The following is a 114,538-nucleotide window of genomic DNA, read 5'->3' as shown; positions in this document are numbered from 1 at the left end:
GTGAAATTAATCCCCTATTAAGCTCAATGGCATTGGATAGGCGAGCGGTACAGGCAGACATGCCGATGACCGCTGACGGTGAAAGCCGCCATTCCAGGGTGCGCACCAAGTGACAAAGTCTGGAATGGCGCACCCACTTAGGTTTTCACCCGAACAAAAATATGTCCGCCGGAGGCTTCTTCCGTTCGATTTCTGATCGACATCTGCAGCGGCACCGCTACCTCCTGTCATGCACAAATCAGGACGGTTGGGACATGGCTGCAGTACTTATTCTGGGTTCAGGCCCATCCGTCATGGATTGCGAGCATTGGGAAAGAGGGCCATTCGACCGCATTGTCGCGATCAACAATGCTTGGCGTGTGCGGCCTGATTGGGATGATCTTATCCATCCAAGCGATTTTCCGGTGGAGCGCAGACCTTCGTCCTTATCGGCATCCCAACACATCGTTACTGCAAACGCATATGTCCCAGCCCAAAACGACTTTGGCGGGTTTGTCTATGCAGGGGGGACGATGGCATTCACAGCGGGGTACTGGGCGCTGTCCGCGTTAAAGCCATCGGTGATGGCCTTCTTGGGTTGCGATATGGTTTACCCTGCTACTGGCCCTACTCATTTTTATGGCACCGGCGCGCCCGACCCCTTGCGACAGGACGTCACCCTGCGATCGCTTCCGGCAAAGTCGGCGAGGCTTCAGATCATGGCGGCGCGAGCGGGATGTGCGTGTATTAATTTATCGACGGCGGACAGCCAATTGGTGTTCCCCCGCGGGAATCCGAGTGGCCTTCCTGCCGCAGCGCTTCCCTATGACCAAGCAATCGCCGCACGTGCGGATGCGGAGGAAGCGCGGCTGAACTATTACGTCCCCAGCGGCAAATACTGGAAAGAAGAAGATCGCTTTGATCCGGCCGCGATTGATGCGCTGGATGCAATGTGGCTTTCAGCCGTTCAGAACTCTTTGGCATCGTAGGCGCAAAGATCGCGGATCAGGCAGGCCCCGCATTTTGGCTTGCGCGCGACGCAAGTGTAGCGTCCGTGTAGGATCAACCAGTGATGCGCATGGCGCTGAAAATCTGCGGGAACGTGGTCCTCGATCTTGCGCTCAACAGCGTCGACATCTTTGCCCGGCGCGATGCCGGTGCGGTTACCGACACGAAAGATATGGGTGTCCACAGCCTGCGCCGGGTGGCCCCACCACATATTCAGCACCACATTAGCCGTTTTGCGACCAACACCTGGCAAAGACACCAAGGCCGCGCGGGAATTGGGGACCTCTCCACCATAGTCGTCGACGAGGATCTGGCTTAGCTTGATGACGTTCTTCGCCTTCTGCCGGAACAGGCCGATGGTCTTGATATGCTCTGTCACGCCGTCAATCCCCAACGCCAGCATCTTCTGCGGCGTATCGGCGATAGCGAACAGATCGCGCGTCGCTTTGTTGACGCCCTTGTCAGTGGCCTGCGCCGACAGAGCCACAGCGACAACAAGGGTATAGGCGTTTACATGATCAAGCTCGCCTTTCGGCTCGGCCTCGGCCGCTTCAAACCGGGTAAAGATTTCGCGGATCGTCTGATAGTCGAGTTGTTGTGTCATACGCGCTTTGTGCCCTGCCCCGGCACCTAAGCGCAAGTTCCGGGTCGCCTGCTGCAGCGGTAATCCTTAAGGTTAAGATCATGGAACTTGCACCTTATCATTACGATGTCATGGCGCGGGCGATCGCACTGATTGATGACCGCGCGGGCACGCCACTGTCCCTGACAGAACTTGCCGAGTCCCTTGGCATGAGCACCAGCCACGTGCAGCGCGTATTCACCACTTGGGTTGGGGTATCGCCCAAAAGGTATCAGCAGTTCCTAGCTTTGGATCACGCAAGAGAGTTGCTGCGCAATAATTTCACTACATTAGACGCCGCAGCAGAGGTCGGCTTGTCCGGCAGCAGTCGCCTGCATGACCTGTTCATCCGGTGGGAGGCAATGACACCCGGGGAATTTGCCCGCAAAGGTGACGGGCTGACGGTGTTCTGGGGATGGTTCGACAGCCCCTTTGGCCCGGTCCTGTCGATGGCGACAGACAAGGGGCTTTGCGGTTTGGCTTTTGCGGCAGAGTCGGGTCCACAGGCAGCGATGGCTGACCTTACCGCGCGGTGGCCCGCCGCGACTTATATCGAGGCACCGGACAGTATTGTGGAATGGACGCAGGCCGCATTGACCGGTGTGGGCGAAGCGCGGCTTTTGATGATCGGCACTCCGCTTCAAATCCAAGTCTGGGAAGCGCTTCTGCGCATTCCGTCCGGGCATGTGACGACCTATAGCGAGATCGCGAAATGCATCGGCCGGGACAAGGCCGTGCGCGCCGTCGGCACGGCTGTCGGGCGTAACCCTGTCAGCTTGCTGATTCCTTGCCACCGCGCCCTACGCAAATCGGGGGCGCTGGGTGGGTATCATTGGGGTCTGCCAGTGAAACGAACCCTTCTGGCGTGGGAGTCGGCACGTGAAACACAATCGTTAGATCAGCGGAACCTTGCCTGATAGTTGCGCGTTATTGGATAGCGTGGATGATTGCGGCATATAAGCCCAATCACCATACCCGGAAGACCGGGGCATTAATGAAAGAGATTCGCATGATCACCATGACCCGTTTGAACCTGACACTCGCAACCGCCGCACTGGCCCTGACGACAGCCTGCGCTGGCACCGGCGGCCCAAATGACAACGTTATGACCGGCCAAGGTGCTGCCATTGGCGCGGGCCTGGGTGCCTTGGTTGGCGCTGCTACTGGCGACGACAAGAGTGAGCGTATCCGCAACGGCCTGATCGGTGCATCCTTAGGTGCCGCTGCTGGCGCAACTGTCGGCAACCAAATGGACAAGCAAGAGCAGGAACTGCGCAACCAGTTGGGCGGCAACGTCGGCATCGTGAACAACGGCCAGAACCTGACCGTGACCCTGCCACAGGATATCCTGTTCGCCACGAACTCCACCTCTGTTTCCGGTGCGGCGCAAGGCAACTTGGCGACACTGGCCAATTCGCTGCGGCAGTACCCGAACTCCACCGTCAACGTGATTGGTCACACCGACGATGTGGGCGATGCAGCGTTCAACTTTGATCTGTCCCAGCGCCGCGCGCAGGCCGTGTCCGCTGTTCTGGCCAACTACGGTGTGTCCAACGCACGTATCCGGTCCATCGGCCGCGGTGAAGACCAGCCCGTCGCAACGAACCTGACCGCCGAAGGCCGCGCGCAGAACCGCCGCGTCGATATCGTCATCACGCCGAACTAAACCACGCTTTTGCCGTGACGACACATCGGGCTGCCCTTCGGGGTGGCCCTTTTTGTATGTGACATCGCGAAATTGGTTATATATCCTGACCACCTTAGGTCAGGGAATGTTATGCCGTTCGAGCGTGTTACTCAGGAGAAGCTATCTATCGGCATCGCCCGCCAGATCGAGGATCTGATCCTGCGCGGCATACTGCGCCCCGGTCAGCGCCTGCCGTCAGAGCGCGAGCTAAGCGAGCGGATGGAGGTGTCGCGCCCGTCCCTGCGCGAGGCGCTGGCTGACCTGCAGCATCGTGGCTTGCTTACGGCACGGGCTGGGGCGGGTGTCTACGTTGCTGACGTGCTGGGCAGCGCCTTTGCCCCGGCGCTGATTGATTTGTTCGCCGATCACCCGGTCGCCTTGTTCGACACCATCAGTTTTCGCCGCGACATGGAGGGGCTGGCCGCCGTTCGCGCCACCAAGCATGGCACCGATACGGATCTTGCCGTCATCGATACGATTTTCAAGAAAATGGAAGCGGCCCATCGCAAAGCTGACCCCACGGACGAGGCGCAGCTGGACGCCGATTTCCACCTCGCCATCATCGAGGCGAGCCACAACATCATCCTGCTGCATATGATGCGGTCGATGTATGATCTGCTGCGGCAGGGCGTGTTTTATAACCGGGCTGTTATGTTCCAGCAGCGTTTAACGCGCGGCGATCTGGTTGGGCAGCACCGTGCCATCAACGTCGCGATCCAAAACCGCGATGCGGCAGGCGCGCAGGCTGCGATCAATGCGCATTTGGACTACGTGCAGCACGCGCTAGAGGATCAGCAAACAGCGATTCAGAACGAAGGCTTCGCCCGCAAGCGTCTAGATATCGAACGCCAACGCTAGAAACGAAAAAAGCCCCGGCGCTATTTGCGGCCGGGGCTTTTTACTAAGTTGGTCAGACGCAGCTTAGTGCATCTTTGCCTTCACCGTGGCGATCGACTCGTCGATCAGCGCGTTGGCGCGGGCAGCGTCCATGTTACTGGCAATCACGTCCTTCGCGGCAGCGACAGCGACAGTCACAGCACGGTTCTGCACGTCCTTGACAGCGGCAGCGCGGGCGCTTTCCAGCTGCTCTTCAGCGCTTGCCAGACGGCGGGCGATGGATGCAGCGATGTCGTCCTTAGACTCTTGCGCAGAACGCACTGCTTCGGTGCGGGCGTTGGCGACGATGCGGTCAGCCTGCTCTTGCACTTCTTTTTGCTTACGCTCGTACGAGGCCAGCAGCGTCTGTGCTTCTTCACGCAGAGCACGGGCTTCGTCCAGGTCAGACCGAATACCATCAGCGCGCGCATCGAGCATCGCACCAATCTTCGCCGGAATTTTCATGTACATCAGGATCGCGATGAACAGGATGAACGCCAGCAAAACGATGAAGTTCGTGTTCCGCAGCGAAAAGAAGGGACCCGTCGCAGCCATGGCGGGGGACGCCAGAACCGTGAACAATGGGATCATCAGATAACGCATGGTTTACCCTTTCATCCGGTTTGCGACAGCCGCGTCGATTGCGACCTGATCGGCGTTTGTGCCCATGGCAGCGACGAGCGCTTGCGCGACGTCCTTTGCCACGATGGCGACGTTGTCAGTCGCACTGGCACGGATTTCGGCGATATTCGCCTCTGCCGCAGCGGTCTGGGTCGCAATCTTTGCATCGGCCTCGGCCAATGCTGCGTCCAGGTCAGCCTGCGCAACTGCGCGGGCTTCGTCACCGATACGGTTTGATTCTGTACGGGCGTCAGCAAGGGCCTTTTCATAGACCGCTTCAGCCTCTGTTGCGCGCAGTTTAAAGTCTTCTGCGGCAGCAAGATCATTTGAAATGGTGCCCGACCGTTCCGCCAACACACCGCTAATGCGCGGAAGGGCGATCCGGGACAGGACCAGATAGATCACGACTAGCGCGATCAGAAGCCAGAAAATCTGGTTCGGAAAAGTCGAGAAATCAAGCTGCGGCATGCCCGCTTCGACTTCTTGTGCGACGTCTGCAGTAGCCATCTGTGTCCCCGGTTACCGTTGGTTTCAACGATCCGACGCGAGGGTTGCCCCGCGCCGGAAAGTCGTAAGGATGTTGTTCAGCGTATTAGGCTGCGAACATCAGCAGCAGAGCGATGAGGAACGAGAAGATCCCCAGTGCTTCTGCGAAGGCCAGGCCGATGAACAGCGTCGCAGTTTGCGAAGCAGCGGCCGAAGGGTTGCGCAGTGCGCCAGCCAGGTAGTTGCCGGCAACGTTGCCAACACCCAGAGCGGCCAGACCAGTACCGATGCCTGCGAGGCCGGCACCGAGGAATTGACCCATGCTTGCGATATCGCCTTCCATAATCTTATCTCCTTACGATGGTGGAATTGCGTTGGTGGTTCGTAGACTTACTTGTGGTCCTTGGCTCAGTGAGCCGGGTGCAGTGCATCCTTGAGGTACACACAAGTCAGAATGGCAAAGACGTAGGCCTGAATACCGGCCACAAGGACCTCGAGGCCATAGATGGCTGTGATCGCGAGGATCGACACAGGGCTGACGATCGCGAGGCCAGCGAATGCGGCGAAAACCTTCATGACGGCGTGACCAGCGGTGATGTTACCGGCCAGACGGACAGAGTGGCTCACGGGGCGCACGAAGTAGGAAATCAGCTCGATCACGGCGATGATTGGGCGCAGGAACAGCGGTGCCTCGGACATCCAGAACAGCTTCAGGAAAGACGGGCCGTTCAGAACGAAACCCAGGATGGTCACACCGAAGAACACGCCGAAACCAAGAACCGCTGTCACAGCGATGTGGCTGGTGGTGGCAAAGGACATTGGCAGCAAGCCAAGGAAGTTGGCGAACAGGATGAAGACAAACAGTGTCATGACATAAGGGAAATACTTCAGACCCTCTTTGCCGCAGACATCTTCGACCATCTTGTGTGTGAAGCCGTAGAACAATTCGCCGACCGACTGAACGCGGCTCGGGATCGTGGCGCGGCCACGGGAACCGACAACGAACAGCAGGACAACGCAAAGGACGGCCAGCGCCAACCACAGCGTTACGTTCGTCGGGGTGTACCAATGCACAGCGCCGTCACCAAACAATGGCTTAACAATGAACTGGTCCAGCGGGTGAAACACCAGGCCGCCAGCGTCATGCGCTGCATCGGCACCCTGTGCCACTGCGTCGCCGCCGTGGGCCGCAGTCGCTTCTGCGCCGTGGGTCGCTGCTTCGGTCGTCTCGGTTGCCGTATGACTAGCCACGTGTGTCACCCTCGTTCTTGGCAGTCGGCCCCTCTTGGCCCGCCAGTTGTTTCTTCTGCACTTCGTCGGCAGACCTGATCATGGTTTTGATACCAGCGGCCAGACCCAACAAAACGAACAGCACCAGAAAAAGCGGAAGAGTTCCAAAGAACCGATCCAAACTGTATCCGATGCCAAAACCGATCCCAAGACCGGCGACAAGCTCGATCACCATCCGCCAGGCAAGCTGCCCTTGGTAGTGACCGTCGGTTTGACCATTATCCTGCGCGACTGTGCGCCGGGCCGCCAATTTCGCCTCTAACGCCTGAAGGCGAGTGGCATGGTCGGCTGGGTCCGGGCTGTCTGACACGCGGTAAATGTCCCGTAAATTACTTGGCTTCGTCTAAGCGGCGTGGGGCTGCGAGTCAAGGCAGGGGTATATTGCCCCAAACGCCTGAAAAACATGACTTATCCTGAACAGAGATTCGGCAAGTCGACCGCCAAACACCCCTATTTCCGCATATATCAAATTCAACCAATCGGTTGACGATTACCGCAACGCGCCCCTAATGGCCGCATGACACAAGATCTGGACACAACCTTTGCCGCACTGGCCGACCCAACGCGCCGCGCCATTCTGGCGATGCTGCTAGAGGACGATATGGCCGTCACCGATGTGGCAGAGCCATTCCAGATGTCGCTTGCTGCGATCTCGAAACACTTGGGGGTGCTGTCTGCTGCTGGTCTGATCTCTCAGGAAAAGCGGGGCCGGGTCAAATGGTGCAAGCTGGAACCGGACGCTCTGCGCTCTGCCGCGGTGTGGATGCAGGGGTTTGGCCAAATTGGCGGGATCGACCTTGATGCCTTCGAGGCGTTTTTGGACCAGCAACTGCAAACGGGTCCAGACGTAAAAAAGGCCGTCCGATCAGATGATCAGGACGGCCCATACTCGTAAAAGAAAACGGGTTTACCGAAGACCAAACAGGCTCAGGACGGCCAAGACGACGACGACGAGGCCAATGATGTAGATGATGCTGCGCATGGGGTGTTCCTTATATTATCTGTGAGCAAACACGCATCCGTGAGCAAAGTTCCCTACCGATCTGTATTAGTTTAATCGGTTGTTAGCTGTGTCACTGGTCGCAAGCGCAGTTGGTTGCTTGCTTAGCTGTACCGCCAGAATGCCTGCCGCGATGATGATGACACCTACGACATCAAGCGGGCCGATTTGTTCACCCAGAAACCCGGCAGCAATCACGACCCCAAGGAAGGGGTTCAAGAAGTGGAACGTACTGGCGCGCACGGCACCGATCCGGCCGACCAGCAAAAACCAAACCCATGTCGCCGCAAGCCCAGGGATCAGCGTTGTATAAAAGAACGCAGCGATCAGCGTCCAATTCCAGTCCACGACAAAGGGTTCAAAGATGACAGCGGGGATCGCGGTCAAGATGGCCCCCACCAGCAGTTGCAGCCCGACAATCGCCAGCACATTGCCGCCAGACGACGCGCCCATCACGGCCAAGGTTGCCGCGGTCAGGGAAAAGACGCCCACGATCAGCAGGATCAGCCCCAGCACATCGGTGCCCCCCGACAACCGCGCGCCCATAATCAGGACCACGCCTATAACGCCCGCAGCCAGCCCCGCGATGCCGAGTGGGCGCACGCGCGTGCCAAACAGCAACCATCCTGCGATCGCCACAAGCAGCGGCATGGTCGACGCGATGATCGCCGCCAGTGACGCCTGTACGGTCTGCATCGCGACAAAGTTCAGGCCCAGATACAGCGCATTCTGGCACAGGCCAAAGATCACGACCCCGGTCCATTGCCGCTTTGTCAGGCGAAACGACTGGCCCAGCGCCCAAGCAATCGCGCAGCCCAGCAAACCTGAAATCAGAAACCGCAGCGACAGCGCCGTCAGCGGCGGCGCGTATTGCACGATAATCCGCGCCGAGGTGAAGGCAGAGGACCACATCGCGGCAAAAGCGAAGCCCATGAAAAGAGACTTGAAATCCATATCACCTCAAACGCAAAAAGGGCCGCCCGAGGGCGACCCTTTCGTTTATTCCTGCAAGATGCAAGATCAGCCGTTCACGCTGTCCTTCAGCGCTTTGGCGATCGTCATTTTGACAACCTTGTCGGCGTCTTTCTTCATCTGCTCGCCCGTGGCGGGGTTACGAACCATCCGCTCTGGACGCTCGCGGCAATAAATTTTGCCAACGCCGGGAAGCGTAACGGCACCGCCGCCGGACACTTCTTCAGTGATGATCGCGACGACGGCGTCCAAAGCGGCACCGGCGGACTTTTTGTCCATGTCGGTCTTTTCAGCCAGCGCTGCGACAAGTGCTGCCTTGGTCATCGGTTTCGTTGCCATTGATCGTATCTCCCTTAAATGATCCCCGCCTATGGGGCCGGTTGGTCGCGTTTAAACGTTATGTTGTGGGACACCACAACGGTTTGCTGCCTCGTGCAAGCGCAAATTTACAAAAAAACGCTTATTTCGTGGGGTTCAGAGGAAAGCTGTCTCTTCAAAGCTACGCAATTTGCGACTGTGAATGCGTTCAAGTGGCATTTCGCGCAGTGTTTCCATCGCCCGGATGCCAATCATCAGGTGATTTGCGACCTGACTGCGATAGAAATCCGACGCCATGCCGGGCAGTTTCAGCTCTCCGTGCAGGGGCTTATCGCTGACGCAAAGTAATGTGCCATAGGGCACGCGGAACCGAAAGCCGTTGGCGGCGATGGTCGCGCTTTCCATATCTAGCCCCACAGCGCGGGACTGCGACAGGCGCTGCACCGGGCCGGAATGGTCGCGCAGTTCCCAGTTGCGGTTGTCGATGGTGGCAACGGTGCCGGTGCGCATGATGCGCTTTAGCTCGTAACCCTCCAGCTGGGTCACAGCCTCGACCGCGTCTTCTAGGGCGATCTGGATTTCCGCCAGCGCCGGGATCGGCACCCAGACCGGCAGGTCATCATCCAGCACGTGATCTTCGCGCAGATAGGCGTGGGCCAGCACAAAATCCCCCAGCCGCTGCGAATTGCGCAGACCCGCGCAATGCCCGACCATCAGCCAAGCGTGCGGACGCAGGACGGCGATATGGTCGGTTGCGGTTTTGGCGTTCGACGGGCCGACGCCGATGTTCACCAGCGTGATCCCTGCACCGTGCTTCCGCTTCAAATGATAGGTCGGCATCTGCGGCAGCTTTGCCGGGGTCTGCATTGGCGCATCCGCGTCCGTGATGATCTGATTGCCTGGTCCGACAAAGGCCGTATAGCCGCTGTCCGGGTCTGCCAGCATCAGACGGGCAAAGGCTTCGAACTCCTCAATATAGAACTGGTAGTTGGTAAACAGAACGTGGTTCTGAAAATGCTCGGCGTTGGTGGCGGTGTAGTGCGACAGGCGCGCCAGCGAATAATCAACGCGCTGCGCGGTAAAGGGCGCCAAAGGCGCGGCACCGTCGGGATAAAGGAACCCATTCCCATTCACGATGTCATCATGGGTCGTGGACAGGTCCGGCACGTCAAAGATGTCGCGCAGATGGAAATCTGCGGCACCCTCTTGCGGCACCGTGACGCTCGCGTCGTTCGCAACAGCAAAATGCACGGGCATTGGCGTCGTGGACACACCAATCGTCACGGGCACGCGGTGGTTCTGCATCAGCAGGCCAATCTGCTGTTCCAGATAATGCCGGAACAGATCAGGCCGCGTCACTGTCGTCGAATAAGTCCCCGGCTGCGGCACATGGCCAAAGGACAGGCGGCTGTCTGTCGGGGCAAAGCTGGTCGTGGTTAGGCGAATTTCGGGATAGTAGGCGCGATAACTGACGTCGGATTGACCGCTGCGGAGCACCTCTTGGAAATGCCGAGACAGGAAACCGGTGGCGGCCTCATAAAGCTCGCACAGGCGCACCACAGCAGCGGCGGCATCATCAAAGGTTTCGGGGGCTGCCACATCAGGGCAGCGCAAATGGCGGATTTCGGTCATGGCTGGCCCTCGAATAGCGGTGTCAGTTCAAATTTGGTCACGTCGACGAGCCCTAGATCGCTGATCCGCAATTCTGGAATCACGACCAGCGCTAGCAAGGAGTGTTGCATATAGGCGTTGTTCAGCGTGCAGCCGCAGTCGGCCATCGCGGCGACCATGGCGTCCGCCGCGGCTGCGACCATTGCCGCAGGGCGATCAGACATCAGGCCAGCGATGGGCAGTTCGACCAGCGCGATTTCGACGCCATCTTTCCACACCGTGATGCCGCCGCCCACTTCGCCAAGCCGGTTCGCAGCCTTTGCCATGCAATCCGCGTCCGTGCCGACCACAATCATGTGGTGACTGTCATGTGCCACGGTCGACGCGATGGCCATGTCCCCGGTATAGCCAAAGCCCGAGACAAAGCCGTTTGTCACGCCGCCGGTGCCCCGGTGCCGCTCAACCAGCGCGATCTGGCAGACTTCGCCTGTCGCCTGAACGCGGCCTTCGGTGACGGGGAGTTCGAATTTCAGCGACTTGGTTGGCGCCTGATTTTCCACAACGCCGATGACCTTGGCGGTGACAGCATTCGCCCCTTGGGGGGCCGGGATCGCGAAATCCGCGGCACCTAGCACCTTGCCCAGATGCACCGTCTGCCGCGCGGCCCTTGGCCAGTCATAATGCGGACAATCGACTGTAATCTTGCGATCTATGGCCACTGTCCGCCCCCGCGCGATTACATGTTCGATCGGCAGTGTGACCAAGTCGGATGTCAGGATCATGTCAGCCCGCCGCCCCGGCGCGATAGAGCCAAGCTCGCGTTCCAGCCCGAAATGCGTCGCGGTATTGATCGTTGCCATTTGCAGCGCGATGACCGGATCGCAGCCGCAGGCAATGGCGTGGCGCACAACGCGGTTCATGTGCCCGTCATTCACCAGCGTTCCCGCCATGCAATCGTCGGTGCACAGGATGAAGTTGCGCGGATCAAGGCCGCGTTCTGTCACCGCCGTGATCTGGCTTTCGACATCATACCAAGCCGACCCCAGCCGCATCATGCTGCGCATGCCTTGCCGCACGCGGGCGATGGCGTCGGATTCAGCGGTGCCTTCGTGGTCATCGGCGGCGCCGCCAGCGGCATAGGCATGGAACGGGATACCCTTGTCGGGGCTCGCGTAGTGGCCGCCGACAGTCTTGCCCGCGTTCATCGTCGCCGCCATTTCCGCCAACATTTGCGGATCGCCATTGATGACACCGGGAAAGTTCATCATTTCGCCCAAGCCAACGATACCCGGCCAAGACATCGCCTGAGCGACGTCTTCTGCCGTGATCTCATACCCTGTGGTTTCCAAGCCGGGGGCAGAGGGCGCGCAGGACGGCATCTGGGTAAAGATGTTCACGGGCTGCATCAACGCCTCGTCATGCATCATCCGCACACCGTTCAGCCCCAACACATTCGCAATCTCGTGCGGGTCGGTGAACATGGTTGTCGTGCCATGCGGGATCACAGCAGCAGCAAATTCGGCGGGCGTCAGCATGCCGCTTTCAATATGCATATGCCCGTCGCACAAACCGGGGATCAGATAACGCCCAGCGCCGTCAATCACTTCGGTCGCGCCGCCAATGCAATGGCTGGCGTCAGGACCAACATAGGCAAAGCGGCCATCAGCGACGGCAACCTGCCAACCCTCAAGAACCTCTCGGGACTGGACGTTGACCAGATGGACGTTGCGAACGACCAGATCGGCTGCGTCGCGACCCGCGGCGACGGCAACAAGGCGGGGGGCAGTTTCAGCCCAAGTGGGAATATGATGTGACATGGCGAAACGTGACACCAAAGCCCGCCCCGCTTCAACCCCGGCCTAGGGTAGTTTGTGCAATTCCAGCGGTTTCTGACCGGGATTAAGTCGCAGGATCGACAAATTCAGCGCCGTCGCGATAGTGACCCAGACCAGATAAGGCACAAAGGCAAGGCCTGCCCACAGATCAAGCTGAAAGTGCGTAATCGTCGCGCCCAAGATCGCCAGCCACAGTGCCACGATAATCACCAGAGCGCCCTTAATCCGCCGCGCACCAAAGAACACCGGCGTCCACAGCGTATTCAGGGCGATTTGCAGCGCCCAAAACGCCATGGCAAAGGTATTGCCCTCTAGCGGCGCAACGCGTGCGCCAGCAAAGGCGATCAGCAGATAAATCGTCGTCCACATCACGGGAAAGGCCCAGTTCGGTGGCGTCCAAGCTGGCTTTTGCAGGCTCTTGTACCATGCACCTGTCGGAAACAGCATCCCGGTTGCGCCAGCGGCGACCGTGGCGGCCAGAAAAATCGCGAACAAGGTGATGGACATGAAAGTGCCTTTCTTAAAGCTTCACGCATAACCTAGGGCTGATACGGGTCCGCGCCAAGCTGCACGCTAACGTAGATCATTGGGCAAAGGAAAAGGCCGCCGCAGTTTCCCGCGGCGGCCCCGTAAATCGCTAACCGACGTGCCGATTAGTTGGCAGGACCAAAGCTTGCCAGATAGGCGTAAAGGTCAGCCGCTTGGCCCGCATCACGCACCTGATAGGCCATTTTGCTGCGGGCGCGCTTGTCGTCCAGCGCCTCGCGCAGGAAAGCGGTTGGGTTCTGGACGTAGCCGACAAAGCTTTCCTCGTCCCAAGCCGTACCGATTTCACCGTAAGCAACCAGAGCGTCGCCATAGTTAAAGCCTTCGACGCTGGCCGGCATGTGGCCAGCAAGACCATACAGGTTCGGGCCAACCTTGGCGTTACGGCCAGCCAGCACTTCGCCCGACACGGGGTCTTGCACAACGTGACAAGCGACGCACTGACGGTTGAACTGCTCTTCACCGCCAGCAACGTCGCCGGTGGGGGCAGCCATGTGGCTTTCAGCAAAAGCGGGCGCGGCGAAGGTCGTCATCGCCAATGCAAGAGTTGTAAGTTTCATCGTGTTCTTCCTTCGAGGTGGAATTCAAATGTATCTGCGCAGGTCTAAGCTTGATTTAGCGTCCTGCGCCACGGCGTCCAGATCATTCGCCTGATAGGCGCGGACATCGCGCCGGGGTGCAACGGACATTGCCCTAGTATGATTGGCCGCACAACTGCGCCTTTGGTCGCGCCCATGCGACATGACGCCTTAGTGATCGGCGTGGGCGTCGTTATCAGCGGCGATATTGTCCGAATCCTCGACCTTGAAAACAACATCAAGGCGGCCGGCCTTTTCAAACACAAGCGTCGCAGGAACGCTTTCGCCGGCTTCCAATGGATCGCCATTCAGGCCCATAAACATGACATGCAGCCCGCCGGGCGCAAAGCTGACGGTGCCGCCAGCTGGGATCGTCACGCCGTCCATCTGGGTCATCGTCGCGATACCGTCGACGGTGGCACTGTCGTGCATCATCACGCGGGGGTAATCAGCCTCTATCGCGACAAGGGTGTCGTCTTCGGTGCCGGAATTCAGGATCGTCAGATAGCCAGCCCCGGTCATCGCCGTCTTTGGCGTCGCGCGGGCAAAGGGGTGTTCGACATGCAAATCGCCAACCTTATAGTCGTGGCCCATCGCAAAGCCGGGCAAAATGGCCACGGACAGCGCAATCATCAGGCGGGTCAAAGACGTCATGGTGGGATCCTTCGTATCGGTCATCGTCACTGACCTATGCAGTCTGCTGCCTGCGTGAAAGGGGCGAATGGCCGCAGTTTCGTGACCCGTGCGGAAATTTGCCGTAGGCGTATCCGTTTTGGTCTGCCATAGTTTCCCCCTAGCCCGGCATAGACCGGACGGAACAGACGAAAACCGGGAGGAATACAATGAACTACACTGGACGCACCGCGCTGGCCGCCTTGGCGCTAAGTATATCAGCAGCCGCACCGCTGCACGCCCAAGAGGCGGATTACATCCTCGCCACAGCATCCACTGGCGGCACCTATTATCCCGTCGGCGTCGCACTTTCGACACTGGTCAAGGTTAAGCTGCAACCAAGCCAAGGCATCGGCATGTCCGCCATCAGCAGCGCCGGGTCGGGTGAAAACATCCGCCTGCTGCGCGAAGGAGAGGCGCAGTTCGGCATCCTGCAAGGTCTGTACGGCTACTTCGCAGCATCCGGCACCGGCCCGCTGGCCGACGTGGGACCGCAAGACAACCTGCGCTCTGTTTCGATGCTGTGGCAGAACGTGGAACATTTCGTCGTTAGCGCTGATGCAGCAGCCACCGGCACCATGGCAGATTTCGTGGCGCTCAAGGGTGAAAGCGTCGCCCTTGGCGCGCAGAACTCCGGCACTTTGGGGTCGAACACGGCCCTTCTGGACGGGCTCGGCGTCAATGCTGAAACCGATTACACCCTTGTCTATGGCGGCTATGGTCCCGCAGCAGAGGCGTTGCAGAACGGTCAGGTCAAAGGCATCAGCACCCCCGCGGGCGTGCCCGTTGGCGCGCTAAGCCAGCTTTTCGCATCCGCCGGTGACAGCGTGCGTCTGCTGTCCTTCACCGACGAAGAGCGTGCGGCGGCTGACGCCGGACGCGAGCTTTGGACCGCCTATACCGTGCCGGCCAACACCTACTCTGGCCAGTCAGAGGACGTCACGACCGTCGCACAGCCGAACTTTTTGGCCGTGGACGCCAGCGTGTCAGAGGAAAACGTCTATCAGATCACCAAAGCGATCTATGAAAACCTGCCCTTCCTGCAGGCAATCCACCCGGCCACGCAGGCCATGAGCCTAGAGGCCGCAATTGCGGGCTTGCCCCTGCCGCTGCACCCCGGTGCGCTGCGTTATTTCCAAGAGGCCGGGGTCAACGTCCCTGACCGTCTGATCGCGAAATAGCACCAATCCCCCGGCCCTCATCCGGGCCGGGGACTCTGCGCAAAGGGGAATTTGCATGTCGGATGATACCGAAAACGCCGCACTGCGGCGCATTGATGGCGCGTGGGCGCGTGGGCTGACCGTATTCTGCGCGGCCATATCCGTGGCACACCTTTATATCGCGCTGTATCCGGTGGTGTCAGAACTGACGCGCAATGCGCTGCACTTTGCGGTCTTTGCCCTGCTGGCATGCATCTATTACCCTCTTGCGGGCACAGCGCGCGACAGCCGACTGGTGCGGATCTTTGATCTGATCCTTGGGCTTGCTGTTGCCGCCTCCGCCATCTGGCTCGCCACAGCGGAAAACGCGATTTATGACCGCGGGGTAAAGCTGTCGACGCCCGACTGGATCGCCATCGCTGTCTGCGTCGGCGGCGCGATAGAGTTGACGCGGCGGCTGACCGGCTGGATCATCCCCGTTCTGATCATCCTTGCCCTGACCTACATCGCGTGGTGGGGTCAGTTTGTCGGCGGCGTCTTCCGGTTTCCGGGGCTGAGTGTCGAGACTGTCGCCTTCCGCTCTATCTATGGCGATGACGCGATGTTCGGGTCGATTGCGCGGATTTCGTCGACCTATGTGTTTTTGTTCATCATCTTCGGTGCCTTCCTGCTGCGGTCGGGTGCGGGCGATTTCGTCATTGATTTGGCGCGCGCTGTCGCAGGCAAGATGGTCGGCGGGCCGGGTATTGTTGCTGTCATTGCCAGCGGACTGACTGGCACGATCAGCGGCTCTGCCGTTGCCAATACGGCCAGCACTGGCGTCATCACGATCCCTTTGATGAAAAAGGCAGGCTTTAGTCCCAAGTTTGCCGGCGGGGTCGAGGCCGCGGCCAGCACTGGCGGTCAGCTGATGCCGCCCATTATGGGGGCCGGTGCCTTTGTCATGGCTGCCTTCACCCAGATCCCTTACGAGCGTATCGTCGCGGCCGCTGCCCTGCCCGCCCTGCTGTACTTCTTATCCGTCGCGTTCTTTGTGCGGATCGAGGCGAAGCGTCAAAACCTGCCACCAATGGAAAACACCGGCCAAACCCTTGGTTCCGCCTTCCGCAATGGCGGGGCGAGTTTCGTGCTGCCCATCGGCCTGCTGATCGGGATGCTGGTCGCGGGCTATACGCCAACCTATGCCGCCGTTTACGGCATCGTCGCGGTCATCGCCTCCAGCTGGCTAACCCGCAATCCCATGGGCCCAAAGGCTGTGGTCGAGGCGCTGTCGATGGGCGCAAAGGGTATGATCTTGACCGCCGTGCTGCTGTGCGCTGTCGGCTTGATCGTGAACGTGATCGCGACTGCGGGGATCGGCAATACCTTTAGCTTGATGATCTCGGATTGGGCTGGCGGCAACATTCTGGTGGCCATCGTCCTGATCGCGCTGGCGTCATTAATCCTTGGCATGGGTCTGCCGGTGACGGCGGCCTATATCGTGCTGGCGACGCTGTCGGCTCCCGCATTGGCAGGTATGATCGCAGACCGCTTTGTCGTGGACGCGCTGGTCCTGGGTCAGCTGCCCGACACCGCCCGCGCCGTCCTGATGCTGGGCGCACCAGAGGCGATGCAAGCGATCATGGCCCCCATGGCGCGGCCCGAGGCTGCGGCGCTGGTCGCGTCCTTGCCGCTAGAGGTCGCAAGCCCCCTGCGCGACCTGACGGTCCCGGCAGAGGCTGCGACGCTGGCCCTACTGTCAGCGCATATGATCATCTTTTGGCTGTCCCAAGACAGTAACGTGACGCCGCCCGTTGCACTTGCGGCATTTACCGCCGCTGCGATCGCCAAGGCCCCGGCGATGGCGACAGGCTTTGCCAGTTGGAAGCTCGCCAAGGGCCTGTACATCGTGCCGGTCCTGTTCGCCTATACGCCCTTGCTGTCACGCGACTGGGGGGCGGTCGTGACCGTTTTCGGATTTGCGGTCTTTGGCATCTACGCCGTCGCGGCGGCGCTGCAGGGCTGTATGGAACGCCCCCTCGGCTGGCCGTTGCGGGTTGTGGCGTTAGCGGCGGGTATTGCCTGCCTTTGGCCGCACCATCTGTCGGTCAATCTGGTCGGTTTGGCCGTGGTCGCAGGACTGCTTGCGCTGAACATGCGCGGGGAACGCCGCGCGGTTATCGCCTAATTTTCAGGCAATCGCACAAGAATGGCCCGTGACGAAGGGCTGTTCTGTTGCCTCTGCCCGAGAAATTTGCGCAGGGTTGGGCCATGACACTTGCCGCGCCCTTGCATGATGACCCGCATCACCTGACGCCCCGCGCGCAGGGTGTGCTGCGCATTGGCGTGAAGGCAGGTAACCGGCTGGACACGCTGCGCCAATCCGGCGCGTCCAAGGCGCTGTTCCCGCGCCACGCGGGTGGCGATCTGCTGGCCGTGACGCTGAACACCGCAGGCGGCGTGACTGGAGGCGACCGCTTTTCCATTGCCGCGCAGGTCGCACAGGGTAGTCACCTGACCCTGACCACTCAAACGGCAGAGCGGATTTACAAAGCCCAGCCCGGTCAGACCGCCCGCATGACGACGGAAGCGGCCCTTGCCCCCGGCGCACGGCTGGACTGGCTGCCGCAGGAAACCATCCTGTTTGATCGCTGCCGCCTGCGGCGCAGGCTGACTGTTGATATGGCCAATGACGCTATTTTCCTAGGTGTCGAAACGCTTGTGCTTGGCCGTGCCCTGATGGGCGAGCGGATTGAAGCAGGTTTTGCAAAGGACGACGTCCGCATCACACGCGGCGGCGATTTAATCTTTGCTGATGCCATCGCGCTGGATGGCGCGATTTCTGACCAGATGGCTGCGGCTTGGTGCGGCGGCCCGGCGAATTGCCTTGCCAGCGTGACCTATGTGGCCCCCGATGCCGAGGCACGGCTGAATACCCTGCGCGCATTGATGCCCGCCAATGCTGGTGTCAGCCTGATCCGGGACGGCGTCCTATTCGCGCGCGTTCTGGCCGCAGACAGCCACGATCTACGCCGCGCGCTGATCCCCGTTTTGACCGCCTTGCGCGGCCCCCTGCCCCCGACTTGGACGCTTTGATATGCAACTGACACCCCGTGAAAAAGACAAACTGCTGATCGCTATGGCGGCCGAGGTCGCGCGCAAGCGGCTATCGCGGGGGGTAAAGCTGAATTACCCCGAAGCGATTGCGCTGATTACAGATACCGTCGTCGAAGGCGCCCGCGACGGGCGGTCCGTTGCCGATATGATGGAAGCCGGCGCGCAGGTGATTACCCGTGATCAGTGCATGGAGGGTATCGCAGAGATGCTGCCCGAGGTGCAGGTCGAGGCGACGTTTCCAGACGGCACCAAGCTGGTGACGGTTCACGAACCGATCCGTTGAATTTTGAGTATTTTTAGCAAGATGATGAGAAGAGGTATCGCAATGATCCCCGGTGAAGTGATGACGGCAGAGGGTGATATCGAGCTGAACGCGGGCTCTGAGGCGCTGACGCTGATGGTCGCCAATACGGGCGACCGGCCGGTGCAAGTTGGCAGCCACTACCATTTTGCAGAGACCAATCCGGGTTTGGATTTTGACCGGGCTGCGGCGCGCGGGATGCGGCTGGATATCCCGCCCGGCTCTGCCGTGCGGTTCGAGCCGGGTCAGCGCCGCGAAGTGAAACTGATCGCAATCGGCGGGCGGCGGCATATCTATGGGTTCAATGCAGCCGTCATGGGAGAGTTGTGACATGGCCCGGAATGCGACCCCGCTTGAATTATTTAAAACACAGATGGAGGTCGGCATGATGCTGGCCGAAGCGCAGAGCGTCATCGCCATGCGCATGATGGGCTGGGGCGGGCTGTGGTCCGTCACCTCCGATGAAAACGACCGCATGGTGTCCGAGAAGACCGAAGCGATCACCAAATCGATGCAAAGTGCCACGCTGGCGGCGATGACGGGCAAGCGCCCGGACGAGATCATGAATGCCGCCGTAAAGCCCTTGCGCCAGAAAACCCGCGCCAATGCCAAACGCCTTGGCAAGCGCGGCCCAACGTTGATGAAGTGAGCCTATGCCAGCCCTGATTTCCCGCGCGAATTATGCCGCCACCTTTGGCCCAACGACGGGCGACAAGGTGCGTCTGGCGGACACTGATTTGATCATTGAGGTCGAACGCGATCTGACCACCTACGGCGAAGAGGTGAAGTTCGGTGGCGGCAAGGTGATCCGCGACGGGATGGGGCAGTCTCAGGTCACGCGGGCGGGCGGGGCTGTGGATACGGTCATCACCAATGCGCTGATCGTTGATCATGCTGGGATCTGGAAGGCGGATGTCGCGCTGAAGGATGGCCGCATTCACAAGATCGGCAAGGCGGGCAATCCTGACACGCAAAGCGGCGTTGATATTATTATCGGACCGGGGACAGAGATTATCGCCGGCGAGGGCCGCATTTTAACCGCTGGCGGGTTTGATTCGCACATCCACTTTATCGCGCCGCAGCAGATGGAAGATTCGCTGCATTCAGGCGTCACCACCTGTTTTGGCGGCGGCACGGGGCCTGCCCATGGCACGTTGGCCACGACCTGTACGCCGGGTCCTTGGCATATCGGGCGGATGCTGCAGGCCTTTGACGGCATCCCAATGAACATCGGCCTTGCGGGCAAGGGCAACGCCAGCCAGCCGGACGCTTTGATCGAGATGGTCAAAGCTGGCGCTTGCAGTCTAAAGCTGCACGAGGATTGGGGCACCACACCTGCGGCCATCGATTGCTGCCTGTCTGTCGCAGACGACATGGACGTGCAGGTGATGATCCACACCGACACGTTGAACGAGAGCGGCTTTGTGGAGCATACCGTGAAGGCCATGAAAGGCCGCACGATCCACGCGTTCCACACTGAAGGCGCTGGCGGCGGTCATGCCCCGGATATCATCAAGATTTGCGGCGAAGAGTTTGTTCTGCCGTCGTCCACCAACCCGACGCGGCCCTTCACCGTGAACACCATCGAAGAGCACCTCGATATGCTGATGGTGTGCCACCATCTGGACAAATCGATCCCCGAAGACGTCGCCTTTGCCGAATCCCGCATCCGCCGCGAGACGATTGCCGCAGAGGATATTTTGCACGATATGGGCGCGTTTTCGATCATCGCGTCCGACAGTCAGGCGATGGGCAGGGTCGGTGAGGTGCTCATCCGCACATGGCAGACCGCGGACAAGATGAAGAAACAGCGCGGGCGCTTGGCCGAGGAAACCGGCGACAACGACAACTTTCGCGTCCGCCGCTATATTGCGAAATATACGATCAACCCGGCGATTGCCCATGGCGTCAGCCACGAGGTGGGATCCATCACAGAGGGTAAGCGCGCCGATCTGGTATTGTGGAGCCCCGCATTCTTTGGCGTGAAGCCGGAAATGGTGCTGCTGGGCGGCACGATAGTCGTGGCACAGATGGGCGATCCGAATGCCAGCATCCCAACGCCGCAGCCTGTTTATTCGCGCCCGATGTTCGGGGCGTATGGCAGCTCACTTCGGCATGGCAGCGTTAGTTTCGTCAGCGCAGCAGCACAGGATGCAGGCATCCGTGACAGCCTTGGGCTGGCAAAGCAGACTGTCGCCGTCAAGAACACCCGCAACATCGGCAAGCGCGATCTGATCTTGAATGACGCCCTGCCCCAGATCGATGTGGACCCCGAAACATACGAGGTCCGCGCCGACGGAGAGCTACTGACATGCCAACCCGCCGAGGTTCTGCCGATGGCCCAGCGATACTTTCTATTCTGATGGTGGGCATCGGGGTTGCAGAAAACGCAATTGTGCTGCGCCGCAGCATCCCTATGTTGTCTGGCAGGGGAGGAGACCTGATTCATACTTTAGCGGCGATTGCCGCAGACAAGGTTTCCAATGGCTACGCAAACACTCAGCGCACCGCGCACCGCAGCAATCCGCGAAAAAGTGGACGCTTTCTTCGCTTCGATCGGCCAGGGCATGAATGCCTATATGGAGCGCCGTTCGCGGATGGACCAGATCAACAATCTGGAAGCAAAAACAGACGAAGAGCTGTCCAAACTGGGCATCAAGCGCGACCGTATCGTGCAACACGTCTTTCGCGACCTGTTCTACGTCTGATCTTTGATCTGGCGAACGGGGGCCGCGCATGACGCAGCTGATCGTTCATAACATTGTCACTGACAATCACAGCGCGCAGGTGTTCGACACCTGCGCGCTGACCTACGATGCGAGGTTGATGCGGCGCAAAGTGCTAACCTGCGATGGTGGCACCGCGGTTCTGGTCGATTTGGAACACACAACATCCCTAAATGACGGTGATCTGCTGGCGCTGAACGACGGTCGGTTTATTCGCATCAAAGCTGCCGCAGAGCCGCTTTACCGCGTCGCTGGCGATTTGGTGCGGATGGCATGGCATATCGGCAATCGCCACATGCCCTGTCAGTTTGCAGGCGACCACCTGCTGATCCTGCGCGATCCGGTCATTGGTCACATGTTGCGCGATCATCTGGGCGCGGATGTTGCCGAAATCGACGCACCCTTCACCCCTGAAGGCGGCGCTTATGGCCACGGCCGGACGATGCCGCATGCCCACTGAGGGACTACTAACGCTGATGCAATGGCTCTCGCCCGGTTTTCCGCTGGGTACGTTTAGCTATTCGCACGGGTTGGAAATGGCAGTCGCGGATGGGCGGTTGCGCGATGCAGCGGGCCTGCAGGACTGGATTGCCACAGTGCTCACGCATGGAACAGGCCGCAACGACGCCATCCTGTTGGCAGAGGCGTATCGCAGCGACGATGCGCAACAGATTGACGCACTCGCCCGCGCGCTTGCGCCATCCCGCGAACGGCTGCTGGAAACGACAGCACAGGGCGAGGCGTTTTGCACCACGGTAAATGCCGTTTGGGGGCTGGACCTGCGGCCCATGTGCTTGCCGGTTGCCGTCGGCCGTGCGGCCCGGATGCAGGGGATCGCCCTAGATGTGACGCTTTCGGCGTACCTGCATGCGTTCACCGCCGGGCTGATTTCAGCGGCGCAGCGCTGCATGCCATTGGGGCAAACTCAGGCGCAACGGATTGTCGCGGATCAAACGCCGCTATGCCTATCGCTGGCGCAAGCGGCGCTGACGCAAAGCATTGACGATCTGGGCGGCAGCGCGTTTCTGGCGGACATCGCCGCCATGCAGCACGAGACACTTCAACCAAGGATATTCCGGTCATGACCTCTCCTCACGGGCCACTGCGCATTGGTATTGGCGGACCTGTTGGCGCGGGCAAAACAACGCTGACGGCCAAGCTGGCAGTGCGGCTGAAGGACCAACTGTCCATCGGCGTGATCACCAACGATATCTATACGCAAGAGGACGCCGAGGCGCTGATGCGGATGCAAATCCTGCCCATGGACAGGATCATCGGCGTGGAAACCGGTGGCTGCCCGCATACCGCCATCCGCGAGGATGCCAGTATCAATCTGGCCGCCGTCGCTGAAATGCGCAGCCGCCATCCCGATCTGGACGTCGTCCTGATTGAGAGCGGCGGCGACAATCTTTCCGCAACCTTTAGTCCCGAACTTGCCGACCTGACGATCTATGTCATCGACGTCGCCGCAGGAGAGGAGATTCCACGCAAAGGTGGCCCCGCCATCACCCGGTCCGATATTTTGGTGATTAACAAAACCGATCTAGCCCCGCATGTCGGCGCATCGCTTGACGTCATGGCCCGCGACGCAGCACGCATGCGCGGCGATGGCACGGTTTGCTTTGCGGCCCTGCGCCACGATCAGGGAATTGATCCCATCATCGCCCGCATTGCGGCCCTTGGCGGGTTGTCTTTGGTGTGACATAGGACGGAACTAATCTGCGTTACGGCGGGTTTTGCGACGACACCTTCAGACAGGATTATTTACTTGGACAGCCAGATCACTGTGCGCCTGAACTATGGCATCCCTCAGCCTTGCACCCTGCTGTTGCAGATCCGCGCGATGACGGATTTCAACCAGACGGTGACGTGGGAAAACACAGAAATTGCGGCCTATAAGTCCTTTCGCGACATGCCCGCCGAAGAAGGTATCGGCAATCGTATCTGGTTGGAAACCAACGGTGATCTGCTGCTGACCTATTCCGCGCAAGTGACCGTCAATCGCCCGGTTGCCCAACTGAAATCCCTGAAAGAAACGCCGCTGTATCAGCTGAACGCGCCAACGGTGAAATACCTGATGGCGTCGCGTTATTGCACGGCTGACAGCTTTGGCGCGTTCATGACGGACACGTTTGGCGACCTGCGCGGCGGGCCGCGTGTGCTGGCGATGTCGCGTTGGATCACCGATAATTTGACCTATGATGGCGAAAGCAGCGACGGCAACACCACCGCGCAGGATACATTTGACGCCCGGCGCGGCGTTTGCCGCGATTATGCCCATCTTTTAATCGCTATGTGCCGATCCAGCGCGATCCCCGCACGCATCGCCAGTGTCTATAGCCCAGATGTCACCCCGCCAGATTTTCATGCTGTAGCAGAGGTTTACCTGAACGGCGGCTGGCATTTAATCGATCCCACAGGCATGACGACGCCTGATCGCATGATCATCGCAGGCGTTGGCCGCGACGCCGCGGATGTCGCTTTTTTAACCGCTTTTGGGGCGGCAACCTTAAATGAGCAGACAGTTTCGGTGGTGACCTGTTGACCTTTCCGCGGAACCTGCCTGAATAATTTGCAGTATCCTAGGAAAGCGTTAGCTTCAGTCACATGAATACAAAGCCAGATCACTTTGACGAAATGCGGATGGGCGACGATCAGGTGCGCCCGCCTTATGCCAATTATAAATCGTGGTTCGACGGCCAAGATCCCGGCCGCCTTGCCAAGAAATCCAAAGAGGCCGAAGCCTTCTTTCGGCGTACCGGCATCACCTTTAACGTCTACGGGCAGATGGCCGCCGAAGAGCGGCTAATCCCGTTCGATCTGGTGCCGCGCATCATTTCGGGGCGCGAATGGACGAAGCTGTCACGCGGTATCGAACAGCGTGTGCGTGCCATCAACGCGTTCCTACACGACATCTACAACCGCCAAGAAATTCTGCGGGCAGGCCGCATCCCGATAGATTTGATCGCCAGAAACGAGGCGTTCCTGCCGCAAATGATGGGCTTTTCGCCCCCCGGCGGCGTTTACACGCATATCGTCGGCACCGATATTGTCCGCACCGGCGAAGACGATTTCTTTGTCCTAGAAGACAACGCACGCACGCCGTCCGGTGTCAGCTATATGCTGGAAAACCGCGAAACGATGCTGCAGATGTTCCCAGAGTTGTTCAGCCGCATCAAAGTGCGGCCCGTCAGCGATTACCCGAAGAATCTGCGCCGTTCTCTTGCGGCATCTGCGCCCAAGTCCTGCGGTGGCAAGCCGGTGATCGCTGTGCTGACGCCGGGAATTTATAACTCGGCTTATTACGAACATTCATTCCTCGCCGATCAGATGGGGGCAGAGCTGGTCGAAGGCCACGACCTGCGCGTTGTGGACGGGCACATCGCCATGCGCACGACCCGCGGCTACAAGCAAATTGACGTGCTGTATCGCCGGGTCGATGATGAATTCCTTGACCCGCTGACGTTCAATCCCAAGTCGATGCTGGGCGTGCCGGGCATTATGGACGTCTACCGCGCCGGCAATATCACCATCGCCAATGCACCGGGCACGGGGGTCGCCGACGACAAGGCGATCTATAGCTATATGCCCGATATCATTGAATTCTATACCGGTGAAAAAGCGATCCTGAAAAACGTCGAGACGTTCCGCTGCGGCGAGCAGGATAGCTTGAAATACGTGCTCGATAATCTGGCAGAGCTGGTTGTGAAAGAAGTCCACGGATCGGGCGGTTACGGCATGTTAGTCGGCCCCGCCGCCAGCAAAAAAGAGCTCGCTGATTTCGCTGACAAGCTGCGCGCCCGGCCCAGCAACTATATCGCTCAACCCACGCTGTCGCTGTCGACTGTGCCCATCATGGTGAAAAAGGGCCTTGCTCCGCGCCACGTTGACCTGCGCCCCTACGTGCTGGTGTCGCCTGATGGCGTCGACATCACGCCCGGCGGCCTGACGCGCGTTGCGCTGACCGAAGGATCGCTTGTCGTCAATTCCAGCCAAGGAGGCGGCACCAAGGATACTTGGGTGCTGGAGGACTAAACTATGCTGGGAAAAACCGCAGGCGGCCTGTTCTGGATGTTTCGCTTTCTGGAACGCGCCGAAAACACCGCACGCTTGGTCGAGGCTGGCTTTCGCATTGCATTGACCCGGTCCACTGACGCGAGCACCGAATGGGAATCCGTTGCCACCACCGCAGGCGTCGCGACCCGCTACCACGAAAAGCACGACACCTTTAACGCCACCGATGTGATCGACTATTTGCTGCGCGACAAAGACAACATGTCGTCGGTCTATTCGGTGACAAAATCGGCCCGCGACAATGCGCGGTTGGTGCGCACCGCGCTCACGTCAGAGGTCTGGACCGCCGTTAACGATAGCTGGATGACGATTCAGGATCTGCTAAAGCGCCCGGTCAAGGAAACCGAACTGCCCCGCGTTCTGGACAGTATCCGCCAGCAATCCGCCATCGTGCGCGGCGCGTTGCACGGCACGATGCTGCGCAATGATATTTACGACTTTGCCCGCATCGGCACCTTTATCGAACGCGCTGACAACACGGCGCGGATCATCGACGTAAAATATTACACCCTGCTGCCGTCCAGCAGCTTTGTCGGATCGTCCTTAGATAACGTGCAGTGGGAAACCATCCTGCGGTCCGTATCCGCACACCGGGCCTTTCGCTGGCTGGACGAGGACGAGATGACAGCCGCTGGCGTCGCGCGGTTCCTGATCCTTGATCGCCGCCTACCCCGGTCGCTGGTGTTTTCCATGGCAACAACCGTCGAAAACCTGAACTATCTGGCCGACGAATATGGCGAGCGTCACGCCTGCCATGACCATGCCGAGCTGATGCTGAAAAAGCTGAAAGAGCGGGACATCGCCTCGATCTTTGATGAGGGTTTGCATGAATTCATCACGAATTTCATTCAAGACAACTATGCCCTCGGCCAAATGATCGAGCGTGATTACAAGTTCTACGGTTAGGATACCCCTTGGACCTGCATATTTCCCACACGACCCGCTACGCCTATGACACGCCCGTCAGCTATGCGCTGCAGCGACTGCATTTGCGGCCTCAGTCGAACATCATGCAAACCGTGCTGGACTGGACAGTCACCGTCGATGGCGGCGTGATCGAACTGACCTGCGAGGACCACCACGGCAACGTCATCGATCTGGTGAACACCGACCGCGGTGCGACCGAACTGACCGTCACCGCCAGCGGAACCGTGCGCACGCATGACCGTGCAGGCGTGATGGGCAAGGTTTATGGCGCTGCACCGTTGTGGCATTTCATGCAGGACACGGCGCTGACAAAACCTAGCAAGGATATCCGTGCACTGGCCCGTCCGCTGAAATCAGCCACTGATACGCTGGGGGCTTGCCACGCACTATCAGCCCAAATTTTGGCGGCTGTGCCCTATCTGATCGGCCAGACCTATACCAACACCACCGCCGATCAGGCACTGACGGGCGGCGCGGGTGTGTGCCAAGACCATGCGCATATCATGATCGCTGTCGCACGGTACGCCGGATTTCCTGCGCGCTATGTCTCGGGCTATCTGAAACTAGACGACCGGATTGATCAAGACGCCAGCCATGCGTGGGCAGAGGTGCATCTGCCGACGCTTGGTTGGGTGGGGTTCGATGTGTCCAACGGGATCAGCCCGGATGAACGCTATGCCCGCTTGGCTATTGGGTGCGACGCAAGCGATGCGGCCCCGGTTAAGGGGATGCGCTTGGGCGACGGGGATGAATCGCTGATTGTCACGCTGCAAGTCCAGCAGTAGAAGCGACTTAACCTAAATCAGAGAATTCCCATGACCTATTGCGTTGGCCTGCGTCTAAACCGCGGCCTAGTCTTCATGTCCGACACCCGCACCAACGCTGGCGTCGACAACTTTTCCATGACCCGCAAGATGTTTACATGGGAAGCGCCGGGCGAGCGGGTCATCACGATCATGACCGCCGGCAACCTTGCGACGACGCAATCCCTGATTTCCCTGCTGGAAGAACGGTCAAAATCCGCCGCTGACCGCGACCCCAGCATCATGCGCGAACCAACAATGTTTCAGGTCGCCCGCCTGGTCGGCGCGACCTTGCAAGAGGTCATCGCCTATTCGTCCCCCACGGGCGACACATCGGGCAGCAATTTCCGCGCGACCGTCATCGTCGGCGGCCAGATCGCTGGCGGCGTGCCGACGATCTTTATGGTCTATCCCGAAGGCAACTTCGTCGAAGTGACCGAAGAGACTCCGTTCTTTCAGATTGGAGAGACGAAATACGGCAAGCCAATCCTTGTGCGCGCCTATGACCCAGAGATGACGTTCGAAGACACCGTCAAACTGCTGCTGGTGTCCTTCGATTCAACGGTCAAATCGAACCTGTCTGTCGGTCTGCCGTTTGACATCGTGCTGTACGAAAAAGACGCTTTTGAAATCCACAAACGCGCCCGCGTCGAAGCTGACGACGAGGTCTATCATCAGATTTCCAGCGGCTGGGGTGATGCGTTAAAAGAAGCTTTCGTATCTCTTCCGACGTATAAGCTTTAGCGTTCCAGCCACAGTTTAACGGACGCGGCCATTGACCGCGCCAGCGCCTGTCGCGATGTCGCGCGCAGGCGTTCGTTTAACTGCAACAGCTTGTCGATTTCACGCACGATGCCTTGCCCAGCGCTGTTCGTCTGTTCCGCCTGCATGCCGTCCTTCAGGACGAATTGCGATCCAACGACATAAAGCAGTTCCCCTTCTGCATCTGTCAGCGGCTCAATGATCACAAGGTTGTCAAACGTGCTGCCATCGGCACGTTTGTTGCGGAACACGACCTGAAATCCGGTTCTTTGCGCCAGCCCGCGGCGCATTTTTAGCCGAGCGGTGTCGTTGTCCAAATCGCCCTGCAAAAACCGGCAGTTCTTGCCGATAACCTGCTCTGAATCATAGCCTGTCGCGGTACAAAATGCGGGATTGACGTAGCAAAGCGGCATATCGGGACGTGTTGCATCGGCAATCGTCAGCGGGATGTTGGCACCATCCAGCCGCTTCGCGACTTCGGTCATATTCAGCTGCGTCATGTTGTTACTTCCAAGCCCCTAGACCGAACGCCTCTATGGTTTATGTACCCAGCTTAACGAATGCACCCGACCGGAACCAGACATGACGCGCCTGACTGACCAAACGACCACTGACCACGACGGCTTGATCATTGTCGGCATCGGTGCCTCTGCCGGGGGGCTTGAGGCGATCCAAGGTCTGCTGGAATATCTGCCCGATCAGCACAGAATGGCAATCGTCATCGTGCAGCATCTAGACCCGCATCACGACAGCCTGATGCAGGAACTGCTAAGCCGACAAACCAAGAGCCCCGTCGTGACCGCCTACGAGGGTTGCCCCGTCCACGAAGGGCACATTTATCTGATTGCGCCGGGCGATATTTTGACGATCGCGGATAGCCGCTTTCACACTGAAAAGTTTCAAGAGCCGCGCGGCGTACGACGGCCTATCGACGACTTCCTGATTTCACTCGCGCGGCATTCTGGCCTGAATGCGGTCGGAATTATCCTGTCAGGCACCGGCAGCGATAATAGCGTCGGGATCAGTGACATTAAGAATAACGGCGGCCTCGTACTGGTCCAGCGCCCCGAAGAGGCGAAGTACGATGGCATGCCGCGCAACGCGATTGCGACCGGGGCCTGCGACCTAATCCTACCCGTCGCCGAAATCGCGCCTGTCCTCGAAGACTTCTTTGCCCGCATCCAGAACTTTGCCATCGAAGAGCCATCGGATAGTGACTTTATCCAGCGCGTGATGCGTCACCTGCGCCACCGCGTCGGGCATGACTTCACCGAATACAAACCCGGCACGCTACTGCGCCGCATTGCCGTGCGCATGTCGATCCTTGGGCAGGAACGCGCGTCGGAATATCTGCGCTATCTGATCGACGATCCAAGAGAGGCTGACCTGCTGTTCGATAGCATTTTGATCAACGTCACCAGCTTCTTTCGCGACGAAGACACATTCAGAGAGTTGCGCGATGTCACCCTGCCCGATTTGATCGCGCGCGCAGGCAGCGAGGGCGATCTGCGCATCTGGGTGGCCGGCTGCGCGACCGGCGAAGAAGCCTATAGCTATGGGATCGCCCTGCTAGAGGTGATGGAACGGCTGAACGTCTGGCCGTCCCTGTCAATTTTTGGCACCGACATCGATGAAGGCGCGCTGCGCGTCGCACGTGCGGGACACTACAGCACGGAAAACGTCAGTCACATGCCAACTGACTTGGTGCAGAAATACTTCAGACCCAATGCGAATGGATATTCCGTCAACGAGCGGCTGCGCAATATCATCCGATTTTCCAACCAAAGCCTGATCAAAGATCCGCCATTTTCGCAGATCGATCTGCTGTCGTGCCGGAATGTCATGATCTATTTTCAGACGTCGTTGCAGGATTCCGTCGCGAAGGCGTTCCACTACAGCCTGCGTGAAAATGGCATTTTGGTTTTGGGAAACAGCGAAAGCATCCCCCGCGTCCATGACTTGTTCGAAGAAACATCGCGTAACCACCACATCTTTCGCCGCATGCCCGGGCCACCGTCCCGGCTGGAATTGCGCGCAGCAGATGGCATCTTTGACAAGGCAAACGATAACAATCTGTCTTCCGTGACGCAGCCTGAAACGGCCCCCGGCGCACCCGAGTTGATGCAACATTTTGCGCCGCCTTATATGGTTCTGACCATGCAGGGCGATCTGCTTTATACCTCTGAAAAAGCCAGCAAATACCTGCAAGTCGGCGCGGGACGTCCGCAACTGTCGATCCTGAAATTGATCCGACCCGAGCTGAACACCACACTTGCGCGGCTTTTACGGCTGGATCAAAAGCTTGATCAAAATCAATCCATTACCTTTAGCGGCGCGCTAGACGACAAGCCCGTGCGGCTACGCATCACCGGCCGTAAAACCGATGACCGCCAGATCCTGATCGCATTCGAGGCGCTCGCGACTGACGACGTCGACGCTGCACTCACAAGTCAGATGGTCGGACAAGACAATGAAGAATACCTGCGTCAGCTAGAGTCAGAGCTGGACGACGTGCGCGGGCAGCTAACCAGTGCGACTGAAAAGCTTGAGACCTCGAACGAAGAGCTGAAAAGCTCTAACGAGGAAATGATGTCGATGAACGAAGAGCTTCAATCCGCGAATGAAGAGCTGACGACCACCAATGACGAGTTGAACGCCAAGATTGCCGAAATTCGCGATGCTCATGCCGATATGGCAAACTTTATCGCCAGCAGCAAAATCAGCACCATCTTCCTCGACAGTAAACTGCGCCTACGTCGGTTTACGCCAGAAGCGCGCAATCAATTCCGCTTTGTGTCGGGCGACGTTGGGCGGCCCCTAGATGACATCGGGTCGGACCTTGATGTCTTTGCCATCCTTGATGATTGCCGCAAGGTGCTGGAAACGCAGACCATGATCGAAACGGATTATGACAGCCGTAACGGTCAAGCCTTTCGCGCCCGGATCGTCCCGTTTGAATCCGACCGATCGACCCAAGGCGGGATCGTGCTGTCGCTATTCGATGTCACCGAATTGCGCGTCCTTGCCCAAGAGGCAGAGCATCAGCGCGGCCTGTCGGTCCAGCGTCTGGCCGAGATTGAAGACCTGTATAATGGCAGCCCCCTCGCGATGGGCATGCTCAGCCATGATCTAGTTTATATGCGCGCCAACGAACGCCTTGCGAAAATCGCAGGGTTCGAGGTGGACGAGCTGATCGGCAAAACACTGGGTTCTATGTCACCCGCGCTGCGTGATGTGATTGAGCCGATCGCACGCGAAGTTCTGGACAACCGCACGCGCATCGAAAACAAGCAGTTGCGCGGCGGCACAGCCGACAACCCCGGACAAGAACGGGTCTGGGAAACGGATTGGTATCCGGTATTTCACGATGGGGGCCTGACAGGCGTAGGACTGAACGTTCGCGACATCACCGAACAAGTGCAGCTGCAGTTTGAACTGCGCCGTGTGATGCAGGAACTGCAGCACCGCGTGAAAAATATGCTGGCAAATGTGCTGGCGCTTGTGTCCCGTGCCAGCCGCGATGCCACGGTGGACCGCGATGTGTTTACCGCGCTCGCCCGCCGCATTCAGGCGCTCGCGCAGACGCACAAACTGCTGACCCAGTCGAACTGGGCCTCTGCGAACCTTAGCCAGATCCTTGCCCCCGAACTAACTGCGGTCTACGGCGCGGACCGCGTCGAACTGAAAGGCCCAGAGATTATCGTCAACGCTCGCGCGGCCCTATCGCTGGGCATGGCAGTGCATGAACTGGCCACGAACGCCGCAAAATATGGTGCGTTCTCAAATCCCCAGGGCAAGGTTAGACTTAATTGGCTGCGCCAAGACGATGGCGAGTCCGACACCTACATCTTTACTTGGACAGAAACGGGTGGTCCCGCCCCAACGGTCAGCGGTGACGATGGCTTTGGCACTCAACTGATCAAATCCACTATCACCGGCAGTCTAAATGGAAATGTTGAATTTCATTGGGAACCAGAAGGTTTGCGGTGCGTTCTCCAAATACCGGTAAATGCGCTAATTGAGATCCCTCATGAATCACTGTTCAACTCCCTCGAAATCTAAACTGCTATATGTCGAGGATGAGGTGATCGTCGCTCTGGATGTGTCTGACGGGCTAGAACACGAACTAGGGTTCGACGTTCATATGGCGCATAACCTGCCGGCTGCGATGGCAAAGTGCGAAACTACATCGTTTGATTTTGCGTTGCTGGACATGAACCTCGGCAACGGCGAAAACAGTCTAGCGCTGGGTCTGATGCTAGCCGAACGCGGGACGCATGTCGTCTTTGCCTCTGGCTATAACCGTCACGAGATTTCCAAGATCGACTCGTTTCAACTGATCGAAAAGCCGTTTCAGCTGTCGGATATTTCGGCCGCTTTCGCGGCCGAAAAGACGGATCACTGATCCGCGACTGATACCCAGGCAGCATCATTTGCAGATGACCTGACACAGGCATCAACAAACATGACCCCGGCCAGACCGTCACGCACAGTCGGATAAAGCGCATCACTTTTGCGCCCGGTGCGCGCTGCCTCAATTGCGTCAGCAGCCGCGACGTAGATATTCGCAAACCCTTCCAGATACCCCTCTGGATGGCCGCCCGGAATACGCACGCCGTCTTGCGCACCAGAGGCCCCGTTGCGCGTCAGGATCTGCGTTGGTTGTCCAAAGGGCGTATATTCCATCACATTAGGGTTCTCTTGCCCCCAAGACAGCCCACCCTTGTCGCCATAAATCCGCAGCGTTAGCCGGTTTTCATTGCCCGGTGCCACCTGTGAACACCACAGCATCCCCCGCGCACCGCCCTTGAAGCGCAGCAGCACATGCCCGTTGTCATCAACACGCCGCCCCAGCACAAAGCTTTGCAAATCCGCCGCCAGACTATCCAGCGTCAGCCCAGACACAAAACAGGCAAGGTTATAGGCATGCGTGCCGATATCACCGGTGGACCCGCCAGCGCCCGATCGCGCCGGATCCGTCCGCCAGCCCGCCTGCTTGTTGTCCGCGTCCGCCTCTTCGGTCAGCCAGTCCTGTGCGTATTCGACCTGCACAACGCGAATATTGCCCAGCTTGCCATCTGCCACCATTTGCCGCGCGTGGCGCATCAGGGGATAGCCGGTGTAATTATGCGTCAGCACAAACAGCGCGTCCGATGCTTCGGCCACCGCGACCAACTCCTTTGCCTCGTCCAACGTTGCCGTCAGCGGCTTGTCGCAAATCACATGGATGCCGCGCGACAGGAACGCTTTGGCGGCGGGCGCGTGCATGTGGTTCGGCGTCACAATCGCAACCGCCTCGACCCCATCATCGCGGGCCGCCTCTGCTACGGCCATCGTGTCGAAATCAGGATAAATCCGGTCCTCGGCCAATCCCAAAGCCCGCCCGGATTCCATCGACTTTTCCGGTGTCGACGACAAAGCCCCCGCCACCAAATCGAACCGATCATCCAGCCGCGCCGCATAGCGATGCACCGCCCCGATAAAGGCATCCTTGCCCCCGCCCACCATGCCAAGCCTGATCCGTGCCATCATATCTCTCCTGCGTCCGAATTCTTCTGGTCAAAAATACCTCGGGGTCGCCCTTTGGTGCGCCATTGGTTCGAGCCCAATGGGCGACGGCAGCGCCCCAGTCCGACAGTTCAAATTGTCAAAGCCCCAGCATCTTGCGGTTCATCGCATCATCCGTCCCGCCTGCTGCGAAATCGTCAAAGGCATGCGGCGTCACGCGAATGATATGATCCCGCACGAACTGCGCACCTTCCCGCGCGCCGTCCTCAGGATGTTTCAGCGCACATTCCCATTCCACAACAGCCCAACCGTCAAAGTCATTCGCCGCCATCTTGGAAAAGATAGCGCCGAAATCGACCTGACCGTCCCCAAGCGACCGGAAACGACCAGCGCGATCGACCCAAGGCTGATAGCCGCCGTAAACGCCTTGACGCCCCGTCGGATTGAACTCGGCATCCTTGACGTGGAACATGCCAATCACATCCTTATAGATGTCGATGTTGTCCAAATAATCGAGGCATTGCAGCACATAATGCGACGGATCGTACAGCATCTTGGCGCGCTTATGGTTGCCGACACGTTCCAGAAACATCTCGAACGTGACACCATCGTGCAGGTCTTCGCCGGGGTGGATTTCATAGCACAAATCAACGCCGCGATCCTCTGCGTGATCAAGAATAGGCCGCCAACGTTTCGCAAGCTCGTCAAAGGCTGCCTCGACCAAGCCAGCGGGGCGCTGCGGCCACGGATAGACGTAAGGCCATGCGAGCGCGCCGGAAAACGTCGCCTGCGCTGTCAGTCCCAGATGCGCAGAGGCATCAAGCGCCTTTTTCACCTGTTCCACCGCCCAGACCTGCCGGGCCTTCGGATCGCCGTGCACCGACGGCGCGGCAAAACCGTCAAACGCCAGATCATAGGCAGGGTGGACGGCGACCAATTGCCCCTGAAGGTGGGTCGACAGCTCTGTCACTGTGATCCCGTTGTCGGCCGCCTGCCCTTTCCATTCATCGCAATAGGTCTTGCTGGTCGCGGCCTTGTCCAGATCGAACAGACGCGCGTCCCAGCTGGGCACTTGCACACCGTCATAGACCATCTCTTTGGCCCATTTGGTAATGCCGTCCCAAGTATCAAAGGGGGCGCTGTCCCCTGCAAATTGCGCTAAAAACAGTGCCGGTCCTTTGATGGTCTTCATGGTGTCCTCCCTCAGACGTAACGATTAACGACGTTTTCCAGTATTTCTTGACGGCCCGATACGGGCTGCGGATCAAGTCCCTCGGCGCGGGCAGCGATACCATCCAGCGTCGCGCCTTCGGCCAGATAATCAACACTGTCCCATTTAGCATAACGGGCGCGGCGCGGTGCCTCGAGTGCATCATCCTCTAGCATCTTAGCCGCAGCTTTCAGGCCCCGTGCGCAAATGTCCATCCCGCCGATATGCGCGGCGATCAGGTCTTCGGCATCCAGCGACTGACGGCGGAGCTTGCTGTCAAAGTTCGTACCGCCCGTCGTGAAACCGCCCGCCTTAAGCACCTCGTAATAGGCCAGCGCGGCTTCTGGTGTGTTGTTCGGGAACTGGTCCGTGTCCCAGCCGGACTGGTAATCGTTGCGGTTCATATCGATGGACCCAAAGATGCCCAGTGTGCGCGCCATCGCCAGTTCATGCTCGAACGAATGGCCGGCTAGGATCGCGTGGCCCTGCTCGACATTGACCTGCACTTCACCTTCCAGACCGAACCGCTTGAGGAAGCCGTAAACCGTGGCGACGTCATAGTCATACTGGTGCTTGGTCGGCTCCTGCGGCTTTGGCTCGATCAGGATTGCGCCCTTATAGCCAATCTTGTGCTTATATTCGACGACCATCTGCAAAAAGCGGCCCATCTGCTGCAATTCGCGGTCCAGATCGGTGTTCAGCAGCGTCTCGTATCCTTCGCGGCCGCCCCACAGGACATAGTTCTCGCCGTTCAGGCGCTGGGTCACGTCCATGCAAGCCTTCACCGTGGCTGCGCAATAAGCAAAGATATCAGGATCGGGGTTCGTGCTTGCGCCGCTCATGTAGCGGCGGTTGCTGAACATGTTCGCGGTACCCCAAAGCAGTTTGGGGCCGCCGTCAGCCATCTTCGCCTCGAACACATCAGCGATCTGGTTCAGGCGATCCCGGCTTTCCGCCAGCGTCGCGCCCTCGGGCCGAACGTCGTGGTCGTGGAAACAAAAGTATGGCACGCCAAGGATGCGGAACATGTCGAACGCCGCATCCGCGCGCTGCTTGGCCAGGTCCATCGTGTCAGCAGGAAACCAAGGACGATCGAAGGTCTGGCCGCCAAAGGGATCGCCGCCTTCCCAGACAAAGCTGTGCCAATAGGCGACAGCAAAGCGCAGGTGGTCTTCCATCCGCTTCCCCATGACGACTTCGTCCGGGTTGTAGTGGCGAAACGCCATCGGGTTTGTGCTGCTTTCGCCCTCAAACTTGATTGGGGCGATGTTTTTGAAGAATTCAGTCATTGGACGTTCTCTTTGATAAAAATGTTAAGAGGGATATCGCCGCGCCCTGCGTCGGCAGTCGCGCCGTCCGCAAGATCACGCATGATGGACATGGCCCGCGTCACGGCGCGGGCCGGATCTTGGTCGATGACCAGATCGAATAGATCAGACCGCAGGCCTTTGCGGGCCGCATCGGTCAATTCGTGCAGGATCGTGACAGGACGAAATGCGCTATTGGTGTTTTTCATCGCACTCAGCAGACCCGCGTTACCGGCACCAATCGCATAGACGCCCATCAAAGGCGCGTCGGCCATCGCCTGCTGCGCAATGGCCGCAACGCGGCGCGCATCATCAAAGCCTTCGGTCACGGGCAAAACGTTCAGCCCGGGAAATTCGGATGCGATCACCTGCCGAAAGCCGAACAAGCGCTGCGCGTGGTCCCGCGCGGCCAGCGATCCCGCGATCACAAGCACAGAGCCAATCGGGTTGCGCATAAAGCGCCCCATAAAGCTGCCCGCCATGCGGCCAGCAACCTCATTATCAGGCCCCACATAGATATCGCGCCCCGGGGCCGCGACATCAGACACGAGCGAGAGGATGCGAACGCCTGCCCCGCGCAGCCGCGCCAATTCACTGCGCACTTCAGGCACATCCGACACCATAACAGCGGCGCAATCTGTCTGTTCGGGGTCAATACGGCGCAGCGCTGCAACTTGCGCAGCTGAATCAAATGTTTTTGAGGACCGCACATCAACATTGATACGATCTTTGCGCACGCGCTGCGCTTCATCGCCAATTGCTGCGATCAAAGACCGAACAAACGACGATTGCCCGGCGGGCAGCAAGAATACAAACCGATAACCACGACCACGCGACAGATTAGCCGCGAACTGATCCCGGACATATCCTGTTTTCTCAACAGCCCGCTGCACTTTATCGATGGATTTCGCCGCGACTCCACCACGCGCGTTCAGAACGCGATCAACCGTCGCAAGACTAACTTGTGCCTCGCGGGCGACATCATGAATCGTCGGTCTTTCCATCGCGTCCTCCTGCGACAGTTCTAACCTCCGAAAATGATGTACGTCAATCTTTTTCGGTCACGTGATGGCAACAGGTGCGTACGAAAAGGCGGAAAACCGCGCCTTTTCACCACGACCGGTGATGTCGAATGCCATCATACCGACAAAAGCCCCGGTAAAAGACGCGTGCTCTCCCTGCGCGCCCTCGTCCGAGACGTGATAGGCGTCTCGCGCCGGGCCAAGCGGATGCTCTTGCCCACCGCTCGACCAGAAAAACTGCTGTGATGCGCCGCGCACTTCGACCCGCAAGCCAATGGGGCCATCCGGGATCGGAACTGGCGCGATCGGATGATCAAGTCGACCTTCCGGCCAATCACCATTGCACGACATCAGCGTCAAACACCGCTGGCCGCCCTCAAACGTCACGAATGCACCGTGGAATTTGTGGCGGTTGTAATAGGTCATCAGCCCAGCGCCTTGCTGATAGCAATCCGGCGCAAAATCGAGCGTTGTGCTGGCGTCAAAAGCTGCATCCTCTTGCCGCCGCGCGACAAGGGATTGTTCAAACCAGCTGCCAATGCTCTCTCGCCCTGTCAGAACCAGCGCGCCGTCTTCGATGGAAAACAGTCGATCCGGATCAGGCGTGCGCAGCCACTGGAATTCCGGCGGCAAGCTGTCAAAGCGCGCATGCACGACCGGACCACGCGGCGCTGCATCCACGGGGGCATCTACCGTCTCGGGCGGCAGCAGACTGCCATCCTCTAAATAAAGCCAATCGTCCCGCCAGACGCAGCGCGCGATGCCGGTCTCTCTTCCTGTGGCGCAGAACGGTTTGCTGTCATGCATCAGTGGGCGGCCCATCAGATAGGTATGCCACGCGGTGCCGTCTGGCGCTTCGACATATTGCCCGTGACCGGTGCGCTGCACGGGATGATCCGGTGCGCCCTGCGTTGACATGACGTGCTTATCGGGGTGCGTCTCGTAGGGGCCGTCGATGTGCCGCGACCGCGCCAGCGTTACCGCGTGATCATAGCCGGTGCCGCCTTCGGCCGTTGTCAGATAGTACCAGCCGTTGCGGCGAAAGATGTGCGGTGCCTCTGTCAGACCGCGATCGGTGCCCGCGTAGATATTCTTGACCGGACCGAACAACCCGCGATCCGGCGACCATTCCTGCAAGATGATCCCGTCAAAGCGGTCATGCGCCGGGTTTACACCCGTGCCCGCTGCGCGGTGGTTCCATTGCATATTCACGAACCACTTGCGGCCGTCTTCGTCGTGGAACAGCGACGGATCAAAACCGCTGGAGTTCACGTACCACGGGTCAGTCCAGTCGCCGTCGATCGCCTCGCAGGTGGTGATGTAGTTATGGGCGTCTTTCCAGTCGCCCTCTAGCCGCTTCACGTCGGTATAAACCAACCAGAACTTGCCGTCCGCATGGGACAAACAGGGGGCCCAAACCCCGCAGCTGTCGGGGTTTCCACGCATATCTAGCAGCGCGGCCCGGTTCAGAGGCCGCGCTACCAGCGTCCAATTCACCAAGTCCGTACTGTGGTGAATCTGGACGCCGGGATACCATTCAAAGGTGGACGTCGCGATGTAGTAATCCCTGCCTACCCGGCAGATCGAAGGATCAGGATTAAAACCGGGCAGGATGGGATTACGGATCATCGGTTACTCCGGTGCGTTGTCAGACAGGCTGGATTTGGCCCACAGGTTGATCGCTTGATCGCCTGCGTGCTTGTCGATTTGGGCAAGTTCGTCAGCGGTGAACTCAAGGTTGCTGACAGCGCCCACGCAATCCACGATCTGACTGGATTTACTTGCGCCGATCAGCGCCGTGGTGATGCCGTTGTCGCGCAGCACCCAAGCGATCGCCATCTGCGCCAGCGTCTGGCCGCGCGCTTCTGCGATATCGTTCAGGGCACGGACAGAGTTCAGCGCCTCTTCAGTGATCAGGCTTTGCGCCAGCGATTTACCCTGCGCGGCGCGGCTGTCAGCAGGAATACCGCCAAGGTATTTCTTGGTCAGCATGCCCTGCGCCAGCGGCGTAAAGGCGATGGAGCCAACGCCCAAATCGGCCAGCGCGTCCTTTAGCCCGTCCGTTTCCACCCAGCGGTTAAACATGTTGTAGCTGGGCTGGTGGATCAGCATGGGCACGCCCATCTCGTCCAAGATCGCAACAGCTTCGCGGGTTTTCTCGGTGTTGTAGCTAGAGATACCGGCATAAAGCGCACGGCCCGACGACACGATATCGGCAAGCGCGCTCATCGTTTCCTCGAGCGGCGTTTCAGGGTCGAAACGGTGGGAATAAAAGATATCGACATAATCGAGGCCCATCCGCTTGAGCGACGCATCGCAGGACGCCATCAGGTACTTGCGGCTGCCAAACTCTCCATACGGGCCGGGCCACATGCGGTAGCCGGCCTTGGAACTGATAATCAGCTCGTCGCGGTAGCCGGCGAAATCGGTTTTGAGGATCTCGCCAAAGGCTTCCTCGGCGCTGCCTGCGGGCGGGCCGTAGTTGTTTGCGAGGTCAAAGTGCGTGATGCCGTGATCAAACGCCGTGCGACACATATCGCGCTTGTTTTCGTGCGGGCTATCGCCGCCGAAATTGTGCCACAGCCCCAGCGACACGGCGGGCAGCTTGACCCCCGATGCGCCGCAGCGGCGGTAGGTCATCTTTTCATAGCGGTCTTCGGCGGGTGTATAGGTCATGCATCTTCCTTTAACAGGTCACGCGCCGCATCGGGGCCAAGGGCTGCCGGGCGGTCGCAGGTGGTCGTCATATCGACAAACTGGCCCGTCTCGCCGGATTTCAAGATGCTGGTCATCACGTCAGTCACATGAACGGCCAGTTCCAAGGCGCAACGGTGCAGCCTGTTGTCGACGATACCGGCGGCCATATCGGCCAGCCCGGCGGTGCGATAATTGGCGCGCGGCGTGTCCTTGTCCAGATCCCAGTTCATTTGCCCAAACGGGTGATCCCAGACCGGAACCTGCGTAATCGTTCCTTCTACGTCGGCCTGTTCCAGCGCGCCGCCAAAGTGGTTGGGATCGGGCACAAACAAGGTACCTGTCGTGCCATATAGCTCCATGTTCGCATGGCGATGCGCTTTGACATCCCAGCTGGTAGACAGCGTGATCGTCGCGCCATTCTCGAACGCCAACAGCGCGTGGATGTTGGTGGGCGTCTGCACCGGAATCGTCTCTCCCGCGCGGGGCTCTGACGTGATGGTCCGCTGCTTTTGCGCAGAAGAGCTAAGCGCCGCGACGCGTTTGACCGGGCCGATCAGCTGCACAAGGTTCGTGATGTAATACGGCCCCATGTCTAGCACTGGGCCGCCGCCGGGCTTGAAAAAGAAATCGGGGTTCGGGTGCCACATCTCCATGCCTGGGCCCATAAAGTGGGCGGTGCCGGATGTGACTGTGCCGATACCGCCAGCGTCAATGATCTGGCGCGCCTGCTGATGGGCACCGCCAAGGAAGGTATCGGGGGCAGAGCCGATGCGCAGGCCTTTGCTTGCGGCTAGATCAGCCAGCGATTTCGCCTGCTTCAGCGTCAGCACCAGCGGCTTTTCGGTATAGGCGTGCTTACCAGATTCCAGAATGCGCCGGGTCACATCGTAATGCGCATCAGGGATCGTCAGGTTCACGACGATGTCGATATCGTCGGACGCCAGCAGGTCACTGACAGTACGTGCCTTGATGCCGAATTCCTTGCCCCGCGCCAGCGCGGCCTCTTCGTTCATGTCGGACACAGCGACAAAGCGGATATTTTTAAAGGTCGGGGCCAGCGTCAGATAAGCGGTCGAGATGTTGCCGCAGCCGATCAGGCCCACGTTCAGAATAGTCATGGATCGCAGTCCTTAAAGAGAGGTCATGTAGGCCAGCGCGCGGCTGGCAAAACGGTTGTCGTCTGCGGGCTTGTCATGTTCCATGATGAACAGATCGCAGCCAGCCGCCTTCAATGCGCTGAAATGGCCCGGCCAGTCCAGTGTGCCGTGACCTGCATCGGCCCAGCCGTCCTCATTCGCGTTCTGACCCGCTGGCGCGCGGTCCTTGACGTGGGCGGCGATAATGCGGTCCCCGTATTGAGCGATCACATCCGCAGGATCTTGGCCTGCAACGGCGGCCCATGCGACGTCGAACTCGAAACCGACGCTTTCGTTCGCAAGGATCAGGTCGATCGGCAACTCTCCGGTTGGTAGGGCGATGAATTCAAAGTCATGGTTGTGCCAGCCAAACTGAAAACCTGCATCTTGCAGCGGCTTGCCTGCTGTGGCCAGACGCTTGCCAAAAGCGGTCCAGCCTGCGGCATCCGTGGGACGGTCCGCGGGCATCAGGTAGGGCACAATGATTTTCCTAATACCCAGCGCCTTGGCGATTTCGATGACGCGATCCGGGTTGTTTTCCACCAGATCCATTGCAAAGTGGCCGGACGGCATGGTCAGGCCCGTTTCGTCCAGCGCCTTTTTGGTGGCGTCCAGATCTTCGTAAACGGGACCGTAGCCTTCGACATGCGCATAGCCCAGCGCGGCCAGCATTCCGAAGGTTTCCGGCATCGGTCCAAAGTCACGAGAGCTGTAAAGCTGATAGGAGAAATCGGTCATCAGGTGTCCTTAATCGTTATAAGTCGCGCTATGCAGGTCGCGCAGCGTAAAGGTCGGGGTGGTGCCGGGATCGGCGGGTGTGAAGGTCAGCGTCGCCGTATGCCCCGGCCCAAGGTGGACCGCGTTGCGGTCGAACCGGCCCGGCACGGATGCTTCGGCAGTGACATAGAATGCCATGGCTTGCGCGGTGATCTGCAACACGTGCGTGCCTGCTTTTGCCTCGGTATGGCAGGTCAGCTGCGGCGGCAACAGATCGTAGGTCTTATAGGGTCGCGGCGCGAAAACATCCCCGCCTTTGCTGCCATCGCTCGCCGTCCAGCCAAAACTCAGCATCTCCTGCGCGCCCAGATCGGCCAGCTTGATGCGCAGCAGTTCAACCGCATTGTCTCCGATGGTGCCTTCGCCCTGCCCCAAGACGCGGGCCGTTCCGTCCATCGCGCAGGCATAGGCGGTGACATCGATGCGGGCAGCCTCGCGCAGGTCATTGACGCCGCGCAGCACTAGATCGTCGCCATCAGGCATCACGACCACCGTCACAGGCGCATAAAAATCCTGCGCCAGATGATGCAGCACCTTCCAGCCCCCGCCATAGTCGAGAGAGGCCCAAGAACACACTGGCCAAGTGTCATTCAACTGCCAGACCAAAGTCCCCATGCAGTGCGGCTTTAGCCCGCGCCACTGCGTCACGGCCGTCTTGATCGCCAGCGCTTGCTGGACTTGGCTGACATACACGAAGTTTTCGAAATCCACGGGAAAGCGGAAGTAGCGGAACATGGTTTCGGCAATACGCGCGTTGCCGCCCTCGTTCTTTTGATGGCTCTCCATCACCGGGGCGGCGATGTTGAAATCCTTGGGGTCCGCGAACTGGCGGATGATGTCCATCGACGGATAGCTTTGAAAGCCAAACTCTGAACAAAAGCGGGGTGCGACATCGCGGTAGTGGTCGAAGTCGCGCCCTTCGTGCCAGACGGACCAAAAGTGCATGTCGCCGCTGCTATCATCATGCCACGCATCGCCAAACGATAGCGGCCCGGTCGAGGGGCTGGATGGCCACCAATTTGCGGCTGGGTCGGTCTCGCGCAGGGCATCTTCGATACAGCGGTTCAGGCGGTCGTAGTTGACCAAGTAGCGGTCGCGGTCATTGATGCTGACGTCATACCACGTCAACGCGCCGACCAGTTCATTGTCGCCGCACCACAGGGCAAGGCAGGCGTGATGATGCATGCGGGCGACGTTATCGCGCACCTCTGCCCGAACCTCGGCCAAATAGGCGGGGTCTGATGGGTAAAGGTTGCAGGCGAACATGAAGTCCTGCCAGACCAGTAGGCCAAGTTCGTCGCAGGCGTCGTAAAAGCTGTCCGGCTCGTAGCGCCCGCCGCCCCAGACGCGCACCATGTTCATGTTGGCGTCGACTGCCGATTGCAGCAGGGCACGCGTCTTTTCGTCCGTAATGCGCCCCGGCAATGCATCAGCAGGAATCCAGTTGGCCCCTTTGCAGAACACATCGTGCCCGTTGACTCTGATCTTAAAGCCAAGGCCAGCGGCGTCGGGCTCTGCCACCAGTTCCATCTGCCGCAGGCCCATGCGGCGGGTAGTGGTTGCGGTGCCAGCGGTCACCTTCAGATTGTAAAGGTATTGATCACCTAGGCCAGCGGGCCACCAAAGCTGGGGGTCCGGGACAGGAATTGTCACCTGACACATGCCGCCGGCGCTGTTGGCCGTGACCACTTGGTCACCCAGTGTCACAGTCACGGGACCATCGTGGTGGCTGGTGTGGACTGCTACCGTGACGCTGACGCCATCGCTGTGATCTTGGCTGATCGCCAGCCGGTCAATCCGCGCGGCCTTTGACGGCTCCAGATGCAGGGCACCATAGATGCCAGACGTGGCAAGCGCGATATTCCAGTCCCAGCCGAAGTCGCAGGCCGGTTTGCGCAGGAAATTTCCATAGGGGATCGGGCAGTTCTTGGACCACGGCACGTCGAAGGGGTGGGCGTCTGCAAGCGCCTTGCCAGCCACCACCGGCGAATGAAAGGTGATCGCAATGTCATTTGCACCCACCTTCGCCGCAGCGTTTAAAGGCACGCGGTAGCTGCGGAACGCGTTTGCCGCATGCAGGACCGCCGTGCCATTCACCCGTACCGTAGCCACGGTGTCGAGTTCCGAGATCACAAGATCAACATTCGGATCAGCCAGATCAAAGGTCCGCGATACGGTCCAGTCTTCCTCGCAGATCCAGCGTAGATCGTATTCGTTCTGCCCCGCATAAGGGTCGGGGATCAGCGCGGCGTCATGCAGCGTGGATACGACGTCGCCTGGAAACGTCATTGCCGCACGCATCCCGCCAGAGGCGGATTCAAGCGTCCAGCCGCCCCTTAGGTCGCAAGGTGTCACAAACGCACCTCTGTCGTTTTGTCGAACAAGGACGCCGCGGCGGGATCAATACCTATGGTCAGGCGGTCACCAACAGCGACCTGCGCTTGTCCGTCCATCCGGACCCGCATCGTCTGGCCGCCGAACTTGCAATAGACCAGCGTGTCCGAGCCCATAGGTTCGACCAGATCAATTTCGACCACCGTCGTGTAGGGCGCAGAACGTAGGTTATCGCCGGTCATCACATGTTCTGGCCGGACACCGATGATCGCCGGGGTGCCGGGGGCGGGTTGGGACGTGAATTCATAGCGGCCCAGCGGCAGATCGTGACCGGGGATGCGCATGATATTGCCGTCCACCGTGCCATCAAAAAACGTCATAGAGGGCGAACCGATGAAGTCGGCGACATACAAGTTCTGCGGCTTGCCATAAATCTCGGCTGGGGTGCCAAGTTGCATGATCTTGCCGCCCTTCATGATCGCGATCCGGTCGGCAAGGGTCATCGCCTCGACCTGATCGTGGGTCACATAAATCATCGTGTTTTTCAGGTTGTTGTGCAGGCGCTTCAGTTCCACCCGCAGATCGGCGCGCAGCTTGGCGTCTAGGTTCGACAAAGGTTCGTCGAACAAGAACACCTCTACGTCGCGCACAAGAGCGCGGCCGATGGCAACGCGCTGGCGCTGGCCGCCGGAGAGGGCACCGGGTTTGCGTTTCAGCAGCGGCTCGATCTGCAAGATTTCCGCAGCGCGGGCGACCCGTTTGGCGATTTCAGCCTTAGGCACCTTCGCGTTTTTCAAACCGAAGGTCAGGTTCCCCTCGACCGTCATCTGCGGGTAAAGCGCGTAGCTTTGGAACACCATACCGATACCCCGCTCTGACGGCTCTGCCCATGTGACGTTCTTGTCCTTGATCCAGATTTGCCCGTCCGTGGGTTCAAGCAGTCCCGCAATCACGTTGAGTAGGGTCGATTTACCGCAACCGGATGACCCCAGCAGCACAAGGAATTCACCGTCGCCGATATCAAGGTTTAGGTTTTGCAGCACCTTCACGGCACCAAACGACAGATCGAGGTTCTTGATCGAAACGGAAGCGTTTTGAATGGTCACTATCTTATCCTTTTACCGCACCAGCGGCGATCCCGCGGACGAAGAGCTTGCCCGAGGCAAAGTAAATGACGAGGGGCACGAGGCCGGTCAGAAGCGTCGCCGCCATGTTGACGTTGTACTCCTTTACCCCCTGCACAGAGTTGACGATGTTGTTCAGCTGCACCGTCATCGGGTAGCGATCAGGGGACGAAATATAGGTCACGCCGAATAGGAAGTCGTTCCAGATGCCCGTGACTTGAATGATCAGCGCCACCACGCAGATCGGTAGGGACATCGGCAAGATGATCTTGAAAAAGATCGCCCAAAAGCCTGCCCCATCGACGCGGGCGGCCTTGAACAGTTCCTCTGGAATGGACGCGAAATAGTTGCGGAACAGCAGGGTGTTGATCGGCATGCCAAAGGCGACGTGCACCAGCACCAGCCCCGTCAGCGAGCCATAAAGGCCAGCCTCGCGCAGCAAGATCACGATAGGATACAGCATCACCTGATAAGGGATGAAAGCGCCGATCATCAGGATGGTAAAGAACACCTCTGACCCTTTAAACTTCCACATCGACAGGGCGTAACCGTTCACTGACGCAATCGCGACGGACAGGATCACCGACGGGATCAGGATACGGACGGAATTCCAGAACCCGCGCGACAGGCCATCGCAGTTGATGCCAGTGCAGGCCTCTTGCCATGCCTTGACCCAAGGCTGGAACGTGACCTCTAGTGGGGGGGCAAAGATGTTGCCCATGCGGATTTCGGGCAAGCCTTTCAGCGAGGTGACGATCATCACATAAAGTGGCAGCGCGTAATACAGCGCGACGACGAACAGCGTGCCGTAGATGATGATGTTGCTACGGCTGAACTTGTTCTTTGGTTTCGGACCCCGCGGTCCGGCAGCAAGCGTGCCGCGCAAGGGCTGCGTGACGGCGGCAGCCGCGTTTAACATGCCGGTATCAGCCATGCTTCTTGCCTCCGAATTCTAGGTAAGCCCAAGGGATCAGGATAATGACGACCATCAGCAGCATCATCGACGAGGCCGCAAAACCTTGGCCAAGGTTCTGACCGCCAAACATCGCGGTCATGACGTATTTCGCTGGCACTTCAGAACTGATGCCCGGCCCGCCCGATGTCTGCGCGACCACCAGGTCATACAGCTTCACAATGCCCGCTGCGATCAACACGAGTGACGTCACAAAGACCGGGCGCATCATGGGAATAATCACGCGGATATAGGTTTTCACCGTGCCGATGCCGTCCACGCGGGCGGCTTTCCAGATATCTTCGTCAATGCCGCGCAGACCAGCCAGCATGATGCACATGATCAGCCCGGTGCCCTGCCACAGCCCTGCAATCAGCAGGCCGAACATCACGATTTCCGGGTTGTTGAGCGGGTCAAAGGTAAACGACGTCCAGCCCCATTCGCGCACAACGTTTTGCAAGCCCAATTCTGGGTTCAGGATCCACTGCCAGACAAGGCCAGTGACAATAAAGGACAGCGCAAAGGGATAAAGGAAGATCGAGCGGAACACAGCCTCGCCCCGGATTTTGCGATCCAGCAAGGCCGCGAGCGTAAAGCCGATCACAAGCGTGCCGATCAGGCTGCAGATGCCGTAAAGCGCCAGATTTTCGATCGAGACGATCCACTTTCGTGACGACCAGAGGCGTTCGTATTGATCCAGGCCCACCCACGACAATCGCGGCAAAAGGCCCGATTTCGTAAAGGAATACAGCACGGTCCATAGCGTGCCGCCAAGGAAGACCACGCAGGCCGTAAAAATGAGCGGCAACATCGCAATCTTGGGCGACAGGTTGCGCAAGAACCGCGAAGGGCGGCGCACAGTTTCGCGTGGCCCGGTGTTCGGGCCGATATCAGTGGTCGTCATGGGCTCCCCCCCGCAAAAAATGCCAGCCGCGCGGGCGTTGCGCGCAGCGGACAGAACGGGCCCCCGCGGGGGCCCATTCGTTGCCATACCGGATCGCTTAGTCAGCAGATGCGATGATATCGGCGTACTGCTGCTGCACCTCGGCGGGTGTCATTGCTGGGGTGTTCCAGAATTCCGTCAGCAGATCGTTCAACTGCGTCGTGGTATCAGGGGACAGCAAGGATGCGGCGTCTGGGATGGTCTTGCCGTCTTTCAGCAGATCCAGACCCTTTTGCGTGCATTCGTTCACCGTGGTCAGGTCAACGTCGCCCCGGATCGGCAACGATCCCTTGGCAGAGTTAAAGGACACCTGAACCTCTGGCGAAACCAGAAGGGCGGCCAGTTCTTTTTGACCGGCAGTGATGTCAGCATCGCTGTTCACCGGGAAGTAGAAGGCATCGCCCCCCGTGGACAGAACGCCCGTTTCGCCCAGACCCGGCAGACATTCGTAGTCTGTGCCAGCAACTTTGCCAGCCAGCGCAAATTCGCCCTGCGCCCAGTCGCCCATGATCTGCGCACCGGCGGTACCCTCGATCACGGCAGAGGTCGCTTGGTTCCAGTCTTGCACGTTCAGACCTTTGGCCATCTCGCGCGCCGCACCGTAAGCCTCAAAGACTTTGGTGTACTCTGGGCCCATTACGGCCTCGGCATCCTTGCCTTCGTTGACTTTGGTCCACGCGTCGACGCCGCCAAGGGCGACAGCCATCACGCCGAAAGCGCCGTTCTGTTGCCACGACTGACCACCCATCGCCAGCGGCGTGATTCCCGCCTCTTGCAGCTTGGGTGCGGTCTCCATGAACTCTGACCAGTTTGCCGGGACAGGAACGCCAGCCTTTTCGTAGGCAGCGCTCGACAACCACATCCACTGCCAAGAGTGGATGTTCACTGGCGCGCAGTAAATCTTGCCGTCGATGGTGCAAGCATCCAGCAGGCTGGGTGGATTGATGATCTCTTTCCAGTTGTTCGCCTCGGCCACTTCGGTCAGGTCAAGCAGCAGACCAGCGTCGATTAATTCTTCGGCCTGACGGCCATGGTTGAACTGGAACGCGGCGGGTGGATCACCGCCAATAATACGCGACACCATGATCGGGCGCGCGGTATCACCACCGCCTGCGATGGCCCCGTCGACCCATGTATTTCCGGTCGCATCCCAAGCCTCTGCAAGCTTTGAAACAGCGTTGGCCTCCCCCCCGGAAGTCCACCAGTGCATCACCTCTAGGTCGACAGCCCCTGCGCTTGTTGCCGCGCAGATTGCCGCCCCCGAAAGTAGTATTTTGCTTAACTTCACGATTCTAACCTCCCTGATCTAAATCGTTATAGGAAGGCTACTCTGAAGTTGTTTGCGCAAACAAGACTGTTTTTTACGCCATTTAAAAATTACAGTTTGCAGTTAGAGTCGCTGGAAAATAAGGCAGCAGAAAGTATCAATTGATACAGGATATAAAGGACGTTTCGGTTGGATAACGCAGCACGCGGCAACACACCTAAACCGACGCTGAAAACGATTGCCAAGCTGACGGGTCTGGCCGTGCCAACTGTGTCGCGCGCGCTGTCAGGCGCAGAGGATATCAACATCGACACCCGCGCCCGCGTGCGCGCCGTTGCCGACGAAATTGGCTATGTCCCCAACCGCGCCGGGGTCCGCTTGCGCACAGGGCGCACGAACGTCATTTCGCTGGTCATGTCGACGGAACATGACGTGATGAACCACACGGCAAAGTTGATTTCCTCTGTTGCCGGCGGGCTGCGCAACACCCCGTTTCACTTGAACATTACGCCCTATTTCGCGGACGAAGATCCGATGAAGCCGATCCGCTACATCGTTGAATCCGGATCTGCCGACGCGGTCATTTTCAACCAGATTAAAGGGCAAGATCCGCGCGTAAGATACCTGCTTGACCGCAAGTTTCCCTTTGCGACCCATGGGCGCAGCGACTGGTCGGATCAGCACGCTTGGTTCGACTTTGATAATGGATCATATGGCGCGCTTGGCGTGCGATCGCTTGCTGCACGCGGGCGCAAACACATCATGCTGATCGCGCCGCCAATCGACCAATCCTATGGTGCGGCCATGATCGCAGGTGCGACTGCCGCGGCCCAACATGCCGGAGTGTCATTGGCCGTCATGCCCGGCCTAAGCAGCGATTCGCCCGTCGATGCGATCGAAGCCCAACTGGCCGCAATGCTGCGCGACGGCGATAAAACTGATGGCATCATTGGCGGCTCGACCAACTCGGCATTGGCGGCGGTCGCTGGGATCGAATCTTGTGGCCGTGTGCTCGGGGACGATGCGGACGTCTTTACAAAAGAGGCGATTACATTCCTGCGCCGGGTGCGTCCGCGCATTCTGGCCATCCACGAAGACGTCGCTGCCGCTGGCGATTTCCTAGCACGCGCCGCCATGTCGCTTGTCCGCACCCCCGAAGCGCCGCCGCAACAGCATCTGGACGTCCCCCCCGATACTCCGTTGTAATCACAGCGCTGGCACATCGCGCAGGTTGCGGGCAATATCTGCGCATATCTTGGGGAGGATGCGAAAATGGCAGGCTTATGGTTTGACGAATTCACGGTGGGCATGACCTTTGACCACCCGTGGACCCGCACAATTACAGAGACGGATAACCGCTGGTTTTCGCTTTTAACGATGAACCCGCAGCCGCTGCATATTGATGCGCATGCCGCCGCGCAGACAGAATTCGGGCGGCCCATCGTGAATTCGCTGTTCACGCTTGGATGCCTTGTTGGCATGACCGTGAACGACACAACGCTGGGCACGACGGTTGCCAATCTTGGCATGACCGACGTCAATTTTCCTGCCCCCCTGTTCGAAGGTGACACGATCCATGTCACGACAGAGGTGGTCGCCCTGCGGCCCAGCGCGTCCCGGCCCGGTCAAGGCATCGTCACATTCCGCCATCGGTGTTTTAATCAGGACAACATACTTTGCGCTATTTGTGATCGCGCCGCCCTGATGAAGGGTCGGCCCGCATGATTTTTCCCCACCGATCTTATCTGTTTGTGCCCGGCGACAGTGCGCGCAAGCAGGAAAAATCCCACGGCACTGGGGCTGATGCGATTATTCTCGACCTTGAAGATTCGGTCGCTTCTGAATCAAAAGACGCAGCCCGGCAGCTTACGGCGGAGTGGCTTAAGGCCCCCGCAAAAATGGCCCGCTTCGTGCGGATCAATGCACTGTCCACCGGTCGCGCGGCCGATGATATTGCCGCCACGGCCCCCGGACAGCCTGACGGATATGTGCTGCCAAAGTGTGAAAGCCTAGCGGACATTGCCGAAACCGCAGCGTTGATCGCGCAGGCTGGATCGCAGGCGCCGATCCTGATTATCGCCACGGAAACCGTACGCGCCGTGCGTCAACTGATGCGCAGCGACTGGGCCCACCCGGCCCTTGGCGGCATGGCTTGGGGGGCCGAGGATCTGGCCGCCGATCTTGGCGCGATGTCCAACCGCTGCGATGACGGCACGTGGCGCGCGCCCTTTGCGATGGCGCGGACTTGCGCGTTTTTGGCTGCAAAGGATGCCGGAGTCGCAGCCATCGATGGCCCCTATACGGCCCTCAGCGATGCGAGCGGGCTAGAGCGCGAATCGCGTGCCGCCTTTGCCGAAGGATTCGACGGAAAGCTGGCCATCCACCCCGCGCAGGTCCCAATTATTAACGCAGCCTTTACGCCAAGCGCCGACCAGATCGATTATGCGCAGCGGGTTGTCGATGCCATGGCGCAAAGCGGTGTCGCGAGCTTGGATGGCCAGATGTTGGATCAGCCGCATTTGGTGCAGGCGCATAAGATTTTGAACCTCGGCATGCGGCGGTAGCGCTGGGTAATCCCAAGAAACGGGTCTGATCCGCCGCAGAAAAGTCGCTTCATTGCTTGATCTTTAAAACTTGCTTCATGCCTTTCCCCTAAGCCTAGAGGGGATGTTCAGTGAGAGTGTGATGCAAGTAGATCCCGATCAGAACGCGGAAATATCGGCAATGCAGCAGGTTATCGGCAGAAATATTCTGTTGCCGCTGTTCGAAAATTCCGGCCAAGCGATCATGGTATTGAACAGCGACGATTTGCATATCGTCGCAGCAAATAGACTTGCCAGAACGATTTTGAAAAACGGTATGCGTGCGTTGCAGCGCCTGACGTTGATGGATGCCGTTCCCAGCCTTCCACCCGACGACGTTGCGCGTTTTTTGCGACAGTTCATCAGGGTCAGGCGGCGCAGTGTGCGGGCACGGGTTGGTCTGAACACAGACAAAGCGACGATTTACGACGTCGATATCATCCGGATGCCCGATCAGGAAAAGTCGATTGTCATCATTGCGCAGGATGTCTCGGCGACCGTACTCGCGTTGAAAATGGCGGACGAAGCGGAAAGCAAAATGGCGACGGCCATCAACGCCCTATCCGATGGCTTTGTCCTGTATGACGCAGACGACCGCTTGGTCATCTGCAACCAGACCTACCGCACATTCTATCCCGAAAGTGCGGCTGCAATGGAACCTGGCAATACGTTTGAAACCATCCTGCGGCTTGGGTTGCAAAACGGTCAATATGCCGATGGCATTGGGCGAGAGGAAGAATGGCTCGCCACGCGGTTAAAGCAACATCGCAGCTCTCAAGGCGTTATCGAACAAAAACTGTCCAATGGTCGCTGGTTGCGAATCGTGGAACGCGCGACCGCTGATGGCGGGCGCGTTGGCCTGCGCGTCGATGTCACCCAGCTAAAGGAACAACAGCACGCGCTGCGCCGGCTTGCGATTACGGATGAACTTACCGGATTGCGAAACAGACGGAACCTGCTGGAAGATATCGCACTGATGGCGGATGGGCTTGGCCCGCACGAAACCGTCGTCGTCTATCACCTTGATCTGGATCGTTTCAAAGCGATCAATGACGTCTATGGCCACGAAGCAGGTGATCATGTCCTCAAACATTGCGCTGCGATTTTGGAAAGCGCGGTCGCGCCTGGCGAATTTGCGGCCCGTGTTGGCGGTGATGAATTCATCATCGTACGTCGTATGCCAAATGACAGGGACGCGATCACAGCCTTTGCGGATCAGATCATTGACCGCCTGCTAAAACCCTTGGGCTATGCGGGCCAGTTCATGCATATCGGCGTTTCGATCGGCATCGCCCTGCTAGAACTGAAATCGGGCATGGCGGCGCGCGGCACCGTCCTGACGGCCGCGGATCTTGCCTTATACGAAGCAAAGAAAATTGGCGGCGTCGCGTTATTTTTTGAAAATACGATGCGGGATCAGGTGCTATCGGCAAACGCCTTGGCGCGCGAATTGCAGATCGGTTTGGAACGCAACGAGTTCGAGGCATACTTTCAACCACAGGTCGACGCAGTCGCCGGCGAATGCGTCGGGTTCGAGGCGCTGTTGCGCTGGAACCATCCGCGACGCGGTGTGATGAACGCAGGTCAGTTTCTTGACGTTGCGCAGCGGGCTGGACTTACCGACGCGCTAGATACGTTGATGACGGATGCGGCGTGTCATGCCCTGCGCTGGCTGTCCGACCAGGGGATGCCGCACACAAGCATCAGCATAAATATGTCGACCGCTCAACTGTCTGACCCTCGCCTACTGTCCCGACTGGAAACCGCACTGGTAAAATTCGACGTGGCCCGGCACCTGCTTCGAATCGAACTATTGGAATCAACGCTGTTGGACGAACGAACAACCCATTTCCTCGCGAACGTTAATGCCATGGTCAGCGCGGGATTTGTGGTAGAACTTGATGATTTCGGCACAGGTCACGCTGCCATCGCCGCACTGCGAAAGTTTCACGTATCGCAGATCAAGATCGACCGCAGTTTTGTCCGTCACGTCGACACCGACGAAGATCTGCAAAAGCTGACCGCCGCGATCATCGGCTTAGCAAACAGCCTAGATATTAGTGTGCTGGCAGAAGGCGTGGAAACACACGAAGAACAGGCAAGGTTGATCGACATGGGGTGCCGATTGGCGCAGGGCTGGTTTTATAGCAAGGCCATGCCGCTGTCACACATCAAGGATTTTCTGACCCGCTACCCGGTGCCCACTCATTTTCGCACCAATGTGTCCCCAAAATCGATCCGCGGCGTCAGTTGAACAAGGCTCGGCCCCGGGTCTTCTCCGGCGACGCGTTTGGCGATGATATTTGCAGCGCATGCCCCGATTTCAAACCGGCAGGCATCCATCGTCGCCAATCGCCGCGGCAATCCGGCAAGCAGTTCTACACCGTTAAATCCGGCTAGGCCGATCTGCCCCGGCACATCAATCTTCTGGTCCAAAAGGTACATAAGCCCGCCGGCGCCAATCATGTCATTGGAGTAATACAGAAAATCAAGATCTGGATGACGCGCCAGCATAGCTTGCGTCATTTCCCGGCCCTTCGTCAAAGCAGATCCGCCAGCGTAGAATTCGTGGTCCGTAATCTCGACACCTGATTTGGCCAAAGTCCGGGTGAACCCTTCGAAACGTTTGCGCGCGCGGTGGTCCAGCGGCATTTGCGTCCCCATAAAGCCAATCTTGCGATAACCGGCCGCAAGAATCGCTTCTGCCATTTCCCGCCCCGCCCGGCGGTGCGAAATGCCGACGCATGCGTCGATGGCCTCTCCGTCTGTATCCATAATCTCGACCACGGGAATGCCAGCCTGCGCCAACATGGCGCGCGATGGGTCAGAGTGTTCCAAACCGGCGATGATGACCCCGGCTGGACGCCAAGACAGCATTTCGAACAAGACCTTCTCTTCTTTTTCGGGACGGTATTCCGTCACACCAAAGACCGGCTGCAGCGCTGTGCCATCGAGCGATTCGGAAATACCGGACAACACCTCTGGAAACACCATGTTTTTCAGCGACGGGATAATAACCGCAACCAAATTGACGTGGCTCGATGCGAGCGATCCCGCGATACGGTTCGGTACATAGCCCAAACGTTTCGCCGCCTCTTGTACTTTGACGCGGGTCGCGGCGCTGACGTCACCCTTGTTGCGCAGCACCCGGCTGACTGTCATCTCGCTGACGCCGGATGCTTCTGAAACGTCGCGGAGTGTCATCGGTCTGCGAGGAGGCTTGTTCACGGGATCATCCTGTCACTGCGTTCAAATAAGTATTATCCCGCAGTCAACGGCTTGTCCAAGCCTGCCGCCACCCACGTTGACCAATCGCCCATTTCAAGGCAATGACGTGTCGTGGTCCCGTGGCTCAATTGGATAGAGCAGCCCCCTCCTAAGGGGCAGGTTACTGGTTCGAACCCAGTCGGGATCACCACCCTCAGATCGCATCGCAAAAATGACACCAACTGGCGTCAGACCATGCGGATGACGTCCTTGTCGATTGCCAGCATATAGCCTTTGCGCGCGATGTTTTTCACGAGAAGTTCGCTGACCATTTGATTGCCCAAGGTATCGCGCAGGCGCTTAATACGCGTTGCACCGGCTGCTTCGTCGCAGTCGGACGCGTCCCGGCCAGAGATGACGCCTTCGATTTCAGCGCCAGATAACACCTCGTCGTCCATCCGCGCCTCTGCCAGCACGGACAGCGTTTCAATCGCCGCGGCGGTCAGCTTGAATTCGAAGTTGTTCAGGTAAACCGATCCCTGATCGCGGCTGATCAAAAGCGAGTTTACCTCGATCCCCTTGCGCTCAATTTGGCCCATGCGCCGCGTCAGCCCGATCAGCATGACCAGAAACGCGATCGCAGCGACCAGAAGCGCCGTCGAGAACACAAGCAGCACGAAAATCACAAAGCGATAGGATGACAACGTATCGGAAAACGCAGTGCCGGAACCTGCGAGGATTTCCAGCAGCTTAATCTCTGCCCCAGTGGTCAGGTTGTCGTTCGCGATGAACAGCTGTTCGACCCGGGCGTTGAATGCGTTAGCATCCGGCAGGTTGACGAACAAAAGCACGGCAGCAGCCGCGAGGATCAGAACGATACCGATGATCCCGCCGACGACAATACGATTGCCGATCTCGCGCGCCTCAGTAGCGGAGGAAATACTCACCAGCGGTGCCCTTTCTGCTGTCCAGACCGTTTGCATCAAACACGCCCACGATCGTCAGCAGAGCCCAGCCATCCGCCGCCAACCGCGGCGCAATGGCCGCTTGCGCGTTAGGCTTTGTGCATTCCCCAGACACCTGCGCGACGCCGTAGTGCAGGCGCAGCGGGTTATCTTGCTTTGCCTTATAATCGGCATAGCAATCGGCCTGAGCGGCAGTCGCGCCCAAAAGGCCAGCAAGGATTAGGGGAATAAGCTTTTTCATCATGGTGCGATCTGACGTGGATCCGTCGTGTTATGCAATATCGTCCGATGCTATCGTGCGCAGACCGACATTGCCAGCGGATGATATCGCCTGTCAGCGGTCAATATGACCATCCTGTTTCCATATATGGCGCGATCAGTGCCCATCGCAAAAGGGAACACGATGTTTAGGATATTGATATTGGCGCTTGCCATGGTTGCCGTCGCATTTCCAGCCACCGCGGACCAAGGCCGGAATGGCAAAAGCTGGCGCGAGCTCGTGACCGAGCAGGGCTATTTACCCGGCCACGGGCGCGGCAGAACAGGACCACCGCGGGTTGCACCGCCTGTCGTGGTCGCGCCGTCGTTCGGCAATAGCCGCACACGTCAGTCCCTGCCCGCCACATGCATTGATGATATCGAAACACGGGACGGGTGGCGGCGCATTTATGACCGCGACTGCCTTGCCGATTGGGGCACCGACACCCGCGCACTGCCGCGAATCTGCAATGTGCAACTGACGACATGGGGCGGCGTGCGCCGCGGCTATGACGCGCAATGTCTGGTTGATGCAGGCTATCGTCGCCGCTGATGTCCATTTGGCGCGGGCAGGACTTCCCCCTGCCCCGCCGCTGCGGCATCATAGGGGCATGACACGCATCCCCACAGACCTGCATTTCGAAGACACCGCCCGCGCCGCCGGATACGCCCATATTGCGGGCGTGGACGAGGTCGGGCGCGGCCCGCTAGCTGGCCCCGTCATGGCTTGCGCCGTGATTCTAGATCCCGCGCAAATTCCCCCCGGCCTTGGCGATAGCAAAGCGATCAGCGCAAAGCGGCGCGATGCCCTGTTTGACCTGATCCCAAACGTGGCAATTGTTGGGTACGGCAGCGCCTCGGTGGAAGAGATCGAGATATTGAACATCCTTGCGGCAAGCCAACTGGCCATGACCCGCGCGCTGGCGGATTTGGCGCAACCTGCGGATTTTGCACTGATAGATGGCAACCGCATGCCCCCAAACATGCCCTGCCCCGGCCAAACCATCGTAAAGGGTGATGCCAAATCTTTGTCGATCGCTGCGGCCTCAATTATGGCCAAAGTGTGGCGAGACCGTCTGATGGTGGGATTGGCGCAACAGCATCCGGGCTATGGCTGGGCACGAAACGCCGGATATCCGACCGCCGAGCACCTAGAGGGACTGAAATGTCACGGTGTCACTCTACATCATCGCCGCACATTCGGTCCGGTACACAAGATGTTGTGGCAAGATAAAATTCGCGGTGAATAAAGCAATTTATCCATTGCCTCTGAAAGCCGCAAAAGGTCATCTTAACCTCAATCAACGAGTGGAAAAATCCACCGGGATAGAGGCAGAGCATGACAATAAAAACAAAGGCCCAAAAGGGCCTAACGCTACCGCTTAACCAAATTTTGGATGGCGATTGCATCGAGCTTATGAACAGTTTGCCAGAAGAGTCAGTCGATCTGATCTTCGCAGACCCACCCTATAACCTGCAACTGCGTGGCGATCTTCATCGCCCGGACAATTCCAAAGTCGACGCCGTCGATGACCATTGGGACCAGTTCGAAAGCTTTGCTGTTTATGACAAATTCACCCGTGATTGGCTGAAGGCGGCGCGCCGCCTGCTAAAGCCGAATGGCGCGATCTGGGTCATTGGCAGCTATCACAACGTGTTCCGTATGGGCGCAGAGCTGCAGAACCAGGGCTTCTGGATCCTGAACGACGTCGTCTGGCGCAAGTCGAACCCGATGCCGAACTTCCGCGGCAAGCGGCTGACCAACGCCCACGAGACGCTGATCTGGGCCGGCAAGTCCGAGCACAGCAAATACACCTTCAACTACGAAGCGCTGAAAGCGCTGAACGAAGGCATTCAGATGCGCAGCGATTGGATGCTGCCGATCTGCACCGGCCACGAGCGGATCAAGGACGAAAACGGCGACAAGGCGCATCCGACGCAAAAGCCGGAAAGCCTGCTGCACCGCGTCCTGCTGGGCACCACGAACCCCGGCGACGTGATCCTTGACCCCTTCTTTGGCACAGGCACCACCGGTGCTGTCGCCAAGATGCTGGGCCGTGATTTCATCGGCATCGAGCGTGAAGAGGCCTACCGCAAGGTTGCGACCAAGCGCATCGCCAAGGTGCGCAAGTTCGACAACGAGGCGTTGCAGGTCAGCACCTCTAAGCGGGCAGAGCCGCGCGTCGCCTTTGGCGTGCTGGTCGAACGTGGCATGCTGCGTCCGGGCGAAGAGCTTTACTCGCTCAACGGGCGTCACACCGTGAAAGTCCGCGCTGACGGCACGCTTAGCAGCGACGACATGAAGGGATCGATCCATCAGGTCGGCGCCCATCTGGAAGGCGCACCCAGCTGCAACGGCTGGACCTATTGGCAGTTCAAGCGCGAAGGGCAACGTGTGCCTATCGATCTTCTGCGCCAGCAGGTCCGCGCCGAAATGGCAAAACACGCATAGATTTCAACAGTTACCGCCGGTGCCTTTGACGTGATAGCCCCACATGGGCTTTCACGCGGGCACTACCTTTGCCCCGTCTCTTCTTTGGAAGGACGGGGTTTTTTTTCGTTCCCGATCTGGGTTACGAGCATGATACAGATCAAAGCCCGCGCCGGATCACCCCCCTACGCTTTGCGCATTCACAACCGAATGGAGCCTGCCCATGACCGCCCCAGCGCCCCAGTCTGCCCCCATGCCGCAGGTGATGCGCCTGCATCTGACGGATTTGCGGGATTGCCTCCGTGCCGGCTGGGCCGATTACCGCGCGGCCCCGCTGTTCGGGCTTTTCTTCAGCGCAATTTACGTCGTGATCGGCAACGCCTTGTTCCAGATGGGCGCAGGGTTTTTCACATGGACGCTCATCCTGTCGCTTGGCTTTCCGCTGATCGCACCGATCCTTGCCGTTGGCCTGTATGACGTCAGCCGCCGGTTAGAGCGCGGCGAAGTGCCCCGCTTTTCGCAAGTCTTGCCGATCATCTGGCAAGAGCGTACCCGCCAAGTCCCTTGGGCAGGCGTCATCATTGTGACGTTCTTTCTGTTCTGGACGTTTCTGGCCCACATGCTGTTCGCCCTGTTCATGGGGCCATCCGTGCTGCTGGGCCCGCCAGACGATCTGCAAAGTTATCTGAATGGCACTGGCCTGACGATGATTGCAGTCGAACTGGCCGTCGGTGCGATAGCCGCCTTTTTGCTGTTCAGCCTCACCGCGATCAGCCTGCCCCTGTTGCTGGACCAAGAGCTTGATTTCGTCACCGCAATGCTGATCAGCCTCAAGGTCACCCGCGAAAATCTGTTAGTGATGTGGGTCTGGGCCACGATCATCGCGGTCCTGACACTTGCGGCGCTCATCCCATTGCTGCTTGGTCTACTTGCAGTGCTGCCTGTGCTTGGGCACGCCAGTTGGCACCTGTATCGTCGCGCCTTGTTCTGACGAAAGCCTTTCCAAGCCCGCAGCGCAGGCTACTTTATGCGTGACACAGACTAAAGGAATACCCCAATGACCACCGCCACGCAGATCGTTCTGGCCAGCCGCCCCAAAGGGTCGCCGACGCTTGAAAACTTCCGCACCGAAACTGCGACCCTACCCGCAATGAAGGACGGCGAGTTCCTTGTTCGCGTCATCTGGCTATCGCTAGACCCCTACATGCGCGGCCGGATGGACGACGCTAAATCCTATGCCAAAGCGGTCGAAATCGGCGGCGTTATGGAAGGCGGCACCGTGGCCGAGGTGATGGAAAGCAAACACGAAGGCTTTCCCGTCGGCAAGATTGTCGCCGGTGCCTTTGGTTGGACCAGCCACGCCATCAGCAACGGCGAAGGCGTGCGAATCGTTGATCCGGGCATCGCCCCGATTTCGACCGCGCAGGGCGTTCTGGGCATGCCGGGTATCACCGCTTGGGTCGGCTTGAATGACATCGGCCGCGCCAAGGACGGCGAAACCATCGTGGTGTCTGCCGCAACAGGTGCCGTGGGCGGCATGGTTGGACAGCTGGCCAAGACCAAAAACATGCGCGTCATCGGCGTCGCAGGCGGCGCGGACAAATGCGACTACGCGGTTAAGGAACTGGGCTATGACGTCTGCCTTGACCACCGTGCATTGGACGCCAAGGCGCTAACCCAAGCCATCGCAGACGCCGCGCCGAACGGCGTCGACGTCTATTTCGAAAGCGTTGGCGGCAAGACGCTAGAGGCCGTGCTGCCAAACATGAACACCTTTGGCCGCATCGCAGTCTGCGGCATGATCTCTTGGTATTCGGGCCAAGGCATTGCAGAGGCGCAGCCCCTGCCCGCCGTCTGGCGCAACATCCTGACGCGCCGCCTGCTGGTCGAAGGCTTCATCATCTTTGATCACTTCGAAAAGTTTCCGGACTTCATGGCCAAAGTCGGCCCACTGGTTGGCGACGGGCGTATCACCTTCAAAGAGGACATTGCCGAAGGTCTAGAAAACGCACCGCAAGCGTTCCTAGACATGCTGGGTGGTGGCAACTTTGGTAAACAAATGGTCCGCGTCGGCACCGATCCGGCCTAAACCCTAACGCGGCCACGGATTGGTTGCAGCCTTATAGGCGGACCAATCCGTGATATGCGGATAATACTGGCGGCGCCAGACACGGACCCTTGGGTTCATGGCGCGCCGCCACAGCGGCGGCACCATCGCAACAAACCCCATCACCGAATACCCATAGGGCAGCTGCGGCGCATCGCTGGCGTCATATGTTTGCAGCAACGGAAACCGGCGGTCGGGCTTGTAGTGGTGGTCAGAATGGCGCTGCAGATTGATCAGCAGCCAGTTCGACACCTTCTGTGCGGAATTCCACGAATGGTGCGGTTTGACGTATTCATATTTGCCGTCGCCCAGATGTTCGCGCGTCAGACCGTAGTGTTCGATGTAATTCACCAGTTCCAAATGCCATGCCGCGACAAAGGCTTGCCACAAGAACAGCGCAAGCCCTAGCCAGCCACCAATGATCAGTGAGAGCGCCAGAAACCCGGCCTGCAGCGCCCAGTAGCGCCAAAACGGATTGCTAAGATCCGTCCAAGGCAGATTCTTGCGCGCCAGCATCGCCTGTTCCGCCTTGAAGGCAGAAGCATAGCATTGCCGCAGCACGCGCGGGAAAAAGCGGTGAAACCCTTCGTTATAGCGGGCGGTCACCGGGTCGCGCGGGGTGGCGACGTAGCGGTGATGGACCAGCAAATGTTCTGACCGGAAATGCGAATACAGCGCCATCGCCAGCAGGATATCGGCCATGTTGCGCTCAATCTTGGGCTTTTGGTGCATCAGCTCGTGACTGTAGTTAATGCCAATCGTGCCCGTGATCACACCCATGCCAAAGAATAGACCGACCAGTCCCCACCCGCCCAGATGATCGGCGCGGGTCGCGTAGTACATGACACCAAACAACGTCGCTGCCTGCAGCGGGGCCCAGATGATCGTGATCAGGCGATACCACCACAGTTGATCATCGGGCGTCGACGTATCGGCGTTCGCCTCGTTCAGGCCTGCGAAAATATCAATGATGCCAAACAGATACCACGTACACAGCGGCAACAGGAAAACGGCCCAGCCACCCCAGACCGCACTGATCCACGCAATTGGGATCAGCAGCAGCGACAGCCAGAACGGCAGCGCAGCGGATAGGCGAGCGATCGGGGGCGTGGCTGCAGTTGCGGTCATGGAATCCTCTTTCACGGCCTTTTGCCCCAAAATTGTGGCGATATATCAGCCAAATGGTAAAGAATCCGCGACCAGATCAAAGACCTTTCGCATCACAGTGGGAAGTGCCGTTGGGGAAAAGTCGTTATGCGGTACAAAATGCCCTCGCGCGGGCCGTGCATTGCCCGGAACGCGCGTCCAAAGAATCGTCAACTCTAAATGAAAATGCGTAAAGGTATGCCGCGCCGTCGCATCCAGCTGCTGCCATTCCGCATCCAAAGGGGGCGCAGGTTGCGGATCATCCGACCAGTCCGATCCAGCAAAGCCAAGCATCCCGCCCAGCAACCCCTTGGGATCGCGCGTTTCCAGCAACCAAGCGCCGTCATCGCGGCGCACGACGTAAGCAATGCCGCGCCGCACGGGCACAGGCTTTTTCGGAGTCTTCTTTGGCAGCACAGGGGCCGTCCCCGCAATGCGGGCCATGCAATCATCGCGCAGCGGACAAATACCGCAAGCTGGCGATTTCGGCGTGCAGATTGTCGCCCCCAAATCCATGACCGCCTGCGCATAGTCGCCGGGACGTTCCTGCGGTGTTAGCGCCTTGGCCAACGCCATCAGCTCTGGCTTGGCAGCAGGCAGCGGCGTGTGCACGTCGTATAGCCGCGCCATGACCCGTTCGACATTGCCGTCCAGCACGGTTTCCGGCTGATCAAAGGCAATCGCAGCGACAGCGGCGGCAGTGTACGGGCCAATGCCGGGCAGGGTCAGCAGCGTGTCATGATCGGGCGGAAAGACGCCGCCATGATCGGCCACGACAGCCCGCGCGCATTTCAGCAAATTGCGGGCGCGCGCATAGTATCCAAGCCCCGCCCAAGCGGCCATCACATCCGCATCCTGCGCCGCGGCCAGATCGGCGACGGTGGGCCATAACCCCATGAACTTGCGCCAATAATCGCGCACGGCTGCGACTGTAGTTTGCTGCAGCATCACCTCTGACAACCAGATGCCATAAGGGTCTGGCAGTGCACCCGCTTTGCGGTCCGCAGGGGGCACACGCCACGGCATGGACCGGGCGTGGACGTCGTACCATTCGAGCAGTTGCAACGATCGCTCACGCATTGTTCATGCCTCCTCGCACTGACTTGGCGTGCGGGGTGACATAGACTAAACGGTGATGATGAAACAGCCTCACCGCACGTCCTCTACTCGCGGTTTTTCCCGCGCCGTCACGTTGATGCAGTCGCGCATTCGCGCGGGCAGTGAAGGGCGTGGCTTTGCGGAAACGCGGCTGCTGACCCATTGGGCCGAATTTGTGGGCGAACAGGTGGCCAGCGTGGCGACGCCTGTGAACGTCAGCTATGGCCGCGGCGCGCTGGGTGCGACCCTGACAGTACTGACGACAGGTGCCAATGCGCCCATGCTGGAAATGCAAAAGGTGCAGATCCTCGAAAAAGTGAACGCCTGCTATGGCTACCGCGCCATCGCGCGGGTGCGCATCACACAGACCGCCCCTACAGGCTTTGCCGAAGGGCGCGTGGCCTTTGCACCCGCCCCTAAAGCCCCCGCAGCACCCGACCCCGTCATGCAAGACCGCGCCCGCGCGGTTGCAAAAGGGGTCGCAAATGACGACCTAAGGACAGCACTGGAGGCATTGGCCGCCAACGTCCTGTCGAAACCGAAAAACAGAACCTGAGGTAGACCATGAAACGCAGAACCCTGTTGACCACTGGCGGCGCGGCCGTCCTTGTTGGCGGCGCTTTCGCCCTGAACCTGAACAGCCCGCAAAGCAGCCTGCTTGTTGGCATGGCCAATGCCCAAACCGAAGGCGCAACGCCTGATCCAACCGCGATCGCTGACATGATTGTCGGCTCTGCTGATGCGCCCGTGAAAATCACCGAATACGCCAGCTTTACCTGCCCGCATTGCGCTAACTTCCATGCGACGGTCTGGCCCAAGCTGAAGGCGGAATATATCGACACCGGCAAAGTGCAGTTCACCTACCGCGAAGTCTATTTTGACCGCTTCGGTCTGTGGGCATCGATGATGGCCCGCTGCGGCGGAGAGATGCGCTTTTTCGGCATCGCCGAGATGCTTTATGACAAACAGCGTGCTTGGACCGCCAGCGGTGATCCGGCAACAATTGCGCAAGACCTGCGCAACTTGGGCAAGACCGCCGGCCTGACCGACGAGATGCTGGATGCCTGCATGAACGACGCGGAAAACGCACAGAACTTGGTGGCGTGGTACGAGGCGAACGCAAAGGCCGACGACATCAGCTCTACCCCGTCGTTCATGATTGATGGTGAGAAGTATTCCAACATGTCCTTCGAAGACATGTCCAAGATCATCGACGACGCGATCGCCGGTTGATGCGCCCGCTGGACGGCCTGCGGGTCATTGAATTGGCGCGCATTCTTGCTGGCCCTTGGGCGGGTCAGACCTTGGCCGATCTAGGGGCAGACGTAATTAAGGTCGAATCCCCCGACGGCGATGATACGCGCCGTTGGGGGCCGCCTTGGGTCGATCACGGGGGCGAACGCGCCGCCGCTTATTTCCACAGCACGAACCGGGGCAAAACCTCGGTCACTGTGGATTTCCGCACGCCAGAGGGGCAGGCACACGTCAAAGCCCTGATCGCGGACGCAGATATCGTGATCGAGAATTTCAAGGTCGGCGGATTGGCGAAATACGGTCTGGATTACGCAAGCCTTGCCGCTATCAATCCACGGCTGATCTACTGTTCAATCACGGGGTTTGGCCAAACCGGCCCCTACGCCCACCGTGCAGGCTATGACTACATCATCCAAGGCATGTCCGGTCTGATGTCCGTCACCGGAGAGGCCGACGGCCAGCCGCAGCGCGCCGGCGTGGCTGTCGTCGATCTGTTTACCGGAATGTATGCAAGCACAGCCATTCTAGCGGCTGTTCACCAACGGCAGACCACAGGCGTAGGTCAGCACATTGATCTGGCGCTTTACGATGTCGCTGTTGCGGTGATGGCCAATCAGGCGATGAATTATCTGACGACCGGCACCCCCCCGGCGCGGACGGGCAACACCCATCCGAATTTGATGCCCTATCAAGTGTTCGACTGCGCGGATGGTCATATCATCATCGCAACAGGCAATGATGCGCAATATCGGCGGTTGTGCGATCTGCTGAAGATGCCAGAACTGGCGCAAGACCCGCGCTTTGCGACCAATGCAGACCGTCTGGCAAATCGCGACCAGCTTGCCACTGTCCTGAACGATGCGACCCAGCAACATGCGCGAGAGGCGCTTTTGACGATGTGCGAGGCGCAGGGCGTGCCTGCCGGGCCGATCAAGGATATGGCAGAGGTATTTGTCGACCCACAGATCGTTCACCGCGAAATGCAGGTTGATTTAGACGGCGTACCAGGGATGCGGACACCGATCCGCATGTCAGGCGGCGATACCAGTCCGCGCGGCCCAGCGCCGCGGATGCAGAACAAGGCGTCTGATTAAAGCGACGGGGTGATGGGGGCCAGCCCTCGTCCCTGCGGGATATTTGGGACGAGAAGAAGGTCAAAGGCCCAGCGCGGTGAGAGCTTTGTCAAGCGGCGCAGTGTCGTCGAACTTGAGGCGCACGGGCAGGGTCAGCACCTTGGCGCGAAAACTATCCGGCAGGCGGACAGCGTCCTTTTCAGTCGTCACCAACTGGGCGCCGCGCGTCTTTGCTTCCAGCTCTAGCCTTGTCATCAAGGCCTCTGTCAGGGGTTGGTGGTCTTCAAGCGGTTCAGCGCGGATCACATCGGCCCCCATGGCACGCAGCGTGGCAAAGAATTTCTCTGGGTGGCCGATCCCGGCAAAGGCCAACAGGCGCAGGCTTTGCCACGGCATGCCGGTGATCAGGGGGACCAGTTCACCGGTCAAATCGGGGATATGTGGGCCGGCAGCGAACCCGGCTTGGGCCGCAGGGGTGCCGATGGACAGCAGCAAATCAGCGCGGGCAAGGCCCGTGGCCACGGGTTCGCGCAAGGGACCAGCGGGCAGGACGCGGCCATTACCAAACCCGCGTTGGGCGTCGACCACGACGATCGACAGGTCTTTTTTCACTGATGGGTTTTGAAAACCATCATCCAGCAAAATAACTGTAGCGCCCGCCGCCTGAGCCGCCTGAACGCCTGCGGCGCGGTCGCGCGCGACCCAAGTTGGTGCGAAAGACGACAACAGCAACGGTTCGTCCCCGGTTTGGGCTGCAGAATGGCTGCGCTCGTCGACGCGAATGGGGCCGGTGAGTGTGCCGCCAAAGCCGCGGGTCACGATATGCGGGGTTTGCCCGCGATCCGTCAGGATTTGCGCCAGCGCCATCGCGGTGGGTGTCTTGCCCGTACCGCCGACGTTGATGTTGCCGATGCAGATCACCGGGATTGCCGCCTTGTAACCGGGTTGGCGCAGGCGCCGCGCCGTAGCAGCGCCATAGATCCAGCCCAAAGGTGCCAGAAGGCGCGCGCGCAGGTCCGGCGTATCAGGCGGCGTAAACCAGAACTTTGGTGCACCCATCTATAGACCCGCCTCGTCCAAGCGGTTGCGGATCAGCGTGACGATGCGGTCCGTCGCCTCTGCCCCGCGCGATGTCACATCCCAGCCCGCCATCGCCATCGCCGCCACGCGGTCGGCAGCTAACAGCGCCTCGACCGCGCGGCCAAGGCCGACTTGGCCATCGACTTGCAGCGTGGCTCCGGCCCGCGCAAGGCGGTCATAGCGCGCGGTGTAAGGCGCAGTGCGTGGGCCATGGATCAGGACAGAGCCAAGCGCAGCCGCTTCGAACGGGTCTTGCGCCGCGCGCTGGGTCAGGGTGCCACCCGCAAAGGTTACGGTCGCAAGGCGCATCCAAAGGCCCAGCTCTGCCGGGGTGTCGACGACATGCACCTGCATCGATTCCTCTGGCCCGCTGGTCAGGGACCGCAAACTCGCATGCAGGCCCTCCGCTTCGAATTGACTGACCAAGGCAGGGCCGTCTTCGGCGCGGGCGGCTACTGCGACCAGCAACAACCGATGCGAACGGCGCGCAGCATGGCGCTGCGCAGCGGCAAGGCCTGTGACATCGGCTGCCTCTGTTTGCGTCGCAAGCCAGACCGGACGGTTGCGCAAAGCCTCTGCCAGATCACGGCGGTCGGATTCGATAAACGGCAGCACGGCGGGCGGGTCTTCAAGCAAGCCGACCGCATAGGTTCGCTCTGCAGGCGCGCCTGCTGCAACGAACGCATCTGCGCAGGATTGATCGCGTGTATAGACAGCGTTCAGTTGCGACAGGATAGCCCGGCTGCGCGATGGGAACCAGCGGCTGACGATGCCGTCCAGCGCTGTTTCGTCCAAGTCGATCACAACGACAGGCACGTTCGCCTCTCTCGCCTCGGCCAAAGTCACGGTATCTAGCGGGCCACCGATCCATAGCAGCAGCATCGGCTCTAACTTGGTTAAATGCGCCCGAATAGCGCGGCGGCCTTCGGGGTGAACTTGCGTGGTGACGGCAAAGCCAACGTCTTCGCCCGTGGCGCGCAAGCGCGCATCAAGGGCCGCAATGACAGCGGCATCCGCAGGGGTGGCGCAACGCGCCCAGACGACGGCCTCCACCCCCGCGGCCCTGAATTACAGGCCGAGTTCTTCGGTCGGAGAGGCCGCGACCTCTTCGTCCCGCAGACGGTGAATGTGCGCGATAAAATAGCGCGTATGCGCGTCGTCGACCGTGCGCTGGGCGTTCGCCTTCCACGCGTTATAGGCGCTGGCATAATCGGGGAACATGCCGACGATGTGGATGTTTTCGACATCCTTGAACGCATTCTTGGTCGGGTCGATCAGTTCGCCGCCAAAGACAAGGTGCAGGCGCTGGGTCATGAGGGTGTCCTTTGATCAAGATGGTGTTGCCGCGCAACTTACGCAGGGCGGGTCGGTGTTACAACAGGGGGCCATGCCCGCTTATCTGTGATGATGGGTTAAATACCCGTTCAAACCAAAGCCGCGCGCAATGCACCATGAACCGCGCCTGCGGCAAGCACGCCGTCAACCTGCGGATAAGGATTGTTGAATACCAGCGGTGCACCCCACCGATCCGTCGCGGTGCCCTGCGCCTCTGACACGATCAGACTGCCGGCGGCGATGTCCCATTCCCATGATGGGCGCAGCGTTAACATGGCGTCGAACTTGCCCTGCGCAACAAGGCACAACCGGTAAGCCAAGGACGAGCGGAAGCCTTTGGAAAACGGCGGTACCGCGCCGCCCAGCCAGAAATGCGGCGCAAGGTTCGGCTTGGTCGTCAGCACGTTGGCCGCTGCAAGGTCAGTCACCTGCGTCACATGCAGCGGCTTGCCGTTCAGCGTCGCCCCGCCGCCCAGCGTCGCGGCAAAGGTCAGCCCGCGCGCCGGCAGCGTCACGACGCCAGCGGTCACGCGCCCATCCTCGACCACAGCAAGGGCATGTGCCCAGTCAAGACTATGGTTGATGAAAGCGCGCGTGCCGTCGATCGGGTCGATAACGAACTGGCGATGCGTCGTCAGGCGGGCGGTGTCATCAGGCGTTTCCTCTGACAGCCAGCCATAATCGGGCTGGGCGCTGCGCAAACGGGCGGTCAGCATGTCGTTGACCGCCAAATCAGCCTCTGTCACCGGACCCTGATCGCCGGCTTTGTCCCAGACCTGCGGGTCGGACTTGAAGTAGCGCATCGCGATGTCGCCCGCAGCAGCGGCGGCGTCTAGCAAAAGGGGTAGGTCAGTCGCCGGCAAGGGTAAGCCCCGATACAAGAAGCGATGGCACAACACGGCTAAGATGCGCGCGGGCATCATTGGCCGCGATCATCGTGCGCCACATATCGCGCAGGTTGCCTGCAATCGTGCATTCATTAACGGGATGCGTGATTTCGCCATTCTGCACCCAGAAACCTGCCGCCCCGCGGGAATAATCGCCAGTATTCGGATTGATCGTCGATCCGATCATAGAAGTGACAAGCAACCCCGTCCCCATCTGTGCAATCAGGTCGTCCCGGCTGACATCGCCCTGCGTCAGCGCAAGATTGGTCACACCCGGCGACGGCGGCGCAGATGTGCCACGGCCGGCGTTAGCAGTGGATGGCAGACCCAACTTGCGCCCAGTGGCAAGATCCAGCGTCCAGCCCGTCAGCGTGCCATTGTCAATCAACGCGCGGCGCTGCGTCGCCAAACCTTCGGCATCGAAAATCTTGGATGCAAAGGCGCGCGGGCGGTGGGGGTCTTCGATCAGGCTCATGCCTTCTGGCAGAATTTGCTCGCCCAGCGCATCGCGCAAGAACGACGCGCCGCGCGCTATGGCGCTGCCGTTGATTGCCTGCACAAGATGACCAATCAGTGACGATGCGACCCGTTCGTCGAACAGAACCGGATAGGCACCTGTCTTGGGACGGCGCGAACCTGCACGCTCTACCGCGCGGGCGGCTGCGGTGCGGCCAATATCCTCCGGCTCGCGCATATCGGACTGAAAGATGCGGGTGTCGTAGTCATAGTCACGTTCCATCCCCGTGCCAGTGCCGCTGATCGCGACGCAAGACAGGCCAATGTCGGACCGCGCGTAGCCGCCGGAAAAGCCATTGGTGGCTGCTGCGTGAATCTGGCGGCGCGAATATCCAGCGCTGGTTTCCGAAACCTGAGAGATCCCGGCATTTTCCTGCGCCGCCGCCTCTGCGCGCAAGGCGTAGTCCTGCAGGGTTTGCGGGTCGGGTTCGGGCGATTCGTCGCAAAGCTCCAGATAGCCGCTATCCGTCTGCGCGGTCAGCTGGCTTGGATCAGCTAGGCCAACGGTCGGGTCCTCTGGCGCTTCTTTCGCCATGGCGACGGCGCGTTCTGCCATCGCCGCAATCGCAGCAGGGCGACTGTCAGAGGTGGACACGCAAGCCTGCCTTTGCCCCAGCAAAACGCGCAGACCGATATCGACGCCTTCTGACCGCTCTGCCTTTTCCAGCGCGCCTTGGCGCACATCAATGGCGATCGACGTGCCCTGCACCGCAATGGCGTCGGCATCATCGGCACCGGCCCGGCGGGCGGCGTCAAGGATCTGTTGGGTCAGCGCAGCGAGATCGGTCATGGGGACGGTTTCCTTTATGTCGCCCATTCAGGTAGTCCGCGCAGCCGCGCACCGCAAGGTGACGGGCTGCGCGCAGGGGTCAGCGAATGCGCTGACCATTGGCCATGACTTGACCGTCTTTCACCTCGATCACCGATTGCACCGCGTCTTCGCCGACGGGTTTTGCGAACATACCCAGCATCATGCGCGGCATCATCGCCTGCTCTGCCGGGATCAGACCCATTGTGATCAGGTTGTCGATCAGCGCGTTGGCCCCGGCCACGTCAATCGTGACCGTACCATCGGGGCGCGGCATGCCCGGAAAGGTCGTCGTGTCGGCGTTATCAAAGGTGAATTCGCCGGTTCCGTTCACGTTCAGACCGACCGCATCCACAGTCAGATTGTTCAGCGACAGGCTTTCGATCTTACCGGGGAAGCCAGGCTCCATCGCAAGCGCCTGCGCCTGTTCAGCGTCCATCAGCGGCACATCCAATTGCGCTGCGCCGGTCACGTCCAGCTTGATCGTCGCAGGGTCATGCGGCAGGGCGGATGACGGATCGACCATCGCCCAGATTTCCTCGTTCACGGTGACGCCGGACAGGTCCAGCGCCAGTTTGAACGGCACAGGCGCATCTGTTGGTGCCAACGGCGTCGTCATGGCAAAGCCATAGGACGCTGCAGACAGCTTAAACGGGAACGGCATTTCGCTGCTGGTCAGGTCGGCATTCACGTCGGTGGCTGTGATATCATAGGACAGCCCTTCTGGCCCGACGGAATAGGACATCGTGCCCGGACCATTGGTTGCGGTGCCATTCACCGTCGTCGTACCATCCACGGCGATGATGTAGGCCGAAGGCCCGCTGGTATAGCTACCCTTGGCAACATACGCGCCGCCGAACATCGCGGCCGGGTCGGTAAAGTCCAGATCCACCGGCGCGCTACTGGTGCCAGCGCTGGCAACGCCATCAATCTTACCCGAGATCATGACAGAGGTCGCATCCGGTGCGGTAATGTCGACCAGCAGATCGACCGTGCCCGCCGTCAGATCATAGCTGCTTTCGCGCAGATCGCCGGTCACCATCGTCGATGTGCCTTTGACCGCATTCAGCGCCACACGCATATCGCCGTCGATGGTGCCGTCGGTGCCCGTTAGCTTGTCGACAGAGATGACATATTGATCCGCTGCGACATCATAGCTCAACGCCTCTGGCGTGCCGCTGGCCTTGATAACAGTCCCAGTCTGCTTGATGCTCATCTTTACATCGACGTCAGCACCGGTGGTGAATTCAACCGGAACTGTGTCGGACAGCGTGATATCAACAGTGCCATCACCCGCGCCAGTAAAGACGATCTGCGGGATCGTCATGCTGACCGTGTCGCCGTCGATGTCGTTATTCAGGGCAAAATCGGTGACCGTCACCGTGTCACCGGACGCATCAACCGCACCGGTCGTGATCTGCGCGGATGCGGCGTATTCGGTCATGCTGTCCTGCCACGCGTCCCAGACCTGCTGGGCGGTTACATCGGCGTGTGCCGCAGGGGCAAGCATCACTGCCGTCAGGCAAGCGCTTGCGCGTAGTGCTTTAGATGTCATCATGGGACTAATCCTTGTGGGACTGAACTTTGGCGCGGCGCTCTTGCCGTTCCGGTCCAAGTGGGGAATTCTGGCGCAACGCTAAAGTGTCCCGCCGGGGACCGAAAGGGAGTGCGATGAAAAACTTTGACATGACCGGTAAAACCGTTCTGATCACAGGCGCAAGCCGCGGCATCGGGGCCGCCGCCGCGCAGGCTTTTGCTGCCGCTGGGGCCAATGTCGCCTTGGTTGCGCGATCCCGCGAGCAGATTACCGAGCTTGCGGGGCAGATCGGCAAACAAGCGCTGGCGATCCCCTGCGACGTGTCCCGCTACTGGGAGGCAGAGCAGGCCGTGAACGCCGCGATCCAAACTTTCGGCAAGATCGACGTCGTCATCAACAACGCTGGCGTCATCGACCCGATCGGCGCGCTTAGCCATGTTGACCCAGAGGCATGGGGCAAGGCCATCGACATCAACCTCAAGGGCGTCATGCACGGCATGCGCGCAGCAATGGGTCCGATGATTGCGCAGGGATCGGGCACCATCATCACCGTATCGTCGGGTGCCGCCCATAACCCGCTAGAGGGCTGGTCCGCCTACTGCGCCAGCAAGGCGGGCGCGTATATGCTGACGCAAGTTGCCGACCGCGAAAACCGCGGCAAAGGCCTGCGCATCCTTGGCCTGTCGCCCGGCACCGTCGCCACCGACATGCAGCGTGAAATCAAGCAGTCCGGCGTCGGCCCTGTTGCCCAGCTAGACTGGTCCGCGCATATCCCGCCCGAATGGGCCGCGCAGGCGCTGGTCTGGATGTGCACCGCCGAGGCCGATCCGTGGCTTGGCAAAGACGTATCCCTGCGGGACGACGACATCCGCAAAAAGGTTGGCGTCGCGTGATAAAGACCGACCGCGATGGCGATCTGGCGATCATCACGCTGGATCGTCCGGACAAGGCGAACGCCCTGACCGCCGACATGCTGCGCGATCTGATCGTCGCTGTGCGCGCGGCTAGGTCTGCTAAGGCGATGATCCTGACCGGCACCGGGCGCGTGTTTAGCGCCGGGGCCGATTTGGCCGATGTGGCAGAGCTGAAAACGTCTCCCTTATGGGAGGAATTGTCAGCCGCAATCGCCGCCCTGCCCGGCCTGACCATCGCGGCCTTAAATGGCACGCTTGCCGGCGGTGCCTGCGGTATGGCGCTTGCTTGCGATCTGCGCGTCGCCGCGCCGGGGGCCAAGGTGTTCTACCCTGTCATGAAACTTGGCGTATTGCCCCAACCCGGTGATCCCGCACGGCTGATCGCACTGGCAGGCCTGTCTCGGGCAAAGCTAATCCTTTTGGCAGGTGCCAAACTGACAGCGCAAGACGCTTTGGCTTGCGGATTGCTCGACCAGATTGCCGATGATCCGGTGGCAGCCGCGACAGCCTTGTGCAGTGACGCGCTGGCAGCTGATCTGACCCATGTCAGCGCGATCAAGGCAATGTTGCAGTGACAGGCACAGACCAAAAGACGGCAATCATCGTGGGTGCAGGACCAGCCGGGCTTATGGCCGCTGACGTTTTGTCCGCCTCAGGCGTCGCTGTCACGGTGATAGACCAGATGCCGTCCGTTGGGCGCAAATTTCTGATGGCCGGAAAATCAGGCCTGAACCTGACCAAGATTGAAGATCCAGCTCAGTTCGATGCAGCCTTTGGCGATGCGCCCCCAGCTCTGCGCGATGCCTTGGCGCAATTTGGCCCAGCACAGGTGACGGCTTGGGCGGAAGGGTTGGGGCAACCCGTCTTTACAGGCTCGACAGGGCGGGTGTTCCCCGTCGCGATGAAGGCCTCTCCACTCTTGCGGGCGTGGTTGAATAGGCTGACGCAACAAGGCGTCACCCTTTTGACGCGCTGGACGTGGACGGGCTGGGACGGCAATGCCTTGCGCTTTGACACGCCTGATGGGCCGGTCACGCGCAGCGCCGACATCACCATTTTGGCCTGCGGCGGCGCAAGCTGGCGCAGGCTCGGCTCGGACGGGCAATGGGCCGATCATTTCAGCGACGTCGCGCCATTCAAACCCGCAAACTGCGGCTTTCGCGTGGATTGGTCTGACCACATGGCCCCCTATTTTGGCCAGCCGATCAAGGCGACGACCTTGCATGCCGGAAAGGCGACCTCTCGGGGTGAATGGGTGATTACGCAGAACGGGATTGAGGGTGGCGGTATTTATGCCGTATCCGCAGCGGTCCGCGATGGTGCGCCCCTTTTTGTGGACTTGATGCCAGATCACGAGCTTTCGGCCTTGCAGCAAAAGCTGGACGCGGCACGCCAAAAATCGAGCCTAGGCAAAATCCTGAAATCCACGCTGCGCCTACCGCCCGTCAAAATCGCGTTGTTCAACGAGATGTCCCGCCGCGCTGAACCTGCCACCCACACAGCGGCGTTGTTAAAGGCATTACCCATGATGCACAGCGGCCCTGCCCCGCTTGATCAGGCGATTTCGACCGCTGGCGGGCTGCGCTTTTCGCAGCTTGATGGCCTAATGCTGCCCAGCAAGCCCGGCACCTTTGCCGCCGGAGAGATGCTGGATTGGGAGGCACCCACCGGCGGCTACCTGATTACCGCTTGCCTTGCGACCGGGCGCGCCGCCGCTGTCGCCGCTTTGCACCAAATCGCCGCGTGACGCGATTCGAATGATTCGATTGCGATCAGAACGGCTTAGAGGCCGTTCCTCGTGCTATTAAAGCGGCCCGATGGCCTTGTTACACAGGCTTTTGAACGCCGCACGCTGGCTTGGACACCGTCGGCGCAATCCATTTCAACAGTTAATCGGCCATGTGACAGCCCAGAGATTAATCACTCTTATTGCATGGAACTGTTGCAATGCAGCATCGCCTTGGCTGCCAGATTAGGGATGCGCTGCCAACACAAACTAAGCGACCCAAACCACCCCCAATGCATAGAATTGGATTAAGTCATTAAAATTCAATAGGTTGCCGTTTCAATAAAAGTCATTGCACCCAAGTCCTCAGCGCGTAAGCTGGTTGCGAGCAGGACTCCGCCGAGCGAGATGCGTGCAGATGTGGCAACAGTGTTGTCCGATTTTCACAAGTATCTTGTTTTGGGCATAAAACGTGGATAGACAACTTGTGATCGTCCACAACGTGCATCTAATTGGAGTACCCACAATGCGCATCACCACTACCCTCGCAGCCGCTGCCGCAATCGCAGTGACTGGTGCCGCAGCTTCCGCTGGCGGCCTGGCTCCTGAAGTCATGGAAGCTCCGGTTGTCGTCGTCGACACACCGATGGCACCTACCGGTTCCGTGAACTCCGGCTACATCGTTCTGGGCCTGCTGGCCGCTCTGGTCGCAGCTTCCGGCTCCTACTAATCCCTCATCGGATTAGAACAAGATTTGAAAGGGCTGGCGTTTCGCCAGCCCTTTTTCTTTGCTTATAAGTATTTTCGCACTGATTTGACATCTGAACAGGACCTTTGTTAGCCGTCCATCACACGCAACCACAAAACTGGAGAGACCTTTGAAACATCAAAAGTCCCGTATCGTGGCCCTTGCAGTGATGACAGCGCTTACAGCGCCTGCTGCCTTGGCTGACAGCCATACAACCGCAACCGCAACCAAAAATCAGGTTACCACACAGCCGGTGGCACCTATGCCAAAAGGTGATCTGGTGATCGTCGGCCTGCTTGCCGCACTTGCGCTGGCGGCGGCTAACTAAGCGGCGCAGCGGACGCGGATCAGTGGCGGGCCATCATTGCAAGCCGGATCAGCGTCCGTTCCATCAGCGCATGCTGCGGTGCATGGCTTGCTGACCGCATGGTCAGGTCAGTGTCCGTGAGCGCCGCAATCGCGCGCTCCAAACGATCCCGCCCCCATTGCGATGCTTGCCGCACCAGTCGGTCCCGGCGCGGGCCGAAGACAGGAGGCCGCAGACGGCCGATACCCTGACCGGGGCCGCCGGGATCAGAAGCGACGACATGCAGCTGCCTGAAATGGCGCATCGCACCAATGCACAGTGTAATCGGCAACACGCCTTGCGCATAAAGGTCGCGCAGCACTGGGCCGATCATCTGGGAATTGCCCTCGGCCACGACCACCAGAATATCATCGACATCCACATCAGCCGACTGCGGGGCCAACAGCGCGACATCGGCAACACTGAGCGGCTCTGGATCGCCCAGCTTATACAGGCCCAGTTTTTCGATCGTTTGGCGAAAATCGCCGGGGGTCAGACTGTGTGCCATCGCCATAATGGCATCCATCACGTCGCGATTCGGAATCGCCAGTTTGGCGGCATCTAGCAAAATCTGCACGTCCTCAGCATTGGGCGGGTCGTCATAAAGCGCGATCCCAACGCTGTTGCTATGCCCCTCGAACACCTTGCGCAGCGCCGATTTCGCAGTCAGCTGACCAGCAGTCACAACCAACTGCGCATCCCCTTCGCGCCAATCCTCCAGCACGGTGGTCATCAGTTTCGACAAACCGTCCGTCGCGTCCTCGACCAGTGCGACGCGAGGACCGGGAAAGAAGCCTTGCGCCTTGACTGCATCATTCACAAGCGCGGGGTCTTTGCGCAGATCGCTGGCGGCGATGCGCGTCAGACGCATTTCGGATTCGCCTTGCGGTCCGACCAATGCATTCACAATTTGCGCCCGCGCGGTGGCTACGCGCATCGGATCAGCGCCAAAGATCAAGATCCCGGCACGAGTCGCCTGCGGCTTACGAATAAAGTCCGCTGCATTGCGCCCGGTCAGCTTCACTGTGGCAGGTCCAGCAGCATCAGTTGCGCGACGACCTTGTCACCCAAAATGATCATCAGCCGCCCCACCGCATCCGTCGCAGCGGATTGCGTTGCCACAGTCGAGCCCGTCGCGGCGTAGCTGGTAAAGCCGTCGACCTGACCGCTGCCCCAGACTGTTCCGTCAGCCGCGGTCAGCTGCCAGCCCGCAGCCCCAACCACGTTATACCGTAGGGTCGCGCCGCTTTGCGATTGCGCCGCAACGTCCAGCGCCTCTTCGACGTTCACGCTGAGCGTCGCGATCGGGGCCGTCGCCCGCCCCAGCCGGTCAATCAACCGGCTGCGGATTGCAAATCCCGCGATGGTGTCCGGCGCGCTGACCGCGACCGTATTGCGCAACTTAAGCATATCGCCGCCCGGAGCCAGCGCGGGCGTGAACCCGCAGGCCCCGACCGCCATCAAGGCCAGCAGCACTGCGCGGCGAGAGGCGAGCTTATACAACAATGTTCACGATCCGGCCGGGGACAACGATGATCTTTTTCGGCGTTGCGCCATCCAGGTTCCGCTGCACGGCATCCTGCGCCAGCACCAATTTTTCGACTGTCGCCGCATCCGCATCGGCGGCCACGGTGATTTCCGATTTACGCTTGCCGTTGATTTGAATTGGCAGCGTGACCTCGGCGTCGACCAACATGGCCTCGTCCGGCTGCGGCCATGGGGCGTGCAGGATCAGCCCTTCGCCGCCCAGCATCGACCAGACGTCCTCGGCCAAGTGCGGCGTCATCGGGGCCATCAACTGGGCTAGCGTCATCGCGGCCTGGCGGCGGGCCGATGTGCTGGCTTTGGATTTCGACAGCGCATTTGTGAATGCATAAAGCCGGGCAATCGCTGCGTTAAAGCCAAAGGATTCGACTCCCAGCGTCACATCGCGCACGGCGCGGTGCATCTCTTTTAGCAGCGTCTGATCACCGTCGGTTGCGCCCTCAACCGTGCTTTGCGCGATGTCATTGGCGGTGCGCCAGACGCGGCCCAGATGCTTGTAGGTCGCTTCCGCGCCAGAGGCTGTCCATTCGACGTCCCGTTCCGGCGGGCTGTCTGACAGCACGAACCAGCGGGCGGTGTCGGCCCCGTATTGACGCACGATGTTGACCGGATCGACCACGTTATTCTTGGACTTCGACATCTTGGCAGAAGGGATCACCTCGACCTGTGTGCCGTCCTCTAGGAAGGCACCGCCGTCGCGCAGCGTGACCTCTTCGGGGTAGTGATAGTTGGGTCGGCCATCGGGACGCTTGGTCTGATAGATCGCGTGGGTGACCATACCTTGGGTGAACAAGGCGTTAAACGGCTCGGCCGCCGTGCTGGGCAGGTGGCCAGTCATGTGCATCGCGCGGGCGAAGAAGCGGGAATACAACAGGTGCAAAATCGCGTGTTCGATGCCGCCGATGTATTGGTCGACGTTCATCCAATAGGCGGCGTCGTCATGGACCGTCGGCGTATCAGCACGCGGCGCGGTAAAGCGCGCATAATACCATGACGAGTCGACGAAGGTGTCCATCGTATCCGTCTCGCGCCGCGCATCCGCGCCGCATTTCGGGCAAGCGCAGTTGCGCCATGTCGGGTGACGGTCCAGCGGGTTGCCGGGGACGTCAAAGGTGACGTCATAGGGCAGTTCGACGGGCAGGTTTTCCTTCGCCTCTGGCACCACACCGCAAGTGTCGCAGTGGATGATCGGAATCGGGCAACCCCAATAGCGCTGGCGGGACAGGCCCCAATCACGCAGACGGAACTTGGTGACGCCATGGCCGACGCCATTCGCCTCACAGAACGCGATGGCGGCATCGACGGCATCAGCGCCAGTCTGCCAATCTTCGCCTGCGAAACCTTTGACGTAAAACACCTTTTCGGTTTTCGCTGGCGTATACGCCTCGGTCAGCGCCGCTTCGGCATCTTCTGACGGAAGGAAGGTCGCGGTGATGGGCAAGTCGTATTTCGTCGCAAATTCAAAGTCGCGCTGATCATGTGCGGGGCAACCAAAGATCGCGCCAGTGCCGTAGTCCATCAACACGAAGTTCGCGATATAGACCGGCAATTCCCACGCGGTGTCAAAGGGGTGGCGCACTTTCAGCCCGGTGTCATAGCCGCGCTTTTCGGCCTTTTCCAACGCCTCTTCGGTCGTGCCGCCTTTGCGCACGTCGGCGCAGAATGCTGCGACCGCGGGGTCATGGCGTTCCAGCGATTTCGCCAAAGGATGATCGGGCGAGATGCCGACAAAAGACGCACCCATCAGCGTGTCGGGGCGGGTCGTGTAAACCTCTACCCGGTCGTGTCCATCGGGGGCATCGGTTAGGCCAAAGCTGAACTGCAAACCACGGGATTTGCCGATCCAGTTGGATTGCATCAGCTTGACCTTCGCAGGCCAGTCATCCAGCCCATCAAGGCCTTCAAGCAGTTCTTCTGAATAGTCAGAGATCTTAAAGAACCATTGCGTCAGCTCGCGGCGCTCAACCTCTGCGCCAGAACGCCAGCCTTTGCCGTCTTCGACCTGCTCGTTCGCCAGAACGGTCATATCGACCGGATCCCAGTTCACGATCGCTTTTTTGCGATAAATCAGGCCCTTTTCCAGAAAATCGAGGAACAGCGCCTGCTGCTGACCGTAGTATTCCGGATCACAGGTGGCCAATTCGCGCGACCAATCAATCGACAGGCCCAGCGGCTTCATCTGATCGCGCATGTCGGCGATGTTCTGATAGGTCCAATCCTTGGGGTGGCCGCCACTGGCCATCGCCGCGTTTTCAGCCGGCATGCCGAAAGCATCCCAACCCATCGGGTGAAGCACATTATGCCCGGTGGACATCTTATAACGCGCGATCACGTCGCCCATCGTATAGTTGCGCACGTGCCCGATGTGGATGCGACCCGACGGATAAGGGAACATTTCCAGCACGTAATACTTTGGCTTGTCGTCGCTGCGCACCGCCTTGAACACATCGGCGGCGGACCATGCGGCCTGCCAGCGGGCTTCGATTTCAGCGGGGGAATAGGTGGTCATCTGGTGAAGGCTTTCTTCGGGCAGGCCGGATCGATAACGGCAATGGCGGCAAACGGGGCGGGGGATGCGGCCCGGAATAGCCGGTCAACTGTAGCCCAATGGGCCAAGTGTCCAGTTCATTCGCAAAATCGCGCGCCGCCGCACCGACGGTTGTTTCGCCAAAAGATGTAGCGAAGCAAGAGGGCCGTCACAAGTCCGATAGACCGCGACATGCGCCAGAGCCCTACGCAAACGAAAAAGGGCGGCCCCGAAGGACCGCCCCAATCTTGAAGTCTTCAGGTTCGATTAGAACGTGAAGGAGACGGCAATTGTTGTGCCTTCGTTGACTTCGTAAGCGTTACCGATTTCGTCGTTGTCACCGGTGTAGGTGTCGCCAGCGTCGCCGTAAGCTGCGATCAGGCTAGCACCGCCACCCAGGTCGTACTCAGCAGCTGCGTATGCTTCAGTCGCATCGCTGTCGCCGTCGTTCTGGATGTAACCAGCGTACATGGTCAGGCCCATGCCGAAGTCATAGGAACCTTCCAGGCCGATTTCCTGGTCGTTACCATCGTGGTAGTAAGCAGTCGCTGCGACAGGACCGTTAGCGTAGGCAACAGCCACACCGTAGTTGTCGTCAACTGCAGATTCGATGGAGTAGAACACAGTCGCGGTGACCGGACCGAATGGGTAGTCCAGCTGGAAGCCAACGGAGTCCTCTTCGGTGTCCAGGTTCGTAGCGTAAGCAACTTTGACGTTTGCGCCAGAGAACGTGGTCGAAGCGAACACGCCGATGACTTCGTCAACGGTGCCGGGGTTCTCTACACCATCGTCAGAGTTGCCGATGATGCCGTCACTGCCTGCAGTTGCGGTATCGTCTGCGTCTACCAGAGCGCCACTAACGCCTTGCTGGTACGTCATACCCACGGTGAACGCACCAAAGGTGGACACTGCGCCGAACTGCAGACCGTCAAGGCCATCAAGGTCGCCATTTGTGTCTGCGCCGTCAGCCATCAGGAACGACAGCGAAGCCGTTACAGGACCGTAGGCCAGATCGCCACGGATCACGCCATCGACGAAATCGCCGTCGTCAGCGCCGTCATTGACGTCGTCGACTTCCAGGAAGCCGTCGTTTTCCATGTTGGTTGTGCCGGACCAGGTCTTTTCGGACGCGGTTGCGGTGTCACCAGCGTAGACAGCTGCGCCTTGACCTTCAACGAACACGACAAAGTCGGAACCGCTGATGCCGATGTTGCTGAACGCGCCGTCACCGGAAGGATCTGCAACGTCGCCTTCTGCGTCGTTGAAGGTCAGATCGACGTCCAGAGTCAGACCAGCGGTCAGGCCCATGTTCATGCCAGCAGATGTCGAAACTGCCAAGCCACCGTCGAAGTAGAAGCCATCTTCGACTTCTTTGTTGTAACCGAACTCGCCGTCGGCACCCCAGACAACGCCCTGTGGGCCCATCATGTCAGCGGAGGCGTGGCTCTCAGCAGCAGCGGCACCAGCAAAGGCAACCAGCGCGGTCGAGGTAAGAAGGATGCTTTTCATGGATAATTCCCTCGTGTTTTGCATTCCAAGATATGCCAGTTGCTCCGGCATTGGGGCAGTAATTGCGCCTGATCGGCTGCTCACTCAAGAGATTTGGCCTTGGCAAGCCCCAGTCGCAGGAAAATGATGCAACAGGGACACACACGATTTCGGCAACAAGTTGTCATGACTTCGGATGATTTTCGCCTTATGCCCCAACAGGCAAGCGATCTGAAGGACTTGGGGAAACGGCAATGACACTTGATACAATCAGAGCCCGCGCGGCGCAGGCTGCACAATCTGCCGGACGCGATCCCGGCGACGTGACGCTTATCGCGGTGTCAAAAGTACAACCTTTGGACCGAATCCACTCTGTCTTGACCCAAGGGCAACGAATCTTTGGAGAGAACAAGGTTCAAGAGGCGCAAGGTAAGTGGCCGGACTTTCGCGCAACGTTTGGCGAGGTCGATTTGCATTTGATCGGGCCATTGCAAACGAACAAGACGCGCAGCGCGATGGAACTGTTCAATGCGATCCACACTGTGGACCGGCCCAAACTGGTCAACACTCTGATCCGGCTTACGCAAGAGATGGGGACATGCCCAAAGCTGTTCATCCAGATCAATACCGGCGCAGAGCCGCAAAAGGCAGGCGTCTTACCGCAAGATGCCGATGCCCTGATCCGCAACGCGCAGGACGGCGACCTACCGGTGATGGGTCTGATGTGCATCCCGCCTGCCGATCTGGACCCAGCCCCGCACTTTGACATGCTGCGCGAGATTGCTGTCCGCAACGGACTGCTGGGCTTATCGATGGGGATGAGCGGCGATTTCGAAACGGCCATCGCGCATGGGGCGACACATATCCGCGTCGGATCTGCAATTTTCGGCGATCGGACCCCATTATGACTATTGTCATGAGTGATGACTACAACCCACCAATGGACCCGCTCGTGGTCTTGCACGACGACCATCAGGTCATTTTGGTCGACAAACCCGCAGGCCTGCTGTCCGTGCCAGGCAAAGGCGAGCATCTGGCGGACTGTCTCATCACGCGGGTGCAGGCTGTTTTCCCAACGGCGCTGCTCGTGCACAGGCTGGACCGCGATACGTCCGGCGTCATGATCTTTGCCCTGACGCCGCACGCCCAGCGCCATCTGGGCCTACAGTTCGAAAAGCGGTATACTAAGAAGACTTACATCGCGCGGGTCTGGGGTAAGGTCGAAGAGGCGAAAGGCACCATTGATCTGCCGCTGATCGTTGATTGGCCTAATCGTCCGCTACAAATGGTCGATCATGAAAACGGCCGCGCGGCGGTGACGGACTGGCGCAGGTTGAAGCGGTCAGAGACGGAAACCCGTATGCGCCTGATGCCGCAAACTGGCAGATCACATCAGTTGCGCGTTCACATGCTGGCCTTGGGACACCCCATCTTGGGCGATCCATTCTATGCGACAGGCCCAGCGCGCGATTTTCCCCGCATGATGCTGCATTCCGAATCGCTGCAATTCAGACACCCCGACGGCGGTGCACCGACCAAAATCACCTGCAAAGCCCCATTCTAATACGGGGCTATTGGTGACACTTCGATTCTTGACTGAGAATGAGTTGGGGTAAAACTCTTCATCCGAAAAGTTTTACCCCGCTTGGTTTAGTCGTTCGACCAGCCGCTAATGGCTTTGCTTTCAAGGAACTCTTCGATCCCCCAAACGCCGCCTTCACGTGCGCGGCCGGACATCTTCATCCCGCCAAAAGGGCTGCCTGCCCCGCGGCTTTGGCCGTTCATCTCGACCATGCCGGACTTCAGCGCCAGCGCCATCCGGTTGCGCTTTGCGCCGTCTTGCGTCTGGACATAGTTCGTCAGGCCATAGGGCGTATCGTTGGCGATGCGAACAGCGTCAGCTTCATCCTCGAACGGAATGATCGACAGCACAGGGCCAAAGATTTCCTGCTGCGCGATCGCCATGTCGTTGCTGACGTCAGCAAAGACCGTGGGCCGCACATAATAACCACGGTTCACGCCCTCTGGCAGACCAAGCCCACCAGCAACAAGGCGCGCGCCCTCGTTGATGCCCGTTTCGATCATCTTTTGGATCTGCGTCCACTGGCTTTTGTTGACCACTGGACCAATGTGCCGCCCCTCTTGCGTTGTGGGGCCAACTGCAATGGCAGAGGCAACCTCTGCCGCCTCGGTAACGACACGGTCGTAAACAGAGCGTTCCACAAGCATCCGCGTCGGCGCGTTGCAAGACTGGCCAGTGTTCTGCATGCAGTTCAGCACTCCGCGCTTGACCGCCTTTTCGTCAGCATCGGCAAAGATCACGTTGGCACCTTTGCCGCCCAATTCCAGCGTAACACGCTTGAGCGTCTCTGCGGCAGTCTTGGAAATGGCAATGCCAGCGCGGGTCGAACCGGTGAAGGAAATCATCGCCACGTCGGGGTGCGCCGAGAGTTGAGAGCCGACACCAAGCCCGTCGCCATTCACAAGGTTGAACACGCCAGCTGGCACGCCCGCGTCATGGACAAATTCAGCGAACAATAGGGACGACAGCGGTGCCTCTTCGCTGGGTTTCATCACGATTGTGCAGCCTGCCAGCAGTGCTGGAATGACCTTCAGCGTAACTTGGTTCATTGGCCAATTCCACGGCGTGATCAGGCCCACAACGCCAATCGGCTCTAGCGCGATTCGGTCATTGGGGGCGTGATCGCCAAGCGGTTTGATCCATTCGATCTGATCAACGGCGGTCAGAAAGTTCTCTAGGTGCCACGGCAGACACGGCGCTTGGCTTTCGCGGGCCAGCTTGATCGGCGCGCCCATTTCGGCGCGGATCGCCTCGGCCATCTCGCCTTCGCGCTTGCGGTACTGGTCCAAAATCCCGGCGCAATAGCCCGCGCGTTCTTGCGGTGTGAGCGCCGCCCATGCGGGAAACGCAGCCTTAGCGGCAGCGACGGCTGCGTCGGTATCTGCCTGACCGCCTAGGGAAATCACTGCGACCGCCTCTTCCGTGGCTGGGTCGATAACTTGGCAGTCACGGGGCTGCGCCGGGGCGACCCACGTGCCGTTGATATAAAAGTCGCGTTTCTCGATCATGATACGGTCCTTGTGCGTAATTTCCGGCAGAGTGACAGCGCCGCAGGTCTTGCACAAGCAGTGGCATCACCCCGCCGAATGACTATGTAAGTGCTATCCAATCAAAAGGAGCATCCCAATGGCACTGCGCATCAACGACGAAGTTCCCAACCTGACGATCTTGACCGATCAGGGAGAGATCAAGCTACACGACTGGATCGGCGATTCTTGGGCGATCATCTTTTCGCACCCCAAGGATTTCACCCCCGTCTGCACCACTGAATTCGGTGCAGTGGCCCAATTGGCCGACGAATGGGACAAGCGTGGCACCAAGGTGCTGGGTGTGTCCGTTGACGGCGTCGAAGAGCACAAGAAGTGGAAGGTCGATATTGAGACAGCTGGCGGTGCTAAGCCCGGCTTTCCGATTGCGGCGGACCAGGATCTTGCGATCTCCAAAGCCTTCGACATGCTGCCAGCAGAGGCGTATTTGCCCGATGGCCGCACGCCTAATGACACCGCCACCGTACGCGCCGTGTTCATCATCGGCCCGGACAAAAAGCTAAAGCTGTCGATGGTTTATCCAATGAACGTCGGCCGCAACTTTGCAGAGGTGCTGCGCGCGCTGGACGGTCTTCAGACCGCAGCAGGACGCGGCGTGGCGACACCCGCGAACTGGAACGTCGGCGATGATGTCGTCATCCCGACGTCAGTGTCCGATGCGGATGCCAAAGAAAAGTTCGGCGATTTCAAAACCGTCCTGCCTTATCTGCGGATGACGAAACTGAAATGAGCCATTGGTCGGGGCGGCGCGTCTGCCCCGACCTTTACGCTGCGCGCACGACCGTCCCCACAGACACCCGCGCATATAGATCGAGCATGTCCGCATTCGCCAACCGGATGCAGCCTGACGAAAAAGCCTGCCCAATACGGTCAGGCTGCTGCGTGCCGTGAATGCGGTACAGCGTGTCGCGTCCGCCCCGATGCAAATACAGCGCCGCGGCCCCAAGGGGATTGCTAGGGTGTCCGCCCGGCAGGCCGCTGGCAAAGGGGCCATATACTGCAGGTTCCACCCGGATCATGTTGCGGGTCGGCACCCACGACGGCTTGACCGCTTTACGCGCAATGACCGCCTTGCCGGTAAATTGTCGGCCCGCTGCACCGACGGACACGCCATAACGCAGGGCCTGTTGGCCCCCAAGGGTCAGATACAGAAACCGGCTGCCCGTATCGACGTGGATCTGACCGGCAGACATCGGCTGCGCCATCGTAATCAGATGCCGCTGCCAGACGTTTGATGCGATTGCTGGGCTGGCAAGCAACGCTGCACCCGCCCCAGCCAAAAACTGTCTTCGCTTCATGCCCCAACCTTCCATCATGGATTCGGGGACAATTTGCGCCAATCAGGTTAATGGCTCGTTGCTTAGAACAGGAAAACCTCTGTGCCGATTGGGACCAAGTCATACAGCTCTGACACATATTCGTTCGTCAGCCGCACGCAGCCGGACGAAAAGGCAGTACCAATCGTCTCTGGCTGGGGTGTGCCATGGATGCGGTAGTAGGTGTCGACGTTGCCATCATACAAATACAGCGCCCGCGCACCCAATGCGTTCTGCGGATGCCCGCCGGGCAGGCCTTTGCGATAGGGGCCGTAAATCTCCGGCTCTAGCCGCACCATTTGCGGTGTCGGCACCCAGCTGGGCCATTCACGCTTGCGCTTGATCTTCAGAACGCCGGTATAGTTGCGCCCGTCAGCACCCAGCGCGATCCCATAGCGCCGCGCGCGGCCATTTCCGAGCGTCCAGTACAGGAAGAAATCTTTTTTGATGACGTGAATCTGTCCAGCGGGCAGGTCGGGACTAACGTCGACCTCTTGCGGCAAAAACTGCTCTGCCCGGTTTGTGGGTCTGCCAAAGATACGGGCAAGCGGGTTGGCGCTGACAGTGGTTCCTGCAACGCAAATAGCGGCGCTGGCCGCGAAAGTACGACGGTTCATCATCTGATTTGCCTGACTGCTGCTGCCCGATTTTTCGAGCCATTACCTGATTGTTACCAAACCGAGTCGATTCGGTCCCTCCACGTTTTGCAGCACTGGCGATTCAACGTGGCAGTGGCACCTGCGCGCCACAGGTGCCACACGGGCGCATGACTATGCTGTCAGCGTCACACCCGCAGCCTTCATCCCGTCCAAGGCGGCGTCCAGCGATCCACCCACATCAATACCCCGAGAAAGCAGCGTGTGAACGGTCACGTCAAACCCCAGCTTTGCAGCATCAACCGCCGAATAATTTACGCAAAAATCAAGCGCGAGGCCGACCATGGTCAGCGTTGTAATGCCGCGTGTGCGCAAATACCCCTCTAGCCCCGTTGGGGTGGTGTGGTCGTTTTCGAAAAACGCCGAATAGCTGTCGATCGCCGGGTTATACCCTTTGCGGATGATCAGATCGCCGTCCGTGCGCAGACCTTGATGAAACGCAGCGCCGGGCGTGCCTTGGATACAGTGGTCGGGCCAAAGCACCTGCGGCCCATACGGCATATCGACGACCTGCATCGGCGCAGCACCGGGATGACTGCTGGCAAAAGAAGAATGCCCGGCCGGGTGCCAATCCTGCGTCAGGATCACGGTTTGAAAGTCCGCCATCAACGCATTGATTCCGTCAACGATGTCATCGCCGCCCGTGACGGCCAGTGCGCCGCCGGGGCAGAAGTCGTTCTGCATGTCGATTACGATCAAAGCATGTGTCAGGGGCTGCATAATGGTGCCTTTCAAACGGGTCCCCAATGGGTAAAACCCCGCCTGTCCTTGGTCAATCGCTCAGACGGTTGATGCCGCCAGCGCTTTGGGCTAGCAGCGGCGTTTCGCATATAGAGGAAGCAGTCATGGCCACGCTTGGGATCGACTTTGGCACATCGAACACCGCCGCCGCCGTCATGGCAGGGGATAATGTGTTCCGCATTCCGGTCGAGCCGGGCCGGGAAACGCTGCCAACCTCGCTGTTCTTTGACATGGACCGCAAGCGCACGCTGATCGGCAGCGCCGCGAATATGGCCTTGATCGAAGGGCGCGAGGGGCGCTTTATGCGCGCCCTAAAGTCCGTTCTGGGCACGCCGTTGATGCGCGAACAGCGGCAGATCGGCTATGAAAAGATGACATTGCTGGACGCTGTCGCGCGCTTTGTGTCGACGGTGCGCACCCGCGCCTATGACGCGACGCGGCTGGATTTCGACACGGTGCTGTCGGGCCGCCCCGTGCATTTCCACCCAGACCCTGCCCGCCACGCGCAGGCGCAGATTGATCTGGCCGAAGCCTATCAGATTGCCGGCTTCAAAACCGTCAAATTCCTGCCAGAGCCAGAGGCCGCAGCCTTGACCGCCGGGCCGCTGGGCGATGGCCAGCTTGGCCTGATTGTTGATATCGGCGGCGGCACATCTGACTTTACGCTGTATCGTCAAAGCGCTGGGCAGATTGACGTGCTCAACAGCCACGGCGTGCGGATTGGCGGCACCGACTTTGACCGTCTGCTGTCATTGGCGCATGTGATGCCTTTGCTGGGACGCGGCGGTGATGTGCGCAATGCATTCGGCAACGGCACGACGACAGCGCCAAATGCGATATTCAACGATCTTGCGACTTGGGAAAAGATTGCGTTCCTTTATACTGCAGAAACGCGGCGCCTTGTGGCGGATTTGGTCAAGATGGGCGTCGATCAGACCGCCTTTGGCCGCCTAGAAGAGGTCATCGCGATGGAGCTTGGCCACGACGTCGCCTTTGCTGTTGAGGCGGGCAAGATCACAGCGAATGACCATCCTCAGGGCGTCATTGACCTGAAAGCGCTAGAAAAGGGACTATCGGTCCCACTGTCTGCGGATCAGTTGGGCGACACGCTGTCCGACCTGACCACCGCGATAAAAGAGGCCGCATGGGAAACGCTGGGCGATACTGCCCCGCGTGATGTCGCAGCTGTCGTCTTTGTCGGCGGGTCCAGCCTGATGGGGACGGTGACGCAGGCGATGAATGATCTGTTCCCGCAGGCGCAGCAAATGCGGGCGCAGGCGTTCACGGCGGTGTCAGACGGTTTGGCCATGGCAGCCGCGCGCCTGACTTGAAGCCAGCGCGCGGCAGGCGTATGGCAAAGCCATGTTTACTGTCGCAGCGCTCTATCATTTCGCCCGCTTCCCGGACCCCGCATCCCTGCGGCAGCCTTTGCTTGATCTGTGCCAACAGCACGGCATCAGCGGCACGCTGCTGCTGGCGGGTGAAGGCGTCAACGGCACCATCGCCGGATCGCGCACCGGCATTGACGCCGTGCTTGCCCATCTGCGCGCCCTGCCCGGTTGCGCAGGTCTGGTCCACAAGGAAAGCACAGCAAGCGAGCAGCCCTTTAACCGGATGAAGGTGCGCCTAAAGCGCGAGATCGTGACGATGGGTCAGCCTGACGTCGATCCGCTGCAAGGCACGGGACACTACGTCGCGCCCGCCGACTGGAACGCGCTGATTACCGCGCCCGATGTCGCCGTGATCGATACCCGCAACGACTATGAGGTCGCGATTGGCACCTTTGACGGTGCCGTTGATCCGCAGACCAAAAGCTTTGGCGAATTTCCCGCCTGGTGGGAGGCGAACAAAGACCGTTTTCACAATAAGCGGATCGCGATGTTCTGCACCGGCGGCATCCGCTGCGAAAAGTCTACGAACTACTTGCGCGGTCAGGGCGTGGAAGAGGTGTATCACCTGCAGGGCGGCATCCTGAAATACCTTGAAGAAGTCCCGCAGGATGACAGCACATGGCAGGGCGAATGCTTTGTCTTTGATGGGCGCGTCAGCGTTGGGCATGGCCTGACCGAAGGCCCGCATATCCTGTGCCACGCTTGCCGGCGCCCCTTGCTGCCCGAGGACCGCAATCATCCGCAGTATGAAGACGGCGTCGCCTGTCACCACTGCGCCGACCAAACGTCAGACGATGACAAGAACCGCTTTCGCGAACGCCAACGCCAGATCGTCCTGGCAAAGGCGCGGGGCGAACGGCACATCGGCAGCCTGTGAAAGCACTCCGCCGAAATCAGGACACTGGCCTTGCGTTGACGATTGGTGTGCTGTCGGGGCTAATCGGGTATTTTGTCGGCATGCCGCTGCCTTGGATGCTGGGGCCGATGATCGGCACCACGATCGCCGCAATGGCGCGCCTGCCCGTGCGCGGCCCGGGCAAACTGCGCCCCTTTGTCATTCCAATCATCGGCGTCCTGCTTGGCTCTGGCATCACGGCAGAGCTGTTCGGCCAGCTTAGCAGCTGGGCCGCGACGCTGATCTTGCTACCGCTGTTCCTATGCGCGGCAGCGGGGGTGTCGTATGTCGTCTACCGCAAGCTAGGTGGCTATGATCCGGTGACGGCCTTTTACGCCGCCATGCCCGGCGGTTTGAATGAGATGTTGCTGCTGGGCGCTGCCGCAGGCGGCAACGAAAAAAAGATCGCGCTGGCCCATGCCGCCCGCGTCTTTTTGGTGGTCGTGCTGGTTGTCGCCTATTTTGGTATCTTTCTGGGCGTCCGGTCTGGTGCGGGTGGACGCGGGTTCGTTCCGCTTTCGGCGCTGTCTGCCCTTGATTATGTGATCCTTGCAGGGTGCGCCGCGCTCGGCTCTATCGGTGGGAAATGGCTTAACTTGCCCGCCGCCCCCGTCTTTGGCCCGATGATCCTTTCGGGCATCGTCCATGTCGCAGGCATGGTTCATACCGCGCCGCCCTCTGTCATCATTATCGCTGCACAGATCGTTATCGGCACAATTATCGGGGCGCGCTTTGTCGGATCGACCGTCAGGGAAATCCTGCGCGATCTTGGTATCGCGGCCGTTGCCACCGCTGGCATGCTCGCCATCGCCGTGCTGTTCGCAGAAGGCATCGCGCACTTTATGGGCATGCCGCTATCGCAAGCCTTTCTTGCCTATTCCCCCGGCGGCCTGACAGAGATGTCGCTGCTGTCGCTCACGCTGGGACAGGACTTCGCCTATGTCTCTGTCACGCATATCATTCGCATCACGCTGATCATTGCCATCGCCCCCACAGTGTTTCGCTGGCTGCTGCGCCGCGACTGACCCTGTTGCGCCAATGACGCGCTGCGGCACAGGTCTTCACGATACCTTTGCGCAACTGCACCAGCGGCGCTACCTAGCGGGCAGAATGAATTGCGGGGCCTGCCATGCTTGAACGTCTGTTGTCACTGTTTCACGCCGACAAAACGACCACCACCTTGCCAGAGGTCGACGCCCGCCACGCCTTGGGTGCCCTTCTGGTGCGCGCTGCCAAAGTCGACCGCGCCTATCTGTTCGAAGAGGTCGAGGAAATCGACCACGTCCTGTCGCATATGTATGCGCTGAACCCGGTCGAGGCCGCCAAAATGCGCGCGCGCTGCGAAAAGCTAGAAGTCGCAATGCCCGACACCGACACGCTGGCCCGCGTGCTGCACGACGCCATCCCCATGTTGGAACGCGAAACCGCTGTGCAATCGTTGTGGTCCGTCGTGCTGGCCGACGGGATGGAGCGGCCAGAGGAAGACGACCTGCTGCACCGGATCGAAGCGACGCTGGGCGTTTCCCCCGAACGCGCGCTGGAACTGCACGACGCGGCCGTGGCGCAGGCGCAGCACCTGTAAACCTGCACAGCCCTTGCCAGTCGCGCCCAGCCTTGGTCTAACCGCGTGAAACGCCCGGAGGACCCCATGGTCGACATCGCTACCCGTGTCTGGAACCACAAATGGAAGATCGATCCGATCGTCCGGTCCCTGATCGACACCGACTTTTACAAACTGCTGATGTGCCAATCGGTGTTTCGCAACAAACGGGATGTGCAGGTCAAGTTTTCCCTGATCAACCGCACCAAAACCATCCGCCTTGCCGATCTGGTGGACGAGGCAGAGCTGCGCGAGCAGCTTGATCACGTCCGGTCCCTGTCCCTGACGCGCGGCGAGTCCACGTGGATGCGCGGCAACACCTTTTACGGCAAACGCCAGATGTTCACGCCGGACTTTATGGACTGGTTCGAAAACCTGCGCCTGCCGCCCTACCACTTGGAAAAGCGTGACGGCCAATACGAGCTGACGTTTGAAGGCTCTTGGCCCGAGGTCATGCTGTGGGAAATCCCGGCGCTGGCGATCTTGATGGAACTGCGCTCTCGGGCTGTGCTGCGGGATATGGGGCGGTTTGAACTGCAGGTGCTCTATGCCCGCGCCATGACGAAAGTCTGGGAAAAGGTCGAACTGCTGCGCGGCGTCGAAGGGCTGCGGATCGCAGACTTTGGCACGCGGCGCAGGCACAGCTTTTTGTGGCAGGACTGGTGCGTGCAAGCGCTGCAAGAAGGGTTGGGCGACGCCTTTACCGGCACATCCAACTGCCTGATCGCCAAGAACCGCGATATGGAAGCCATCGGCACCAACGCCCACGAATTGCCCATGGTCTATGCCGCGCTGGCGGACGGCGACGGTGCCCTGCGCCAGTCGCCCTATGACGTGCTGGCCGACTGGCAGGCCGAACACGACGGCAACCTGCGCATCATTTTGCCCGACACCTTTGGCACGCCGGGCTTCCTTAACCGCGCGCCCGACTGGCTAGCCGGCTGGACCGGCATCCGCATCGACAGCGGCGACCCCGCGACTGGCGCGGAAGAGGCGATCGCCTGGTGGACATCCCGCGGCGAAGACCCGAGGGCCAAGCTGATCATCTTTTCCGACGGGCTGAACGTCGAGAAAATCCTAGAACTGCACGCCCAATTTCAGGGCCGCGTCCGCGTCAGCTTTGGCTGGGGCACGATGCTGACCAATGATTTTATCGGACTGGTGCCCGACGACGCGCTGGCCCCGTTTTCGCTGGTCTGCAAAGCGGTCGAGGCCGACGGGCGCGCCACCGTCAAGCTGTCCGACAACCCGAACAAAGCGATGGGACCGGTGGACGAGATTGCACGCTATAAGCGCGTGTTCGGGGTGGGGACGCAGGAGCGGGTAGAGGTTGTGGTTTAGGTTGCAAAACTCAAAAACCAATGCAACCCTAACGCATTGCTAAGAGAGGGTTGTTTGTTGCACCGGATTTCAACTTTAACGGTACATAACTTTAAGGCAATTAGATATGGAACCTTCCATTTCTCCGACTACACACCACTTGTTGGCTATAACAATGCCGGGAAAAGCTCTGTGCTCGAGGCACTTACGTGGGTTATCAAGCCAAGTTCCATTCCGGAGACAAGTTTTAACAACTCGGCAGAGGAAGTTTCCGTCGCCGTTGAAGTTACCGGAATAACCGACGCCGTCTTAGATGGCTTAGCCGACAATCACCGGAATAAAATAATTGCATTTATAGATGGCGGTCGCCTTAGCTTTCGCCGCACACAAACAGCACCCGGACAAAGCGCATCTCAAATACGACTCGAAATCATTGATATCAATGAAGGAAACGACTGGGTAGCACCACCAACGGGTATACCAGCCGCGCTCAGTGCTCTTTTTCCCGAAGTTATATTCGTTGGAGCCATGGAGAATGCCGCAGACGATGTCGGCAAGTCCACCTCTAGCTCGACGATCGGAAAATTGATTAAGCAGATTGTGGAACCTGTACGCGAGCAATATTCCGCCCAAATTCTAGCATCACTGACCCCAATAGCAGATCAATTGTCTGCTAGGGGCGTAAATAAAGATCAGATTCTAAGAGACGTTGATGAAACGATAGAGAGGTACTTAGCTGAATTCTTTCCTGGGATGTCGGCAAAGACGCACATTCCTATGCCGGAAATCGACGACTTCCTGAAGAAGGCGACAATAAAAGTTTCGGAGAACAGATACGGCGATGATCTCGAAGGCGACGCTGCAACGATGGGCCACGGCGCTCAACGATCAGTCCAGATTGCGCTCATAAATGCTTTAGCTCACATTCGAAGAAATGACGGCGGCGTCGCTGGACGCACCGTTTTGCTGCTACTCGACGAGCCGGAATTGTATTTGCATCCGCAGGCGATTGCTGTGGTTCGATCTGCTTTGAAAAAGCTATCGGGCAACGGCTTCCAGATTGCTTTTACGACACACACTGGAGAGATGATCGGAGCGGAAGACTGCACGAAAACATTGATCATCCGAAGAACGCCCGAAAATGGCTGCAATGCGTTAACCAAAATGGAAGACGCGGCCGGTGCAATCGCAGACCTACCCAACCAAGCCGATACTCTGTTTGAACTCTCAAATTCAAAAGAATTTCTTTTTTCAGATCGCGTTATTTTGGTTGAGGGAAGAACAGAGACAACAATTCTACCTCATCTCTACCAAAAAATTAGAGGCAGGTCACTCTTGGAGTGATCGTGTTGGAATTATTAGGTTAAATGGCTCAGGTAGTCTAAAAAAGGCCTACGATGTACTGATAGCGATGGGGTTAGATGCACGTATTGTAGCTGATTTAGACTACATTTTCAAAATAGCTTTCAACAATGGAATTCTTGGTGTGACAGATGAAAGATCAGCTGAGATTCGGTCAATATTTCAACGTCTGGCAGATGATGGCCAGCTTGAACTATCCAATGACGGCCTGCCTAAAAACTCCAACCTTTGCACAGCGTCAGAAGGATTTGAGCTACTAGCCGCTGACGCAGAGGCAATACCAATAATTGCGACACTGGTCGAAGATCTTAAGCAACAACATATTTGGATTTGGACGAAGGGTGCGATTGAAGCTCATATTGGAATTGAGAAAAACTTTACCGCACAAAGGCAATTTGTTGAAAGTTTGGCCGCAGGGAATGCGTTGGACGGGATACCGGACTTGGGAGCGGTTCATGCGGCTATGAACTTTGTTTTCGCAGAGACCTGAACTCACTCCTCCCCCACATCCCCCCGCAACGCCTTCACCTCGCCCCTGACCTTCTTCGCCTTCAAACGACGCTTCACCGACCCATAGGTCGGCTTCGTCGCCACGCGGCGTTTGGGCCGCTCGGTCGCTTTGACGATCAACTCGGCTAGTCGCTCTCTCGCAAGGTCGCGGTTGCGGGCTTGGGAACGGGTGTCTTGCACAAAGATCACCAGCGCGCCGTCCAGCGTCCAGCGGCGGCCTGCTAGCCGCTTGAGCCGCGCCTTGACCGGATCGGGGATCGACGGCGAGCGCTCCGCCTCGAACCGCAGTTCAACGGCGGTGGACACCTTGTTCACGTTCTGCCCGCCGGGGCCGGACGCGCGGGTGAACTGCTCTGTCAGCTCCCACCCTTGCAGGGTGATCGTGTCGGTGATGCGTAAATCTTCTGCCATGGGGTTGATGTAACGGGTTTGCCGGGTTTTGCCAGTGGCGCGCGCGCCCATGCCCGCTGCGGGGTCACATTTGGCTACGCCAAACGGTTACCCCCACCCGTCACTTGCGATGCAATTTACGTAAAAAAGGGCTACCCCGGCGATGGGATAGCCCTTTCCTGAATATCGGAGGTGGGTCGGTTAGGGACCGCAAGCGGCCACCCACCTGAAGGGTAACAGACCTAAGGGCTGCCTTAGATCAGAACCCCCCAAGCTGTCCCGACACACTTCTCCAGAACTTCATGATGCACTGGATCACCTCCTTTCAATATGTTTCGCCTAAATCCAAATTTGGCACACATATCGTGTATGTCAAATTAAAATGTACCAAGGATCGCGGTTAAGGGCGCGGCTGTGTGACGCGCCCAACAATCAGGCGGAACGGTAAGAGCGCGATTAGGGCGACCAAAATCTTGACCGACCAGTCGGCAACAGCCAGCGACACCCACAGCGGCACAAGCGGCCCTGCGTTCAGGAATGGCACCGCATCTTGCGCCCAGATGATCTGATCCGCAGCGCCCGCGCTAAAGCTGTTGAAGGTGGCCGCAAAGGCGATCGAGAAGAAGATCACCGTGTCCACGACGGACGACACCAGCGTCGATCCGAGCGGGGCCAACCACCACACGCCCATGCGCAAGCGGTTGAACACGGCGATATCCAGCAGCTGTGCAACGCCAAAGGCGGTCGCTGAAGCGATGGCGACGCGGACGGGAACGGCGGGGCCGAACTCTAGCTGGATCTGGCTGCCGATCAGCGAGCAGACGATACCGGCGACAAGGCCCACCAACACGACGCGGCGCGCGGCAGAGACGCCATAGATGCGGTTCATCAGGTCGGTGACCAAAAACGCCAGCGGATAGGTGAACGCGCCCCAAGTCAGCAGGCCGTCGAGTATCAGGAATTGAACAAGGATGTTGGAGGCCACAACAATGGCGGCCATGGCGAGTACGCCGGGTAGAATACGCATGAGATTTGATCCGTTTTGGCAAGGGTGCGGCACTTGGCCCCCGAACCATTCAGGGACGGCGTGGCTTAGCTGGCCTTGCCCTGCACGTCAATCAGCGACGCGGTACTCTACGACTTCGGTCGTTTGAAAGAACTTGAAGTTATCATCCGCAATCAGCGTCATCCGGATCGCACCGCCTTGATCACGCCAGACCGAGATACCTTCGAGGTTATCATGAACCCCCGTCCGCGTTTCCAGCAAGGTTTCAGCCCCCCCGCCAGTCATGTCAAACCGCCTGACCCGACTGCGAAAGCCGATGCCGGTAAAGTCACGCTCTAGCAGATAAAACAGGCCGTCGGGGCCGATATCTGCGCCGACGGGCAGGAACGGCCCCTCGCGCGAGATTTCAAACGCGGTTGTCCAAGTGCCGTCTTTATAGCGATAGACGGGGTAAGGTTGCATCGCGCTGCCCGACCGCTCTGGCAGGGTGTAAATCGCGCCCTCTGCGTCAATCGCCAACGCTTCAAGCGCGGCATTGGGCTGCATCGCGTCAAAGGCAGGCATGCGCGGTATTCGGACGGCAGGGCCGGTCACCTCGGGATAGGCCGCGACACGGGCAAGCCCTTCGAAAGAGATATAGACCGTGCCATCAGCGCCCAGCGCCAACCCTTCGGAATCGCCGGTGTGGTGATCGGTTGGGCTGCCGTCAGAGATATGCAGCGGCGTGATAAGTTCAGGGGTGAGGGCGGTGATCACCCCGCCTTTGCGCGTTACCGTGCCCTCCCACAAGGTGCTACGGTCACTAAGCGCGATGAAGCGCGATCCGTCATCGCTGATTTCGATTCCCGACATACCGCCAAAAGCGGGGTCATCGTTCAGCCAGATGAACCGACCAACTTGCGTGACACCGCTGGCCATCGTCTGGCCAAACGCCTGACTGCACCCTGCAAGCAGGGCAATCAAAAGCAGCAAGCGGCGCATGATCAGTTGGCGGCGACGGCGGCGCACTGACCCGGCAAGCTGGCCATCGTCAGCTCACGCTTTGGGGCAGGTTTTGGGGCATTCGGATCGGCGGGCGGCGCAGGCTTGGGGTTGACGATATTGTCGACCCAAGCGGCGGCATCGGCGCAGCCATCACCGGGCGGCGGCGGGTCTTGCGGCGCGCACAGACCGGACCCGGCGGGACAGTTCAAGCGAACATGGAAATGGTAGTTATGCCCGTACCAAGGCCGCACCTTGTTCAGCCAACTGCGGTCGCCGGTTGCGTTTTTGCACATCTCGACCTTGGCACCCGGAAAAATGAAAATCCGTGCAACGCGCGGATCAGAGGCCGCAGCGCGAATGATCGCCTCTTGGGCGGGGCCCCAGTTGCTATTCACATAGGCACCGCCATTACGGTCCATCCGATCAGAAGAGATATTCTCGCGCTCTGTCCGGGACAGGGACAGGTTGTTGGCAGGCTTAAGCCAGATATCGGCATCAAGGCCAATCTGGTGGCTGGCATGCCCGCTGAGCATCGGGCCGCCGCGCGGCTGGCTCATATCGCCCAGATACAGGCCATTCCAACCGGGCTGCTGTGCGGCAACGCGGGACAGGTCTTGTACGAAATCGACCAGCTGCGGCTGACCCCAGTTGCGATTACGCGATAGGCGCATCGCTTGCCAAGTCGGACCAGTCTCGGCCAATTCCTCGGCACCGGCCTGACAGCCCTTGGAATAGAACCCGACGGGCGCGGATGGCTGATTGGATCCATTAGACAGATTACCGAACACCTGCTTGGCGATCCGTGTGTCGTTGGTGTTCTGCGTCGAAAACACCGGCTGCGTCGCAGTCGCGACCTTCGCCTCTTGCTGGCAGGCTGCGAGGCCCGCGATAAGTGCGATCATTGCTGTAATGCGGATCATGCTGCCCGGTCCCCGTCTGTGTTGACCCACCTTAACAGGAAGAGCCCAAGGAGGAACAGAAAGATGACGGGCAGAAACCCCAGTTGCACGTTGCCTGTCATAAACGTGAAGAGCGCGATACTGGCCGGGGCGATAAAGGCCGTCGCTTTACCGGTTAAGGCAAACAGGCCAAACGCCTCTGCCGGGCGGTCGGGGTGGGTGTGCCGGACCATCATCGTGCGGCTGGCGGCATAGATCGCGCCGCCTGCCCCACCGATCACCATGCCGCACCCATAGAACACCAGATCAGGAATTTGCGATCCGGGGGCCAGCGGGAATATGAAAAGGTTCTCTCTCGACATGCCGACGATCAGACAGCCGACAACGATCAGCAACCAAACACAGACCCGAATGACCGGTTTAGGCCCGAACCGCTGATCTGCCAGCCCGCCGAGCCACGTAAAGATGGCAGCAGCGATAGCGGCAAGAATTCCGAAGATACCGATCTTCATCACGCTCCACCCCAGCACAAGCTGCGCATAGATGCCGCCAAAAGCATAAAGCGCGTTCAGGGCATCGCGGTAGAACATCGATGACAGCAGAAAATACTTCAGGCTGCGGCGGTGCATCACGCCGCGCAGGGTCGCCATCAGATCGCCCCAGACCGCCCGAAGCGACGTGCGCTTGACCTTTGGCGCGGGTGTGTCGCGCACGTAGGCAAAAAACGGGATCATGAAAACGATATACCACAGCGCGATAAACGGCCCGACGCTGCGCGTCCCCTCCATCTGCGCGGCATCAAGGCCTAGCATTGGCGGGATACCAAGCAGGGTCAGGCCCGTATCGGGGCTTTCGACAAAAAGCAGCAGCAAGATGAACAGCGACGTGACGCCGCCCCAATAGCCAAAGGCCGCGCCAGAGCCGGATATGCGGCCGATTTCTTTGTCAGTGCCAAGACTGGGCAGGATCGCGTTCACAAAGTTCAGCGCAGACTCACTGGCGAAAAACGCGACGTAGAAGAGCAGCAAGATCAAATACAGCCCGGCCCCATCCGGGGTCAGCCCCCATAGCGACCAAGAGGCCACGACGAAAACGATCGAAAAGCCCGCAATCCACGGAATCTTGCGGCCAGAGTTATCGGCGTAAGCCCCCAGAAACGGGGCTGTGATTGCAATCAGCAGGCCAGCAATGGTTTGCCCGATCGACCAGATGGACTGCGCCTGCGCTTTCGCCGCTTCTTCGATCAAGCCATCGCTGACAAAGGCCTGCGTTGCGACAAGTGCGAAATAGGGCCCAAAGACGAACGTCAGGCCCAGCGTGTAAAATGGTTGAGACGCCCAATCGAAGGCCATCCAGCCCCAAATCCGCTTTTTCGATACTGCCATTTTGGGCCCCCTGTTTGCCGCGACTAGACACCGGGTCAGCGCGCACTAGCAAGCACTTGATGCAAGCCGTGCGGACTAAGGGGTTGTTTGAATCCGTAGGACCGCTTACCTGCGGCACAGCTTAAAATACGGAGAATGCCGCCGATGACATCCCTGTTCCAAATCCTGCTGCTGCTGCTTGGTATCGCGCGGTTCTTTATCTTCGCCCATTTCATCATGAGCTGGCTGATCAGCTTTGACGTTCTGAATGTGCGCCAGCCCATCGTTGGCCAAATCTGGTACACCCTGCAGCGCATCCTAGAGCCGATCTATGCCCCGCTGCGCCGCGTGCTGCCAAACCTTGGCGGGATCGATCTGTCGCCCATCGTGGCGCTGGTCGGGATCGAAATTATTCGCATCCTGCTGATCAACAACGCCGCGCTTTTCTATTAATTTGATCTGGCGGGGCTCAGATTGCCTAAGGCACATCTAAGCCCCGCCAGCTCGCCTTAGCTTAGGCGTTCAATCGCCAGTGCGATCCCCTGACCTCCACCGATGCACATGGTGATCAGCGCTCGCTTGCCGCCGATCCGGTCCAGCTCGTACATCGCCTTAACCGTGATGATCGCGCCTGTTGCGCCCACCGGATGCCCCAAAGCAACCGCGCCGCCATTTGGGTTCACCTTGGCAGGATCAAAACCCAGTTCCTTGCTGACGGCCAGCGCCTGCGCGGCAAAGGCTTCGTTGCTTTCGATCACGTCAAAATCGTCTGCTTTTAGGCCGGTCCGTTCCAACAGCTTGCGCACGGCCGGCACGGGACCAATCCCCATCACTTCTGGCCGCACACCGGCGTGGGCATAGCCCAGCACGCGGAATCGCGGCGTCAGGCCAGCCTTTTCCGCCGCATCCATCGTCGCCAGCGTGATCGCGGCGGCCCCGTCGTTCAGGCCAGAGGCGTTGCCCGCTGTCACACTACCATCCTTGCGGAAGGCGGGGCGCAGACCAGCAAGCGCCTCTAAGGTTGTCGCCTTTGGATGCTCGTCGGTCTTGAATTCATAGGTCTCGCGCCTGGTTTTCAGCATGACTGGCACGATCTGGCTGTCAAAGCGGCCCTCTGCCATCGCCTTGGCGGCGCGGTTCTGGCTTTCCAGTGCAAAGGCGTCTTGCGCTGCGCGGCTGATATCATGCTCTGCGCTGACGTTCTCTGCCGTGATGCCCATGTGGCCTGTGCCAAAGGGGCAGTTCAGCGCGCCAAGCATCATATCGCGGGTCTGAATGTCGCCCATCTTAGCGCCCCAGCGCTGGTCACTGACGATGAACGGGGACCGGGACATGTTTTCGGCCCCGCCCGCCAGACCGAAGTCAGCATCGCCCAGCTGCATCGCCTGCACGACCGAGATAATTGCCTGCACGCCGGACCCGCACAGACGGTTCACGTTCATCGCAGGCGTCGTATCAGGGACACCCGCATCCATCGCGGCAACGCGCGACAGGTACATATCGCGCGGCTCTGTATTGATCACATGGCCAAAGACGACGTGGCCGATCTGCGCAGGATCGACGCCAGCGCGGGCCATCGCGGCCTCTGCCACTGTCGCGCCCAGCGTGATCGGCGGCGTACCTGCAAGCGCCCCTCCGAATGATCCGATGGCGGTGCGTGCGCCGCCCAAGATGACGATGTCAGACATGGTAACTCCCTCCGGTTTGCCGCAGGATGACAAGCCAAGGCGGCAGACACCAGCAAAACGTGCCGTCATCTGCGGCAAAGGGACCGCCCGGTCTGTTCGTAGCCGTTCTGCGCCATACCTACGTCGCAACAAAAGAGGGCCCAATGCTGCTGACCGTGACTGACCTGCGCAAAACCTATGCCACAGCAGATGGCCCGTTCGACGTGCTGCGCGGGATCGATATGACCCTAGATCGCGGCGAAACGCTGGCCCTAACCGGGGAAAGCGGGTCTGGCAAAAGCACTTTGCTGCATCTGATTGGCGGGTTGGACGCGCCTGACGGTGGCCAGATCATGCTTGATGGCGAGGATCTGACCGCCATGGACGACAATGGCCGTGCGCGCATGCGGCGCGATACCGTCGGCGTGGTTTTTCAACAGTTCAACCTGATCCCTAGCCTGCGCATCGCTGACAACATCGCCTTTCAGGCACGACTTGCCGGACGGCACGACCCTGCATGGTGCGCCACGTTGGCGGACCGCATGGGCCTGACACCGCAGCTGCGCAAATATCCCGAACAACTCTCCGGCGGGCAGCAGCAGCGCGTCGCCATCGCCCGCACACTCGCGCCGCGCCCCAAACTGGTGCTGGCGGACGAGCCGACAGGCAATCTGGACGAGGCGACAGCAGCGCAAGTTTTGGCCCTCATGCTAGACCTAGTGGCTGATACCGGTGCGGGGCTCTTGATGGTCACACACTCGGACCGGCTTGCCGGGCAGATGATGCGGCGTCTGCACTTGGCACAGGGCCAGATCGCATGACACGCGCTGTTTTTGCCGCGCTGCTGTCCCATTGGAAGCGCAATCCATTGCAGCTTTTTACGCTGCTCGCCGGGCTCGCGCTGGCGACGGCGCTTTGGTCCGGCGTGCAAGCGATCAATTCCGAAGCAAAGGCCAGCTACAATGCTGCCGCCGCCACCTTGGGCGAGGGCACATTTGACCAATTAATACGCCGCGACGGGCAACCGATGGCGCAAGACACATACGTCGCGCTGCGGCGCGCAGGCTGGCTGGTGTCCCCGGTGATCGAAGGGCGATTAGACGGGGTCCGCATTGTTGGCCTGGACCCCCTGACATCCTTTGGCGGTCTAGGTCCGGTGCAAGTGGCTCAGGGTGCCGACATCGCGGGGTTTTTGACCGCCCCCGGACAGGCTTTTGGGCACCAAGATGCGCTGGATGCTTTGCCGCCGGGGATCGCCAAGGTTGTCGCCCCCGATGTCGCGCCCGGCACCGTCATCATGGACATCGGCGCAGCCCAGCGCCTGCTGGATCGACAAGGCCAGATTGACCGGCTGATCGTAGGTCCGGTGCAGCCCATCAGGCAGGCACCGCTTGACACCATTGCACCTCTCCTCTCGCGTCAAATCGCCCATACAGGCTCTGATATTGGGCGATTGACTGACAGCTTTCACCTCAACCTAACCGCTTTTGGTCTGCTGTCCTTTGCCGTCGGCATCTTTATCGTCAACGGTGCCATCGGCCTCGCCTTTGAACAGCGCCGCCCTGTTGTGCGAACCCTGCGTGCGCTTGGCGTACCGCTGCGGCGGTTGATGGCGCTGATGGCGGCAGAGCTTGCAATCATGGCTCTGGTTGCCGGGGGCATCGGTGTGGCGCTTGGCTACGTCATTGCGTCACTCCTCCTTCCTGATGTCGCCGCGACGCTGCAAGGCCTGTACGGAGCCACTGTCGCAGGCACCCTACAACTGCGTCCATCATGGTGGCTGTCGGGCCTAGGCATCGCACTGGGCGGCACGGCCATGGCCGCAGCGGCTGCATTTTGGCGGCTCGCACGATTGCCGCTGCTCGCCGGGGGATCGCCACGCGCGCTTAGCATGGCTGCCGGACGATCGGCGCAGGTACAAGGATTGATCGCCTTGGCGCTTTTGGCGCTAGCAGCGGCGCTGGGGCTTACGGCTCAGGGCCTTATCGCTGGATTCGCCTTGTTAGGCACTATGTTGATCGGTGCCGCACTGGCCCTGCCCTTGATTTTAGACCGCGTCCTTGCGCTCGCTGAACGCCTCGCCACAGGTGTTCGGGCGCAATGGTTTTGGGCCGACACACGCCAGCAATTGCCTGGACTGTCGCTTGCCCTTGCCGCGCTGTTGCTTGCGATGGCCGCGAATGTCGGTGTGTCCACGATGGTCAGCAGCTTCCGCCTGACCTTTACCGGATTTCTGGACCAGCGGTTAGCGTCAGAGCTTTACGTCACCGCCGAAGATCCAGCGCAAGCGGCACAGATCATAGCCTACGTCACCCCCCGCACCCGCGCAGTTCTGCCCATCGCGTCGGCACCCGTGCAAATCGCGGGCCTTCCGGCCGAGGTGTTTGGCACACGTGACGACGCAACCTATCGTGACAACTGGCGCTTTCTACAGACGGCAGAGGGGGCGTGGGATGCGGTCTTTGACGGTGATGCGCTGTTCATAAATGAACAGCTTTCCCGGCGCTCTGGCCTAACGCTGGGCGATACGGTGCCGCTGGATGGCCGCGATTTTCGCGTGGCGGGTATTTATGGGGACTACGGCAACCCCATCGGGCAGGCCATCATCGCAGAGCCTGCTTTTACCACGCTTTTCCCTGAAATAGAGCCTTTGCGCTTTGGGCTGCGCCTGCCCGCCACCGACGTCCCAGCCCTCGTGACGGACATGGAACGCGACCTAAATCTGCCGCCTAGCGCGACGATCAATCAGGCCGGGATCAAGCAATTCTCGCTCGACATCTTTGATCGCACATTCACGGTGACGACCGCCCTCAACATCCTGACGCTCGCCGTTGCAGGCTTTGCCATTTTGATGAGCCTACTCACTTTGGCCGCCTTGCGTGTGCCACAACTTGCCCCGGCCTGGGCCATGGGATTCACCCGCCGCGAATTGGGCCGGCTGGAACTGATCCGGGCGGTTCTGCTCGCCACATTGACGGCTACGATCGCGCTGCCGCTCGGGCTCGCGCTTGCTTGGGCGCTGCTGGCCATCGTCAATGTCGCGGCCTTTGGGTGGCGGCTGCCGATGTACGTCTTCCCGCTAGATTACCTAAAGCTTGGCGGATTCGCCCTGATTGCAGCCACACTTGCCGCTTTATGGCCCGCATGGCGGCTATCGCGCACCCCGCCCAGCGACTTGCTAAAGGTATTTTCGAATGAACGTTAAGACAATATTACTATGTTTAGTGCCTGTTTTTGCACAGGCACAGGGTTTCGCGGGGCTAGGCAGCGGAGCCGACGGCTTTGCCATTCCCCAGCCAGACCCGCAATTCAGCTTTCCTGCCGATCACGGTGCACACCCGGATTTCCGTATCGAATGGTGGTATTTGACCGCGAACTTAAAAGACGCGGACGGGACCGACTATGGGCTGCAATGGACTCTATTCCGCTCTGCCATGGCACCTCAAACGCAAGAGGGCTGGGATGACCCGCAACTTTGGATGGGCCACGCTGCCGTCACGACACCGGACGATCACTTCGTCACGGAACGCCTTGCGCGGGGCGGCATTGGGCAGGCGGGAGTCGTGGCCGATCCGTTCGCCGCATGGATCGACGATTGGCGTTTTGATGGGATCGACGTGGGCACCTTGTCGGCCACCGGGCCGGATTTCGGCTATGACATGCAGCTGACCGCCAGTGGGCCATTCGTCCGGCAAGGCAAGAAAGGATACTCTGTCAAATCCGCGAGCGGGCAAGCCAGCTATTATTATTCCCAGCCATTTTACGACATCGCCGGAACGCTGCACCTGCCGCAGGGCGAAATCGCCGTGACCGGCACAGCTTGGCTGGATCGCGAATGGTCCAGCCAGCCGTTGTCGGGCGATCAAACGGGTTGGGATTGGTTCTCACTCTCCTTCGACGATGGCGCGCGGATGATGGGGTTCAGACTGCGTCAAACCGATGGGGCGGACTACACCTCTGCCACTTGGATCGCGCCAGACGGGACACCGACACCCTATGAGGACGGCAGCTTGCGGGCCACACCGCTTGAGGTGTCGCAGGTCGCGGGCCGCGATATGCCGACCCGCTGGCGTTTGGAATTACCAGCGCAGGGTGTTGACGTCACCGTGCAAGCGATCAACACACAAGCATGGATGACAACCAGCGTCCCCTACTGGGAAGGCCCGGTCACAATCGACGGCACGCAGTCCGGCACCGGCTATCTGGAGATGACAGGCTATGAGTGAATGGTTCGAAACACTGCCGGGACTTCATGATCAGGTCTGGCAACAGCTGACACATGGCGCCGCACGCAGGGACGTCGCAGCCCGGCAGCCAACCCTTGCCACCATCAGCCCAGATGGCTGGCCAGAGGCACGCACCGTGGTTTTGCGCCGCGCGGTTGCTGATCCAGCAATGTTAGAGGTTTATACAGACACCCAGTCAGACAAGATCGCCAGCATTGCTGCCCACCCCCGCGCGGCGCTGCATTTTTGGGAGCCTGCGCTGGCCCTTCAGGTACGCCTACAGGCAACGGTCGAGGTCATTTCTGGTCCAACCGTTGCAGATCGCTGGCAGGAACTACCTGATGGGGCCCTGCTATCATACGGCGTCACACCGCCGCCCGGCACGACACTACCGCACGCGCTAGACTATACCAAAACCCCCGATCAGAGCCGCTTTTGTGTGTTGCAACTGGCGCTCGGTCACATCGACGTCATGCATTTGGGCACCTATCACCGGCGCGCCAGCTTTTCCGCCACAGACGGCTGGACGGGCAAATGGGTGTCGCCATGAACCCCGACTTTCCACTGGTCAAAGATCTGGTGCTGATTGGCGGCGGCCATACCCATGCGCTTGTGTTGCGCAAATGGGGAATGAAGGCGCTGGCCGGCGTGCGGGTCACTGTCATCAATCCCGGCCCAACTGCCCCCTATTCGGGCATGCTTCCCGGGTTTGTTGCTGGCCACTATAGCCGGGCAGAGCTGGACATCGATCTTGTGAAACTTGCGCGGTTTGCTGGGGCGCGGTTGGTAAACGGGGCGGTCACCGGGATCGATACGGCTGCCAAACTGATCACCGTGCCGGGACGCCCACCAATTGCCTATGATATCGTAAGTGTCGATGTCGGGATCACTTCGGTCATGCCCGACCTGCCCGGTTTTACCGATCATGCGATCCCGGCAAAACCGCTTGGCACTTTTGCCGGCCGTTGGGACGCCTTCCGCGCCAGCACGACCAAGCCGCGCATCGCGATTATCGGCGGCGGTGTTGCCGGGGCAGAGCTGGCCATGGCAATGATGCACAACCTGCGCGCCCGCGGCTTATCCCCCATCGCCCACCTGATCGACCGGGGTAAAATCGTCGATACGCTGGGCGATACCGCACGGCGCAAGATGCTGGCCGCCCTTGCAGACCAAGGCGTAACCCTAAATGAGGACGCCAGCGTCGCCCGCGTCACGGCCACCGCCGTTGTGCTGGATAACGGGACCGAGATCGCGTCAGATTTCACAACCGGTGCGGCTGGCGCAAAGCCGCACGACTGGCAGGCGGACATCGGCGTTGATGTGCAGGGCGGCTTCATCACCGTGAACGAGATGCTGCAGTCATCCGATCCATCCCTGTTTGCCGTCGGCGACTGCGCCCACCTTTCCCACGCGCCGCGGCCCAAAGCTGGCGTTTATGCCGTGCGGCAGGCACCTGTGCTGTTCGATAACCTGCGCGCGGTGCTGTCGGGGGGCGAATTGCGCCCCTACGACCCGCAAAAGGACTACCTCAAGCTGATCTCGCTGGGTGGCAAATCCGCTTTGGCCGAACGGATGGGCACTGCGTTTTCCGGCCCGCTGCTGTGGCGGTGGAAGGATCACATCGACCGCACATTCATGCGCCAGTTCGACGAACTCAAACCGATGGGACTGCCCCCGCTACCTTTGACCCGCGCTGTGGGGCTGCAAGAGGCGCTTGGCGATAAGCCGATGTGCGGCGGCTGCGGGGCCAAAGTCGGCCGCGGCGCGCTGCGCGCCGCCTTGCAATCCCTGCCGCCGCCGGACCGTGATGACGTGCAACTGGTACCGGGCGATGACGCTGGGCTGCTGACCATGGGCGGCGCACGGCAGGTCATCAGCACCGACCATCTGCGTGCCTTTACCGATGATCCCGTCACGATGACCCGCATCGCGGTGAACCACGCACTTGGTGACATTTGGGCAATGGGGGCTGCGCCGCAAGCGGCGACAGTGAACCTGATCCTGCCAAAACTCTCAGCTGATTTGCAGGCCCGCACATTGTCCGAAATCATGGGTGCAGCACATGAGGCGCTGTCCGATGCCGGTGCCGCAATCGTTGGCGGGCATACGTCACTCGGGGCAGAGCTGACGATCGGCTTTACCGTGACCGGGCTCTGCGACCGGGACCCTGTTACCCTGCGCGGCGCGAAGCCGGGGGATGCTTTGATCCTGACGAAGCCGCTTGGCAGCGGTGTCATCATGGCGGCGGAAATGGCTGGCGCTGCGCCGGGCGGGGTCGTTGACAGCGCCCTTGATCTGATGTGTCAGCCGCAAGCGATAGCCAGCAGTATTCTGGCAAACGCTCATGCGATGACCGATGTCACGGGCTTTGGTTTGGCCGGGCATCTGTCGGGGATTGGGGATGCGTCAGGCACTGGCGCGCTGCTGGAACTGGCGCAGATACCGCTGATGGACGGCGCGCTAACCTTGGCCGAGGCAGGGCAGCATTCGAGCCTATTTAAGGATAATATCGCAGGTTCCGGCCCTGTAACTGGCCCGATGGGGCCGCGCACAGACCTGATCTATGATCCGCAGACTGCCGGCGGATTGCTGGCCGCCGTGGGCGTAGATCAAGCGGACGACCTGGTGCACAAGTTGCAGGATGCAGGCTACACCAGCGCCGCGATCATCGGATATGTTACGGACACGCCCGGCATTACGCTGCGCTAAAGCGTGGCGATCAGCTTTGCCAAATCGTCCGCGGCGCGGGCGCGGCCGGCAGCGTCCAGGGTCTCGGCGTGAACCTCGCCCAGCCACGTGCGGTCGCTGGCCTTGCGCGACCGCGCATAGGCCGCATCGTAGTGCTGATCCATCATGGCCGTCGCCAGCGCGGTAAAGTCGCCTGCGTTCAGCAAAGCCTCCCACCCGTCAACGATTGCATGACCCCGTAGATTGCGCAGCGGCTGCATCCGTTCGCGCAAAAGCGCCGGGTCGGCGATGATATCGGCGTATGCTTCGCGCAGGAACGCGGCACGCGCGGCAAGTGGCGCGCTTACCTCGATCCGGGGGGCGGCAGACATCCGCGCCCAGATTTGCTTTGGCAGAACAATCTGGCCAACCTTGCTGCTTTCCGCCTCGACCACGGTCAACTTGTTCGGGTCCAACTTTGCCAGCACCTGCGCCAGCTGCGATTCAAAGCCTTTCTGCGCCGGTTGTCCGCCAGCGACACCGCCAAGCAGCGAACCCCGATGGGCGGCCAGCCCTTCCAGATCGATAATCTGCACACCGCGTTCTGTAAGCAAATGCAGCAAGGCGGTCTTGGCCGTGCCGGTGTAGCCGTCCAATAGAACCAAACGGTGCGGCAGCGGGTCGATATACATCGCGTCGTGCACCAGCTTGCGATAGGTCTGATAACCGCCTTTGATCGTGTCCGCACGCCAGCCAATCTGTTGCAGGATCGATGCAAAAGAACCCGACCGCTGACCGCCGCGCCAACAATAGACCAGCGGCTGCCAAGACCCGTCATACGCGGCAAGCGGGCCTTCGACGTGGTCGGCGACATTACGGGCGACCAGCGCGGCGCCGATCTTGCGCGCGTTAAAAGCGCTGACCTGCTTGTAGATCGTGCCGACTTCTGCCCGTTGATCGTTCGACAGCGCGGGCAGGTTGATCGCGCCGGGGATGTGGTCTTCGGCAAATTCGGCGGGACTACGCACGTCGATCACCGTGTCAAACCCGTGGGCCATCAAATCGGCCAAGTTTTCAAAGCTTTGCGGCATATCTTAGCGGGCCGGACGCAAAGGTTTTCGTCCGTCATCCGTCAGCGTGAACCATGCGCCGCTGTCGAACACAGCGGGCACCAGTGGGCGCCCGTAACCTGCGCCGCCATCCAGATCGATGCGGTTTCCCAGGTGTTCCGGCGTATCAAGCGCCGTATGTCCATGTACGACCATCATCCCGTGGTCGTCCGTATTATCCAGCCAGCCGTCGCGGATCCAGATCAAGTCATCCTCGATCTGCGCATCCAATGGCACGCCGGGGCGAATACCGGCGTGCACAAACAACTGCCCGTCGGCCTGATGCATCAGAGGGTTCGAGGATAGGAAATCCAGATGCGCCTGCGGTACGCGCGCCTGTGCCAAGGCGACAAGCTCTGCCAAATTCAGGTCGCCTTCGGTCGTCGGATAGGTCGTTAGAACCTCGCGCCCCAAATCGTCCTTGTCGAAATTCGCCGGACCGGCGGGGATGATGCCATAGGACGCCAGCGTCGTGTCACCGCCAAGACGTGAATTCAGCCATGACAGGCCAGATTTTATCGCAACATCGTGGCAATCGCCAGATTCCATAAAGCGCTGGAACATGCGGTCGTGGTTGCCTTTGATAAAATGCCAATCAAAGCCAGCATCGCGTCCGGCGATCAGCGCATCAATCACGCCGCGACTGTCGGGGCCGCGATCTGTATAATCACCCAGAAAGACAAGGGGCGCAGCCGCGCCGCCGTCAGCGGCAATCAGCACGAGCGCGTGGTCCAGCATGGCCTTTTGACCATGAACATCACCGATGGCGTAAATCACTTGTCACTCCGTCACTATTTGCGACCTGACTTAGCAGACGCCTCGCGGAATGACAGGGCTCTCGCCTTTGGCGAGAGTTTTAATCGCCGGATGGCGTAATCCCGGCGCAGATGTTCTGCGCCGGGATTAGTTTTTAGATTGCGACGAATGTCAGCGGCTTAACCTGCTGGAAGTTGCCGGATGCTTCCAGCGCCTTCACAGCGTCAGCCGGGACAGGTTCGTCGATGTACAGCAAAGCAATCGCCTCGCCCTTGGCAGCAGAACGGCCAAGCGTGAAGTTTGCGATGTTTACACCGTGATCGCCAAGGATGCTGCCTAGCTTACCGATGATGCCGGGGATGTCCTTGTTCGTGGTATAAAGCATGTTTTCGCCAACTTCAGCGTCCACATTGATGCCCTTGATCTGGATAAAGCGTGGCTTGCCGTCGCTAAATACCGTGCCCGCAACCGAACGTTCGCGGGTGTCGGTGACGACTGTGACCTTGATGTAACCTTCAAAGGCACCGGACTGGTCCTGCTTGGTCGTGCTAACCTGCACGCCGTTGTCCTTAGCAATAACAGGTGCCGACACCATGTTCACGTCTGGGTTCCGGCGACGCATAATGCCAGCGATCGTGGATGCGGTCAGCGCCTTCAGGTTCATCTCGGCGGCTTCGCCGTCGAACAGGATGTTGATCGCCTTGATCGGCTCGTCGGTCATCTGACCGATGAAGTTGCCAAGGTGGCCCGACAGCGTGATCCACGGGCCCATGATCTTGGATTCGTCAGCGGTGATCGATGGCATGTTGATCGCGTTGGTCACAGCGCCGGTCAACAGGAAGTCGGACATTTGCTCTGCAACCTGCAAGGCCACGTTTTCCTGTGCTTCGGTCGTGGCTGCGCCAAGGTGCGGCGTGACGACGACGTTGGGCAGGTTGAACAGCGGGCTGTTGGTGGCTGGCTCTTCGGCGAAGACGTCAAAGGCGGCACCGGCAACGCGGCCATCCTTGATCGCCTCGGCGAGTGCTTCTTCGTCGACCAAACCGCCACGGGCGCAGTTGATGATGCGCACGCCGGGCTTCAGCTTTGCAATCGCTTCGCGGGACAGGATGTTGCGGGTCTGGTCAGTCAGGGGCACGTGAAAGGTGATGAAATCAGCGCGGCCCAGCAGTTCGTCCAGCTCGACCTTTTCGACACCCAGCTCAACAGCGCGGTCTTCGGACAGAAAGGGGTCATAGGCGACGACCTTCATCCGCAGGCCCTTGGCGCGGTCGATCACGATCGAACCGATGTTGCCTGCACCGATGACGCCCAGCGTCTTGGCGGTCAGTTCAACGCCCATAAAGCGGGACTTTTCCCACTTGCCAGCGTGGGTGGATGCGTTCGCTTCTGGGATCTGGCGTGCGACTGCCATCATCAGCGAAATCGCGTGCTCTGCCGTGGTGATCGAGTTACCGAAGGGCGTGTTCATCACGATGATGCCCTTTTTCGACGCGGCGGGGATGTCGACGTTATCGACACCGATACCAGCGCGGCCGATGACCTTAAGGTTGGTCGCAGCTTGGATCAGCTTTTCAGTCGCCTTTGTGGCGGACCGGATCGCCAGACCGTCATAGTTGCCAATGATCGCGGCTAGCGCGTCCTTGTCCTTGCCCAGTTTGGGCTGGAAATCGACTTCGATACCGCGATCCTTAAAGATTTGAACAGCAGCGTCCGACAGTGCATCGGAAATCAGAACCTTGGGGGCCATGTTTGGCACTCCTTAAGCGAAATGGGGGAATGGGGTGGGCCATCAGCGGCCCACCGAAAAATCAGGCGTTGATCTCTGCCTCGAAGGCGTAAGCGATCCACGGCATTAGCGCTTCGACGTCCGAAGTTTCGACCGTCGCGCCGCACCAGATCCGCAGGCCAGCGGGGGCGTCGCGATATGCACCCACGTCCAGCGCCACGCCTTCGGCTTCCAGCCGCTTGGCAACGGCCTTGGCGAAAGCCGCGCCATCGGTGATGCGATCATCGGTGAACTTCACGCAGACGCTGGTGTTGGACCGGGTCGCCGGATCGACGGCCAGGTTCGCGATCCAGTCGTTCTGCTCGCAGAAATCCCAAATGACCTGAGCATTCGCATCAGCGCGCGCCTTCAGGCCCGGCTGACCGCCAATCGACTGGCCCCACTTCAGCGCGACAAGGTAATCCTCGACACACAGCATGGAGGGCGTGTTGATCGTCTCGCCCTTAAAGATGCCCTCGATCAGCTTGCCCTTGGATGTCAGGCGAAAAATCTTTGGCAGCGGCCATGCGGGGGTATAGTTTTCCAGACGCTCTACAGCGCGGGGGGACAGGATCAGCATGCCATGTGCAGCCTCGCCGCCCATGACTTTTTGCCAGCTGAACGTGGTCACATCCAGCTTGTCCCACGGCAGATCCTGCGCAAACGCGGCAGAGGTCGCATCACACAAGGTCAAGCCAGCGCGATCTGCTGGGATCATGTCGCCGTGCGGCATCCGCACGCCGGATGTCGTGCCGTTCCATGTGAAACAGACGTCATTGTCATAGTTCAGGGCCGCCATATCGACGATCTCGCCGTAGCCAGCTTCGTGCACAGTGGCTTCGATTTTCAGCTGCTTGACCACATCGGTGACCCAGCCAGCGCCGAAAGACTCCCATGCGACCATTTCAGCAGGGCGTTCGCCCAGCATGGTCCACATGGCCATTTCAAACGCGCCGGTGTCGGACGCAGGCACGATGCCAATGCGATAGTCGGCAGGCACGCCAAGAATTTCGCGGGTAAGGTCAATTGCCTCGGCCAGTTTGGACTTACCAACGGCAGCGCGGTGCGACCGACCCAAAGGGGCGTCAGCGAGCGCGTCGAGTGTCCATACGGGGGGCTTGGCACAAGGGCCGGAAGAAAAACGCGGATTTGCCGGCCGCGTGGCCGGAGTCGTCGTGACCATTTCTGGTATCCTCACAGATAATCGCCCTTCGTTGGGGAAGGGTGTCCCGCCGCAGGATCTAGTCCTGCGCCAGTTAAAAAGCAATGAAAATCCAAACTCTTTTAAGGTAGCCCGGGCCAAGTGCTTTTGCGGTGGCCTTATCGCCTAGCTTCCTGCAACATCAGGCAAAGACCGGGAATTGTGACGGGGGCCGATATGACCATACACCACAACATCTCTCATTGGGCGGAGCGGGTCGACCTTGCCGCCGCCTTTCGCTGGACCGCCCGCCTGAACATGCACGAGGCGGTTTCGAATCACTTCAGCCTTGCTGTGAATGATGACGGCAGCCAATTCCTGATGAACCCGAACCAGATGCACTTTGCCCGCATCCGCGCCAGTGACATGCTGCTGATCGACGCAAACGATCCCAAAACGATGGAAGGGCCGAACGCGCCTGACCCAACGGCTTGGGGCCTGCATGGCGGGCTGCACCGTCTGGTGCCGCATGCCCGTTGCGCCATGCACGTCCATTCGATCCACGCGACGGTGCTAGCGTCACTTGCCGACAGCACACTGCCGCCCATTGATCAAAACTGCTGCACTTTCTATGACCGCGTCGTCATCGACGACGGCTATGGCGGTCTGGCGTTCGAGGATGAAGGCGCCCGCTGCGCCGCCCTGTTCACCGACCCCAAGAAAAAGGTCATGGTAATGGGCAATCACGGCGTGTTGGTCATCGGCGACACCATCGCCGAGACCTTTAACCGCATGTACTACTTTGAACGCGCCGCAGAGACTTACATTCGCGCCCTGCAAACGGGCCAGCCTTTGCGCGTGTTGCCCCACGACATTGCCGAAAAAACCGCTCAGCAGATCGAAGCCTATCCAGAGCAAGACCTGCGCCACCTGTCAGAGCTGAAGGCTCTGCTTGACCGTGAAGGGTCGGATTACGCCTCATGAATGACTCCGCAGATTTTGACGATGATGATTTTGAAGACGACGAAGATGAATTCGATCACTTCGTTGCGGCGCAAGACACGGTTTACGACACCGTCGTCGCAGAGCTGACCGCAGGTAAAAAGCAAACCCACTGGATGTGGTTCATCTTTCCTGTGCTGACCGGCATCGGGGAATCCCCCATGGCCATGTTTTATTCGCTGCGCGACACAGCAGAGGCGCAGGCCTATCTGGGGCATCCCCTGCTGGGTGAACGGCTGCTGGAATGTATGCGCCTGATCCGAGAGCATAAGGGCACCGATCCCGTCGCCATCATGGGCGACACCGACGCCTATAAACTGCGTGCCTGCGCGACCTTATTCGAGGCGGCCGCCCCAACCACCCCCATCTTTGCCGCTGTTCTGGACGAGATGTTCGGCGGTCAGCGCTGCACGAAATCACAGCGCATTCTGCGCGCGCCCCCGGCTGACGATCTGTTCGGATAAACGCCTGTGACCCGTACATTACTTTCGTTTGGCCACGGCTATTCCGCGCAGGCCCTTGAGCGTCTGCTGCTGCCGCAGGGTTGGCGTATCATCGGCACCACAAGGTCAGCGGCAAAGGCCGAAGCCATGCGCGCGCGCGGTATTGAGGCGCTGATCTGGCCCGGCGCAGACGTCACCGACGCGCTGAATGCTGCCTCTCATCTGCTGATGTCCGCCAGCCCCGATGATGGAAGCGACCCTGTCTTGGCCGCGCTTCAAGATCAGATCACCGCCCGCGCGGATCAGTTTGAATGGGCCGGCTACCTGTCTACTACCGGCGTTTACGGCGATCATGGCGGCGACTGGGTCGATGAAACCGCCCCCTTGACCCCAGCCACCCGGCGCGGCCAAGCCCGCGTTCTGGCAGAGGCGGCATGGCAGGCTATCCCCGCCCTACCGCTGCATATCTTTCGCCTTGCGGGCATCTATGGCCCCGGCCGCGGACCCTTTGCCAAGGTGCGCAACGGCACGGCGCGGCGGATTATCAAGGACGGCCAGGTCTTTAGCCGCACCCATGTCGACGACATCGCGCAGGTGCTGGCCGCGTCCATCGCCCGGCCCAATCCCGGCGCAATTTACAATGTCTGCGACGACGACCCCGCCCCGCCACAGGACGTCATCGCCTATGCCGCCCAGCTACTGGGCCTGCCAGTGCCAGAGGCCGTGCCATTCGAGGACGCCGAGTTGACCCCCATGGCCCGCAGCTTTTACGCCGAAAGCAAAAAGGTACGGAACGACAGGATCAAGGACGATCTTGGGGTAAAGCTGCTGTTTCCCGACTATCGCAGCGGGTTGCAGTCGCTTTTGGATCAAGGCGACACTTAACGCCGCAGGCCAAGACAAACCGCCGCTATTTAACCAGCGGCACCATTGTCTGGCCAATACGCCTTGCGCGCAGGCCGCCCAAAGCACATCTGTCCAAAGCACCAAAAATGAAAGCCACCATGTCCCTGCGCCAAAGCCTCGCGACACTGCTTGATCGCCCCGCCGTCACCCGCTTTATCACAGGGGTCATCATCTTCAACGCTGTGTTGCTGGGGCTAGAGACGTCGGCCACCATCATGGCAACGGCTGGCCCGCTTATCTTGCTGCTCGACGTGATCTGCCTTGCGATCTTTGTGGCAGAGATTTCGGCAAAGCTGTTCGTGCAACGCGCCTCTTTCTTTCGGAACGGCTGGAATATCTTCGACTTTATCGTCGTTGGCATCGCCCTTGTCCCGGTCGGACATGGCCTAGCCGTGCTTCGCGCCTTGCGGGTGCTGCGGGCGCTGCGCGTCATCTCTGTCGCGCCGACGCTGCGCCGCGTGGTCGAAGGCTTTGTCAGCGCCCTGCCCGGCATGGCGTCGGTCTTTGTACTGATGGGTATCATCTTTTACATCGCGGCCGTCATGGCGACACAACTGTTCGGCGCAGCCTTCCCTGACTGGTTCGGCAGCCTTGGCCATTCGGCCTATTCGCTGTTCCAAATCATGACACTGGAAAGCTGGTCCATGGGCATCGTCCGCCCCGTGATGGAGGTGTTCCCCTACGCTTGGGCCTTCTTCATCCCCTTCATCCTTGTGACCACCTTCGCGGTGGTAAACCTGCTGGTCGGCCTGATCGTAAACTCAATGCAGGACGCCCACGCCGAAGAAGGCAACGCCGCCACCGAATCCTACCGGGACGAGGTGATGGCAAAGCTGAATGCGATTGAACAGCGGCTGGAAGAGCGGCAGCATTCAAAAGACGCTTAAACGGATATTTACCATTGCGGTCCTAGCTACAGGGCATGCTGCACATCTTGTCCCTGATCTTGCCTGTCCTCGTCCCGTCATGGCGGTTTTTTCAATCCGTAGAACCGTCGCCAAGGGTACAGTGGGCGCTAGATAAGCCAACTCAAACGGCTGTCTGGCAAGAATTCTGGCCGCGCCCAGCGCATGTCACCCTTGGGCAGATGCTGACGCGTCTTTTCTGGAACCCCGCCCGCAACGAGGCACTCTTCGTTGTCAGTTGCGCTGAACGTATCGCGCTAGGGTACACAGTACATAGCGTCGACGCAATTAACGCACGTATTTGCAACGACTTGAGGGCTCGAAATATAGAAACAAAGGAGCTGATGCTGCGGTTTCGGCTCGTTTTTGTCAGCCGCAGTATAAATGGCTGGTCAGAAGATATCGTGTAAGCGGGAAGGCGTGGCCGTTCAGGCGCTGTAATTCCAGGGCATGAGGGCATCGAGTTCAGCACTGGGCCACTGATTGGCGATGCGTTCCAGGGTCAGCGTCAGCCAGGCGACAGGATCAACGTCGTTCATTTTGCAGGTTTGCAAGAGCGTCGCGATCGTGGCCCATGTCC

General features: G+C 59.5%; 117 protein-coding genes and 1 tRNA gene. 61 read left to right on the top strand and 57 right to left on the bottom strand.

The window, feature by feature from the left end; all coding sequences use genetic code 11:
- Positions 1-254 precede the first annotated feature (254 nt).
- Positions 255-968 (top strand): hypothetical protein, encoded by a 714-nt coding sequence (locus BM131_RS04650; protein ID WP_090186303.1) that lies wholly within the window; start codon positions 255-257, stop codon positions 966-968.
- On the opposite strand, the gene nth is transcribed toward BM131_RS04650, so the two are convergent.
- Entirely contained in the window at positions 947-1,591 is a 645-nt protein-coding gene (gene nth, locus BM131_RS04645) for an endonuclease III (protein WP_090186300.1), read from the bottom strand. The genes BM131_RS04650 and nth overlap by 22 nt on opposite strands.
- An 80-nt stretch (positions 1,592-1,671) precedes the next feature.
- Here nth and BM131_RS04640 point away from each other — a divergent pair, with 80 nt between their 5' ends.
- From BM131_RS04640 to BM131_RS04630, 3 genes are all read left to right on the top strand, one after another.
- Positions 1,672-2,526 carry a methylated-DNA--[protein]-cysteine S-methyltransferase gene (locus tag BM131_RS04640; protein ID WP_090186297.1) on the top strand — a complete coding sequence of 285 codons (855 nt, stop codon included), beginning with the start codon at positions 1,672-1,674 and terminating at the stop codon, positions 2,524-2,526.
- Positions 2,527-2,618: 92 nt separating this feature from the next.
- On the top strand, positions 2,619-3,275 hold the full coding sequence (locus tag BM131_RS04635; RefSeq protein ID WP_372803695.1) for a YiaD family glycine zipper/OmpA-like lipoprotein: 657 nt from the start codon (positions 2,619-2,621) through the stop codon (positions 3,273-3,275).
- A gap of 111 nt (positions 3,276-3,386) precedes the next feature.
- Positions 3,387-4,154: a FadR/GntR family transcriptional regulator gene (locus BM131_RS04630; RefSeq protein ID WP_090186292.1), complete on the top strand. Its 768-nt coding sequence runs from the start codon at positions 3,387-3,389 to the stop codon at positions 4,152-4,154.
- A gap of 63 nt (positions 4,155-4,217) precedes the next feature.
- Here BM131_RS04630 and BM131_RS04625 read toward each other — a convergent pair whose 3' ends face one another.
- The 5 genes from BM131_RS04625 to BM131_RS04605 all read right to left on the bottom strand — a co-directional run bounded on the left by BM131_RS04625 (position 4,218) and on the right by BM131_RS04605 (position 6,879).
- On the bottom strand, positions 4,218-4,775 hold the full coding sequence (locus BM131_RS04625; RefSeq protein WP_090186289.1) for a F0F1 ATP synthase subunit B: 558 nt from the start codon (positions 4,773-4,775) through the stop codon (positions 4,218-4,220).
- A 3-nt stretch (positions 4,776-4,778) separates the two neighbouring features.
- Positions 4,779-5,300, bottom strand: a complete 522-nt coding sequence (locus BM131_RS04620; protein ID WP_090186285.1) for a F0F1 ATP synthase subunit B' — start codon at positions 5,298-5,300, stop codon at positions 4,779-4,781.
- A gap of 85 nt (positions 5,301-5,385) precedes the next feature.
- On the bottom strand, positions 5,386-5,622 hold the full coding sequence (locus BM131_RS04615; protein WP_090186282.1) for a F0F1 ATP synthase subunit C: 237 nt from the start codon (positions 5,620-5,622) through the stop codon (positions 5,386-5,388).
- 65 nt (positions 5,623-5,687) lie between these two features.
- On the bottom strand, positions 5,688-6,449 hold the full coding sequence (locus BM131_RS04610; protein ID WP_090186631.1) for a F0F1 ATP synthase subunit A: 762 nt from the start codon (positions 6,447-6,449) through the stop codon (positions 5,688-5,690).
- Between the two features lie 73 nt (positions 6,450-6,522).
- Positions 6,523-6,879, bottom strand: coding sequence for an AtpZ/AtpI family protein (locus tag BM131_RS04605; RefSeq protein WP_090186278.1), 357 nt, complete (start codon positions 6,877-6,879; stop codon positions 6,523-6,525).
- Positions 6,880-7,086: 207 nt separating this feature from the next.
- On the opposite strand from BM131_RS04605, the gene BM131_RS04600 reads away from it, so the two are divergent.
- Positions 7,087-7,464, top strand: a complete 378-nt coding sequence (locus tag BM131_RS04600) for an ArsR/SmtB family transcription factor (protein WP_090186276.1) — start codon at positions 7,087-7,089, stop codon at positions 7,462-7,464.
- Positions 7,465-7,617: 153 nt separating this feature from the next.
- On the opposite strand, the gene BM131_RS04595 is transcribed toward BM131_RS04600, so the two are convergent.
- The 7 genes from BM131_RS04595 to BM131_RS04565 form a co-directional block, all read right to left on the bottom strand.
- Entirely contained in the window at positions 7,618-8,523 is a 906-nt protein-coding gene (locus BM131_RS04595; protein WP_090186273.1) for a DMT family transporter, read from the bottom strand.
- A gap of 66 nt (positions 8,524-8,589) precedes the next feature.
- Complete coding sequence (locus tag BM131_RS04590; protein ID WP_090186270.1) at positions 8,590-8,880, bottom strand: HU family DNA-binding protein; 291 nt, start codon at positions 8,878-8,880, stop codon at positions 8,590-8,592.
- A gap of 135 nt (positions 8,881-9,015) precedes the next feature.
- Entirely contained in the window at positions 9,016-10,491 is a 1,476-nt protein-coding gene (locus BM131_RS04585; protein WP_090186268.1) for an AMP nucleosidase, read from the bottom strand.
- Positions 10,488-12,287, bottom strand: coding sequence for an adenine deaminase (gene ade, locus BM131_RS04580; protein ID WP_090186265.1), 1,800 nt, complete (start codon positions 12,285-12,287; stop codon positions 10,488-10,490). Before ade ends, BM131_RS04585 begins: the two co-directional genes overlap by 4 nt.
- Positions 12,288-12,329: 42 nt before the next feature.
- A complete protein-coding gene (gene tspO, locus BM131_RS04575) occupies positions 12,330-12,812 on the bottom strand; it encodes a tryptophan-rich sensory protein TspO (protein ID WP_090186263.1) in 483 nt (160 codons plus the stop codon).
- A 146-nt stretch (positions 12,813-12,958) separates the two neighbouring features.
- A complete protein-coding gene (locus BM131_RS04570; protein ID WP_090186260.1) occupies positions 12,959-13,411 on the bottom strand; it encodes a c-type cytochrome in 453 nt (150 codons plus the stop codon).
- Between the two features lie 189 nt (positions 13,412-13,600).
- The gene (locus tag BM131_RS04565; RefSeq protein WP_245754131.1) at positions 13,601-14,107 is read right to left on the bottom strand and encodes a copper chaperone PCu(A)C; all 507 of its coding nucleotides are present in this window, start codon (positions 14,105-14,107) and stop codon (positions 13,601-13,603) included.
- 164 nt (positions 14,108-14,271) lie between these two features.
- On the opposite strand from BM131_RS04565, the gene BM131_RS04560 reads away from it, so the two are divergent.
- The 16 genes from BM131_RS04560 (at position 14,272) to BM131_RS04485 (ending at position 27,932) form a co-directional block, all read left to right on the top strand.
- Positions 14,272-15,282 (top strand): TAXI family TRAP transporter solute-binding subunit, encoded by a 1,011-nt coding sequence (locus tag BM131_RS04560; protein WP_090186257.1) that lies wholly within the window; start codon positions 14,272-14,274, stop codon positions 15,280-15,282.
- A 55-nt stretch (positions 15,283-15,337) separates the two neighbouring features.
- The gene (locus tag BM131_RS04555) at positions 15,338-17,428 is read left to right on the top strand and encodes a TRAP transporter permease (RefSeq protein WP_090186255.1); all 2,091 of its coding nucleotides are present in this window, start codon (positions 15,338-15,340) and stop codon (positions 17,426-17,428) included.
- A gap of 83 nt (positions 17,429-17,511) precedes the next feature.
- Entirely contained in the window at positions 17,512-18,336 is an 825-nt protein-coding gene (locus BM131_RS04550; protein WP_090186625.1) for an urease accessory protein UreD, read from the top strand.
- A gap of 1 nt (position 18,337) precedes the next feature.
- Positions 18,338-18,640: an urease subunit gamma gene (locus BM131_RS04545; RefSeq protein ID WP_090186253.1), complete on the top strand. Its 303-nt coding sequence runs from the start codon at positions 18,338-18,340 to the stop codon at positions 18,638-18,640.
- 42 nt (positions 18,641-18,682) lie between these two features.
- Positions 18,683-18,988, top strand: coding sequence for an urease subunit beta (locus BM131_RS04540; RefSeq protein WP_090186250.1), 306 nt, complete (start codon positions 18,683-18,685; stop codon positions 18,986-18,988).
- Between the two features lies 1 nt (position 18,989).
- Positions 18,990-19,307 carry a hypothetical protein gene (locus tag BM131_RS04535; protein ID WP_090186247.1) on the top strand — a complete coding sequence of 106 codons (318 nt, stop codon included), beginning with the start codon at positions 18,990-18,992 and terminating at the stop codon, positions 19,305-19,307.
- 4 nt (positions 19,308-19,311) lie between these two features.
- Positions 19,312-21,021 (top strand): urease subunit alpha, encoded by a 1,710-nt coding sequence (ureC, locus tag BM131_RS04530; RefSeq protein ID WP_090186245.1) that lies wholly within the window; start codon positions 19,312-19,314, stop codon positions 21,019-21,021.
- A 120-nt stretch (positions 21,022-21,141) separates the two neighbouring features.
- A complete protein-coding gene (locus BM131_RS04525; RefSeq protein ID WP_090186241.1) occupies positions 21,142-21,366 on the top strand; it encodes a hypothetical protein in 225 nt (74 codons plus the stop codon).
- A gap of 28 nt (positions 21,367-21,394) precedes the next feature.
- Positions 21,395-21,844 carry an urease accessory protein UreE gene (locus BM131_RS04520; RefSeq protein ID WP_090186238.1) on the top strand — a complete coding sequence of 150 codons (450 nt, stop codon included), beginning with the start codon at positions 21,395-21,397 and terminating at the stop codon, positions 21,842-21,844.
- Entirely contained in the window at positions 21,834-22,469 is a 636-nt protein-coding gene (locus BM131_RS04515; protein ID WP_090186236.1) for an urease accessory protein UreF, read from the top strand. The genes BM131_RS04520 and BM131_RS04515 overlap by 11 nt, the downstream gene beginning before the upstream one ends.
- Complete coding sequence (ureG, locus tag BM131_RS04510; RefSeq protein WP_090186233.1) at positions 22,466-23,086, top strand: urease accessory protein UreG; 621 nt, start codon at positions 22,466-22,468, stop codon at positions 23,084-23,086. Before BM131_RS04515 ends, ureG begins: the two co-directional genes overlap by 4 nt.
- A 66-nt stretch (positions 23,087-23,152) precedes the next feature.
- Positions 23,153-23,929 (top strand): transglutaminase-like domain-containing protein, encoded by a 777-nt coding sequence (locus tag BM131_RS04505; protein WP_217646844.1) that lies wholly within the window; start codon positions 23,153-23,155, stop codon positions 23,927-23,929.
- Positions 23,930-23,991: 62 nt separating this feature from the next.
- A complete protein-coding gene (locus tag BM131_RS04500; RefSeq protein ID WP_090186230.1) occupies positions 23,992-25,419 on the top strand; it encodes a circularly permuted type 2 ATP-grasp protein in 1,428 nt (475 codons plus the stop codon).
- Positions 25,420-25,422: 3 nt separating this feature from the next.
- Positions 25,423-26,364 carry an alpha-E domain-containing protein gene (locus BM131_RS04495; RefSeq protein ID WP_090186227.1) on the top strand — a complete coding sequence of 314 codons (942 nt, stop codon included), beginning with the start codon at positions 25,423-25,425 and terminating at the stop codon, positions 26,362-26,364.
- Between the two features lie 8 nt (positions 26,365-26,372).
- A complete protein-coding gene (locus BM131_RS04490; RefSeq protein ID WP_090186223.1) occupies positions 26,373-27,170 on the top strand; it encodes a transglutaminase family protein in 798 nt (265 codons plus the stop codon).
- A gap of 30 nt (positions 27,171-27,200) precedes the next feature.
- Positions 27,201-27,932, top strand: a complete 732-nt coding sequence (locus BM131_RS04485) for a proteasome-type protease (RefSeq protein ID WP_090186220.1) — start codon at positions 27,201-27,203, stop codon at positions 27,930-27,932.
- On the opposite strand, the gene BM131_RS04480 is transcribed toward BM131_RS04485, so the two are convergent.
- Positions 27,929-28,450 carry a PAS domain-containing protein gene (locus tag BM131_RS04480; protein WP_090186217.1) on the bottom strand — a complete coding sequence of 174 codons (522 nt, stop codon included), beginning with the start codon at positions 28,448-28,450 and terminating at the stop codon, positions 27,929-27,931. The genes BM131_RS04485 and BM131_RS04480 overlap by 4 nt on opposite strands.
- Before the next feature lie 82 nt (positions 28,451-28,532).
- Between BM131_RS04480 and BM131_RS04475 the strand changes: the two genes are divergently transcribed.
- A complete protein-coding gene (locus BM131_RS04475; protein ID WP_090186214.1) occupies positions 28,533-32,012 on the top strand; it encodes a chemotaxis protein CheB in 3,480 nt (1,159 codons plus the stop codon).
- The gene (locus BM131_RS04470) at positions 31,981-32,355 is read left to right on the top strand and encodes a response regulator (protein ID WP_090186212.1); all 375 of its coding nucleotides are present in this window, start codon (positions 31,981-31,983) and stop codon (positions 32,353-32,355) included. The genes BM131_RS04475 and BM131_RS04470 overlap by 32 nt, the downstream gene beginning before the upstream one ends.
- Here the strand turns inward: BM131_RS04470 and BM131_RS04465 are convergent.
- From BM131_RS04465 to BM131_RS04405, 13 genes are all read right to left on the bottom strand, one after another.
- Complete coding sequence (locus tag BM131_RS04465) at positions 32,349-33,479, bottom strand: Gfo/Idh/MocA family protein (RefSeq protein WP_090186622.1); 1,131 nt, start codon at positions 33,477-33,479, stop codon at positions 32,349-32,351. The two genes, BM131_RS04470 and BM131_RS04465, sit on opposite strands and share 7 nt — an antisense overlap.
- 118 nt (positions 33,480-33,597) lie before the next feature.
- Entirely contained in the window at positions 33,598-34,650 is a 1,053-nt protein-coding gene (locus BM131_RS04460) for a sugar phosphate isomerase/epimerase family protein (RefSeq protein ID WP_090186209.1), read from the bottom strand.
- A gap of 11 nt (positions 34,651-34,661) precedes the next feature.
- Positions 34,662-35,957: a xylose isomerase gene (gene xylA, locus BM131_RS04455; protein WP_090186206.1), complete on the bottom strand. Its 1,296-nt coding sequence runs from the start codon at positions 35,955-35,957 to the stop codon at positions 34,662-34,664.
- A complete protein-coding gene (locus BM131_RS04450) occupies positions 35,954-36,979 on the bottom strand; it encodes a LacI family DNA-binding transcriptional regulator (protein WP_090186202.1) in 1,026 nt (341 codons plus the stop codon). Before BM131_RS04450 ends, xylA begins: the two co-directional genes overlap by 4 nt.
- A gap of 57 nt (positions 36,980-37,036) precedes the next feature.
- Entirely contained in the window at positions 37,037-38,626 is a 1,590-nt protein-coding gene (locus BM131_RS04445) for a glycoside hydrolase family 43 protein (protein WP_090186199.1), read from the bottom strand.
- Positions 38,627-38,629: 3 nt separating this feature from the next.
- The gene (gene mgrA, locus BM131_RS04440) at positions 38,630-39,673 is read right to left on the bottom strand and encodes an L-glyceraldehyde 3-phosphate reductase (RefSeq protein WP_090186196.1); all 1,044 of its coding nucleotides are present in this window, start codon (positions 39,671-39,673) and stop codon (positions 38,630-38,632) included.
- The gene (locus tag BM131_RS04435; protein WP_090186192.1) at positions 39,670-40,812 is read right to left on the bottom strand and encodes a Gfo/Idh/MocA family protein; all 1,143 of its coding nucleotides are present in this window, start codon (positions 40,810-40,812) and stop codon (positions 39,670-39,672) included. Before BM131_RS04435 ends, mgrA begins: the two co-directional genes overlap by 4 nt.
- Positions 40,813-40,824: 12 nt before the next feature.
- Positions 40,825-41,568, bottom strand: coding sequence for a sugar phosphate isomerase/epimerase family protein (locus tag BM131_RS04430; RefSeq protein ID WP_090186189.1), 744 nt, complete (start codon positions 41,566-41,568; stop codon positions 40,825-40,827).
- 9 nt (positions 41,569-41,577) lie between these two features.
- Positions 41,578-43,962 (bottom strand): beta-mannosidase, encoded by a 2,385-nt coding sequence (locus tag BM131_RS04425; RefSeq protein ID WP_245754130.1) that lies wholly within the window; start codon positions 43,960-43,962, stop codon positions 41,578-41,580.
- Positions 43,959-45,047, bottom strand: a complete 1,089-nt coding sequence (locus tag BM131_RS04420; protein ID WP_090186184.1) for an ABC transporter ATP-binding protein — start codon at positions 45,045-45,047, stop codon at positions 43,959-43,961. The genes BM131_RS04425 and BM131_RS04420 overlap by 4 nt, the downstream gene beginning before the upstream one ends.
- Positions 45,048-45,051: 4 nt before the next feature.
- Positions 45,052-45,984 (bottom strand): carbohydrate ABC transporter permease, encoded by a 933-nt coding sequence (locus BM131_RS04415; protein ID WP_245754139.1) that lies wholly within the window; start codon positions 45,982-45,984, stop codon positions 45,052-45,054.
- A 7-nt stretch (positions 45,985-45,991) separates the two neighbouring features.
- Complete coding sequence (locus BM131_RS04410; RefSeq protein ID WP_090186619.1) at positions 45,992-46,921, bottom strand: carbohydrate ABC transporter permease; 930 nt, start codon at positions 46,919-46,921, stop codon at positions 45,992-45,994.
- Between the two features lie 97 nt (positions 46,922-47,018).
- Positions 47,019-48,248, bottom strand: coding sequence for an ABC transporter substrate-binding protein (locus BM131_RS04405; protein ID WP_217646843.1), 1,230 nt, complete (start codon positions 48,246-48,248; stop codon positions 47,019-47,021).
- Positions 48,249-48,416: 168 nt separating this feature from the next.
- Here BM131_RS04405 and BM131_RS04400 point away from each other — a divergent pair, with 168 nt between their 5' ends.
- The 4 genes from BM131_RS04400 (at position 48,417) to BM131_RS04385 (ending at position 53,063) form a co-directional block, all read left to right on the top strand.
- Positions 48,417-49,433, top strand: coding sequence for a LacI family transcriptional regulator (locus BM131_RS04400; protein ID WP_090186176.1), 1,017 nt, complete (start codon positions 48,417-48,419; stop codon positions 49,431-49,433).
- Between the two features lie 66 nt (positions 49,434-49,499).
- A complete protein-coding gene (locus BM131_RS04395) occupies positions 49,500-49,952 on the top strand; it encodes a MaoC family dehydratase (protein ID WP_090186174.1) in 453 nt (150 codons plus the stop codon).
- Entirely contained in the window at positions 49,949-50,791 is an 843-nt protein-coding gene (locus tag BM131_RS04390; RefSeq protein ID WP_090186171.1) for an HpcH/HpaI aldolase/citrate lyase family protein, read from the top strand. Before BM131_RS04395 ends, BM131_RS04390 begins: the two co-directional genes overlap by 4 nt.
- Before the next feature lie 121 nt (positions 50,792-50,912).
- Positions 50,913-53,063 (top strand): putative bifunctional diguanylate cyclase/phosphodiesterase, encoded by a 2,151-nt coding sequence (locus BM131_RS04385; RefSeq protein ID WP_175499173.1) that lies wholly within the window; start codon positions 50,913-50,915, stop codon positions 53,061-53,063.
- On the opposite strand, the gene BM131_RS04380 is transcribed toward BM131_RS04385, so the two are convergent.
- Positions 53,015-54,013 (bottom strand): LacI family DNA-binding transcriptional regulator, encoded by a 999-nt coding sequence (locus BM131_RS04380; RefSeq protein WP_090186166.1) that lies wholly within the window; start codon positions 54,011-54,013, stop codon positions 53,015-53,017. The genes BM131_RS04385 and BM131_RS04380 overlap by 49 nt on opposite strands.
- A 137-nt stretch (positions 54,014-54,150) precedes the next feature.
- On the opposite strand from BM131_RS04380, the gene BM131_RS04375 reads away from it, so the two are divergent.
- A tRNA-Arg gene (locus tag BM131_RS04375) sits at positions 54,151-54,227 on the top strand.
- A gap of 37 nt (positions 54,228-54,264) precedes the next feature.
- On the opposite strand, the gene BM131_RS04370 is transcribed toward BM131_RS04375, so the two are convergent.
- Positions 54,265-54,999, bottom strand: a complete 735-nt coding sequence (locus tag BM131_RS04370) for a winged helix-turn-helix domain-containing protein (RefSeq protein ID WP_175499171.1) — start codon at positions 54,997-54,999, stop codon at positions 54,265-54,267.
- Positions 54,941-55,222: a hypothetical protein gene (locus BM131_RS04365; RefSeq protein ID WP_372803682.1), complete on the bottom strand. Its 282-nt coding sequence runs from the start codon at positions 55,220-55,222 to the stop codon at positions 54,941-54,943. Before BM131_RS04365 ends, BM131_RS04370 begins: the two co-directional genes overlap by 59 nt.
- A gap of 162 nt (positions 55,223-55,384) precedes the next feature.
- Between BM131_RS04365 and BM131_RS04360 the strand changes: the two genes are divergently transcribed.
- The 5 genes from BM131_RS04360 (at position 55,385) to BM131_RS04340 (ending at position 59,759) form a co-directional block, all read left to right on the top strand.
- Positions 55,385-55,792 carry a hypothetical protein gene (locus BM131_RS04360; RefSeq protein WP_139222585.1) on the top strand — a complete coding sequence of 136 codons (408 nt, stop codon included), beginning with the start codon at positions 55,385-55,387 and terminating at the stop codon, positions 55,790-55,792.
- 58 nt (positions 55,793-55,850) lie between these two features.
- On the top strand, positions 55,851-56,489 hold the full coding sequence (locus tag BM131_RS04355) for a ribonuclease HII (protein ID WP_090186158.1): 639 nt from the start codon (positions 55,851-55,853) through the stop codon (positions 56,487-56,489).
- A gap of 89 nt (positions 56,490-56,578) precedes the next feature.
- Positions 56,579-57,691: a site-specific DNA-methyltransferase gene (locus tag BM131_RS04350; RefSeq protein ID WP_090186155.1), complete on the top strand. Its 1,113-nt coding sequence runs from the start codon at positions 56,579-56,581 to the stop codon at positions 57,689-57,691.
- Positions 57,692-57,893: 202 nt separating this feature from the next.
- Entirely contained in the window at positions 57,894-58,661 is a 768-nt protein-coding gene (locus BM131_RS04345) for a DUF2189 domain-containing protein (RefSeq protein WP_090186151.1), read from the top strand.
- Between the two features lie 66 nt (positions 58,662-58,727).
- On the top strand, positions 58,728-59,759 hold the full coding sequence (locus tag BM131_RS04340; protein WP_090186148.1) for an NADP-dependent oxidoreductase: 1,032 nt from the start codon (positions 58,728-58,730) through the stop codon (positions 59,757-59,759).
- A gap of 3 nt (positions 59,760-59,762) precedes the next feature.
- Here BM131_RS04340 and BM131_RS04335 read toward each other — a convergent pair whose 3' ends face one another.
- Together BM131_RS04335 and mutY are read right to left on the bottom strand one after the other, a co-directional pair.
- Positions 59,763-60,905: an alkane 1-monooxygenase gene (locus BM131_RS04335; RefSeq protein ID WP_090186147.1), complete on the bottom strand. Its 1,143-nt coding sequence runs from the start codon at positions 60,903-60,905 to the stop codon at positions 59,763-59,765.
- A gap of 45 nt (positions 60,906-60,950) precedes the next feature.
- Positions 60,951-62,003: an A/G-specific adenine glycosylase gene (gene mutY, locus BM131_RS04330; protein ID WP_090186144.1), complete on the bottom strand. Its 1,053-nt coding sequence runs from the start codon at positions 62,001-62,003 to the stop codon at positions 60,951-60,953.
- A gap of 58 nt (positions 62,004-62,061) precedes the next feature.
- Between mutY and BM131_RS04325 the strand changes: the two genes are divergently transcribed.
- From BM131_RS04325 to BM131_RS04315, 3 genes are read left to right on the top strand one after another with little or no spacing between them, the layout of a single operon-like run.
- Entirely contained in the window at positions 62,062-62,577 is a 516-nt protein-coding gene (locus BM131_RS04325) for a DUF721 domain-containing protein (RefSeq protein ID WP_090186141.1), read from the top strand.
- A gap of 8 nt (positions 62,578-62,585) precedes the next feature.
- Positions 62,586-63,254, top strand: coding sequence for a DsbA family protein (locus tag BM131_RS04320; RefSeq protein ID WP_090186138.1), 669 nt, complete (start codon positions 62,586-62,588; stop codon positions 63,252-63,254).
- A complete protein-coding gene (locus BM131_RS04315; protein ID WP_090186135.1) occupies positions 63,251-64,369 on the top strand; it encodes a CaiB/BaiF CoA transferase family protein in 1,119 nt (372 codons plus the stop codon). The genes BM131_RS04320 and BM131_RS04315 overlap by 4 nt, the downstream gene beginning before the upstream one ends.
- Before the next feature lie 60 nt (positions 64,370-64,429).
- On the opposite strand, the gene lpxK is transcribed toward BM131_RS04315, so the two are convergent.
- From lpxK to BM131_RS04285, 6 genes are all read right to left on the bottom strand, one after another.
- A complete protein-coding gene (gene lpxK / locus BM131_RS04310; RefSeq protein WP_090186131.1) occupies positions 64,430-65,407 on the bottom strand; it encodes a tetraacyldisaccharide 4'-kinase in 978 nt (325 codons plus the stop codon).
- Positions 65,408-66,481: a 3-deoxy-D-manno-octulosonic acid transferase gene (locus BM131_RS04305; protein WP_090186129.1), complete on the bottom strand. Its 1,074-nt coding sequence runs from the start codon at positions 66,479-66,481 to the stop codon at positions 65,408-65,410. It abuts the gene before it with no gap.
- 15 nt (positions 66,482-66,496) lie between these two features.
- Complete coding sequence (locus BM131_RS04300; protein ID WP_090186127.1) at positions 66,497-66,742, bottom strand: DUF4170 domain-containing protein; 246 nt, start codon at positions 66,740-66,742, stop codon at positions 66,497-66,499.
- Between the two features lie 110 nt (positions 66,743-66,852).
- On the bottom strand, positions 66,853-67,626 hold the full coding sequence (locus tag BM131_RS04295) for a 3'(2'),5'-bisphosphate nucleotidase CysQ (RefSeq protein ID WP_090186125.1): 774 nt from the start codon (positions 67,624-67,626) through the stop codon (positions 66,853-66,855).
- Positions 67,613-68,956 (bottom strand): TldD/PmbA family protein, encoded by a 1,344-nt coding sequence (locus BM131_RS04290; RefSeq protein WP_090186122.1) that lies wholly within the window; start codon positions 68,954-68,956, stop codon positions 67,613-67,615. The genes BM131_RS04295 and BM131_RS04290 overlap by 14 nt, the downstream gene beginning before the upstream one ends.
- 79 nt (positions 68,957-69,035) lie before the next feature.
- The gene (locus tag BM131_RS04285; protein WP_090186119.1) at positions 69,036-70,532 is read right to left on the bottom strand and encodes a DUF2125 domain-containing protein; all 1,497 of its coding nucleotides are present in this window, start codon (positions 70,530-70,532) and stop codon (positions 69,036-69,038) included.
- Between the two features lie 113 nt (positions 70,533-70,645).
- Here BM131_RS04285 and BM131_RS04280 point away from each other — a divergent pair, with 113 nt between their 5' ends.
- The 5 genes from BM131_RS04280 to BM131_RS19920 all read left to right on the top strand — a co-directional run bounded on the left by BM131_RS04280 (position 70,646) and on the right by BM131_RS19920 (position 74,227).
- Positions 70,646-71,404, top strand: coding sequence for an SDR family oxidoreductase (locus BM131_RS04280; protein WP_090186116.1), 759 nt, complete (start codon positions 70,646-70,648; stop codon positions 71,402-71,404).
- Entirely contained in the window at positions 71,401-72,000 is a 600-nt protein-coding gene (locus tag BM131_RS04275) for an enoyl-CoA hydratase/isomerase family protein (protein WP_090186114.1), read from the top strand. Before BM131_RS04280 ends, BM131_RS04275 begins: the two co-directional genes overlap by 4 nt.
- On the top strand, positions 71,997-73,172 hold the full coding sequence (locus BM131_RS04270; protein ID WP_281245303.1) for a TIGR03862 family flavoprotein: 1,176 nt from the start codon (positions 71,997-71,999) through the stop codon (positions 73,170-73,172). Before BM131_RS04275 ends, BM131_RS04270 begins: the two co-directional genes overlap by 4 nt.
- A gap of 505 nt (positions 73,173-73,677) precedes the next feature.
- Complete coding sequence (locus BM131_RS04265; RefSeq protein ID WP_090186112.1) at positions 73,678-73,881, top strand: hypothetical protein; 204 nt, start codon at positions 73,678-73,680, stop codon at positions 73,879-73,881.
- Positions 73,882-74,029: 148 nt separating this feature from the next.
- Positions 74,030-74,227 carry a hypothetical protein gene (locus BM131_RS19920; protein ID WP_139222584.1) on the top strand — a complete coding sequence of 66 codons (198 nt, stop codon included), beginning with the start codon at positions 74,030-74,032 and terminating at the stop codon, positions 74,225-74,227.
- Positions 74,228-74,246: 19 nt separating this feature from the next.
- Here the strand turns inward: BM131_RS19920 and holA are convergent, their stop codons facing one another.
- The 4 genes from holA to BM131_RS04245 form a co-directional block, all read right to left on the bottom strand.
- A complete protein-coding gene (holA, locus tag BM131_RS04260) occupies positions 74,247-75,269 on the bottom strand; it encodes a DNA polymerase III subunit delta (RefSeq protein WP_090186109.1) in 1,023 nt (340 codons plus the stop codon).
- Positions 75,266-75,751 (bottom strand): LPS assembly lipoprotein LptE, encoded by a 486-nt coding sequence (gene lptE / locus BM131_RS04255; RefSeq protein WP_139222583.1) that lies wholly within the window; start codon positions 75,749-75,751, stop codon positions 75,266-75,268. Before lptE ends, holA begins: the two co-directional genes overlap by 4 nt.
- The gene (gene leuS / locus BM131_RS04250; RefSeq protein WP_090186104.1) at positions 75,741-78,299 is read right to left on the bottom strand and encodes a leucine--tRNA ligase; all 2,559 of its coding nucleotides are present in this window, start codon (positions 78,297-78,299) and stop codon (positions 75,741-75,743) included. Before leuS ends, lptE begins: the two co-directional genes overlap by 11 nt.
- A 285-nt stretch (positions 78,300-78,584) precedes the next feature.
- Entirely contained in the window at positions 78,585-79,826 is a 1,242-nt protein-coding gene (locus BM131_RS04245) for a porin (RefSeq protein ID WP_175499169.1), read from the bottom strand.
- Positions 79,827-80,059: 233 nt separating this feature from the next.
- Here BM131_RS04245 and BM131_RS04240 point away from each other — a divergent pair, with 233 nt between their 5' ends.
- Both BM131_RS04240 and BM131_RS04235 read left to right on the top strand, forming a co-directional pair.
- On the top strand, positions 80,060-80,713 hold the full coding sequence (locus BM131_RS04240; RefSeq protein ID WP_090186100.1) for a YggS family pyridoxal phosphate-dependent enzyme: 654 nt from the start codon (positions 80,060-80,062) through the stop codon (positions 80,711-80,713).
- An 8-nt stretch (positions 80,714-80,721) separates the two neighbouring features.
- Positions 80,722-81,369, top strand: coding sequence for a pseudouridine synthase (locus BM131_RS04235; RefSeq protein WP_090186611.1), 648 nt, complete (start codon positions 80,722-80,724; stop codon positions 81,367-81,369).
- An 86-nt stretch (positions 81,370-81,455) separates the two neighbouring features.
- Here the strand turns inward: BM131_RS04235 and BM131_RS04230 are convergent, their stop codons facing one another.
- Positions 81,456-82,895, bottom strand: a complete 1,440-nt coding sequence (locus BM131_RS04230) for an aldehyde dehydrogenase family protein (protein ID WP_090186097.1) — start codon at positions 82,893-82,895, stop codon at positions 81,456-81,458.
- 118 nt (positions 82,896-83,013) lie between these two features.
- Here BM131_RS04230 and BM131_RS04225 point away from each other — a divergent pair, with 118 nt between their 5' ends.
- Positions 83,014-83,664, top strand: coding sequence for a peroxiredoxin (locus tag BM131_RS04225; protein ID WP_090186095.1), 651 nt, complete (start codon positions 83,014-83,016; stop codon positions 83,662-83,664).
- Between the two features lie 34 nt (positions 83,665-83,698).
- On the opposite strand, the gene BM131_RS04220 is transcribed toward BM131_RS04225, so the two are convergent.
- The 3 genes from BM131_RS04220 to pncA all read right to left on the bottom strand — a co-directional run bounded on the left by BM131_RS04220 (position 83,699) and on the right by pncA (position 85,626).
- Entirely contained in the window at positions 83,699-84,232 is a 534-nt protein-coding gene (locus tag BM131_RS04220) for a L,D-transpeptidase (protein ID WP_217646842.1), read from the bottom strand.
- Positions 84,233-84,294: 62 nt separating this feature from the next.
- On the bottom strand, positions 84,295-84,870 hold the full coding sequence (locus BM131_RS04215; RefSeq protein WP_245754129.1) for a L,D-transpeptidase: 576 nt from the start codon (positions 84,868-84,870) through the stop codon (positions 84,295-84,297).
- 150 nt (positions 84,871-85,020) lie between these two features.
- Positions 85,021-85,626 carry a bifunctional nicotinamidase/pyrazinamidase gene (pncA, locus tag BM131_RS04210; protein ID WP_090186092.1) on the bottom strand — a complete coding sequence of 202 codons (606 nt, stop codon included), beginning with the start codon at positions 85,624-85,626 and terminating at the stop codon, positions 85,021-85,023.
- Positions 85,627-85,751: 125 nt separating this feature from the next.
- Here pncA and BM131_RS04205 point away from each other — a divergent pair, with 125 nt between their 5' ends.
- The 7 genes from BM131_RS04205 to BM131_RS20215 all read left to right on the top strand — a co-directional run bounded on the left by BM131_RS04205 (position 85,752) and on the right by BM131_RS20215 (position 92,705).
- Entirely contained in the window at positions 85,752-86,978 is a 1,227-nt protein-coding gene (locus BM131_RS04205) for an Hsp70 family protein (protein WP_090186090.1), read from the top strand.
- Positions 86,979-87,009: 31 nt separating this feature from the next.
- Complete coding sequence (trhO, locus tag BM131_RS04200; protein WP_090186087.1) at positions 87,010-87,915, top strand: oxygen-dependent tRNA uridine(34) hydroxylase TrhO; 906 nt, start codon at positions 87,010-87,012, stop codon at positions 87,913-87,915.
- Complete coding sequence (locus BM131_RS04195; protein WP_139222582.1) at positions 87,912-88,958, top strand: AbrB family transcriptional regulator; 1,047 nt, start codon at positions 87,912-87,914, stop codon at positions 88,956-88,958. The genes trhO and BM131_RS04195 overlap by 4 nt, the downstream gene beginning before the upstream one ends.
- A gap of 104 nt (positions 88,959-89,062) precedes the next feature.
- Complete coding sequence (locus tag BM131_RS04190; RefSeq protein WP_090186085.1) at positions 89,063-89,515, top strand: tellurite resistance TerB family protein; 453 nt, start codon at positions 89,063-89,065, stop codon at positions 89,513-89,515.
- 66 nt (positions 89,516-89,581) lie between these two features.
- The gene (gene pncB / locus BM131_RS04185) at positions 89,582-90,874 is read left to right on the top strand and encodes a nicotinate phosphoribosyltransferase (protein ID WP_090186082.1); all 1,293 of its coding nucleotides are present in this window, start codon (positions 89,582-89,584) and stop codon (positions 90,872-90,874) included.
- A 57-nt stretch (positions 90,875-90,931) separates the two neighbouring features.
- Positions 90,932-92,197 (top strand): ATP-dependent nuclease, encoded by a 1,266-nt coding sequence (locus BM131_RS04180; protein ID WP_175499167.1) that lies wholly within the window; start codon positions 90,932-90,934, stop codon positions 92,195-92,197.
- A 67-nt stretch (positions 92,198-92,264) separates the two neighbouring features.
- Complete coding sequence (locus BM131_RS20215; protein WP_090186078.1) at positions 92,265-92,705, top strand: hypothetical protein; 441 nt, start codon at positions 92,265-92,267, stop codon at positions 92,703-92,705.
- Positions 92,706-92,707: 2 nt separating this feature from the next.
- On the opposite strand, the gene arfB is transcribed toward BM131_RS20215, so the two are convergent.
- The 5 genes from arfB to BM131_RS04150 form a co-directional block, all read right to left on the bottom strand.
- Positions 92,708-93,136 carry an alternative ribosome rescue aminoacyl-tRNA hydrolase ArfB gene (gene arfB, locus BM131_RS04170; RefSeq protein WP_090186600.1) on the bottom strand — a complete coding sequence of 143 codons (429 nt, stop codon included), beginning with the start codon at positions 93,134-93,136 and terminating at the stop codon, positions 92,708-92,710.
- Positions 93,137-93,515: 379 nt separating this feature from the next.
- Positions 93,516-94,142: a queuosine precursor transporter gene (locus BM131_RS04165; protein ID WP_090186075.1), complete on the bottom strand. Its 627-nt coding sequence runs from the start codon at positions 94,140-94,142 to the stop codon at positions 93,516-93,518.
- 87 nt (positions 94,143-94,229) lie between these two features.
- Positions 94,230-95,102 (bottom strand): esterase-like activity of phytase family protein, encoded by an 873-nt coding sequence (locus tag BM131_RS04160; RefSeq protein ID WP_090186597.1) that lies wholly within the window; start codon positions 95,100-95,102, stop codon positions 94,230-94,232.
- Positions 95,103-95,104: 2 nt separating this feature from the next.
- On the bottom strand, positions 95,105-96,025 hold the full coding sequence (gene mepA, locus BM131_RS04155) for a penicillin-insensitive murein endopeptidase (RefSeq protein WP_090186072.1): 921 nt from the start codon (positions 96,023-96,025) through the stop codon (positions 95,105-95,107).
- The gene (locus BM131_RS04150; protein ID WP_090186069.1) at positions 96,022-97,389 is read right to left on the bottom strand and encodes an MFS transporter; all 1,368 of its coding nucleotides are present in this window, start codon (positions 97,387-97,389) and stop codon (positions 96,022-96,024) included. Before BM131_RS04150 ends, mepA begins: the two co-directional genes overlap by 4 nt.
- 144 nt (positions 97,390-97,533) lie before the next feature.
- Between BM131_RS04150 and BM131_RS04145 the strand changes: the two genes are divergently transcribed.
- A complete protein-coding gene (locus BM131_RS04145) occupies positions 97,534-97,821 on the top strand; it encodes a YggT family protein (RefSeq protein ID WP_090186593.1) in 288 nt (95 codons plus the stop codon).
- 56 nt (positions 97,822-97,877) lie between these two features.
- Here the strand turns inward: BM131_RS04145 and BM131_RS04140 are convergent, their stop codons facing one another.
- Positions 97,878-99,056 carry an acetyl-CoA C-acyltransferase family protein gene (locus BM131_RS04140; RefSeq protein WP_090186067.1) on the bottom strand — a complete coding sequence of 393 codons (1,179 nt, stop codon included), beginning with the start codon at positions 99,054-99,056 and terminating at the stop codon, positions 97,878-97,880.
- A gap of 143 nt (positions 99,057-99,199) precedes the next feature.
- On the opposite strand from BM131_RS04140, the gene BM131_RS04135 reads away from it, so the two are divergent.
- Genes BM131_RS04135 through selD form a run of 5 tightly spaced genes read left to right on the top strand, consistent with a single transcriptional unit; the run spans position 99,200 to position 105,970 of the window.
- Positions 99,200-99,856 carry an ABC transporter ATP-binding protein gene (locus BM131_RS04135; RefSeq protein ID WP_090186065.1) on the top strand — a complete coding sequence of 219 codons (657 nt, stop codon included), beginning with the start codon at positions 99,200-99,202 and terminating at the stop codon, positions 99,854-99,856.
- On the top strand, positions 99,853-102,240 hold the full coding sequence (locus BM131_RS04130; RefSeq protein WP_090186062.1) for an ABC transporter permease: 2,388 nt from the start codon (positions 99,853-99,855) through the stop codon (positions 102,238-102,240). Before BM131_RS04135 ends, BM131_RS04130 begins: the two co-directional genes overlap by 4 nt.
- Complete coding sequence (locus BM131_RS04125; RefSeq protein WP_090186060.1) at positions 102,230-103,261, top strand: lipocalin-like domain-containing protein; 1,032 nt, start codon at positions 102,230-102,232, stop codon at positions 103,259-103,261. Before BM131_RS04130 ends, BM131_RS04125 begins: the two co-directional genes overlap by 11 nt.
- Positions 103,254-103,811 carry a pyridoxamine 5'-phosphate oxidase family protein gene (locus BM131_RS04120; protein WP_090186058.1) on the top strand — a complete coding sequence of 186 codons (558 nt, stop codon included), beginning with the start codon at positions 103,254-103,256 and terminating at the stop codon, positions 103,809-103,811. The genes BM131_RS04125 and BM131_RS04120 overlap by 8 nt, the downstream gene beginning before the upstream one ends.
- Positions 103,808-105,970, top strand: coding sequence for a selenide, water dikinase SelD (selD, locus tag BM131_RS04115; protein ID WP_090186056.1), 2,163 nt, complete (start codon positions 103,808-103,810; stop codon positions 105,968-105,970). The genes BM131_RS04120 and selD overlap by 4 nt, the downstream gene beginning before the upstream one ends.
- Here the strand turns inward: selD and mnmH are convergent.
- The 4 genes from mnmH to BM131_RS04095 form a co-directional block, all read right to left on the bottom strand.
- Entirely contained in the window at positions 105,967-107,019 is a 1,053-nt protein-coding gene (gene mnmH / locus BM131_RS04110) for a tRNA 2-selenouridine(34) synthase MnmH (protein ID WP_090186054.1), read from the bottom strand. The two genes, selD and mnmH, sit on opposite strands and share 4 nt — an antisense overlap.
- A 3-nt stretch (positions 107,020-107,022) precedes the next feature.
- Positions 107,023-107,814, bottom strand: a complete 792-nt coding sequence (locus BM131_RS04105) for a metallophosphoesterase (RefSeq protein ID WP_090186051.1) — start codon at positions 107,812-107,814, stop codon at positions 107,023-107,025.
- 133 nt (positions 107,815-107,947) lie between these two features.
- Positions 107,948-109,543, bottom strand: a complete 1,596-nt coding sequence (gene serA / locus BM131_RS04100; protein WP_090186048.1) for a phosphoglycerate dehydrogenase — start codon at positions 109,541-109,543, stop codon at positions 107,948-107,950.
- A gap of 61 nt (positions 109,544-109,604) precedes the next feature.
- Positions 109,605-110,744 carry a phosphoserine transaminase gene (locus tag BM131_RS04095; protein ID WP_090186044.1) on the bottom strand — a complete coding sequence of 380 codons (1,140 nt, stop codon included), beginning with the start codon at positions 110,742-110,744 and terminating at the stop codon, positions 109,605-109,607.
- Positions 110,745-110,939: 195 nt separating this feature from the next.
- Here BM131_RS04095 and BM131_RS04090 point away from each other — a divergent pair, with 195 nt between their 5' ends.
- The 4 genes from BM131_RS04090 to BM131_RS04075 all read left to right on the top strand — a co-directional run bounded on the left by BM131_RS04090 (position 110,940) and on the right by BM131_RS04075 (position 113,940).
- On the top strand, positions 110,940-111,686 hold the full coding sequence (locus BM131_RS04090) for a class II aldolase and adducin N-terminal domain-containing protein (protein ID WP_090186041.1): 747 nt from the start codon (positions 110,940-110,942) through the stop codon (positions 111,684-111,686).
- Complete coding sequence (locus BM131_RS04085) at positions 111,683-112,168, top strand: DUF1810 domain-containing protein (protein ID WP_090186038.1); 486 nt, start codon at positions 111,683-111,685, stop codon at positions 112,166-112,168. Before BM131_RS04090 ends, BM131_RS04085 begins: the two co-directional genes overlap by 4 nt.
- Before the next feature lie 6 nt (positions 112,169-112,174).
- On the top strand, positions 112,175-113,032 hold the full coding sequence (locus BM131_RS04080; RefSeq protein ID WP_090186034.1) for an SDR family oxidoreductase: 858 nt from the start codon (positions 112,175-112,177) through the stop codon (positions 113,030-113,032).
- Positions 113,033-113,151: 119 nt separating this feature from the next.
- Positions 113,152-113,940, top strand: a complete 789-nt coding sequence (locus BM131_RS04075; RefSeq protein ID WP_090186587.1) for an ion transporter — start codon at positions 113,152-113,154, stop codon at positions 113,938-113,940.
- Between the two features lie 446 nt (positions 113,941-114,386).
- Here the strand turns inward: BM131_RS04075 and BM131_RS04065 are convergent.
- On the bottom strand, positions 114,387-114,538 hold a 152-nt coding region (locus tag BM131_RS04065; protein WP_139222581.1), incomplete at its 5' end, for a transposase domain-containing protein.

Source organism: Loktanella salsilacus (assembly GCF_900114485.1).
Classification (GTDB): Bacteria; Pseudomonadota; Alphaproteobacteria; order Rhodobacterales; family Rhodobacteraceae; genus Loktanella; species Loktanella salsilacus.
This window is presented reverse-complemented; position numbering and strand designations above follow the sequence as displayed.

Coding starts and splice junctions, on each gene's coding strand:
- BM131_RS04650 (WP_090186303.1), top strand. CDS start 255: ATGGCTGCAGTACTTATTCTGGGTTCAGGCCCATCCGTCATGGATTGC.
- nth (WP_090186300.1), bottom strand. CDS start 1,591: ATGACACAACAACTCGACTATCAGACGATCCGCGAAATCTTTACCCGG.
- BM131_RS04640 (WP_090186297.1), top strand. CDS start 1,672: ATGGAACTTGCACCTTATCATTACGATGTCATGGCGCGGGCGATCGCA.
- BM131_RS04635 (WP_372803695.1), top strand. CDS start 2,619: ATGATCACCATGACCCGTTTGAACCTGACACTCGCAACCGCCGCACTG.
- BM131_RS04630 (WP_090186292.1), top strand. CDS start 3,387: ATGCCGTTCGAGCGTGTTACTCAGGAGAAGCTATCTATCGGCATCGCC.
- BM131_RS04625 (WP_090186289.1), bottom strand. CDS start 4,775: ATGCGTTATCTGATGATCCCATTGTTCACGGTTCTGGCGTCCCCCGCC.
- BM131_RS04620 (WP_090186285.1), bottom strand. CDS start 5,300: ATGGCTACTGCAGACGTCGCACAAGAAGTCGAAGCGGGCATGCCGCAG.
- BM131_RS04615 (WP_090186282.1), bottom strand. CDS start 5,622: ATGGAAGGCGATATCGCAAGCATGGGTCAATTCCTCGGTGCCGGCCTC.
- BM131_RS04600 (WP_090186276.1), top strand. CDS start 7,087: ATGACACAAGATCTGGACACAACCTTTGCCGCACTGGCCGACCCAACG.
- BM131_RS04595 (WP_090186273.1), bottom strand. CDS start 8,523: ATGGATTTCAAGTCTCTTTTCATGGGCTTCGCTTTTGCCGCGATGTGG.
- BM131_RS04590 (WP_090186270.1), bottom strand. CDS start 8,880: ATGGCAACGAAACCGATGACCAAGGCAGCACTTGTCGCAGCGCTGGCT.
- BM131_RS04585 (WP_090186268.1), bottom strand. CDS start 10,491: ATGACCGAAATCCGCCATTTGCGCTGCCCTGATGTGGCAGCCCCCGAA.
- ade (WP_090186265.1), bottom strand. CDS start 12,287: ATGTCACATCATATTCCCACTTGGGCTGAAACTGCCCCCCGCCTTGTT.
- tspO (WP_090186263.1), bottom strand. CDS start 12,812: ATGTCCATCACCTTGTTCGCGATTTTTCTGGCCGCCACGGTCGCCGCT.
- BM131_RS04570 (WP_090186260.1), bottom strand. CDS start 13,411: ATGAAACTTACAACTCTTGCATTGGCGATGACGACCTTCGCCGCGCCC.
- BM131_RS04565 (WP_245754131.1), bottom strand. CDS start 14,107: ATGACCGATACGAAGGATCCCACCATGACGTCTTTGACCCGCCTGATG.
- BM131_RS04560 (WP_090186257.1), top strand. CDS start 14,272: ATGAACTACACTGGACGCACCGCGCTGGCCGCCTTGGCGCTAAGTATA.
- BM131_RS04555 (WP_090186255.1), top strand. CDS start 15,338: ATGTCGGATGATACCGAAAACGCCGCACTGCGGCGCATTGATGGCGCG.
- BM131_RS04550 (WP_090186625.1), top strand. CDS start 17,512: ATGACACTTGCCGCGCCCTTGCATGATGACCCGCATCACCTGACGCCC.
- BM131_RS04545 (WP_090186253.1), top strand. CDS start 18,338: ATGCAACTGACACCCCGTGAAAAAGACAAACTGCTGATCGCTATGGCG.
- BM131_RS04540 (WP_090186250.1), top strand. CDS start 18,683: ATGATCCCCGGTGAAGTGATGACGGCAGAGGGTGATATCGAGCTGAAC.
- BM131_RS04535 (WP_090186247.1), top strand. CDS start 18,990: ATGGCCCGGAATGCGACCCCGCTTGAATTATTTAAAACACAGATGGAG.
- ureC (WP_090186245.1), top strand. CDS start 19,312: ATGCCAGCCCTGATTTCCCGCGCGAATTATGCCGCCACCTTTGGCCCA.
- BM131_RS04525 (WP_090186241.1), top strand. CDS start 21,142: ATGGCTACGCAAACACTCAGCGCACCGCGCACCGCAGCAATCCGCGAA.
- BM131_RS04520 (WP_090186238.1), top strand. CDS start 21,395: ATGACGCAGCTGATCGTTCATAACATTGTCACTGACAATCACAGCGCG.
- BM131_RS04515 (WP_090186236.1), top strand. CDS start 21,834: ATGCCCACTGAGGGACTACTAACGCTGATGCAATGGCTCTCGCCCGGT.
- ureG (WP_090186233.1), top strand. CDS start 22,466: ATGACCTCTCCTCACGGGCCACTGCGCATTGGTATTGGCGGACCTGTT.
- BM131_RS04500 (WP_090186230.1), top strand. CDS start 23,992: ATGAATACAAAGCCAGATCACTTTGACGAAATGCGGATGGGCGACGAT.
- BM131_RS04495 (WP_090186227.1), top strand. CDS start 25,423: ATGCTGGGAAAAACCGCAGGCGGCCTGTTCTGGATGTTTCGCTTTCTG.
- BM131_RS04485 (WP_090186220.1), top strand. CDS start 27,201: ATGACCTATTGCGTTGGCCTGCGTCTAAACCGCGGCCTAGTCTTCATG.
- BM131_RS04480 (WP_090186217.1), bottom strand. CDS start 28,450: ATGACGCAGCTGAATATGACCGAAGTCGCGAAGCGGCTGGATGGTGCC.
- BM131_RS04475 (WP_090186214.1), top strand. CDS start 28,533: ATGACGCGCCTGACTGACCAAACGACCACTGACCACGACGGCTTGATC.
- BM131_RS04470 (WP_090186212.1), top strand. CDS start 31,981: ATGAATCACTGTTCAACTCCCTCGAAATCTAAACTGCTATATGTCGAG.
- BM131_RS04465 (WP_090186622.1), bottom strand. CDS start 33,479: ATGGCACGGATCAGGCTTGGCATGGTGGGCGGGGGCAAGGATGCCTTT.
- BM131_RS04460 (WP_090186209.1), bottom strand. CDS start 34,650: ATGAAGACCATCAAAGGACCGGCACTGTTTTTAGCGCAATTTGCAGGG.
- xylA (WP_090186206.1), bottom strand. CDS start 35,957: ATGACTGAATTCTTCAAAAACATCGCCCCAATCAAGTTTGAGGGCGAA.
- BM131_RS04450 (WP_090186202.1), bottom strand. CDS start 36,979: ATGGAAAGACCGACGATTCATGATGTCGCCCGCGAGGCACAAGTTAGT.
- BM131_RS04445 (WP_090186199.1), bottom strand. CDS start 38,626: ATGATCCGTAATCCCATCCTGCCCGGTTTTAATCCTGATCCTTCGATC.
- mgrA (WP_090186196.1), bottom strand. CDS start 39,673: ATGACCTATACACCCGCCGAAGACCGCTATGAAAAGATGACCTACCGC.
- BM131_RS04435 (WP_090186192.1), bottom strand. CDS start 40,812: ATGACTATTCTGAACGTGGGCCTGATCGGCTGCGGCAACATCTCGACC.
- BM131_RS04430 (WP_090186189.1), bottom strand. CDS start 41,568: ATGACCGATTTCTCCTATCAGCTTTACAGCTCTCGTGACTTTGGACCG.
- BM131_RS04415 (WP_245754139.1), bottom strand. CDS start 45,984: ATGTTAAACGCGGCTGCCGCCGTCACGCAGCCCTTGCGCGGCACGCTT.
- BM131_RS04410 (WP_090186619.1), bottom strand. CDS start 46,921: ATGACGACCACTGATATCGGCCCGAACACCGGGCCACGCGAAACTGTG.
- BM131_RS04395 (WP_090186174.1), top strand. CDS start 49,500: ATGGCAGGCTTATGGTTTGACGAATTCACGGTGGGCATGACCTTTGAC.
- BM131_RS04390 (WP_090186171.1), top strand. CDS start 49,949: ATGATTTTTCCCCACCGATCTTATCTGTTTGTGCCCGGCGACAGTGCG.
- BM131_RS04385 (WP_175499173.1), top strand. CDS start 50,913: ATGCAAGTAGATCCCGATCAGAACGCGGAAATATCGGCAATGCAGCAG.
- BM131_RS04380 (WP_090186166.1), bottom strand. CDS start 54,013: ATGACACTCCGCGACGTTTCAGAAGCATCCGGCGTCAGCGAGATGACA.
- BM131_RS04370 (WP_175499171.1), bottom strand. CDS start 54,999: ATGCAAACGGTCTGGACAGCAGAAAGGGCACCGCTGGTGAGTATTTCC.
- BM131_RS04365 (WP_372803682.1), bottom strand. CDS start 55,222: ATGAAAAAGCTTATTCCCCTAATCCTTGCTGGCCTTTTGGGCGCGACT.
- BM131_RS04360 (WP_139222585.1), top strand. CDS start 55,385: ATGTTTAGGATATTGATATTGGCGCTTGCCATGGTTGCCGTCGCATTT.
- BM131_RS04355 (WP_090186158.1), top strand. CDS start 55,851: ATGACACGCATCCCCACAGACCTGCATTTCGAAGACACCGCCCGCGCC.
- BM131_RS04350 (WP_090186155.1), top strand. CDS start 56,579: ATGACAATAAAAACAAAGGCCCAAAAGGGCCTAACGCTACCGCTTAAC.
- BM131_RS04345 (WP_090186151.1), top strand. CDS start 57,894: ATGACCGCCCCAGCGCCCCAGTCTGCCCCCATGCCGCAGGTGATGCGC.
- BM131_RS04340 (WP_090186148.1), top strand. CDS start 58,728: ATGACCACCGCCACGCAGATCGTTCTGGCCAGCCGCCCCAAAGGGTCG.
- BM131_RS04335 (WP_090186147.1), bottom strand. CDS start 60,905: ATGACCGCAACTGCAGCCACGCCCCCGATCGCTCGCCTATCCGCTGCG.
- mutY (WP_090186144.1), bottom strand. CDS start 62,003: ATGCGTGAGCGATCGTTGCAACTGCTCGAATGGTACGACGTCCACGCC.
- BM131_RS04325 (WP_090186141.1), top strand. CDS start 62,062: ATGAAACAGCCTCACCGCACGTCCTCTACTCGCGGTTTTTCCCGCGCC.
- BM131_RS04320 (WP_090186138.1), top strand. CDS start 62,586: ATGAAACGCAGAACCCTGTTGACCACTGGCGGCGCGGCCGTCCTTGTT.
- lpxK (WP_090186131.1), bottom strand. CDS start 65,407: ATGGGTGCACCAAAGTTCTGGTTTACGCCGCCTGATACGCCGGACCTG.
- BM131_RS04300 (WP_090186127.1), bottom strand. CDS start 66,742: ATGACCCAGCGCCTGCACCTTGTCTTTGGCGGCGAACTGATCGACCCG.
- BM131_RS04290 (WP_090186122.1), bottom strand. CDS start 68,956: ATGACCGATCTCGCTGCGCTGACCCAACAGATCCTTGACGCCGCCCGC.
- BM131_RS04285 (WP_090186119.1), bottom strand. CDS start 70,532: ATGATGACATCTAAAGCACTACGCGCAAGCGCTTGCCTGACGGCAGTG.
- BM131_RS04280 (WP_090186116.1), top strand. CDS start 70,646: ATGAAAAACTTTGACATGACCGGTAAAACCGTTCTGATCACAGGCGCA.
- BM131_RS04265 (WP_090186112.1), top strand. CDS start 73,678: ATGCGCATCACCACTACCCTCGCAGCCGCTGCCGCAATCGCAGTGACT.
- leuS (WP_090186104.1), bottom strand. CDS start 78,299: ATGACCACCTATTCCCCCGCTGAAATCGAAGCCCGCTGGCAGGCCGCA.
- BM131_RS04245 (WP_175499169.1), bottom strand. CDS start 79,826: ATGAAAAGCATCCTTCTTACCTCGACCGCGCTGGTTGCCTTTGCTGGT.
- BM131_RS04240 (WP_090186100.1), top strand. CDS start 80,060: ATGACACTTGATACAATCAGAGCCCGCGCGGCGCAGGCTGCACAATCT.
- BM131_RS04235 (WP_090186611.1), top strand. CDS start 80,722: ATGAGTGATGACTACAACCCACCAATGGACCCGCTCGTGGTCTTGCAC.
- BM131_RS04230 (WP_090186097.1), bottom strand. CDS start 82,895: ATGATCGAGAAACGCGACTTTTATATCAACGGCACGTGGGTCGCCCCG.
- BM131_RS04225 (WP_090186095.1), top strand. CDS start 83,014: ATGGCACTGCGCATCAACGACGAAGTTCCCAACCTGACGATCTTGACC.
- BM131_RS04220 (WP_217646842.1), bottom strand. CDS start 84,232: ATGAAGCGAAGACAGTTTTTGGCTGGGGCGGGTGCAGCGTTGCTTGCC.
- BM131_RS04215 (WP_245754129.1), bottom strand. CDS start 84,870: ATGATGAACCGTCGTACTTTCGCGGCCAGCGCCGCTATTTGCGTTGCA.
- pncA (WP_090186092.1), bottom strand. CDS start 85,626: ATGCAGCCCCTGACACATGCTTTGATCGTAATCGACATGCAGAACGAC.
- BM131_RS04205 (WP_090186090.1), top strand. CDS start 85,752: ATGGCCACGCTTGGGATCGACTTTGGCACATCGAACACCGCCGCCGCC.
- trhO (WP_090186087.1), top strand. CDS start 87,010: ATGTTTACTGTCGCAGCGCTCTATCATTTCGCCCGCTTCCCGGACCCC.
- BM131_RS04190 (WP_090186085.1), top strand. CDS start 89,063: ATGCTTGAACGTCTGTTGTCACTGTTTCACGCCGACAAAACGACCACC.
- pncB (WP_090186082.1), top strand. CDS start 89,582: ATGGTCGACATCGCTACCCGTGTCTGGAACCACAAATGGAAGATCGAT.
- BM131_RS20215 (WP_090186078.1), top strand. CDS start 92,265: ATGGGGTTAGATGCACGTATTGTAGCTGATTTAGACTACATTTTCAAA.
- arfB (WP_090186600.1), bottom strand. CDS start 93,136: ATGGCAGAAGATTTACGCATCACCGACACGATCACCCTGCAAGGGTGG.
- BM131_RS04165 (WP_090186075.1), bottom strand. CDS start 94,142: ATGCGTATTCTACCCGGCGTACTCGCCATGGCCGCCATTGTTGTGGCC.
- BM131_RS04160 (WP_090186597.1), bottom strand. CDS start 95,102: ATGCGCCGCTTGCTGCTTTTGATTGCCCTGCTTGCAGGGTGCAGTCAG.
- mepA (WP_090186072.1), bottom strand. CDS start 96,025: ATGATCCGCATTACAGCAATGATCGCACTTATCGCGGGCCTCGCAGCC.
- BM131_RS04150 (WP_090186069.1), bottom strand. CDS start 97,389: ATGGCAGTATCGAAAAAGCGGATTTGGGGCTGGATGGCCTTCGATTGG.
- BM131_RS04145 (WP_090186593.1), top strand. CDS start 97,534: ATGACATCCCTGTTCCAAATCCTGCTGCTGCTGCTTGGTATCGCGCGG.
- BM131_RS04140 (WP_090186067.1), bottom strand. CDS start 99,056: ATGTCTGACATCGTCATCTTGGGCGGCGCACGCACCGCCATCGGATCA.
- BM131_RS04135 (WP_090186065.1), top strand. CDS start 99,200: ATGCTGCTGACCGTGACTGACCTGCGCAAAACCTATGCCACAGCAGAT.
- BM131_RS04130 (WP_090186062.1), top strand. CDS start 99,853: ATGACACGCGCTGTTTTTGCCGCGCTGCTGTCCCATTGGAAGCGCAAT.
- BM131_RS04125 (WP_090186060.1), top strand. CDS start 102,230: ATGAACGTTAAGACAATATTACTATGTTTAGTGCCTGTTTTTGCACAG.
- BM131_RS04120 (WP_090186058.1), top strand. CDS start 103,254: ATGAGTGAATGGTTCGAAACACTGCCGGGACTTCATGATCAGGTCTGG.
- selD (WP_090186056.1), top strand. CDS start 103,808: ATGAACCCCGACTTTCCACTGGTCAAAGATCTGGTGCTGATTGGCGGC.
- mnmH (WP_090186054.1), bottom strand. CDS start 107,019: ATGCCGCAAAGCTTTGAAAACTTGGCCGATTTGATGGCCCACGGGTTT.
- serA (WP_090186048.1), bottom strand. CDS start 109,543: ATGGCCCCCAAGGTTCTGATTTCCGATGCACTGTCGGACGCTGCTGTT.
- BM131_RS04095 (WP_090186044.1), bottom strand. CDS start 110,744: ATGGTCACGACGACTCCGGCCACGCGGCCGGCAAATCCGCGTTTTTCT.
- BM131_RS04090 (WP_090186041.1), top strand. CDS start 110,940: ATGACCATACACCACAACATCTCTCATTGGGCGGAGCGGGTCGACCTT.
- BM131_RS04085 (WP_090186038.1), top strand. CDS start 111,683: ATGAATGACTCCGCAGATTTTGACGATGATGATTTTGAAGACGACGAA.
- BM131_RS04075 (WP_090186587.1), top strand. CDS start 113,152: ATGTCCCTGCGCCAAAGCCTCGCGACACTGCTTGATCGCCCCGCCGTC.